This is a genomic window from Microbulbifer sp. SE14 (genome assembly GCF_059834885.1).
This window is the reverse complement of record NZ_JCBAJA010000017.1, coordinates 1-103,500: the sequence shown is the minus strand read 5'-3', so window position 1 is coordinate 103,500 and position 103,500 is coordinate 1. Positions and strand designations below refer to the sequence as shown.

Below are 103,500 nucleotides of genomic sequence, written 5' to 3'. Positions count from 1 at the left end.
TCTGGTTTAAGGCGCTTAGCGACCTTGTGATTCAATCTCAACCAGATTAGGGGACTGACCCCTTCCAAAGCTAGATCAATGCCTCGCCGCTTTATTACATCTCCTACAACGTAGGGGTTACACGTCTGTAGGAGCGGCCCATGGCCGCGATCGCTGTCGATTCAGAAATGCATACTCCACCCCAGCGACGCAGCCTGTACATCGACAGCCGTAAAAAAATCGTCGCTGCCCACATCGGAGAATGACTCCCACTCCGCGCGTATGGTCCAGCTGTTGTGGTGCCGGTAGCTGATGCCGGCGCCGTAGCTCCAGTGGAAGCCGGTGCGCGAGTCACTGACGGTGCCCGATACCGGGACTTCGATAATTTCCACATCGCTCTCACCCTCGGCCACTTCCTCCTCGGGGAGCGGTCGCAGGCGCAGCTCGATGGCGTCGATACGCTGCTTCATGGTGGAGTTCCAGCCGCCGCCGCCGATCTTGCCGAACAGGCTCAAGCCGCCGGCGATGGGCCAGTGGCCGACGAGAAACACATTGCCCAGGCTGGTGCTCACCCGATCCCGCTCGCGCCACTCGGGAAAATAGCCAAAGGGCAGCTGCAGGTTGTTCAGTGCCAGCTCGGCTTCGCCTTCCGCCAGTTGCTGGTAGCTGGCCTCCACCGCCCAATGCGGTGTCCAGCGCCAGCCGCCGTAGACTTTCCAGCCGTCGCCGCGCTCGGTGCAGTTGCCGATGCTGGCAGTCTGCTGGTCGATATTGAGGTCCTGCGCGACCTGTGCGGCCTCGTCGCAGAAGCCCTGTAGCGCCTCATCGCTGTAGCTGATACCGGCGTATTTGTGCGAGTAGAAATCGGCCCTGGTCTGGGCGCAGAGGCTGAGGAGGGGTACCGCTAGCAGAAAGTATGGCCTGGTCATGGCGTTACCTGCTGGGTTTTGATGAATTAGATTTTTACTGCTTTCCTATTTGTTCAACTGCTCTGTTCGATCCTGCCCTGTAGGAGCGGCGGGGCGGCCATCCGCCGTTGGCCGCGGTAGATACCGGCTATCGGCAAAGCCCGATCGCGGCCAACAGCCGCTCCTACAGGGTAAACGATTAAATATCGAGTTCGGCCCGCAGCGCCGCGAGCTTCTTCGCATTTTCGGCCTTCGACAGCGGCTGGCCCGGCTTGTCCTCCAGTTTCAGCTGCGCAGGCAGAGCCAGTTTTTCGCCCTCCAGCACCCGTGCACAGATCTTGCGGTAGTGTTCGGCGAATACCGGGTAGGCCACCGACTCCGGGTTGTTGGCGAGGAAGAACCAGTTGGACTCGCGTCCGGCGTGGTAGACCGCCGGGTGGCTCCAGTTGAAATTGGTCTTGGGGCTGGGCGCGTTGCAGGCCTCGCGGTAGGCGGCGCGGGCCTCCGGCAGGCCTTTTTCGCCGGCCGCGCACAGCTGCAGCATCTTGTGCACCGTCGGCAGGTATTCACTCTGCAGTATCGCGCGCTTGGCGCCGGCCATGATCTCCTGCGGCTCGAAGGCGGCCAGGGCCTCGAGCCACAGGCGCTTGGCGTGGTGCAGTGTCTCGGTATCCGGGAAGGCGGCGCTGAACTGGTTGTGGTAGTTCAGCTTGAACAGCGCGAAGACCTCGTTGATCGCGCGCTTCTTCTCGTTCAGCGGCTCCTGCCCGCTACCAGTTTGTGTCCGTGAGTATGTCGCCGATGGATCTGTCCCTTGTCCTCTGGTTTGTCGTGTTACCGGTGTCTTGCCTGCCATAAGAGTTTCCTATTGCCAGCTTGTTGCGCTCCGCCCACTGGTGGCGCGCGTGACGCACGAAGACGGCGTCCCAGCTCTTGCGCGCGGCGTTCTGGCCGCGCCAGTAGATGATGAATTCGGGTACTAACGAGAGGGCGAAGTCGCGGTCTATTTCACACTGGTTCACCAGGTGGCTCAAGCAGTCGCCACCCGGCTGCCAGTTGCGGGGAATGGGCTTGGCCACCGGGTTCTTCTCGATACCCTGGCAGTAGTAGGCCCACTCCTCGCGCGCGTATTCGATAAACAGTTCGCCCCAGCGGGCGCTGTGGCCGCCGCGCTCCAGCCACTTGTAGATGAATTCCGGCAGCAGTTCGGCGGCGAAATTGGGGTTGATGGCCAGGCGCCTGAGCTGCTCCCAGGTGTGCTCGCTGGGCTGCCAGTCGCGGCTCATGGCGGTGGGTTTGCGCTTCTCGATAAAGGGCGCGTCCTGCTTTTCCCAGTCCTCCATCACCCAGTCGTTGAACTCCAGGTCCCAGGATATGGACTGCTTGCCGCTGGAGCGATGGTAGTCGACGAAGCGCTGCAGGGCGCGCTGCACGAAGGTACTGGGCACCCCCTCATCGGACAGCTTGCGCAGCGTCTCCCCGTTCGGGCGCCAGCCTTCCGGCAGCGCCTGCTTGCGCTGCGCCGTCGCGCGGAAGGCCTCCCACTTGCTCTTCACCTGCTTCAGGAACAGGGAGCCGAAGGAGTGGCGCGGCTCGCCGCGCTCGCGCCAGTAGGTGACGAACTCCGGCAGCTGCTCGCGCACGAAGTGCTCCGGAACCCCCAACTGGGCGATGCGCGCCATGGTCTCGGCATCCGGCTGCCAGCCGGGGGCGATGGTGTTGGCGCTGCGCGCGGCCGGCGGCGGCACCTGTGTGTCCGGCCGGGAATTGCCCAGGGGTAGCGCGAACTTGAGTATCTCGCTGCTGCCATAGGGCGCCGCCCCCAGCAGCAGGGCGCCCTGGTTGCGCAGGCTGGTGGCCACCCGCTGGATATCCGCCGGCTGCCAGAAGGGCAGCAGTTGCTGCAGCTGCCCGCCGTCGGCGGTGTACCAGTCCCGCCCCGGGTGGGCCTCCACCGGCAGGAAGGGCAGCAGGTCCCCCAGTGCGGTCAGCAATACCGCCTCCTCCAGGCCGAGGGTGGCGGCCAGAGTGGGGGATATGCACAGGGGTCTTTCCGGGAGCAGGGGGTGTTTCATGGCGCGATTCTACCACCCCTGACCTGCGCTTGCGCGGACCCCGTCGGCCCATCGTGACCGGTGGGCCTTCGCTAAGCTGTAAGCTGGGAAAGCCGGGGCTTTGGCAGCAGGGGCGAAGCGTGCAGACATTTCTGGAGTTATGGCACAGGGCAGCGGTCACTACCCTGGGGCTCTTCTGGATGGCCTTCTGGGCCTTCGCCCTGGGCTACCTGATCAGCAGCCTGATCCAGGTATTCGTGACCCGCGAGCGGATGCGCAGTAGCATGGGCGAGGCCGGGCCCGGGAGTGTGGGCCTGGCGACATTTTTCGGCTTCATCTCCAGTTCCTGCTCCTTTGCGGCCCTGGCGACGACACGCGCGCTCTTCGCCAAGGGAGCGGGACTGGTGCCATCCCTGGCCTTCCTGCTGGCCTCCACCAACCTGGTGGTGGAACTGGGCATAGTGATCGCGGTATTCCTCGGCTGGCAGTTCGTCGTCGGCGAGTATCTGGGCGGCGTGCTCCTGATATTGCTGATGTGGCTGCTGGTGCGGGTGACCTACCCGAAAAAAATGGTCGAGCGTGCGCGGGAGCGGACCCGCGAGGCGGAGGGTGGTGAGGACTCCGGCGAGATCCCCGACTGGCGGCAGCTGATCCGCTCGGCCGGCGGCTGGCGTCGCGTGGCCGAGCGCTTTGTGATGGAGTGGAAGATGGTGTGGAAGGACGTCACCATCGGTTTCACCGTCGCCGGCGTTATCGCTGCCTTCGTGCCCAGGGCGTTTTTCCAGGCGCTGTTCGTCGGCTCCGGCGAGCCGGAGCCGGCATTCTGGCAGGTGCTGCTGCAGTGCCTGGTAGGCCCGCTTGCAGCCTTCTTCACCTTTATCGGCTCCATGGGCAATATCCCGCTGGCGGCGGTGCTGTTCGACAACGGCGTCGCCTTCGCCGGGATCATGGCGTTTATCTTCAGCGACCTGGTGGTGCTGCCGGTGCTGCGCATCCAGGCGCGCTACTACGGCTGGAGGATGGCCCTGTACGTGCTCGCCGTTTTCCTGTGCATCCTGGTGGCCAGCGCATTGCTGCTGCACTACGGTTTCGCGCTGCTGGACCTGCTGCCGGAATCCGGCAGCGGCAAGAGCGTGACCGAGCGGGAGTTTTTCAAGGTCGATTACACCCTGTTCCTGAACCTGGCGTTTCTCGCGCTGAGTATTTTCTTTTTCGCCTGGCGGATTAAAAGCAAGGGCCTGCCCTCCCTGAGTACGGACTCACTGAGCGAAAAGATACTGCTGGTACTGGCGCTACTGGCGCTGGCCTGGCTGGTGATCGGCGCGCTGCTGCCGGCCTGAAGTTCTCCCGCGCGCGGTTTTTGGCGCTTACTGCGGAATATCCGGCCCCACCAATTGCGCCGGGAAACTTGCGGGGATCTGTGAAGTCCTGGCTGCCCCGGGAGCGAGAGGCTACGGAGCGGCTCCCCGCGACACTAAGCTGCCTATGCGGGAGGACTGTTTATGCACCCGATAAGACAGTACAGACATTATGTCACCACACTAACGATGTGCTTTGTCGCCCTGCTGGCGCTTCCAGTCATTGCCGAGCCGGCCAGCTGGTTCGACGAGGAAGCTGCGGTGAATGCGGCGGGGGCACCTTCAATCCGGGTCTCCCTGGGGGAGCAGCGGGCCTATTTCTATAAAGGCAGCGAGCTGGTGGGGGTATCCCGTATCTCGTCCGGCCGATCCGGCTACCGGACCCCCAAGGGCAGCTACCGGGTCAGGGGCAAGAAACTCAAACACAGATCCACCCTTTACGGCAGCTATGTGGACAGGAACACCCACCGGGTGGTGCGCGCCGACGTGGACACCCGCAAGCACCGCCGTCCACCCGGTACCTACTACCGCGGCGCCAAGATGGATTACTTTATCCGCTTCAACGGCGGCATCGGTTTCCACGCCTCCGGCGACGTGCCCGGCTATCCCGCCTCCCACGGCTGTGTGCGCATGCCCCGGCATATGGCGCAAAAATTTTTCCGCCACGCGCCGGTGGGCACCCCGGTGACTGTTACCCATTGATGGCGTCGGCTTGGCACGCCGCGGATTTGGTTTTATGGTGGAACTCTGCTTCTTCCAAAGGTCCCGGATAGATGAATGACAAGGATGTGCTGACGATCGGCCGCCTGGCAGATCGGGCCGGTGTAAACGTGGAGACTGTGCGCTACTACGAGCGCCGCGGCCTGATTGCCCAGCCCCCCAGGCCGGTAGAGGGCCACCGGATTTACCCGCGGGAAGCCCTCGAGCGGCTGCTGTTTATCAAGCGCGCCCAGGAATTGGGATTCACCCTGGACGAAATCGCCAACCTGCTGGCGCTGGGAAATGCCCAATGCAACCAGGTGCGGGAGATGGCGGAGTACAAGCTCGATGGCGTGCGCGGCAAGATCGCCGACCTCAAACGCCTGGAATCGGTGCTGGCCGAACTGCTCGGCCGCTGTCGCGAAAATCCCGACCCCGGCCAGTGCCCGATCATCGAATCCCTGTTGCCGGAGACGGATGGGGCTTGATTCCGTACCCGGGTACGGAACCTAGACTGGCTCCGCCCATAGCAACGGAGCCAGCCATGGCCGAAAGCCCGATCCTCCAGTCGCGGTTGACTTGCCCCCACTGCGGCCATCAAAAAACCGAAACCATGCCCACCGACGCCTGCCAGTGGTTCTACGAGTGCGACTACTGCCGCTCGCTGCTGAAGCCACTGCCCGGCAAGTGTTGTGTCTTCTGCTCCTACGGCTCGGTGCCCTGCCCACCGGAGCAGACGGGGGCCGGCTGTTGCGGCGGCTGAGCTACGCGAGCCGCTTCCAAATCCAGCAGCCGACGGCGGCGAGCGCGGCTATCCAGATGGCCGCGACAATGGCGCCGGCGCGGCGGTTTTTCGGCAGTGACAGCGGCTGCGCCTGCGCGCGGGCCTGCAGCTCCCGCCAAAGCTCTGGCGGCACCAGCCTGACCGCCAGCCAGATGCCCAGCGGCAGCAGCAACAGGTCGTCCAGGTAGCCGAGCAGGGGAATAAAGTCCGGGATCAGGTCGATGGGGCTCGCCGCATAGGCGACGACAAGGATCAGCAGGAGCTTGGCGGCGAGGGGAGTCCGGGGATCACGGCTCGCCAGGTACAGCACCTGCAGCTGCCGTTTCATGCGCCGCGCGAAGCGCTTCAGCCATCGCATGGCTATCTCCATCCTGTGCTGGGGCCAGCATAGCAGCTCCGCCTCTGCCCGCCCAAAGCGGCCGTCGTTTTCACCGGCGGGCGGCGGCGGGTACACTCTGCGCCCTGTCTGTACGATTTCCGGGGGAAGGCCTTGGCTACAAAACGCAAAACCGCCTACGTGTGCAATGAGTGCGGCGCCGACTATTCCAAGTGGGCCGGCCAGTGCAGCGCCTGCGGCACCTGGAACAGCCTCAGCGAGGTGCGCCTGGGCCCGGAACACAGGGACAGCCGCGCGGCCAACTTCACCGATGCTCAAGCCGGCTACGCCGGCGCCGCCGGTGCGGGCCATGGAAAGGTGCAGAAGCTGTCGGAGATCGATCTCAGCGAACTCCCGCGCATTCCCACCAATGCCGGCGAACTGGACCGGGTGCTGGGCGGCGGCCTGGTGCCGGGCTCGGTGGTGCTGATCGGCGGCCACCCCGGTGCCGGCAAGTCCACGATTCTGCTGCAGACCCTGTGCCACCTGTCCAGGGCCATGCCCGCGCTCTATATCACCGGCGAGGAATCCCTGCAGCAGGTGGCCATGCGGGCGAAGCGCCTGGGCCTGCCGGCGGATCATTTGCAGATGCTCAGCGAAACCGATGTGGAGCGCATCTGCCATGTGGCCGGAGAGGTGAAGCCGCGGGTGATGGTGGTGGATTCCATCCAGGTGATGCACATGAGCGAGGTGCAGTCGGCCCCCGGCTCCGTGGCCCAGGTGCGCGAGAGCGCCGCCTACCTGACCCGCTACGCCAAGCAGACGGGCACCGCACTCATTTTAGTAGGCCATGTGACCAAGGACGGCAGCCTCGCCGGCCCCAAGGTGCTGGAGCACATCATCGACTGCTCTATTCTGCTCGAGGGCACCCACGACTCCCGCTTCCGCACATTGCGCGCGCACAAGAACCGCTTCGGTGCGGTCAACGAGTTGGGGGTCTTCGCGATGACCGAGCAGGGCCTGAAGGAGGTCTCCAACCCCTCGGCGATCTTCCTGCAGCGCGCCGAGGAGGTGGCCGCCGGCTCGGTGGTGACCTCCGTGTGGGAGGGCACCCGCCCGCTCCTGGTGGAACTGCAGGCACTGGTGGACGACAGCAGTCTCGGCAACCCGCGCCGGGTGGCCGTGGGCCTGGACCACAACCGCCTGAATATGCTGCTGGCGGTGCTGCACCGCCACGGCGGCGTGCTGGTCGGCGACCAGGATGTGTTTATCAACGTGGTCGGCGGGGTCAAGGTGATGGAGACCAGCGCCGACCTGACCCTGCTGTTGGCGGTGGTGTCCAGCTTCCGCAACCGCCCGCTGCCCCGGGACCTGATGGTGTTCGGCGAAGTGGGCCTGGCCGGCGAGATACGCCCGGTGCCCTCCGGCCAGGAACGATTGCGCGAGGCCGCCAAGCACGGTTTCCGCAAGGCCATAGTGCCCGCCGCCAACCGCCTGAAAAACGATATCGACGGCATGGAAATGCGCCCGGTGAAGACCCTGGCCGAGGCGCTGGCGGCGATCGATATGGGCTGAGTTGGGGACCGTGGAATTTTGGCCCGGCGATAGCGGCAAGGACGTAAGTTTTTTGAAGAAGATTCTCCTGTTAAGCCTTTTATGGATTTCACTGCCGGCGACTGCCTATGAGCGCATCGCCTCCCTGAACCTGTGCCTGGACCAGGTACTCCTCAACTGGGTGGCCCCGGAAAAAATCGCCTCGGTTACCTGGCTCTCCGCCGACGAACACTACCGCTCGGCGCCGCTGCCGGAGCATGTGTATTTGAACCGCGGCCGGGCGGAGGAACTGCTGCGCCTGCGGCCGGACCTGATCCTGGTCGGCCAGTTCGGCGCCCAGCGCGCGGCGCGGCGGTTGCGGGATCTCGGCCTGAATGTGGTTTCCATTCCCGATGCCTACAGCCTGGAGCAGCTGCTGGATCAGCTGGGCGCGCTGGAAAATACCCTGGGGAAACTGGAGCCCCTGGCAAAACAAAAACAGCAGCTGCAGGAATTGCTCGCCCGGCCGGCGCCGGGCGTCGGTGCCACGGCGCTGGTACTCTCCGCCAACAACATCACCTACGGCAGCGGGCTGCTGGAGCACCAGTTGCTGGAGCGGGCGGGCTTTGCCAACCTCGCCGCGCAGCATGGAGTCGAGCAACTGGGGCGGGTCAGCCTGGAAGAGGTGATCGCACTGGAACCGGACCTGCTGGTTTTCTACGGCGGCGAGAAGGATTTCGCCATAGCGCACCTGGCTGCGCGCCATCCCGCACTGAAAAATTATATCGACAGCGGCCGCACCTATACGCTGCCGGCGGCGCTGGGATTCTGCCCGGCGCTGGTGGCGGCGGATGTGCTGCAGCAACTTTCAGCAAAGAGAAAAACCCTTGTCGAACAGCAATAAACTGACCTTTTCCATTTTTTTGATCGCCCTGCCACTGGCGCTGGTCGCGGCCCTGGTCAGCGGCCCGGTGTCCGTCGACCTGGGCACGGCCCTGGCTGAAGGCTGGCGCAGCGAGAGCAGCGATGCGGTGATCCTGTGGCAGCTGCGCCTGCCGCGCGCGCTGCTGGCGATACTGGTCGGCGCGGCGCTGGGTATGGGCGGCGCGGCCATGCAGGGCATGCTGCGCAATCCGCTGGCGGAGCCGGCGCTGCTCGGCGTTTCCAGCGGCGCGGCGCTGGCCGCAATTCTGTTGCTTTACTATGGTTCTACCCTGCGGGGTGCCTGGGGCCTGGCCTGGCAGTCCGGCTGGCTGCTGCCGCTGCTCGCGACCGCCGGTGCCTTCTGCGCGGTGGCCTGCGTGTGGATGCTGGCCGGCCGCGGTGCCAGCGCCAGCCGGCTGGTGCTGGCGGGAGTGGCGATCAACGCCTTCCTGTCCGCGCTGATGGCACTGGCCCTGAACTATGCACCGAGCATGTTTGCGATGCAGGAAATCGTCTTCTGGCTGCTGGGCTCGCTGGCCAACCGCGGCTGGGACCAACTGCTGCTGGCGCTGCCGTTTATCCTGATTGGCGCCGTCTTGCTGTTCTGTGCGCGCAACTATTTGCGCGCGCTCTCCCTGGGTGAGGCCAGCGCCGCCTCGCTGGGATTTCGCGGCCGCCGCTATCCGCTGCTGGTGTTGTCGGGTATCGCCGCCACGGTCGGCTCTGCGGTGGCGGTGGCCGGCACCATCGGCTTTGTCGGCCTGGTGATCCCGCATCTGATGCGACCGCTGGTGGGGCAGGACCCCGGCCGGCTGTTGTGGGCCAGTGCGCTGGCCGGCAGCCTGCTGTTGTTGCTGGCGGATATCCTGGTGATCAATTTTGTCGGCGCCCAGGAGCTGCGCATCGGTGCGGTGACCGCCTTTATCGGAGCGCCTTTCTTTTTCTGGCTGATCGTCAGCGCGCGCAGGGGGCAGCAGCTGTGAAAAAAATAGACGCTTCCTGCCTGAAGCTCGGCCTCGAGCGCCATCGCCGCGCGGTATTGGGTGAAATCAGCTGCACCTTCAAGCCGTTCGAACTGATCGCGGTGGTGGGTCCCAACGGCGCCGGCAAGAGCAGCCTTCTGCAGTGCCTGGCCGGGGTGCTGGATCCGACTGCAGGCCGGATAGAGCTGGACGGTCGGCCCGTGGAAGAGTTTTCCGCGGCGGAGCGCGCGCGCCTGGGCGCCTATCTGCCCCAGGCGGAGACCCCGGCCTGGAGCCTTGCGGCCTCCGACCTGGTCGCGCTGGGCCTGCTGCCCTGGGGGCGGCCCGCGGACAGCGCACGGCGAGTATCCAATGCCCTGGAGCTGGTGGATGCCCGGCAGTTTGCCACTCGCCCGGTCACCCAGCTGTCAGGCGGCGAGCTGCGCCGGGTGCAGCTGGCGCGGCTGCTGGTGGGCGAGGCGCCGCTGCTGATCGCCGATGAACCCACCGCGGCGCTGGATATACGCCACCAGCTGCAGTTGATGCACACCTTTCGAAAACAGGCCGACGCGGGCAGGACGGTAGTACTGGCCCTGCACGACCTGCCCCTGGCCGCGCGCTTCTGCGATCGCGTCCTGCTGCTGCAGGACGGGCGGCTGGTTGCCCAGGGCTCGCCGGTGGATGTCTTCACACCGGCGCTGATCGGCGACGTCTACGGAGTCAGCTGCGAATTCCGCTGGCGCGACGGTGTCGCGGACTTTGTGCCGCTGGATATCCTCTAGGTTGCGCGAGGCGCAGCCACTAACCACTCGCCGCCAACCACTGATATACTGCCGTCCGCCCTGGGTGCCCAGCAGTGCCATTGCGCTTGGCTGGGTTAAACGGGAAGTCCGGTGATGTGCTTCGCACAGAATCCGGCGCTGCCCCCGCAACGGTGATTCAGCAACCTTCTCCTCGAGAACCGCTGATAAGCCCGATACCGGCCCGAGGCGAAGAGATTGATAAAGCGGAGGGCTTTGTCTGGTCTGTGTGCCCCTCATTCGCTGCGCACCGATTGCACTCACCCTCCCTCAATCCGTAAACGTCTTCGAGATTGGGGAATCACCATGAAAAGAACTCTTATCGCCGCGGCCGTCCTCGCCGCCGGCCAGCCGCTGCTGTCTTCCGCCGAAGAGCCTTCAGCCGCGGGGCCTTCAGCCAACAAGCTGGAGCAAATCACCGTTACCGCCAGCCGCGTCGAGACGCCACAGAGCCAGTTGGGGGTGTCCATCGCCGTGCTGACTGGCGAAAACCTGGCGCGCATGGGTTATACCGGTCTGCTGGATGCGCTCGCGACACTGCCCGGTGTGGCCACCGCAGCAAAAGGCGGTGTGGGCCAGCAGAACTCGCTGTTTTTGCGCGGCGAGAGCAATTTCCGCACCCTGGTACTGGTGGACGGCGTGGATATTTCCGATCCCACCAACACCCAGGTTGGAGCGCAGTTGCAGCACCTGCAAACCGACGATATAGAGCGGGTGGAGGTGATGCGCGGTCCCCAGGGGATGATGTACGGCGCCGGTGCCGGCGGCGTGATCAATATCATCACCAGGCGTGCCGAGGAGCCGCTGGAACTGGAACTCGGTGCCGAGGGCGGCCGCTACGGCACCCAGAAGGGCAGCGCCGTGCTGCGCGGCAGCTTGGGGGACTTCGACTACGGCCTGAGCGTCAGCGACTTTGCCACCGACGGCTTCAATGCCACCGAAGCGGATGTCAGTGGCGAGAAAGATGGCTACGACAACCGCCGCTACAACGCCAGCCTCGGCTACCATCTGACGCCGGAGCTTTCCCTGGAAGGGCGCTTCGGCCGCACCGATGCGGACGTGCATTACGACGGTTTCGTGGTGAATGAGCGGGAAGTCTACACCCAGGACACTGTGCGCCTGGCCGCCGATTACCGTGACGACCAGTGGCAACACGAATTGTCGCTGGCAAACCAGCAGCTCACCCGGGAGCTGCCCAATTACGGCTTCGTCTCCGAGGGTGAGGTGCAGGAACTGGGCTACCTGGGCAGCGCCCGCGTCGGCGCCGGCAAACTGGTGTGGGGCGGCGATTGGGAGCAGATGGAGTTCGATAACGGCTTCAGTGACGAGGAGGTGGACAGCCTCGGCCTCTTTGCCGAGTGGCAGTCATCCATCGCCGATACCGTCTACTACAACCTGGGCCTGCGCCGCGACAATCTGGAGGAGAACAACCATACCAGCTGGCGTGCCTCCGCGGCCTACCCGGTGCTGCTGGGGGAAACCCAGCGACTGAAGTATCGCGCCAGCTACGGTACCGGTTTCCGCGCCCCCAGCCCCTATGAACTGTCCACCAACAGCCTGCCCGGCCTGCCGCAACTGGAACCCGAGCTGAGTCGCGGCTACGAATTCGGCCTCGAGTATCAGCTGGCCCGGCAGCTGCGCGCGGAGCTCACCTACTTCGATCAGGAGATCACCGACCTGATCGACTACGACTTCTCCTCCTGGAGCTACTACCAGATCGATGGGGACAGCCAGTCCGAGGGTGTCGAGCTGTCGCTGGCCGGACAGCTGGGTGAGAGTCTCGAGTGGAATTTCAGCGGCACCTGGCTGGATACCGAGACGCCCGACGGCGAGCAGCGAGCGCAGGTGCCCGAGCGCGTCTACAACCTTGGCCTGAGCCACCGCCTGCTCGGCGACAGGCTGACGCTCTCCGGAAACTGGCGCCGCGTGGAGGACCGCCTGGATTTCAGCGGTGCAATGCTGGACGACTACGGCAAACTGGACCTGAACGCCGCCTACCGCCTGACCGAGAAAGTGCGCCTGACCCTGCGCGGTGAGAATGTGCTGGACGAGGACTACCGCGAGGTGGCCGGCTACTACAACGCCGGCGCGGCGGTCTATGCGGGGGTGCAGCTGACCCTGTAATCTGGGTCTCCCTGTAGGAGCGGCGGGGCGGCCATCCGCCCATGGCCGCGATCAGTGTCAGTGCAATCTGCGGACTGGATCGCGGCCATGGGCCGCTCCTACAATGGGTTTTCCTACTTCAACCCAAAGTCCTATCCATGAGCACCGCGGAAGAAAAAGCCGAACGCCACAGGAAGCGCATGCAGGCGCGCAAGGAAATTGTCGACGCCGGCGTGGCGAAAGCGCTAAAGGAGCGCGGAATCGTCATCCTCTATACCGGCGACGGCAAGGGCAAGACCACCGCTGCCATCGGCACCGTCACCCGCGCCCTGGGCTACGGCTACAGCGTGGTGGTGGCGCAGTTCATCAAGGGCGTCTGGGAGTGCGGGGAGAAAAACCTGCTCACTCAATTGCCGCAGGATAAGTATCCGCTGCAGTGGCACGAAATGGGCACCGACTTCACCTGGGAAACCCAGGACTTCGAGGCGGACAAGGCCGCCGCCCGCGCGCTGTGGGAAAAGGCCCTGGCTGCGCTGCGGGACGAGAGCGTCTATCTTGTCGTACTCGACGAGCTCACCTACGCGTTGAATTATCACTGGCTGGAAAAGCAGGAAGTGATAGAGGCGATACAGCAGCGCCCGCAGGAGCAGACGGTGATCATCACCGGCCGCGGCGCCAAGCAGTACCTGAAGGATATTGCCGATACCGTCAGCGAAATGCGTTCACTCAAGCACGCCTTCAATGAGGGCATTGCCGCGCGCAAGGGCATCGAGTGGTAATTGCGGTGGTTCTCAGTTGAGCTGTTTCTCCCTGTAGGATAGGAAAGGAGCGCAGTGACGCGCGCATCTTTACGGTGTTGATGGGCACGCTACGCTTTGCCCATCCTACAAAAATCGTAACGACTCATCCTCAGGAGTCGGGAAAAGAGCGTCGAAGCCGGATGCGAAGGCCCTGATGCCGGCGGCCGCCCGGGAAATGTTTGCCGATGAGGCTTTTTCCCGGGCGGCCGCCGGTAGCAGGGCCGCCCGGGCCCCGGCCTAGTGCCGCAGAGGCCCCCGCGGTACTTCTGCGGGAGGGGGCTTCCTGCCCCGATCACATGCTCCAGTTGAAGCGCACACCCGCGGTGCGTGGCTGCCCCCAGACGCCGTAACCCCAGTCGCTGCCCAGGGTATTCTGGTAGGTGAAATAGCGCTCGTCGGCCAGGTTGCGGACGAAAGCCTCCACACTGTAAGCGTCCGCGGGCGAGTGCCAGCTGATCCTGGCGTTGGCCAGGCCGTAGCTGTCGTGGCGGGAGTAGGGATCGTTCTCTATTTGCAGGAAGTGTTCCGCCTGCCAGGCGTAGTCCCCCTGGAATACCAGTTCGCCAGAGCCGCCCAGGTCCAGGTAGTAGCGGGCCACCAGGTTGTAGGTCAGTTCAGGCGCCGATGGTAGCTCGTTGCCGTCCAGGGTGTAGCGGTCGCCGGCCACCTGGAAAATCTTGTCCGAGTCGAACTCGGTATCCAGCCAGCCGGCGCCGGCAATCAGCTCGAAGTTGTCGCCGATGGGCGCGGTGATTTCGATTTCCGCCCCGGTGCCGGTGACGTCGCCGGCGTTGGTGATCACGCTGCCGTCGGCGACGGTCAGGAACACCTGTGCCTGGTAGCCCTCCACTGTGTAGTTGAAGGCCGCGGCGTTGACGCGGAAGCGCTCGGCCAGTGTGGTCTTCACACCCACTTCGAAGTTGGTGATGTCCTCCGATTTCACCGGGCGCGTGGCCTCCAGTGAGGCGTTGTAGCTGCCGGAGAAGCCGCCGCTTTTGAAGCCGGTGGACAGGCTGGCGTAGGCGAGAGTGATATCGCTCGGGCGCCAGTCCAGGCCGATGCGGCCGGTGGTGGCGCTCTCCGACAGGTCGTCCTCGACAGAAATCGGGTCGTAAAAGCTCGGGCCCGAATCCTGCACAAAATCCCGCTCCTCTTCCGTATAACGCAGGCCGGTCACCAGGGTCAGCGCCGGACTCAGGTCGTATTCCAGCTGGCCGAACAGAGCCCAGGATTCGCTGTCCAGCGCGACGATTTCCCGGTGCCAGAGACCGTCGGCGGTGGTGGGCGCCTCGGTGACCAGGCCGCGGTCGTCCTTGTAGTAGTAGAAGCCGGTCACCCAGGTGCTGTTTTCGCTGCTGCCGTTCAAGCGGATTTCCTGGGTGTACTGTTCCGCGTCCACTGCGTACTGCTCGTCGAACCAGATGATAGGCGTGCCGTCGCCGTCGTCCTGCAGGAACTTGTCCAGCTCCTCGTAGGCGCTGATCGATGTCAGGCTGAAATTGTCGAAATCCCAGTTCAGGGTGGCGGAGCTGCCGAAGGTATCGATTTCTGTGGCCAGTCCATCGCTGGCACTGGCGGCGACATGCTCCGGATCGAAATGGCCGTTTACCGCCTCGGCGCCGGTCATGCCGAAGGTGGCACTGGTGCACTCGCCATCCTGGATGCGGCTGACGGAGCAGGTGGCCGCGCCTTCGTCCGGCGCCTCCAGGTAGCCCATATGGGCAAAGCCGACCGACTGCTGATCGGCCTCACTGCCGTGCACATTGAGCAGCAGGTTGCCGCTGTCGCCGAGATCGAAGTCCAACTGCGCGCGATAGCCGAAGTTGTCGGTGTCGTTCAGCTTGTCGCCGCTGACGACATTGGTTTGCCAGCCGTCGTTCCGGGTGCTCTTTATCGCCACGCGCCCGCGCACCGAATCGCTGAGAGGCCCACTGACGGTGGCCTCGACAATGCGCTCCGAGTAGCTGCCGGCCCCGACGCTGGCAGTCGCTGCTAACTCCTCTGTGGGTTTGCGCGACACATAGTGCACCAGGCCGCCGGTGGTGTTGCGCCCGTAGAGGGTACCCTGGGGGCCGCGCAGCACCTCCACCCGCTCCAGGTCGAACAGCTGGATGGCGGAGCCCGCCGGGTTGCCGCGATAGACGTCGTCCACATAGATGGAAACCGGCGATTCCCAGGAATCGGAAAAATTCACCAGGCTAATGCCGCGCAGGCTGACCGAGGGGCTGGACGCCTCGCCGAAGATGGCGAAGAAATTCATGTTCGGTACCTGCTGGGTGATATCCAGTCCTTCCTCAAAGCCCATCCTGTCGATGGCGTCCCCGGAAAAGGCGCTGACGGCGACGGAGACGTCCTGTACCGACTGCTCGCGCTTCTGGGCGGTGACCGAGACTTCCTCGATCACCGACTGCTGGTCGGCAAACGCCGGGGGGGACAGTACAGCGGCGAGCGCGACCGACAGGGCGAGACGGCGTTGCGGTGTCGCAGGTATGGGGAAAAAAGCGGAATCTGGAATTTGCATGGCTGGCTCCTTTTCGTGCTTATACATCCGTGAGTGCACTATGCCGTCGCGGATAAAGGCGGGGCACAGGCGAAAGGGCGAGGCCTGTTGTGGGCGGCTCGCATTTGAAATAGTGAAACCTGTTGCGACAGGGTGGTTTCACTGGAGTGGCGGTGATCGGGGAAGGGATAAATGTCCTTATTATTTGTCCTTGCCTGATTTCCTATCAGTTGTGCCACGGTAATACCCGGCAGTGCCAGACAAGATAACGATTTAAGAATTTCGCTGCAAGGCGAGCTCCGCGCTGAGCCGCCTAGACGGAATGGGGGCCGGCGCCGCCTCCCCGGCAGTTCTGCACTGCGTTGTCCGCCGAGTGCCCGGCGGCCACTCTTTTCTGCAACTGCCGGCGCATCTTCAGTGGCGTGGTGCCGAACCAGCGGCGGCAGGCGCGATTGAAGGAACTCTGTTCCCGGTAACCGAGCAGGGCCGCAATCTGTGTCATCGGCATATCCGGCCCCGAAAGGTAGCCTTCAGTGTGCTCTCGGCGGATGCTGTCCAGTAGTTCCTCGAAGATGATCGAGCGCTCGGCGAGGCGGCGCTGCAGTGTGCGCTTGTGCAGCCCGAGCTGGTTCGCCACCTCCTGCAGACTGCAGCGCTGTATCGGCATCAGCCAGTAGATCAGCTGTTCCACCTGGTGTTCCAGGTCCATGGGCCTGTCCCGCAACGCATCATTGATGTAATCACTCAGGTACTGATGCAGCAGCGGGTCATTCTGCTCTATCTTTTTTTCCAGCTGCTCGGCGCTCAGTAACAGCGCGTCGCGGTCCCGGGAAAAAACTACCGGTGCGCCGAAAAACTCCCCGTAGCTGCCGTGCAAGGGGTCGTCGCACTTCAGCCAAACCGCCTGGGGGTGGAAGTCATCGCCGCCCAGTATCGTCAGGGTTTTGTGGGCAACGCCCAGGGTCAGCTCCGCCCTCTGGCGCGAGATTGGCAGTTCCTCGGCTGTGTCGAACGACAGTGTGCTGTGCCCTGTCTCCCCGTCGCTCTCGAGGGCCATATGCAGGCCGCCGGCGTAGTAGTGCAGGCAGTTGATGATCGCTTTCAGCGCGTCCCCGACGGTGGGCGCGTTCAGGGCCACCGCCGCCAGCGGGCCCAGGATCATCAGGTCCTGCTGCTGCGCCAGGCGCAGGCCGAAATCCGGGCAGTTCAGCTGCCGCGCCGTTTCTTCAATGAGGTTGATGGCGGTTTGAAACGGTAGTACTCCCGTGAGACTTTTTACCTTGTGCGGTTCGATATTGAAGCGGCGCAGGAGTGCGTCCGCATTGCCATTGAGCCGAGTAACCAGTTCATGGAACCCCGTCAATGAAGTGGTTCTGATCAGCAGTGTCATATTCCAGTGGACCCCAAATGTGCCTCGAAAATATCGAGGCAAGCCCCGTCGTGCCGGGCGGCTGATCGGGAACAGCTTCCGGCCGAGTAGTTGTTGTCATTAGTGTTTTCTATGGCGAAATACTGGAATGGGAGACCCGGCTCCGCTCCGGCGATGCGAACGCGCGCTGTGGGAGAGGAGCACGGGTACGGGAGTTGGGCCGACAGCGAATGAGCGGCCCGGCCGGTTTCGCCGGTGGGCGGGCGGCGCTAGGCGGCTGCAATCGGGAGTCATGACCGACCTCCTCATATTGTTCTTCTCGGAGTTCCTGTGATTTCGCTGTCCAAAACCCGAAGGCGCATGGCCGTCGGGTTTATTGGCTTGGGTTCTAAGTTAATAACCGGGCGAAGATGTTACCGGTTTTTCTGGGACACAAATTTGGCCTTTGGTGACATTGAGGTGAGTGGCGGTGAGGCTCGATTGGGGTTCAATTTCGTGAAAATTTCCACAAGTGGAATTTTTTCCTAATTGATTGGCGTTTATTTCTTTCTTTTTCCCGCTTGGTGAAAGTTTCCCGTAAAAACAATCCCCCCTGCCTGTGAAGTGTCTGCGGCTGCCTGGTCAGGCGAAGTGAGTGCTTTTTGCGACGAATGCACAAGGGACCAGGTCATCACTGAGGTAGAAATTTACGCCAATAGTTAACCATTTGGTTTGCAATTTGCTTGCAGCAGGATTAAAATTAACCACATGGTTAACGATACTGATGAACAGCTGGACGCCGTCTTCCACGCCCTCGCCGACCCGACCCGGCGCGCGATGCTGCGCAGCCTGGCGCGGGCGCCACTCAGTGTGAGCGAGCTGGCGGGGCCCTTCGATATGTCGCTGGTGGCGGCCTCCAAGCACGTCAAGGTGCTGGAGCGCGCCGGACTGGTGCGGCGCCAGGTGCGGGGACGCACCCATATCTGCCACCTGGACGCGCGCCCGATGCACGGCGGCATGGAGTGGATGCGCCACTATGAGAAGTTCTGGACCCGCAGCCTGGACGAGCTCGAGGCTCTGCTGCGGGCGGAGGATGCCGCCGCGGCCGGGAGCGGCGACAGCGGCAAAAAGTAAATATCGAGACAGGGAGCTGGACCATGAGTGACTACGGAGTACAAACAGCGCCGGATACGGTGCGTATCGAGAGAGTGCTACCGGGACCGCTGGAGCGGGTGTGGCGCTACCTGGTGGATTCCGGCAAGCGGCGCCAGTGGCTGGCCGCCGGCGAACTGGCGGAGCGGGGCGGCGCGCCGCTGGAGCTGGTATTCCACAACAGCGATCTGTCGCAGAGCGATGACAGGGCACCGGAGAAATACGCCGATTGCGGCGAGGAGGTGACATTGCACGGCCGCGTTATCGACTGTGATGCACCGCAGCTTCTCGTCCTGGGCTGGGGCAGTCCCACCGATGCCGAATCGCAGGTGCGCTTCGAGCTGACACCGCAAGGGGACCAGGTGTTGCTGGTGGTGACCCACAGCCGCCTGGCTTCCCGCGAGGAGATGCTCAGCGTATCCGCCGGCTGGCACACCCACCTGGACATCCTGGTGGCCAGGCTGCGCGGGGAGGCGCCGCCGAGTTTCTGGGCTGAACACACGCGCCTTGAGGCGGAGTACGAACAGCGACTGGAGCCCCAGCCATGACCCGTTTAGTGGCCCCCTTCCTGATGTTCGAAGGCAAGGCCGAAGAGGCGATGAATTTCTACGTTTCCCTCCTCGCCGACTCGGAGATCCTTTCAGTCGACCGCTACGGCCCCGACGAGCAGGGAGCGGAGGGCTCGGTGCGACTGGCGGAGTTCCGCGTGGGTGGCCAGCGTTTCAAATGTATCGATTCGCCGATTGAGCACGGATTTACTTTCACGCCGTCGTTTTCAATCTATGTGGACTGCGAAGACGCGGCGGAGCTGGAAAGGATCTTTGCCGGACTGGCAGAGGGAGGGAAGGTGCTGATGCCGCTGGACAACTACGGCTTCAGCGAGAGGTTCGGCTGGACCGATGACCGCTTCGGCGTCTCCTGGCAACTGAACCTTGCCTGACGGCCCCATCCTGATCAGTTGCTGTAGTAGGTTGCCGCCCCCGGTCCCACCGGCAGTCCCAAGGCGAATACCCAGACAAAGAACAGCGCCGTCCAGCCCACGAAGAAGAAGATCGAATAGGGAATCATGGTCGCGATCAGTGTGCCCATGCCCAAGTCTTTCTTGTAGCGGGTGGCGAAGGAGACGATCAGGCCGAAGTAGCTCATCATCGGCGTGATGATATTGGTCACCGAGTCGCCGATACGATAGGCGGCCTGGATCACCTCCGGTGCATAGCCGAGCAGCATCAGCATGGGCACGAAAATGGGGGCGGTCACCGCCCATTGCGCCGAGGCGCTGCCCAGCATCAGGTTCACGAAGCCGCACATCACGATAAAGAACAGGAACAGCAGCGGGCCGGTCAGGCCGATGCTCTGCAGCGCGTCCGCGCCCAGCACCGCAAAGATGGTGCCCAGGTTGGTGACCTTGAAGAAGGCCACGAACTGCGCGGCGAAGAACACCAGCACGATATACATGCCCATGGTGCCCATGCTCCGGGACATTGCATCGATCACATCGCGGTCGTTTCTCATCGAGCCGGTGACCCGGCCGTAGACAAAACCGGGCACTGCGAAGAACACCAGGATCAGCGCGACTATGCCCTTCAGGAAGGGGGAGCCGGCCACGGCACCAGTCTCCGGATCCCGCAGCACGCCCCACTCGGGCACCACCGACAGCGCGAAGAGTGCGGACACGGCCAACACTGCCAGGCCGGCGTATTTGAGGCCGCGCTTCTCGTCGTCGGTCAGGCTGCCCATCTTGTCCTTGGACAGGTCCACGGATGCCTCGCGCGGGTCGTATTTGCCCAGCTTCGGCTCCACGATCGCGATGGTCACCCAACTGCCCACCGCGGTGATCAGGAAGGTGCTGGCGATCATGAAGAACCAGTTCACTTCCGGGCCCACGGTGTAGGCCGGGTCGATCATGTGGGCGGCGGATTCGGTGATGCCGGCCAGCAGCGGGTCCACGGTGCCCAGCAACAGGTTGGCACTGTAGCCGCCGGAGACACCGGCGAAGGCGGCGGCCAGGCCCGCCAACGGGTGGCGGCCGAGGGAGTGGAAGATCATCGCCGCCAGCGGGATCAGTACCACATAGCCCAGTTCGGCGGCGGTGTTGGACATGATACCGGCGAATACCACGATCACGGTGACGGTGCGCCTGGAAGCCTGCAGCACCAGGCCGCGCACCGCGGCGCTGAGCAGCCCCGAGTGCTCGGCGATACCCACGCCCAGCAGGGCCACCAGCACGGTGCCCAGGGGGGCAAAGCCGGTGAAGTTCTTCACCAGGCTGGTGACGATCAGGCGCAGACCGTCAGCGGAGAAGAGGTTGAATACCTCGATCACGCCGTCTGCGTCGCGGCCGGCGGCACCCACCGGGCGCGGGTCGGCGACGGACAGGCCGAACCAGGAGGCCACACCGCTCAGCAGCACCACACCCACGGCGAAGAGGGCGAACAGGGTGATCGGATGGGGCAGCAGGTTGCCCAGCCACTCCACCGCATCGAGAAAGCGGGTGAAGGCGGTCCTGTTGGCGGCCGGGGCCTGCCGCTCGCTGGAGGATGTCGTTGTGTTCATCTGCTCTCCTCGGTTTTCTCGCCCGGTCGCCAGCCGAATCCATAGTTGGCTGAAAAATGCGCTAAAAGCGGACGATCATACACAAAAGTCAGGTACTTCAGAATGACTTTACGGGAACCCGCCGCCTTTTGCGGTCATTCATCCCAAGATGGCCGGTCGCCGCGGCGGCGCCCGAAGCTGGTGCTGGGCTTCGGCGCACGGGTGCCGGTCGGGGTGGTGGTGTTTGCCAGCCTCGCCGACGGCGGCAGCAAGATGCCGCTGGGGCGGCGCCTGGCGGAATTCCTGTATCGGAAGTTGCAGCTGGACGAACCGCGATAGGAAATCAGAAGCGGTAGCCGATACCCACCGAATAGACGAAGGGATCTATACTCTGCCCGGTCCTGCGACGGCCGGTGCCGCCGCTGACGGGAAAGCGGATAGTCGCGTCGCCGTCGATATCCAGATACCAGACGGCAGCGTTGAACAGCCACTGCCTGTCGCGGCCGAGGGCGATACCTATCCCCAGATCGATGGGCCCCTGCACCGGGCCGTCGATCGGGGCCGGTAGTCCGGGGGACATCCCCAGGTCCTGATCCAATGGAAACGGCGCCAGCAGGCCGACTGTCCAGCGGTCGGCAAACAACCACCTGCCGGTAAAGGTGGCGCTCCGGCCGTCGACCATATAGGCGCGCATGCCCACCAGTCGAATGCCGTCCAGCCGCAGCCAGTTGGTGTCGTCTTCCGGGGCTGCCCAGCCGACGCCGATGCGCATCAGGGCGCTGCCCTTTTCGTCGTCGGCGAGCGCCTGGCCGGTGCCCAGCACCAGGGCGATGGCGGCGAGAAGACTGGCGGCTTTCATGGGGGATCGCTCCGTGAAGACAGGGGACTTCCTATTTGTCAGTTTAGACGCGGGAGCCGTTTGGCGACCTGCGCCGGTGGGTTCCGGCGGCGAGGAGTGAGGGGCAAGACCGGCCCTGGATATGCCATAATCCGCACTCTCAACCGACAACCGATAGCAGAACTCAGCGGTGAAACAATGAAAATTGGCGTTTTGAAAACCGACGACGTGCGCAAGGAGCTGGTGGGCGAATTCGGCGAGTACCCGGAAATGTTCGCCGAGCTGCTGCGCAGCCAGGACCCGGAACTGGAGTTTGTGACCTACGAGGTACAGCGCGGCCACTACCCGGCGGATATCGACGAGGTGGACGCCTACCTGATCACCGGCAGCAAGACCGGCGTCTACGAGGACAAAGAGTGGATTCCACCGCTGATGGAGTTCGTGCGCAAGCTGCACGACGCCAGGAAACCCACCATCGGCATCTGCTTCGGCCACCAGCTGATCGCCCAGGCCCTCGGTGGCAGGACGCGGAAGTCCGACAAGGGCTGGGGCATAGGTGTACACAGCTACGAACTGCAGGAGACCCCCTCCTGGATGTCCAAACCGATGGAGAGCTTCAGCCTGCTGGTCAGCCACCAGGACCAGGTGGAGGAGCTGCCGCCCGGTGCCAAAGTACTGGCCGGGAGCGACTTCTGCCCCATGGCCATGGTGCAGGTGGACGACCATATGCTCACCTTCCAGGCCCACCCGGAGTTCACCAAGACCTACTCCAAGAGCCTGATGGAACTGCGCAAGGAGGCCTTCGGCGAGGAACTGGTGGAGAAGGGCCACGCCTCGCTGCAGAACGATATCCACGAGAGCACTGTCGCCAAGTGGATGGTGGAGTTTTTGCGCAAGTAACTCCGCCTCTACTCCCCTCTCCCGCTTGCGGGAGAGGGGCCGGGGGAGAGGGCATTGAGTACCTCCCTCACTTCCACTTGATATTGCACCCCATCGAAGGCACCTGCTCCCCGCTGGGCTTCTCCCCCGCCAACACCGCATCCACCGCCGCGCGCAGATCGTGCCCATTCACCGGCTCATTGTTCCCCGGCCGGCTGCTGTCGAACTGCCCCCGGTATACCAGCTTGCGATCCCTGTCATATAAAAAGAAATCCGGCGTACAGGCCGCACCGAATGCCCGCGCCACTTCCTGGCTCTCGTCCACCAGATAGGGAAACACATAGCCGCGGGCGGCGATTTCCTCCTGCATTTTTTCCGGGCTGTCTTCGGGGTAGGTCTCGAAGTCGTTGCTGTTGATGGCGATGATGGTCAGCCCTGCTTCTTTGCACTCTCGTGCAAATTCGGAAAGGGTTGCGGCAATATGTTTTACGTAGGGGCAGTGGTTGCAGATAAAGGCAATTAATACAGGTTGTTCTGGGAAGTCTTTATTGTCGTGAATGTTCCCCGTCGGATCGGGAAGGGAAAAGTCGGGCATGGATGTGCCGAGGGGGATCATGGTGGAGGGAGTTAGGGCCATGCGGATTTCCTGTGGGTTGGATGTCCTTGAAATGCTCGGATGCGTGCAACTTTAGTAACCTTTTGAATCTTTGGTCATTTTCATTGGAGGGGTATTGCCTACCACTCGTCAAACTGATGTTGGGATGAAGTGGCCGCTGGGGGGCGCCACTTGTTAATAATAACGAACATATAAATTCAAGGATAAAAGAGGATCAACATGAAGAAGAACCTTCTATCTGCCGCTGTTAAGGGGGCTCTTGGTCTCACCGCAGCTGCCATAATGGTTCCATCCATGCCTGCCTATTCGCAGGATACAAGTGCAAAAGATCTGGAAGGAGGTGACAAAGATCAAGTGGTCCAGCTGGAAGAGGTTTATGTAACCGGATCCCGGATTCCACGGGCTGGCTACGACACCATGCAGCCGGCCACCAGCCTTGACAAAGGCTTTTTCGATACCAACGGCTTCACTAATGTGGCCGACGCGCTAAACAGCCTGCCGATGATGGCACCGTCCGGCACCAGTCTCACGGAATCTGATCCCAATAATGTCGGCCAGAGCTATGCGGACTTCTATGGTCTGGGCTCCCAGCGGACCCTGACCCTGGTGAACGGCCGCCGCGTAGTGTCTTCCAATGCACCCTCTGCATTCGGTGCCACTGGCGGTCTGCAGGTGGACCTGAACTCATTGCCCACTGCGTTAATCGATCGGGTTGAAGTAATCTCTATCGGCGGCGCGCCCATCTACGGGTCAGATGCAATAGCCGGTACCATCAACGTCATTCTGAAAGACGATTTCGAGGGTGTCGAGACTGATTTCTCCACGGGCTTTGCTGAAGGTGAAAACGACGCTGGCGATCACAAGGCTTCCATTACATTTGGCCAAAATTTTGCCAGTGGTCGTGGCAATGTTGTAGCCAGTTACGAGTACAACAAGACTGACGCGGTGCTGATGAATGATCGCGCATTTACTCGCGACTATTACTACTTCTTTGAAAATCCAGACAGCGCTGGTCCGGATGACGGCATCGTAGACAGGTACTTCGGAAAAGGCCGCTCGATTCCAATCGTCACCAAGGAGGGCATCCCTACCGTTGACGGAGGACCGCCTCTGTTTGCTTTCGGCGTAAACATGGTGGATGGGGATGGCAACCCCATTGGTTTTGGTGCAGATGGACACCTGACCAACATCAATATCGGCAAACCGACCGGCAATATCATTAATTTCGAGGGTGGTGACGGCCTTCTGCTACAGGATTATGACTCCATTCGCGCCCCGATCGAGCGCCATCTGTTCAACAGTATGGGCCACTTCGATCTGACCGATCGCATTACGGCCTACGCGGAAGTCAATTTCTACACCGCGGAGTCCTCCGATCCCAATGCACAGCCTTTCTATCAGTCCGGCCTCTTTGGTGGCGATTCGGCAGCGCTGCCGCTCTCCATTGACAATCCGTACCTGAATGACGCCGACCGGCAGCTGCTGATGGCCAACGGTGTGCCGGCAGGGGGTACCTTCTACTTGCACAAGGGTATGGATGATCTGGCACAGAGCGGTGCAACTGGCGGTGAGAATGAGATGTTTCGCTATGTACTGGGCGTCAAGGGTGATTTCGACCTGATGGGCCGAGACTGGAACTGGGATTTTTCCTATAACAAAGGCAAGACAGAGTCCGAGTCCTTCCGTACACAGTTGGTGCAGGAAAACTACGAAAAAGCCATCGACGTCACCACCGATGGCAATGGCAACATTGTCTGTGTGTCCTCTGATCCCGACTGTGTGCCGCTTAATGTGATGGGTATAGTCACCGACCAGGCTGCGATCGACTATGTCACCACGCCGGGCTTTACCTATGGCGAACTAGAGCAGGAAGTGATCAGCTTCAATATGGGGGGAGAGGTCATCGATCTACCCGCAGGGCCTCTGTCCATCGCTTTCGGTTACGAAATGCGCGACGAATTCTCATCCTTCAAACCGGACGACTTTATGAGCCAGGGGCTTGGTCGCTCCGCTGCGCTATCGCCGCTGTCTGGTGGCTTCGATACCAAGGAGTTCTATGCTGAAACGCTGGTTCCGGTCATCGGCAGCGATTGGATTCCGGTGGTCGAAGGTATGGAGCTGGAGGGCTCCTGGCGCAACGTGGACCATTCCCAAGCCGGTCGGGACGACACCTGGAGTATCGGAACCCGCTTTATGCTGGATCTGCCGGTTGTGGGCGCCCTGACCCTGCGGGGTAATGTCACTGAGTCCATTCGCTCGCCAGCGGTCACCGAGGCCTTCCTGCCGCTATCGGAGACTTTCTCGTCCGCTAACGATCCCTGTGACGAACGGTATGTGGGACAGGGCGAAAATCCGGCCCTGCGCCTTGCTAATTGCCAAGCCGAGGCGGCGGCGGCAGGCTTCGATTACGATCCGGGTTCCTGGCAATCCACTATTGCCAACGCCACCCAATTGGGCAAAACTGGCGGCAACATCGATCTCGTGAATGAGCGTGCAGAATCCTCTACTTGGGGCTTCGTCTGGGCGCCCGGCTTTGCTGAAGGCCTCGAGTTGACTGTCGACTGGGTCAATATCGACATTGAAGATGCCATCGAACTCCTGTCTCTGACCATTTTGATGGAGGCCTGTTATGACGGGGATCAGGGCAATGAGGCCTGTGGCAGCTTCGTGCGGGATGAGAACTTCCAGATCGTGGACTTCACAACAGGCTACCGCAACGCCGGTTTCTACAACTACCGAGGTGTGCAGTCTGACCTGACCTATAACTTTGATCTGGCCAACTGGAGTATTCCGGGCTCTTTTGATCTGGGCCTCAAGGCTTACCATATCAAGGAGCAGCAGTTCTCCGTGACCGGTAAGGATCTGGAGGTAGACGCAGGTGAACTCGGTTTCTCAGAGTGGCAGGGTTCGATCAGCATGAGCTATACGCTGGACAACCTGACCGCCAGCTGGTCTACACAGTACATCGGAAAGGCTAACGTCGATAATGATGATACGCCGGAGTCGCGCGATATCCCCGTGGTGCCCGAGTACTGGCTGAACAATGCCTACGTTGGTTATCAGTTTAACGACAACCTGAGTGCCCGCCTGTCAGTACGCAACGTATTTGACGAGGAGCCGCCGGAAGCAGTGAATTCTTTCAGTGCTCTTGGCCTGTATGATGTCCTCGGTCGTTACGTTACTGCGGGTGTGAGCTACAAGTTCTAATCAATAATAAATCAACAATAACAACCCCTAGATAACCTTAAGCCTCCTTGTTTTCGGACAAGGGGGCTTTTTTAGATTCTGACACTGAGTCTATTCATCGATAAGCTTACTAGTTGTTCTCTGGTGGTCTGGCCAGTTGTAAAAACTGTACTCCTGCCAGCAGCTGTAGGCGAGTTTGATCACGTGATCGTCGTCGCTCTTGCAGGCATTTTTCTTGATTTCCTTCCAGGTCGCTGGCGGTCCGTTTTTATCGGCGGTGGCGATATTCTTGGGACCGGTGCTTAAATAGGCAATAGCCAATCCCGCCCAGAAATAGCGCAGCGCAGTTTCCGGCTCCGGACAGTGGGGAAGTATCAACCGCAACGCATGGCAGCCGGTAACCCCGTGCAACAGAGTAAAATCAGCAGTTCCTAGATAAGCATCAATAGCAACCCGCGCAATATCCTCCAACCCCAGCTGCTCCGGCTGAATCGGCGTCTCCATCCAACCGCGCTGCTGTGTCACCGAGAACATATGATCAGCGATATTGCCCGGCGCCAGCGAGATCAGCGGGTAGCGCTCTGCCAGCCGCGGCAGTATTTCACTGGCGTGCGCATCGGTCAGCTCCTCGCAGGCTGGGAGCGTGTGGTACTCCAGGTTCCAGTAGGCCAGGCCGGCGGCGACTTCCTCCTGGTGGCGGGCGTCCACGCCGTAGGCGGTGCGGATCAGGGGATGGAAGGCGGCGGTGGCTATGGCTGGCAGCAGTGGCGGCAGTTCGCGGCGCAGGCATTTGGCGATGCCGTGCTGCTTGACCTGCAGTTCGTAGTAGCGCAGGGCGCTGGGGAATAGTTCCTCGCGGTTGCGGCATTCGGCGATGGACACATTGGGATCCGGGGGCAGCATTGGCGGCCGCTCCAGGTGGGGGACTGAGCGGTCGAAGGCGCGGCGCATCTGTTCGTGGGTGGCGCCCATCTTGTCCAGCGCGATCAGCACCATCGGCAGGTGGTTGGCGAGGCGGTCGCCGTAGCGGACATGGTAGCGGCTGGCCGCTTCGAGCAGTTCGGCGCAGTAGCGGCTGATGCTCACGATGCTTTTCCTTCACTTGTCTGTTCAGAAATCCCACAACTTGAATATAGAATGCGCCCTCTCTCACGGGTTGGTATTGGCGGATGGAGCAAGGGATCGGGTCGTTTCAGTCGGGTTCCCTCCCGCAGTGGTTCGGGGAACTGGACGGCGTGTTGGCCGCCAACGGCCACTGGTGGCAGTTCAGGCCCTTTTACCATCGCGATCTATACTGGCGGCAGAGTCATCCGGATCTCTGCGCGGCCCTCGATGCACTGGCCGACAATGAAGTCGAGCGCCTGGAAGCGGACATCGCCGCCGCGTCCGAGTGGCTGGCTTCCTGGGTGGTGGATGCCCCGCGCCTGCTGGAGCTGGCGCACTTGCCGCGCTTCGATTCGCGGGATCTCAGATGCGACGCCCGCCTGGGCTACGGTATCCCCGGACGCAAGTGGGAACAGGTTCTCGCGTTTGCCGGCTGTTTGCCGCCGTCCCGGGAGCCCCTGCTGGAGTGGTGTGCCGGCAAGGGGCACCTGGGGCGACTGCTGGCGACCTGCGATCGGCGACCGGTCACCAGCCTGGAGTGGCAGGAGGAACTGTGCCGGAAGGGCGAACAACTGGCTGCGCGCAGTGGCGCCGATATGCGCTTCGTGCACTGCGATGCCTTTGCCCCCGGGGCGAGTGATTGGGTCAGGCCCGGGCAGGATACGGTGGCGCTGCATGCCTGTGGAGATCTGCACGTCCAGCTGATGCGCCACTGGGTGCGCAATCGCGGTGGCAGGCTGAGCCTGTCGCCCTGTTGCTATCACCTGGTGCGGGGTGGCGCCTTCACGCCCCTGTCCGGGGCTGGGGCATCGGCCCTTGTTTCCCTGTCGAAAGAGGATTTGCACCTGCCGCTGCAGGAGACGGTCACCGCCGGGGCCGGCGTGCGCCGGTTGCGCCAGACGGAGCTGCACTGGCGGCTGGCCTTCGATGAACTGCAGCGTGCGCTGCGCGGCGAGGACGGCTACCTGCCGGTGCCGAATGTGAAAAAGAGCCTACTCTCGGGCAGTTTCGGCGACTTCGCCCGCTGGGCGGCGGAGCGCAAGGGGCTGGACCTGCCCGGCAGCCTGGACGAGGAGGAGTGGTTGGCGCGGGGGCGCGGGCGATTGCGCAGGGTGCGGCGCATGGAACTGGTGACCCATCTGTTCCGCCGGCCGCTGGAGATCTGGCTGGTGCTGGACAGGGCGCTGTACCTGCAGGAGCAGGGGGCGCAGGTCCAGATCGGGGAGTTCTGTGAGCGGCATCTGACGCCGCGCAATATCCTGCTGCGGGCGCACCGATAAAAGGGCATCTCAATTGCCTTCGCAGAGTGCGCCGTGCGCACGGGAAGGGCTGTAGCCCGTACCGGCCTTGATGCGGTGCGCGCGGACAGAAAAATGCTCCTGCCTTTTTGCACTCCCGCCATCCATGGCGGTCGCGCACCCTACGGCACTGTTATTCCACTTCCACCCCGTCGCCTACCTTGATAACCATTCCCGCCGGATTGGCGCTGTTCGGCACGGGGCTTTTTACAACACAGTTCACCCCGAAATAGATCTGCCCGTCCTCTCCGCGTCGATATTTCGCCAGGGTACGCAGCGGCTCCTTGCCGGCCTTGCCGGTAAAGGGATCCAGCCCCGGTATTGCACAGCGGGCGCAGCTATGGGTGTTTTCCAGTTCCAGCGGGCCCGTGGCGGTGTGGATGCGGATCCGTTGCCAGTCGTCCTCGGCGAAGGGGGCGGCGCCGTCGATCACCAGGTTGGGGCGGAAGCGCAACATCGAGACCGGCGCCTCCAGGCGGGCGTTGAGGTCGTCCAGGGAGGCCTGGCCGGTCAGCAGCAGCGGCGCACCGTCGGCGAAGCCGACCTGGCGGTCCTCCCGCGGCGCTTTTAGCGCGCGGGAAAATTCCTCCCCCATGGCCACCAGGCGCACCGGGGTTTGCAACTGCTCACTCAGCCAGGCGGCGGCAGCGTCCCCGGCGTCGCGGGCGATCACGGTATCGCTCCAGACGGTGACCCGGCGCAGCTCGGCAGATTCGTCCGGCTGCGCAATTTCGATCTGTTCGCCACTGTCGTTTTCGATACACACACCGCCGCCGATATTGGTGGCCTTCAGCCGCGCCATGGCGCGCAGGCGGCGTTGGGTCACGAACTGGTCGCCGCCGTCCACCAGCATCCAGCGGCGGTCGCCGGCGGCGCCGAAGCGGTCCAGGGGCAGGGATTCGCAGCTGTGGCCCTGCAGGGATTTGACCGGGAAGTGGTAGAGGGCGGAGATATGCATGTCGGTTTGCTTGTATTTGTTGGGTGTCTGGAAACTGCTCGCCAATAGTCAGACGGCTTTGGGGGCCGTCGACATTGCGGGCGAACACAAGGTTCGCCCGGGCGCGAGGCATAAAAAAGCCCGCATGCGCGGGCTTTTTTATATCAGGTCTTGAGCTTCTTGTAGTGCATCCGGTGCGGGGTCGCGTCCTCGCCTTTGCGCTTGACGAAGTCCTCGTGGTACTCGGTGTAGTTGCCCTCGAAGAAGACCACCTCGCTCTCGCCCTCGTAGGCGAGGATATGGGTGGCGACCCGGTCCAGGAACCAGCGGTCGTGGGAGATCACCAGGGCGCAGCCGGGGAAGTTCAGCAGTGCCTCTTCCAGCGCGCGCAGCGTCTCGATATCCAGGTCGTTGGACGGTTCGTCGAGCAGCAGCACATTGGCGCCCTGCTTGAGGGTGTAGGCCAGGTGCAGGCGACCGCGCTCACCGCCGGACAGTTCGCCGACGCGCTTCTGCTGGTCGGAGCCCTTGAAGTTGAAGCGGCCGACGTAGTTGCGCGAGCCCACCTCGTAGTTGTTGATCTTCAGCATGTCGTGGCCGTCGGAGATGGCTTCCCACACGGTCTTGTTGTCGTCCAGGTTCTCGCGGCCCTGTTCGACATAGGCGACCTGCACCGTCTCGCCGATCTTGATCTCGCCGCTGTCCGGCTTCTCGGTGCCGGTGATCATGCGGAACAGGGTGGACTTGCCCGCGCCGTTGCCGCCGACGATGCCGACGATGGCGCCCTTGGGCACTCGGAACGACAGGTTGTCGATCAGCAGGCGGTCGGTGAAGCCCTTGCGTACATTGACGAACTCGATCACGTTGTCGCCCAGGCGCTCGCCCGGCGGAATGTAGATCTCGTTGGTCTCGTTGCGGGCCTGGAATTCCTGCGACTGCATCTCCTCCAGGCGCGCCAGGCGGGCCTTGCTCTTGGACTGGCGGCCCTTGGGGTTCTGGCGCGCCCACTCCAGTTCCTTCTGCATGGACTTCATGCGCGCCTGCTCGGATTTCTGCTCCTGCTCCAGGCGCTTCTCCTTCTGTTCCAGCCAGGTGGTGTAGTTGCCCTCCCAGGGGATGCCGTGGCCGCGGTCCAGTTCCAGTATCCAGCCGGCCACATTGTCGAGGAAGTAGCGGTCGTGGGTGATGGCCACGACGGTGCCGGTGAAGTCGTGCAGGAAGCGCTCCAGCCAGAATACCGACTCGGCGTCCAGGTGGTTGGTGGGCTCGTCCAGCAGCAGCATGTCCGGGCGCGACAGCAGCAGGCGGCACAGGGCCACGCGGCGCTTCTCACCGCCGGACAGGTTGTTCACGTCCGCGTCCCAGGGCGGCAGGCGCAGGGCGTCGGCGGCCACTTCCAGGCGGTGTTCCAGGTTGTGGGCGTCCCAGGCCTGGATGATGTCCTCGTACTGCTGCTGCTTCTTGGCCAGGGCATCGAAGTCGGCGTCGGGCTCGGCGTAGTCGGCGTAGACCTTCTCCAGGCCGGCCAGGGCATCGATGGCCTCGCGCACGCCGTCCTCGACGTTGCCGCGCACCGTCTTGGCCGGGTCCAGTTGCGGCTCCTGGGGCAGGTAGCCCACCTTGATGCCGGGCATGGCACGGGCCTCGCCATTGTAGTCCTGGTCCACGCCGGCCATGATGCGCAGCAGCGTGGACTTGCCGGCGCCGTTCAGGCCCAGTACGCCGATCTTGGCGCCGGGGAAGAAGGACAGGGAAATATCCTTGAGGATCTCGCGCTTGGGCGGCACTACCTTGCCCACCCGGTTCATGGTGTATACGTATTCGGCCATTTGGGGTTCCAGTAAGGGAGTCGGTCAGAAATTGCGCGCAACTTATCAGGTTGATGGAAAAGTGCAACCGTGCACTTTGGGCCAAAAGCCCGCCAACAATCAACCGTCGCAGCGCGGCTGACGGGAGCGCGCATCTGTGGTTAACTGCGGCGCAACGTTACCGGAATAAATAAGAAGAGATGAATCAGCAAAAAATGGGTGAGGGCCCCGTCATTTTTTCCCGCCGCGGCGCCCTGGCGACCGCCACCCTCAACCTGCCCAAGGCACTGAACGCGCTCAACCTGGAGATGATCGAGCTGCTGTCGCAGAAGCTCGACGACTGGGCGGAGGACGACAGCGTGGCTGCCGTGTGGATAGACGGTAGCGGCGACAAGGGCTTCTGCGCCGGCGGCGATGTGGTGGCCCTCTACCGTGAGTCCGCGGCCTACGGCGAACAACCGGACTATGAATATACGACCGGCTTCTTCTCCCGCGAGTACCGCCTCGACTACAAGATCCACACCTATAGGAAGCCGATCGTGGTCTGGGGCGGCGGCATCGTCATGGGCGGCGGTATCGGCATCCTGGCCGGCGCCAGCCACCGCATCGTCACCGAGACCACGCGCATGGCCATGCCGGAAGTGACCATCGGCCTCTTCCCGGATGTGGGCGGCAGCTGGTTCCTGAACCGTATGCCCGGCCGCCTGGGGCTCTTCCTCGGGCTGACCGGGGCTCAGTTCAACGGCAGCGATGCCCTGTTTGCCGGCATGGCGGACCGGATGCTGAAGGGTGACCAGCGGGAGGCCGCCCAGGAGGGGCTGGCGAGCCTGGATTTCACTGCCGACAGCGAGCGCAATCACCGCCTGGTCAGCGACTGCCTGAAGCGGCTGCAACTGCCGCCGGCGGAACAGCCGCAGTCGAACCTGCGCGCGCATTACGACCAGATTCAGCACCTGACCGACTTTGCGACCCTGCCGGAAGTCTGCAGAACCATCACCGGCTATAAGGGTGAAGACCAGTGGCTGCAGAAGGCCGCCGCGACCCTGGCCGCCGGTTCGCCGCTGACTCCCTGGATCGTCTGGGAGCAGTTGAGGCGCGGCCGGCAGCTGTCCCTGGCGCAGGTGTTCCGGATGGAGCTGGTGCTGGCAGTCAACCTCTGTGCCAGTGGGCATTTCCGGGAGGGAGTGCGTGCGCTGCTGATCGACAAGGACCGGCAGCCCAAGTGGCAGCCGGCGACCCTGGAGGAGATTTCCGCGGAGGAAGTCGAGCGCTGTTTCCAGGCGCCTTGGGCGGAAAATCCGCTATCCGACTTGTAGAGGCGAACCTTGTGTTCGCCCGGCGTAGGTGCCAGGGGGAAATAAACAATAAAAAACAAGGAGTGCATTAAATGGAAAAAATCGCTTTTATCGGCCTCGGCAATATGGGCGGCCCCATGGCCGCCAACCTGGTCGCGGCAGGCTTCCGGGTCACCGCCTTCGATCTGTCCGAGACGGCGTTGCAACAGGCGGTGGAAAACGGTTGCTCGCGCGGCGAGAACGCCCAGCAGGCAGTGCAGGGCGTCGAGGTGGTGATCTCGATGCTGCCGAGCGGCGATGCGGTCAAGGGGCTCTACCTGGGGGCGCGCGGGCTGCTGCAGGCGCTGGATGCGGGCACGCTGGTGATCGACTGCTCCACCATTTCCTCCGGCGACGCGCGCCAGTTGATCGCCGCCGCCGGTGAGCGGGGTATCCGCGCGATAGATGCGCCTGTCTCCGGCGGCACCACCGCGGCCGCGGCCGGCACCCTGTCGTTTATGTGCGGCGGCGACGCCGGCGCGGTGGACGCGGCGCGGCCCTTCCTGCAGGCGATGGGGGCCAACATCTTCCACGCCGGCCCCGCCGGTTCCGGCCAGGTGGCGAAGATCTGCAACAATATGCTGCTCGCCATCCACATGATCGGCACCGCCGAGGCGCTGCAGCTGGGGGTGGACAACGGCCTGGACCCGAAGGTGCTGTCGGACATCATGAAAGCCAGCTCCGGCGGCAACTGGTCGCTGGAAAAATACAATCCCTACCCGGGGGTGATGGAGAATGTGCCCGCATCCCGCGGTTACAGTGGCGGCTTCGCGGTGGCGCTGATGCTGAAGGACCTGGGCCTGGCGATGGACACTGCCGCCGGCAGCGCCTCGTCCACACCGCTGGGGGCGCTGGCGAAGAACCTCTACCAGCTGCACGGCGGCAGCGAGGAAAACCAGCGGCTGGATTTTTCCAGTATCCAGAACCTGTTTCGCCGGCCGGCGGGTACGAGTGATTAGCGATTGGTCTTTGAATTGTTTTGTAGCCCGCTTGGTGGTGTGTAATTGCCTGCGGCTACTCTTCGTGCATTGACGCAAGTATACTCGCCACCGCTATTGCAAACTTTTATTAAAAAGAAGAAATGAAAGGGAAACTTATGCGTACTTTTGGGAAATCTCTAGTGGTACTGGCCATGGTATGGGCTTCCGGCGCTTCGGCTGCCGAGGGCGCTTACTTCGGTGGAGTGGCCGGCTTGTTGACCCCCGATGAAGTTGATGGCGTCGATGTGGACAACCCGTTTAATGTCGGTATCCGCGGCGGCTACACTTGGGCTTCTGGCTTTGGGATGGAAGCTGAGTACACCACGTCTGTTGTCGATGGCGAACTCTCAGTGGACACTGGATTCAGCGAGTTCACCGTCGATTACTCGATTTCTACCCTTGGCCTGTACGGTACCTATCGCAGCCAGGGAGATGTCTATTTCAAGGCCAAGCTGGGTTACTTGAACGAGGATATCAGCGGTGGGGGTTTCGGTGGCAGTGAAACTGACGTTTCCTACGGTCTCGGCGCAGGCTTCAATGTCGCGGAAAACGTCACCCTGGAAGCCGAATATACGGTGATAGAGGAAGAGGTCGACTTCTGGTCCGGTACGCTCGCATTTCGCTTCTGACGGCGGTTGATCTGGATCAAGGGGCCGGCTGGGGCGGCCGGGTAAGCTCGCGCAAAATCCATCTGCAAGAGGTACCCGGTCATGGCGCTTGCCCCAGGCGGTGCGGAACCCTCCACCGAACTCTCCGCGGAGCTGCTGTCCCGCTACAGCGGCCCCTGTCCGCGCTACACTTCCTATCCCACCGCGGATCGCTTCGCGCCGCTGAACGGCGCCGAGCCCTGGGCGGCGCTGCGGGATATCCGCAGCCTGTCGCTGTATGTGCATATCCCCTTCTGCCGCTCCCTGTGCTACTTCTGTGCCTGCAACAAGGTGATCACCCAGCAGTACGGGCTAGCCTCCAGTTACCTCGACAGCCTGTTGCAGGAAGCGCACTGGTACCGCGACAGGGTCGCTGACGTGCCGGTGACGCAGCTGCACCTGGGCGGCGGCACGCCGACCTTTCTCGGTGATAGTGACCTGCGCCGCCTGGTCCGGGGGCTGGGGGAGGTGTTCGACCTGCGCGCCGGCGACGGTGTCGAGTACAGCATCGAGGCGGATCCGCGCACCCTCGAAATCGACACCCTGGATACGCTGCGCGAACTGGGTTTCAACCGCCTCAGCCTCGGCATCCAGGATTTCGATATCGAGGTACAGCGCACGATCAACCGTATCTGCAGCCCGGAACAGGTGGCGCAACTGACCGGCGCGGCGCGGCAGCGCGGCTTCGAGTCCGTCTCCTACGACCTGATCTACGGCCTGCCGCGGCAGGATCCCGCCAGCCTGCAGCGCACCCTGGATCGGGTACTGGAACTGGCCCCCGACCGTATCGCCCTCTACCACTACGCTCACCTGCCGCACCGCTTCAAGGCGCAGCGGCTGATCGATACCGACCTGATCCCGGGGCCGGCGGACAAGATCGCCATGCAGCTGGCGGCGGTGCAAAAGCTCGGGGAGGCAGGCTATGAGTTTCTGGGCATGGACCACTTCGCCGGGCCCGGCGACGAGCTGGCCAGGGCGGCCCGGGCGGGCCTGCTGGCGCGCAACTTCCAGGGCTACACGGTAATGCCCGCGGGCGCGCTGGTGGGACTGGGGGCCTCGGCGATCAGCTACAGCCGCGACGGCTACTGGCAGAACCTGCACAGCCTGAAGGAATACGCCCAGGCGATCGGCGAGCGGGGCTCGGCGATCGGCCGCGGCTGGTTGCTGGACGGGGACGACCGGTTGCGCCAGTGGTTGATCGGCGAACTGATGTGTCGCCTGCGCCTGGACAAAGGCGAGGCCTCCCACCGCGCCGGCGCGCCATTTGAGGAATATTTTCGCGCGGAACTGGATCGCCTGCGACCGATGTTCGACGACGGCCTGGTATGTTGGGGCGCGGATACCTTGAGGGTCACCGAGCGCGGACGTTGGTTCCTGCGCAATGCGGCCGCGGCCTTCGACCGCCATCTGCACGGCGGCGAAACCGCCGCCCGCTATTCCCGTGTGCTCTAGTTTCGTGAAAGGTGTAGTATCCCGAGCAGGGGGCGCTGCCCCCGGTACGATACCTTTGCGGCCACGGGCGGGTATTCCCATGACGGAATCACAGACAGCGGTAAACTGCGGCAACTGCTCGGTCAGGCGCCTGTGCCTGCCCGCGGGCCTGTCCGACGGCGAGATCGACCGGCTGGAACAGGTGACCCGCCGCAAGAAGCTCGTCAAGGCCGGCGAATCCCTGTACCGCGCCGGCGATCCCTTCTCCAATCTCTATGCCATTCGCTCCGGCAGCTTCAAGACCGCGGCCATCGCCGCCGACGGCGACACTCAGGTGACCCACTTCGCGCTGCCGGGAGAACTGCTGGGTCTGGATGCCTACAGCGGCCGCAGCCACCCCAGTTACGCCGAGGCGCTGGAGGACAGCAGTGTCTGCGTGCTGCCCTTTTCCCAACTGGAAGGGCTGGCACAGCAGGTGCCGGCGCTGCAGCAGCAGATCTACAGCATCTTCTCCGAGGAATTGAAACAGGAGAACGATATCCTGCTGCTGCTCGGCAAGCGCTCCGCCGATACGCGCCTGGCGGCGCTGCTGATCAACATCTCCAGCCGCTATGCCCGCCGCGGCTATTCCGCCAGCCGCATCGTACTCTCGATGCCGCGCACCGATATCGCCAATTACCTGGGCCTCACCGCGGAGACGGTCAGCCGCCTCTTCTCCCGTTTCCAGAAGGAACAACTGATCCGCGCCAGTGGGCGCGAAGTGGAAATTCTCGACCTGGTCGGCCTCAGTGAACTGGCCGGCACCCACTGCAGTTTTGACGGCGACAGCTAATTCGGGGAGCCGTTCGATAGCGTGCTTTCCACTTGATTGAGGTCAGCTGCTTCTGCCCCCCAGCAGCTCATTCTTTCCCTCTTATGCGAACGCGATTCCGCGCGCCATGGCTCGGTCAGGTACTGGTGCAGGGATTCGTAGATCTTCCGGGTGTCGGTGTTGAAGCGGGGATCCCGTAGTTCCCGGACCTGGGCGCGGATCAGGTCCCAGTCCTTCGCGGTCATGTACAGCTCCAACTGCGGGAATATGGCGCGGTCTTCGAGTTCCATATGGCTGCGCTGCAACTCCAGGTAGACGTTGCTGGCGCTCACCAGCATGCGCCGCTCCACTGCGGCGTCGTTGGCCACCGCGTAAAACAGCGCGCTCATCTGCTTGGTGGCAGCGGCGATACGCTCGTGTTGCCGCTGCGCCGCCAACACTGAGAAGCGGTCGTGAATGGGCCTGGCCAGCAGGCGCGCGAACACCAGCTCCTCTGTCGGGTGGTGCCATTTGTCCGGGTAGACCGAGAAGTAGTCCAGGGCTTCCAGTATCAGGCCCAGGGTGGCCGGATCCCTGTCGTATTTGCCCAACTCGTGCAGCAACTGCTCGAAGGCATCGAGCAATTGCTGCATGTGTCTGTGATCGCAGCACAGTTGCCGGTAGATAGCATCCATCCCAGGTCTTCCTATATTTTCCGATACAACCATTGTTGTCGGGACGGGGGGCAGCGGCTTGATCTGGATCAAGCCGCTGCGGGATAGCACAACAGCGGAAGGGTCCGGTTTGGAACAAACGTACAACAGTTGCTGTCACAGGATGCTCTGCGGCGATTACCACCCACTTCTGTGACCCGGTAACTGTTCGGCGGCTAATAAGGCGGTTAGAATCCGCGCAATTATTGACCAACAACAAATTGGGGAATTCCTATGCGTAAGATTGTAAAAGGTGTAGCTGCGCTGGCGCTGGCCTGCTCTTCCGCCGCCTCTGCCGAGGGTGGCTACTGGGGCGCCACCGTGGGGCTGATGGACATAGACCTGCCCAACGCCGACAGCCCGATCAACCTGGGCCTGCGCGGCGGCTTTACCCTGCCCTCCGGCTGGGGTTTCGAGGGTGAGTACACCAACTCGCTGATCAGCGGTGAGGCGGATGCATTTGTCCGCGATGTGGATGTGGATATCCAGACCCTGGCCGGCTACGGCACCTACCGCTCCTACGGCGACCTCTATTTCAAGGGGCGCCTGGGCCTGCTGTACGAGGATGTCTCCGTGGGCAGCTCCAGCAGCGATGATACCGGTATCTCCCTGGGTGCCGGCGTGGGCTTCAACTACAGTCCCAACACCAATATCGAGCTGGAATACACCATGATCGAGGAAGACGTCGGCTTCTGGTCCGGCACCATGACCCTGACCTTCTGATTCCTTCCTTCACGGCGCGGCGCGAGCTTCGGGCTCGCGACCGCGCCGTCATACCTGCGCACCCCCGATTCCCTTGGTGTACAATGCGCGCCTTTCTATAGTTTCACCCTGTCTGACTCAGCCCGCATTACCGAGGGAACACCATGTTTGATTCATCAGTCACACTTGCCTCCTACGACCCGGATATCTGGGAAGCCATCCAGGAGGAGGACCGCCGCCAGGAAGAGCATATCGAGCTGATCGCCTCCGAGAACTACACCAGCCCGCTGGTGATGGCGGCCCAGGGCAGCAGCCTGACCAACAAGTACGCCGAGGGCTATCCGGGCAAGCGCTACTACGGTGGCTGTGAGTACGTCGACAAGGTGGAGACCCTGGCCATAGAGCGGGCCAAGAAGCTGTTCGGCGCCGACTACGCCAATGTGCAGCCCCATTCCGGTTCCCAGGCCAACGCCGCCGTCTACCAGGCGCTGTGCGCCCCGGGCGACACGGTACTGGGCATGAGCCTGGCCCACGGCGGTCACCTGACCCACGGCGCGCGGGTGAACTTCTCCGGCAAGATCTACAACGCGGTGCAGTACGGCCTGAACCCGGAGACCGGCGAGGTGGACTACGAGGAGGTGGAGCGCCTGGCCCTGGAGCACAAGCCGAAGATGATCGTGGCCGGCTTCTCCGCCTACAGCCGCGTGATGGACTGGGGCAGGTTCCGCGAGATCGCCGACAAGGTGGGCGCCTACCTGTTCGTGGACATGGCCCATGTGGCGGGCCTGGTGGCCGCCGGTGAATACCCGTCGCCCATCCCCCACGCCGACGTGGTGACCTCCACCACCCACAAGACCCTGCGCGGCCCCCGCGGCGGCATCATCCTGGCGAAGGCCAACGAGGAGATCGAGAAGAAGCTCAACAGTGCCGTCTTCCCCGGTGGCCAGGGCGGCCCGCTGATGCACGTGATCGCGGCCAAGGCGGTGTCCTTCAAGGAAGCCATGAGTCCCGAGTACAAGGCCTACCAGAAGAAGGTGGTGGAGAACGCCCGCGCCATGGCCGAGACCTTCCTCGACCGCGGTATCAATATCGTTTCCGGCGGCACCGATGACCACCTGATGCTGGTGGACCTGATCGGCAAGGAGTACACGGGCAAGGATGCGGACGAGGCCCTGGGCAACGCCAACATCACTGTGAACAAGAACGCGGTGCCCAACGACCCGCGCTCGCCGTTCATCACCAGCGGCCTGCGCGTCGGCACCCCGGCGATCACCACCCGCGGCTTCGGCGTCAAGGAAACCCAGCAGCTGACCCACTGGATCTGCGATGTGCTGGACGCGCTGGAGAAGGGTGACGCCGAGGCGACCATCAATGAGGTGAAGCAGAAGGTGTTGGATATCTGCGCCCAGTTCCCGGTCTACAAAGGCTGATCTGTTTGCCGAAAGCACCGCAAAGCGGCTCTCCGGAGCCGCTTTTTTTATGCCTGTCCCATCGGAAAAATTTTTCCTCCCAACCCGTGAGCCCCCCTCCCAAATCTGTTTTAATGGGCGTCCTTCAGGAAATTGAATAAAAATTCGGCTTTGGTTGGTGCAGCGGGATGGACTGTGGCCGCCTGGGCTGAGACAAGGAGGGAGCATGCGTACCATCATCTATTTTTGGGGCGTCCTGCTGGTAGCCGGCCTCGTGCAGGGTGCCGTGGCACAGGAGCTGCATTTCGCCAACTGGTCCCACTATATCGGCGAGGACACCATCGCCGATTTCGAGCGGGAGACCGGCATCGAGGTGCACTACTTCGAGTTCGACGATATCGAGGAGCTGGAGCGGGTGTGGATCGAGGAGGGGCGCAAGTTCGACCTGATTGTGCCCAGCTCCGACAATCTCTCCGGCTACCTGAAAGCGGGGCTGCTGAGTCCGCTGGATCGGAGCCGGCTGCCGCGCTGGTCCGCCAATGATCCCCGGTTTATGGCGCGGTTGCAGGGCTCCGATCCCCAAAACCAGTACGCCTTCCCGTACCTGTGGGGTACGGTGGGCATCGGCTACAACGTGCAGGCGGTGCGCGAGGCCTTTGGCGGCGAGCTTCCTGCGGACAGCTGGGATCTGCTGTTCGACCCGCAGAATCTCGGCAAGCTGGCCCACTGCGGCGTGACCCTGCTGCGCTCGCCGGAAGAGATCTTCGACGTGGGCCTCAAGTACCTGGGCAAGGATCCCAACAGCATGAGCAGCGCGCACCAGTACCTGGTGGGCAACCTGCTGGCCAAGGTGCGCCTGGATATTGCCGACTTCGACTCCGGTGAATACTGGGAAAACCTGGCCAGTGGCAGGCACTGCATGGCGCACGGCTGGAACGGCGATATCCTGCAGGCCCAGCAGGCGGCGCGCGACGCGGGCAGGCCGTTCGAGATCCGCTACATCATGCCGGAAGAGGGCTTTCCGCTGTGGATCGACGTGGTGGCCATGCCGGCCGATGCCCCCAATAAAGATGCCGCTTACCAGTTCATGGACTACCTGATGCGCCCCGAGGTGATCGCCGGGATCACCAATGAAACGCAGTTCGCCAATGCCAATCTCGAGGCGCGGGAGCTGGTCGACGAGACCCTGCTGTCCAACCCGATCGTCTATCCGGACCCGGCTGAGCTGGGCAATACCTGGATACCCGAACCCACCGCGGGCAATGTGCTGGCCCTGCGCCAGAAGCTCTGGCAGCGCCTGATCGAGCGCGAGGCGTTGTAGGGACACTTGCGCTCGCCCTATCGCCGCGCCCTTAGGCGGTGCGGCTGTGGTAAACTGCGGCCCGTTTTCCCAAAGGGCCTATCCCCGATGCACTGTCCTTTCTGCAGCGCAGAAGAAACCAAAGTTGTCGATTCCCGCCTGGTGGCCGAGGGCGACCAGGTGCGCCGCCGGCGCGAGTGCCTGGACTGCCACGAGCGCTTCACCACCTTCGAGACCGCCGAACTGCTGTTGCCGCGGGTGATCAAGCAGAACGGCCAGCGCGAGCCCTTCAACGAGGACAAGCTGCGCGCGGGTATCCAGCGCGCGGTGGAGAAGCGCCCGGTCAGCACCGAGCGGGTGGAATCCGCGGTATCCCAGATCAAGCACGCCCTGCAGGCCACCGGTGAGCGCGAGCTGCCGGCCCGCACTATCGGCGAGCTGGTGATGGAGCAGCTGCGCGAGCTGGACCAGGTGGCCTATGTGCGCTTCGCCTCGGTGTACCGACGCTTCGAGGATGTCAGCGAGTTCAGTGAGGAAATCGAGCGGCTGACCAGCAAGAGCCCTCAGCCATGAACATGAAAGGAGCGGTGAAGGAATGAGCCCGCGCGAACTGATGGCCCGTGCGATACAGCTGGCGGAGCGCGGCCTCTACACCACCATGCCCAACCCCCGCGTCGGCTGCGTGATCGCCGACGACAGTGGCGGGATAGTCGGCGAGGGCTGGCACAGGCGCACCGGTCTGCCCCACGCGGAAATCGAGGCGCTGAAGGATGCCGGCCCGCGCGCCCGCGGCACCACCGTCTATGTGACCCTGGAACCCTGCAGTCACACCGGCCGCACCGGCCCCTGTGCCGATGCGCTGATCGAGGCCGGCGTGGCAAAGGTCGTCTACGGCATGCAGGATCCCAATCCGTCGGTCAGCGGCGAGGGGCTGCGGAAGCTCAGGGACGCCGGCATCGAAGTGGAGGGCCCGCTGCTGGAGGAGCAGTGCCGCGCGCTGAACCCCGGCTTTATCAAGCGCATGACCCTGGGGCTGCCGCTGGTGCGTTGCAAGTCCGCCATGAGCCTGGACGGCCGCACCGCCATGGCCAGCGGCGAGTCCAAGTGGGTCACCGGCCCCGCCGCGCGCGCCGACGTGCAGCGGCTGCGCGCGCGCAGCTGCGCCGTAGTCACCGGCGTGGAGACGGTGCGCTTCGACAATCCCAACCTCAATGTGCGCGCCGACGAGATGGCGCTGGAGCTGCTGGCCGCCGAGGAGGCGGCACTAGTGGTAGCGATACAAGAGATACAGCCGCTGCGGGTCATCCTCGACAGCCGGCTGCGCACCTCACCCAAGGCCTTTATATTGCAGGGCGACGCCCCCACATTGGTGGTCACCACCGAGGCGGCGGAACTGTCCCGCCGCCAGCGCCTGGAACAGGCCGGCGCCGAGGTGCTGGTGCTGCCGGCGGACAAGAATGGCCGGGTGGACCTGCTGGCACTGCTCAAAGAGCTGGCGCGCCGCCAGTGCAATGAGGTGCTGCTGGAGAGCGGCGCCACTTTGTCCGGCGAATTCCTCTACCGCGGCCATGTGGACGAACTGATCGTCTATATGGCGCCGAAGCTGCTCGGCAGCACCGCCAGGCCGCTGTTCGAACTGCCGATAGAGCAGATGGGCTCGGTGCTGCCGATTACCATTACCGATATGCGCGCGGTCGGGCACGACTGGCGCATCACTGCGACCACTGATATAGAGCGCTGAAGGCTCCTGACATAGAACGCTGATGTTTACCGGAATCATCGAAGCCATAGGTGAGATCGCCGACCTGCAGCCCAAGGGCGGCGATCTGCGCGTGCGGGTCAGGACCGGCAGGCTGGACCTGTCCGATGTACAGCTCGGCGACAGCATCGCCACCAACGGCGTCTGCCTGACGGTGGTGGACCTGCCCGGGGATGGCTACTGGGCCGACGTCTCCGCGGAGACCCTGACTGTGGCCACCGTCGACGAGTGGAAACTCGGCGACAGGGTCAACCTGGAAAAGGCATTGACCCCGCAGACCCGCCTGGGCGGCCACATCGTCAGCGGGCATGTGGACGGTATCGGCGAGGTGGTGTGGCGCAAGTCCGAGGCCCGCGCCGAGCGCTTCCGCCTGCGCGCGCCGGACAGCCTGGCCAAATATATCGCCCACAAGGGCTCCATCACCGTCGATGGCACCAGCCTCACGGTCAATGCGGTGGACGGCGCCGAGTTCGAGCTGACCATTGTGCCCCACACGCTGCAGGAAACGGTGATGGACGCTTATAGGGCGGGTACGCGAGTCAACCTGGAAGTGGACCTGATTGCGCGCTACCTGGAGCGGCTGCTGCTCGGCGACAGGGCTGCCGAGTCGGACGGCGGCGGGCTGACGATGGAATTTCTGGCGAAGCACGGTTTTTACAAGTCGTGATCCGGCTTTGGGGCGGCCCTGTTACCGGGTGGCCCCTTGCGGGACACGCCGTGAATACATCCCTGTAGGCTTGTCTGCGAGGTCCCTCTCGCAGACTGTCCCGCAAGGGGCCACCCGGCAGCAGGGCCTTCGCATCTACCTGCTGTAGGAGCCTGCTTGCAGGCGAACACAAAGTGAGATTTATGGAATTAAATACGGTTGAAGAACTGATCGACGATATCCGCCAGGGCAAGATGGTGATCCTGATGGATGACGAGGACCGCGAGAACGAGGGCGACCTGGTGATGGCCGCGGAGCAGGTGCGCGCCGAGGACATCAACTTTATGGCCACCCACGCCCGTGGCCTGATCTGCATGCCCATGTCCCGGGAGCGCTGCGAGCAGTTGGACCTGCCGCTGATGTCGCGGGACAACGGCGCCCAGTTCAGTACCAACTTCACCGTGTCCATCGAGGCCGCCGAGGGGGTCACCACCGGTATCTCCGCCGCTGACCGCGCACGCACCGTGCGCGCGGCCGTCGCGCGCAACGCCAAGCCCTCCGACATAGTCCAGCCCGGGCATATTTTCCCGATCATGGCCCAGCCCGGCGGCGTCCTCAGTCGCGCTGGCCACACCGAGGCGGGCTGTGACCTGGCGCGCCTGGCCGGATTCGAACCGGCGGCGGTGATCGTCGAGATCATGAACGAGGACGGCACCATGGCGCGCCGCCCGGATCTCGAAACCTTTGCCAAAAAGCACAACCTGAAGATCGGCACCATCGCCGACCTGATCAACTACCGCGCCCTGAACGAGAAGACCGTCGAGTGCACCAACGAGCGCAAGGTGCACACCGAGTTCGGCGAATTCAGGTTGCGCACCTACCTGGACAAGGCCCGCCGCGAGCGCCACTTCGCCTTTATCAAGGGCGATCCCAAGCCGGAAGAGCCGACCCTGGTGCGTGTGCATGTGGGCAATACACTGCGCGACGTGCTCACCATCCGCCGCGGCGACGAGAAATTCATCCCCTGGACCTTCCGCCGCGCCATGCAGCGCATCGCCGAAGAGGGCAAGGGCGTGGTGGTGCTGATCTGCCACAATGAGACCACCGAGGAAATCGAGGAAAGCATCGACTGGCTGATCAGCGGCAAGCAGCAGCGCCCCAGCCAGGACCTCGTCTACAAGCAGGTGGGCACCGGCTCCCAGATACTGCGCGACCTGAAAGTGCGCAAGATGCGCCTGATGAGCGCACCGTTCAAGTTCAGCGCCATCTCCGGTTTCGACCTGGAAGTGGAAGAGTATCTGAACGCCGAGCAGGAATAAGTTAAGGAAAAATCATGAGCAATATCCAAGTCATCGAAGGCGATTTCGTCAACAGCCAGGGCAAATACGCACTGCTGGTCAGCCGCTGGAACAGCTTCGTGGTGGAGAGCCTGAAAGAGGGCGCCCTCGATACCCTGCGCCGCAAGGGCATCAAGGACGAGGACATCACCATCTACTACGCGCCCGGCGCCTTCGAGTTCCCGCTGGCCGCGCAGAAACTCGCGGAGAGCAAGAAGTTCGACGCGATCATCGCCCTGGGCGCGGTGATCCGCGGCGGCACACCGCACTTCGAATACGTCGCCGGCGAATGCACCAAGGGCCTGGCCCAGGTGTCCCTGAACAGCGGCATCCCGGTGACCTTCGGCGTGCTGACCGTGGACTCCATCGAGCAGGCCATAGAGCGCTCCGGCACCAAGGCCGGCAACAAGGGTTGTGAGGCAGCGGAGACCGCGCTGGAAATGGTTTCCCTGCTGGGCAAGATTTAATACTCGGGACTCGGGACTCGGGACTCGGGACTCGGGACTCGGGAACAATACCGACGTTGGGGAGAAGGCCCTGGTGCCGGTGGCCGTTTGCGAAACGTTTGCCGATTAGGCTGTTGAACAAACGGCCACCGGTAGCAGGGCCGCCCCGATGTTTCTTATTGAGCAGGGGCCGCGAACCCCCGACAAGATTGATTGAGCTATGACCGTAACCGCATCCGCGCGCCGCAAGGCGCGCCACTTCGCCATGCAGGCCCTCTACCAGTGGCAGATGGCCGGCGCCAGCCTGAACGCCATCGAGGCCGAGTTCCACGCCGACAACGATATGAGCAAGACGGACGTGGAATATTTCCGCGATCTCTTCCACGGCGTGGCGAAAAACCTCGACGAGGTGGAGGGCGCCTTCGCCCCGCACCTGGACCGCAAGCTCGAAGACCTGGACCCGGTCTCGCGGGCTCTGCTGCGCATGTCCAGCTACGAGCTGAAAAACCGCATCGACGTCCCCTACAAGGTGGTGATCAACGAAGCGGTGGCGCTGGCGAAAAAGTTCGGTCCCACTGACGCCTATAAATTCATCAACGGCATACTGGACAAGACCGCGGCGGACCTGCGCGCTGCGGAAGTGGCTGCGGACAAGAAAGGCTGAGATGCGGGCCGCTCCGGGCGAGTTTGAAATCATCCGCGATTTTTTTGCCGGGGCAAAAAAATTAAGCGAGGGCGTGGTGCTGGGCATCGGTGACGACTGCGCGCTGCTGCAGCCGCCGGCGGACGGCCTGCTGGCCACTTCGGTGGATACCCTGGTCGCCGACAGGCACTTTCCCGCGGACGCCGATCCGGCGGCCATCGCCGCCCGCGCGCTGCGGGTCAACCTGAGCGACCTGGCGGCGATGAATGCGCGCCCCCTGTGGTTCACCCTGGCGCTGACGCTGCCGGAGAGCGATGCGGACTGGCTGAGGGAATTTTCCCGCGGCCTGTTCGAGACGGCAGCGCTGTTCGGTATCTCGCTGGTGGGTGGCGACACGACCCGCGGGCCTCTATCGATAACCGTTCAGGTCACTGGTAGCACCAAATTACCGCTGCGCCGCCAAGGCGCAGCGGCCGGCGATGCCATCTATGTCAGCGGCCCACTGGGTGCAGCGGCCGCTGCGCTACCGCTGGTATTGGGACAAAAACTTGCCAGCGACAGCGAAAGGAAAGCCGCGGAGAGGGCCTACTACTTTCCCGAACCGCAGCTGGCCACTGCCGCTGCCATTGCGCCACTGGCCAGCAGCGCCCTGGATATCTCCGATGGATTGCTGGCGGACCTGGGGCATATCTGCGAGTCGAGCCGCGTGAGCGCGGATATCGATCTGCATGCGCTGCCGGTGGCGCCGATAGCGCGGCTGTTGGCCGGCGAGGGCGCACTGGAACTGGCCGCGAGCGGCGGCGACGACTACCAGCTGTGTTTTACCGTCCCGCAGGGACGAACTCCCGAGTTGGAACGGCTCGGCCTGGATGCGGTGCGCATCGGCACCATTATCGAGGGGGCGGGCCAAAGTGAAAACGGTGAACGGGTGCGCGCCTGGCTGGACGGCGAACGCTGGTTCCCGGAAGCGGCCGGTTACCAACACTTTTAAATTGAATATGCACAATCCCACCTTCGGCCAACTGCTGCGCGACCCGGCGATGCTGCTGGCCTTCGGCTTCGGCTCCGGCCTGTCGCCCAAGGCGCCGGGCACCTTCGGCACCCTGGCGGCGATACCCTTTTGGTGGCTGCTCGCCGGCCTGTCGCCGGGCTGGTACCTGGGTCTGGTGATCGCCGCCGCGCTGGTGGGTTTCTACCTCTGCGGCGCCGCGGCAGAGAAGCTCGGCGTGCACGACCACGGCGGCATCGTCTGGGACGAGATGGTGGGCTACTGGCTGACCATGTTTATGGCCCCGGCCGGCTGGGGCTGGGCACTGTACGGCTTAGTGCTCTTCCGGATCTTCGATATCGCCAAGCCGCCGCCGATCCGCTGGGCCGACCGGAAGGTGCACGGTGGTGTCGGAATTATGCTGGACGATATACTGGCAGGCATATTCGCGGCGCTGGTACTGCAGCTGACCGCCCTGTTCATTGCCTAGGGAAGACCGATGCGCAATATCCTCCTTGCCCTGTGCCTGATCCTGCCGGTGGCCGCTGGCGCGCAGCAGGTGCAGCTGAAGGGGCTCTTCGGCAGCAGTGCCATGCTGGAGATCGACGGCCGCCAGCGGCTGCTGAAGGCCGGACAGCAATCCCCGGAGGGGGTGCAGCTGATCGAGGCCACCACCCGCTACGCGCGGGTGAAGATCGACGGGCGCGAGCAGAAGCTGACCCTGGATGCGCCGGTGGCCGCCAGCTACGCAGAGACCAGCCGCGCCGAGGTGCGACTGACCCCGGACAGCCGCGGCCACTACAGCACCAGTGCCTGGGTCAACGGCCGCAGCGTGTCGATGATGGTGGACACCGGCGCTACCAGTATCGCGTTCAATTACCCCACCGCCCGCCGCCTGGGCCTGAACCTGGAGCGGGCCCAGCCGATCCAGGTGGCGACGGCCAGCGGCATGGCCCGCGCCTACAAACTGAGCCTCGGCAGCGTCACCATCGGCGGCATCAAGCTGCACAATGTGGATGCCACGGTACACGCGGACGATTTTCCCCATGTCACCCTGCTGGGCAACAGTTTCCTGAGCCGGGTGGATATGGAGCAGCAGGGCGGCGTATTGATATTGCGCGCGCGGAACTGAGAGGCGGTCCTGATGCCGGGGGCTGTCTGCGGGACACGCCGTGAATACATCCCTGTAGGCTTGTCGGCGAGGTCCCTCTCGCCAACAGTCCCGCAGACAGCCCCCGGCATCAGGACCTTCGCATTGACTCCGGTGCCATTAGAGATTGAGAGGTAGAGACTTGACCATTCGCTATGTGGAATCCTCCAAACTGCCCACTTCCTGGGGCATGTTTGAAATGCACGGCTTCGAGGATATGGAAGCCGGCAAGGAGCATGTGGTGCTCACCATGGGGGACATGGATACCGACGAGCCGCTGCTGGCCCGCATCCACTCCGAGTGCCTGACCGGCGATGCCCTCTTCTCCCTGCGCTGCGACTGCGGCGCGCAGCTGCAGCACGCCATGCACCGCATCGCCATGGAGGGTCGCGGCGCCATCTTCTATCTGCGCCAGGAAGGCCGCGGCATCGGCCTGCTGAACAAGATCCGCGCCTACCATTTGCAGGACTGCGGTGCCGATACGGTGGAGGCCAACGAGCAGCTGGGCTTCGGTGCCGACATGCGCGACTACTCGATCCTGAAGGCGATGGTGGACCACCTGGGGATCAAGTCCATCCGCCTGATGACCAACAACCCGCGCAAGGTGAAGGCGCTGGAGGAGCTGGGCATCAATGTCGTCGAGCGGCTGCCGCACCAGACCGGGCGCAACCCGCACAATGTGAAATACCTGTCCACCAAGAAGGGCAAGCTGGGGCACCTGTTCGACGAGAACGACGAAGGGCAGCAATAATCAGCGTGGCTGCAGGCCATCCCGCAGTTGGGACGGCAATTCACCGAATAAGCGCCGGAACTGTTTGCTGAAATAACTGGGCTCGGAAAAACCGCACTGGTAGGCGATTTCGGCGATGGGCTGGCGGGTTTCGATCAGCAGTTTGCGGGCGCTTTCCAGGCGCACCTCGTTGATAAACTGCCCGGGGGTCTTCTTCAGGTATTTCTTGAAGCGCCGCTCAAGGGCGCTGACTGACAGGTGGGCGATCTCCGCCAGTTGCTCCACGCTGATAGGGTGCGGATAGTTTTCCCGCACAAAACGCACCGGTTCGGCGATGGCGTCCAGGCGGGACAGGGTCTTCGAGGTTTTTTCCAGGTGCCGGGTAATGCCGTAACTGCCAATAGTGTGGCCCCGCTCGTCCAGCAGCGGCCGTTTCGAGGTGGAAAACCAGCCGAATTCGCCGTTTTTATCCCGGTTCAGCTCCAGCCGCTCGGTGACCAGCTCACCGGCCATGACCTTCCTGTCGTCGGTAATAAACTGCTTGGCCAGGTGCGGCGGGGCAAAGTCGCTATCGGTTTTGTTCAACACCTGCTCCAGCTGCCTGAAGCCCAGATGCTCCAGAAAGCCCCGGTTGGCGTGCGCGATGCGGCCCTGACTGTCTTTCACCCAGAAGAGGATATCCGGCAGCAGATCGAAGGCGCCGATCAGCTGCTTTACGGTCAATTGCTGCAATAGCGGGTGGGGCCTGCTTTTACCCATAACGGACAGTCGCCTGCGGAGGTTGCTCATATTATGGGCGCCGAATTTGTTGCATTGCAAACCGATTTGCTGTTATCGCCCGCGAGTGGATCTCCTTAGGATTGGTAAGGTTGATAGAGAGGGCTGAAAAATGAAAAAAATAACCCGAACCTTCACTTTGCTGGCCCTGTGCGCCAGCGGCCTCGCCAACGCCGGCGACAACCAGCTCAGCGCTAGCGACAATCAACTCAGCGCCGCGGAAAAGGCCGAGGGCTGGCAGCTGTTGTTCAACGGCGAGGACATGTCCCTGTGGCGCAATTTCAAGCGGGATGACCTGAACCCGGCCTGGGTAATCCGGGACGGCGCCATGCACCTGGGCGCCGGGGGCGGCGGTGACATTCTCACCAGGGCCAGCTACGGCGACTTTGAACTGCAACTGGACTGGAAAATCTCCGCCGGCGGCAACAGCGGCATCTTCGTGCTGGCGGACGAGCGAGGCGAACATATCTACTCCAATGCCCCCGAAATACAGATTCTCGACAACGAGGATCACCCGGACAACAAGATCGACTCCCACCGCTCCGGCTCCCTGTACGACCTGGTGGCCTCCCATCCCTCGTCGCACAAAAAGGCCGGCCAGTGGAACCGGGTGCGCATTCGCCTGCAGGATGATCTGCTGCAGGTGTGGCAGAACGGCGTCATGACCACCAACCTGGTACTGGGCAGCAGCACCTGGGACAAGCTGGTGGCGGCGAGCAAATTCGCCGACTGGAGCGGCTTCGGCGTGGCCCGGGAGGGCCGTATCGGCCTGCAGGATCACGGCGACAAGGTGTGGTTCAAAAACATAAAAATAAGAGAACTGGACTGATGGCGGACCTCAACTCATACCCCGACTACGACGTAGTGGTGGTGGGCTCCGGCGCCGGCGGCGCCATGGCCGCCTACACCCTCACCAGGGCCGGGCACAGGGTATTGATGCTGGAAGCGGGGCGCGATTACGACCCCAAATCCGAAACACCCATGTTCAAAACCAAGGGCGAGGCGCCCCTGATGGGCGCCGGCACCCGCGACAAGGAATTCGGCTTTTACGATGCCACCGTGGACGGCGGCTGGACGGTGCCCGGCGAGCCCTACACCACGGGTGAGGGTTCGGAATTCCTGTGGTGGCGGGCGCGCATGCTGGGCGGTCGCACCAACCACTGGGGGCGCTACTCCCTGCGTTTCAGCGAACACGATTTCAAGGGCAGGAGCCGCGACGGCCTGGGCGCCGACTGGCCTTTCGAATACCGGGATCTCGCCCCCTGGTACGACAAGACCGAGGAACTGGTGGGCGTGTGCGGCACCAATACCGGGCTGGACGACATGCCCGATTCGTCGCCGGGCATTCTGCAGCCGCCGCCCAAACCGCGGGTGCCGGAATTGCTGGTGGCGGCCGCGGCGAAGAAATTGGGTATGCGGGCGGTACCCATGCACAGGGCGGTGCTGACCCGACCGAAAGACGAGCGAGCCGCCTGTTTCTACGCCACCCCCTGCGGCCGCGGCTGCTCCATCGGCGCGGCCTTCCAGACCACCACCTCCCTGATTCCCATGGCCAGGGCCACCGGCCGCCTGCAGGTGATCACCGATGCCATGGTAAAATCCGTCGAGGTCGACGATAACGGCCGCGTCAACGCCGTCACCTTTATCGACAAAAAGCACAAAACCGAGCACCGCCTGCCGGCGCGGGTGCTGGTGCTGGCGGCCAGCGCCTGCGAATCGGCGCGCATCATGCTCAACTCCAAAAGCGCCCGCTATCCCAGGGGCCTGGCCAATTCCAGCGGCCAGTTGGGGCGCAACCTGATGGATTCCACCGGCGCCGGGCTGGGGGCCCTGATCCCGGCACTGATGAACCGCCCCCGCTACAACGAGGACGGCCACACCGCCAACCACCTGTTTATTCCCTGGTGGGGACACAGGACCCAGGCGCGGGGCGAACTGGATTTCCCGCGGGGTTACCATTTCGAGATAGGCAGCGGCTTCCGCGAACCCGGCTCCTGGGTGGCGGGGGATTTTCAGGGCTACGGCAACCAGCTGAAGGAAACCGCCAGGGCCCACTACGGCGCCTCCGTGTGGCTTTCGCTGCGCGGCGAAATGCTGCCCAACGAACACTGCTATATGGAAATTGACGACAAGGTGAAGGACAAGTGGGGCATTCCGGTGGCGAAGTTCCACTGGAAATGGTCGCAGCACGAAATCAACCAGGTGGCCCACGGCCTGAAAACCGCCAAGGCCCTGCTGACCACCATGGGCGCGGACGTGGGCGAACTGCCCGCGGCCGAGGAGGCCATCCTCAAGGGCGGGGAGATTATTCACGAAGTGGGGACGGCGCGCATGGGCGACAACCCCAGGGATTCGGTCACCAATCAATGGGGCCAAACCTGGGACTGCGACAACCTGTTTGTGATGGACGGCGGCGTCTTTGCCTCGAATCCCCATAAAAACTGCACCCTGACGATCATGACCCTGGCGATGCGCAACGCCTCTTACCTGGCGGGGCAACTGGATAGGGGAGTGCTGTGATATGAGCGACAAACACCCTCCGCAAGATGAATACCAGTACCGGCCCGGCATGACCCGCCGGGAATCCCTGAAGTGGATGGGCCTGCTGGCGGCCAGCGTGGCGCTGCCGGGCCTGGGCGGATGCGAAGGCTCGCCCAAAAAAGCCCTGGGCACTGCCGGCCACTGGCCGGAACTGAAGCTGCCTCCCATCACCGCTGAGGGCTATGGCAAGGACCCCAAGCTGATAGCCTCGTCGGAATTCCCCTGGCCCCGCACCCTGACGCCGGAGCAGCTGACACAGGTGGCGCTGCTGTCGGACATCCTGCTGCCGCGGGAGGGAGAGCTACCCGCGGCCAGCGAGGTCAAGGTGCCGGAGGTGATCGACGAGTGGGTGAGCGCGCCCTACGGGGATCAGCAGCAGGACAGGCTGACCATCCTGTCCGCACTGGCCTGGATCGACAATGAAGCCGGGCTGCGCTTTGACAAAAAATTCCTGGACCTGCAGCGCGAACAGCAGCTGGCGATCGTGGACGATATCGCCTACGACAACGAGCAGACACCGGCGCCGTTCAAGCGTATCGCCGGCGCCTTCGGCCGCTTCCGGCAACTGGTGATGGCGGCGTTTTTCTGCTCGCCGGAGGGCAGGAAGGATATCGGCTATATGGGCAATGTGCCGATTGCCGGGGATTATCCCGGCCCGACGCCGGAGGCCATGGAGCACCTCGACGGTGTACTGCGGGAACTGGGACTGAGTGAATTTGCCTATTCCGACGGCCTCAACCCGGCGTAAGATACAGGCGGCCCTGCCAGCGGTGGCAGGGCCTTCCCATCACACCTCTACTGTCCTGAAGGGCCACCGCGGTCGCGGTGTACTTCCACAAACACCGCCGTACTCCTGCCGGGTAAATGGAGAGTGCCGCTGCGGCGTTCAAAGCGCGCTTCGCGCAGGCGGGGATCGGCGGAGTGGCGCTGCAGCGGGTGCGGTTTCAGGCGCAGGCCGCGCAGGCTGTCGCTGGTGAACTGCACCGCTTCGTCGTCGCCGTTGAACAGCACCAGTATCCGCCCGTAGCGGCGGTCCACTTCTCCTTCAGGATCCTGCAGCTGCATTGCGATCAGGCCGGGCAGCTGCTCGGGCCCAGTGTTGAGGAAGCGCAGGTGCTTCTCCACCGCCGCGGCCGTGGGCAGGCGGAACAGCGGCGAGCTGTTGCGGATCGCCAACTGCTCGCGGAAGAGGGCGCTGCTCCACAGGCGGTGCTTTTTCTGCGGTGCCAGATCCGGGTTGGCCAGCAGCGGCTGCATGATCCACCACTTGTCCTGGTTCTTGTCGGCGATCGGCAGGCCTTTGCCCCAGTTGTCGGTGTCGAAGCTGAAGTCCAGCGCGTTGAACCAGTCGCCGGAGTTGTAGCTGTCCCTGTCCATGGATTTGGAGCGCAGGAATTCCTGCCCGGCGTGGATAAACGGAATGCCCTGGGCGAAGAGCACCAACGAGTTGCTGAAGGCCTGCATGCGCACGCGCTCCGCCAGCGATGTGGTGGCGCTGGCCTTGATCTGCACGCCGTCGAACAGGGTTTCATTGTCGTGGGCGGCGATATAGTTGATCGATTCCTGCGGGTCGGCGGTGTAGCCGGTGGGCTGGCCGTTGTAGACCAGCTGTGCACCGGTAATCGCGTTGCCGTGGGCGTCGGTCAGGGGGTAGCCCGCCAGGTTGCCGGCCAGGGAGATGCGCACCTTGTCCGCCAGTGTCAGCAGGGTCGCGCGCTCGTCGGTTCCTCCCCCGTCTCCACCTTGAAAGCGGCCGTTGCTGTCGGTGAACAGGCCGGTGCCGAAGCCCTGCTCCTCGTAGCCGCCGAACGGATTGCCGCCGCGCACGCTGTCCCGCAAGCGGTCGTTGAAGGTGCCCACGCCGGTGCCGGCCATATTGCCCTGGCGCGCCTGCACGAAGCGGGCGTCGTCGGCCACCTCGCCGAAATTCCAGCCCTCGCCGTAGAGGTAAATGGCACTGCCGTCGACGCCGTCATCTTCCGGTGTCAGGGACTGCAGTGCCGCCTGGGCCCTGAGGATATTGTCGCGGCTGTGGTGCCCCATCAGGTCGAAGCGGAAACCATCCACCTTGTAGGCCCTGGCCCAGGTCAGCATCGAGTCCAGCATCAGCTTTTCCATCATGGCGTGCTCGCTGGCGGTGTTGGCGCAGCAGCTGCTCATCTCAACAAAGCCGTCGCCGTTGCGGCGGTGGTAATAGCCGGGCACGATTTTGTCGAGAACGGAGTTGTCGTACTGGCCGTAGGAACTGGTGTGGTTGTAGACCACGTCCATCACCACCCGCAGGCCGGCGCGGGACAGGCCCTGCACCATCTCGCGGAATTCGCGGATGCGCGCGGTGCCGTCGGGATCGGTGCTGTAGCTGCCTTCGGGCACGGTGAAATGCAGCGGGTCGTAGCCCCAGTTGAAGCCGTCCGAGTCGCGCACCTCGTCGACCGCCGCCTGCTGTTCGCTGCTGTCCGGCGCGTAGGCGGACAGGTCCGGCGTCTGCGCCTGCTGAGCGCGGTCCTCGTTGACAGTGGCGAAGTCAAAGGCCGGCAGTAGGTGCACATGGGTCAGGCCGGCGCGGGCCAGGCCGGACAGGTGGCGCATGCCATCGCTGCGGCGTTCGGCGAACGCCTTGAAGGTGCCGCGCTCGCCTTCCGGTACTGTTTCGTCCTCGATACTGAAGTCGCGCACGTGCAGTTCGTACACGGAGATATCCTCCGCTTTTTCCAGGTGCGGTTTGCGCAGCCGCTCCCAGCCGTGGGGCTTCAGGTCGCGGTCGTCCAGGTTGACCACCTGGCTCTTGCCGCTGTTGATGGACAGGCTCAGGGAGTAGGGATCGGTGACCAGGTTGGTTTCCACCCGGCGGCTGAAGTAGGAGTAGACCTCCACTTCGTAGAGGTAGAAGCCGCGGTCCCACTGTTTGTCCACATTCGCGGACCATACGCCGGTATTTTCGTCGCGGTGCATCGGCACCACCATATCGGCGGTGTCGCCGGCGGCATCGCCGAACAGGTGCAGTTTCACCGAGCGCGCGGTTGGGGCCCAGAGTTTGAAGGCGATGGATGCGTCGCCGACGACCGCGCCCAGTTCGCCGTCGTAGTAGAAGCGGTCGTCGAGGGCACCGGCCAGCTGTATACCGGTGGCGTCGCGCACCTTGCCTTCGTTGTCGTAGACCGCCAGCGCCAGTTGCCGGGTCACCAGGTCGCCGATCGATGGGCCTCCGGCGGGCAGCCGCAGCGCGGCGAAGCCGGACAGGTGCGGGAACTTCTGCTGCACTGCCTCAGAGAGGGCGGCCGCCTGCAGCACTATCTCGCCGTCGCCGCTGACGCCGTCGGCTTCCAGCTTCAGGCCTGCGTCGGCGCTGTAATGCAGTTTGACGGTGTCGCCGTCCTGCAGGGAGATATTCCAGGCAAAGGTGTCGCCGTCGACCCAGTGCGCCTTGTCCAGGCTCAGGTCGCCGCGGGGAATGCCGCTGCTGCTGACGGTCACCTGTTTGGTCGCGGCGTCGAAGGCGAAGTAGATTTCGTCATTGTCCTCGGCCACGGTGAAGGGCACATTGGCCCCGTAGCTGCCGTAGCTCTCGTCCCAGCCTTCGTTCAGGGCCACCTTGAACTCGTAGTCGCCGGCGGCGATTTCCGTGGTGACGAAGGTGTAGATGCCATCGCTGTCGGCATCCTGCATCCAGCTCTGCAGGCAGTCCGGCTGCCAGTCGCCGGGGCAGCCCAGCTGGGACTGGAAGTTGCCCGCCACTGTGGCGATGGTGCTGTTGACGTTGTCGGCGATCCAGTGGGTCTCGTGGTCGTAGATAAACTTGACCTCGCGCCCCGCGGATAAATTGAGCGGGATATTGGCGCCGTTGCGTTGGCCACCGAGGCCGTAGTTCTCGTCCCAACTGCCGTTCAGCGCCGCCTTGTACTCCCAGTTACCGGCGGGAACGAAGAAATTGCCGGCCCACTTGTCGCCGCCGGCGTCGTAGTCGAGCATGCTGGCGGTGCACTCCGGCTGCCAGTCCCCCGGGCAGCCGAGCTGGCTCTGGATGGTGCCGGGGATATTGACCGCGGAGGGGGCCGCTGTGTCGGAGGCCTGCGCCGGCAGGTAAATGGCGCTGAGCAGGCCGGTGAGGAGGAGTCGCGCGCGCGCGTGACGCCGGTGAAAGGTTTTCATCGATCGCATAGGTTTGATCCCGGTTATTTTTATTCGGTGGCGGGTAGTGCAAACATCTCCCTGCAATCATTGAATCGCAGGGAAAAAGGTGTCGCATCCCACCCCGGGGAGGCGGAGCCGGTCGGTTCCGGGGGCGGTGCGCCATGTGGCGAATGGTGCCGCTGGAACTGCGCGCCGTGTCACAAAACCTTTATAAAAGTGTCATGGTGCGGCAATCCCGCCGGGGCATCCTTGATCGCGAGTAGAAAGCGCGGTGGAACTTTGCACAGCGTCTATACTCAAACCATCAGGTTGTTGCGGGTCGAGAAAGGTGATGTACCCGTTTCAATCGGATGCGAAGGCCGGCTATAAGCCGGCTTTTCTTTTATGGGCTACCGCTTGCGCGGTGCCGGATCCCGGTGCTAAATTGCGCCCAATTATTCACCAGCGGAGGACAGCAGATGATTGTAATCAGCCTTCGCCGGGCAGCTTCGCGCTAGAGTGCTCACAGCCCGGCAACCTGGAGCTATCCTGACCGTCGGGCTTCCTCACAATCGGAGGCCCTGTAGACCGCGCCCGCGGTCGTTTTTGAGGGTTTTAACCTTGAGCAAATCACTGATTTCCCGCCGCCCCCTGTTCGGGCGCGGCAGCGCCGCCGTGCAACCCGCCGGCGGGCGGCAAGTCTCCGAACTGCAGCGGCCGGGCTGGAAAACCCTATTTCCAGCAGCAGCCTGTTCCGGCGCATGGCGCCGGGGGCCAGGCAGCTGCAGCTGATCGCGGCCAATGTGGACAGCGTGATGATCGTCTCCCCCCTGCAACCGGGATTTCAACCTGTCGGTTGATTGCCATTCGGTATAAATGATACATTGTATCTAAGTGTCGGATTGAGCAAGTTTGAAAGCCCGCTCGCCGGCATTGCGCCGATGGCCAGGGAAAATGACCAATCAGGTGAAATGGGCAGGTGATCATAAAAGTGACTATGAAGTCGAGATTGTTCCTCCTTCCTTTGATTCCTCTTTCAATGGCGGCGGTCGGTGACCAGGCGGCGCATGTGCACGGCCAGGCGCACCTGAATCTCGCCGCCACCGGCGATGTGCTGCATATCGAGTTCGAGTCCCCGGCGGCCAATCTGGTCGGCTTTGAGCGCGCGCCGCATGTGCCCGAAGAGAAGCAGGCGCTGGAGCTGGCTGCCCAGCAGCTGGCCGCAGGGGATCGCCTGGTGCGGTTCAATGGCGCCAATTGTGGGCTGGAGAAGGCCGGAGTAGAGGCGCCCTACAGCGGCGATGAGCACGCCGGGCATGCCAGCTTCCATGCCAGCTACCGCTTCCGGTGTGATAGTCTGGCGCAGCTCAACAGTGTCTCCGTGGCACTGTTTGCGCATTTCCCCGATATTCACGAGATCAAAGTGCAGTGGCTGACGCCCGGTCAACAGGGCGCCGCGACGCTGACTGCGCAAAGTAACGAGCTGCAACTGAAATAGTCCATGAATGCATCCCAACTCAAGCGAACCCTGGGGGCAGCCGAGCAGAGCTGTCGCGCCTCCGGCGCCCGCTTCACCGAGAAGCGCAAAAGCGTGCTGACCATATTACTGCGCGCCAAGACACCGCTGTCTGCCTACGAGATCGCCGAACAGTACAACCGCGATTACGGCGAGCCCATCCCGGCCATGTCCGTCTACCGCATGCTGGATTTCCTGGCCGAGGAAAACCTGGCGCACAAGCTCAATTCGGAAAACAAATACCTCGCCTGCGCCCATATCGCCTGTGATCACCGCCATGAAACACCGCAGTTCCTGATCTGCGGCCGCTGCAGCAAGGTGCGCGAGATCGGTATCAAGCCCGAGGTGATTGCCGCCCTGCGCGAAACCGTGGAAGAGGCCGGTTACCGCCTGCAGACCTCACAACTGGAGCTCGACTGTCTGTGCGACGACTGCGCAGAGCGGAGCGTGGCCTAGTGCAGAAGAGCGAGGTGATTCGCAACGTACCGGCCAACGTCATTACCGGCTTCCTCGGTGTCGGCAAGACCACGGCCATTCGCCACCTGCTGGCGAGCAAGCCGGCGCATGAGCGCTGGGCGGTACTGGTGAACGAATTCGGCGAGGTGGGGGTTGACGGCGCCCTGTTCGGACCGGAGCAGGACGGCGAGATCTTTATCCGCGAAGTGCCCGGCGGCTGTATGTGTTGCGCGGCCGGCCTGCCGATGCAGGTGGCCCTGAACCAGTTGCTCGCCAGGGCCAGGCCCCACCGACTGCTGATCGAGCCCACAGGGCTAGGCCACCCGCGGGAAGTACTGGAGGCGCTGTCCGATGCGGTTCGCAACGGCGTACTGGATCTCCGCGCCACCCTCACCCTGGTCGATGCGCGCTGTATGGAAGATGAACGCTACCTGCGCAGCGACACCTTCCGGCAGCAGCTGGAGGTCGCCGACCTGGTAGTGGCGAACAAGTCCGATCTCTACGGTCCCGGCGACCTGGAAAACCTGCGCCGCTACCTTGCCTTTTTGCCGGTCGAAGCGGAAAAACCACTGCAAACCGTGGAGCAGGGGCAGGTAGAGCTGGATTGGTTGCGCGCCCCCAGCGGTTTCCGGCCCCCGCCGGCTCACGGGCACGGCCACACACCGCCGCCTGTGGAAGAAGAGCCGCTGCCGGAGTGCGGCTACCGGCGTGCGGAAAACAGTGGCGAGGGCTACCACAGCTGCGGCTGGCGTTTCGACCCGGTCCTGATGTTCGACTATGACCAGCTGTTCTCGCTGATCAGCGGCTCCGAGGGGGAGCGCCTCAAGGGGGTATTCATTACCGATCAGGGGGTATTTGGGTTCAACAAGGCGGGCTCTGTGCTCACCGTGCTGGAGCTCGATGACGCGCTGGAAAGCCGTGTGGAAGTGATAGATCCGGCGCGTCTCGACTGGAGCAAAATGGAATCAGCCTGGATAGGCGCGCTGGGCAGCGAGTAATTCTCGCGGTTTCACTGGTTTGCGCTCATCAGATAAATGCTGGGATAGCTTTGCCGGAATGACTCCTGGGTTGGGATGAGTGGCCGGAACACTGGGACAAAAGTGTACAGGGAGAGTTGTCTCTCGCCTCCGTATTGATATGATATAACGTCATTTTCATGCAGTCGGAAGCGAAATAATGAAGTTGAACCTACCCGCCCGCCTGGCAGCGGCCGCCCTTGTAACTGGCGCAGCCTGGGCTCAGGCTGCGGATCCGCTGAATGTCACCGGTGACAAGTTCCGCCAGCTCGAAGAGCTCCTGCCCACTCCGAACATATACCGCAATGCCGCCGGCGAGCCCGGTCACGCCTATTGGCAGCAGCAGGTGGATTACCGCATCAATGCCCGGCTGGACGAAGACCGGCGCGCCCTCAATGCCAGCCAGATCATCAGCTACACCAACAATTCACCCGATACCCTGAAGTACCTGTGGCTTCAGCTGGACCAGAACCGTTTCCGGCTGGATTCCATGGCGGAAACCACACTGACCTTCGGTGGCCTCGGTAACCGCGGCCCGGGCACGCGCTCGGTGTCGGACGAGGCCCCGGCAGGCATCACCTTTGGCGAGTTGCGCCGGCAGCAGTGGCTGGCCGACAACGAAGTGGGCTACACCATCAGCAATCTGAAAGATGCCGATGGCAATACGCTGCGTGCAACCGTCGTGGGTACCAATATGCGGGTGGACCTGGTAAAGCCGCTCAAGCCCGGCGAGCAGGTCACCTTCAGTATGGATTTCGCCTTCAATATCGTGGAGGAAGATGCGGTTACGGCGCGCTCCGGCTACGAGCATTTTCCCGACGATCCCCGTAAAGGCGGCAACGATATTTTCCTGCTTGCGCAGTGGTTCCCGCGCCTGCACGCCTATACCGACTACGAGGCCTGGACCAACAAGGAGTTCCTGGGCCGCGGCGAATTCACACTGGAATTCGGCAACTACCAGGTCAACCTGACCGTGCCCGCCGACCACATCGTATCCGCCACCGGCAGCCTGCAGAACCCGCAGGAGGTCCTCACCAAAACCCAGCGCGAGCGCCTGGAGCGGGCCCGCACGGCCGAGCGCCCGGTGTTCATCGTCACCGAGGCCGAAGCGCTGGAAAACGAAAAAGAAGGCTCCCGCAAAACCAAGACCTGGCAATTCAGGGCCGACAAGGTACGTGACTTCGCCTGGGCCTCATCGCGCAAGTTCATGTGGGATGCCCGCGGCTATCAGCAGGGCGGGGATATCATGCCCGAAGTCATGGCGATGTCCTTCTACCCGAAAGAGGGCGGCGAGCTGTGGAAGAAGTATTCCACCGAGTCCGTCATTCACACAATGGAAGTCTATTCGCGTTTTTCCTTCGACTATCCGTATCCCGTCGCCCAGAGTGTCAATGGCCCGGTAGGCGGCATGGAATACCCGATGATCACTTTCAATGGCCCGCGCACCACCCTGCATGAGGACGGTAGCCGCACCTGGACCCAGGCGGAAAAGCGCTTCCTGATCGGTGTGGTGATCCACGAGATCGGCCACATCTATTTCCCGATGATCGTCAACTCCGACGAGCGCCAATGGACCTGGATGGACGAAGGCCTGAACAGCTTCCTGGATGGAGTGGCCGGTCGCGAGTGGGATCCGGAGATGCCCTGGGGCGTTGAGCCGCGCGATATCGTCGACTACATGAAGTCCGACATCCAGGTGCCCATCATGACCCAGTCCGACTCGGTGCTGCGCCTGGGACCCAACGCCTACACCAAGCCGGCGGCGGCACTGAATATCCTGCGGGAAGTGGTCCTGGGGCGCGAGCTGTTTGATTTCGCCTTCAGGGAGTACGCCATCCGCTGGCAGTACAAGCGCCCGACCCCGGCTGACTTCTTCCGCACCATGGAAGAGGCCAGCGGCGTCGACCTGGACTGGTTCTGGCGCGGCTGGTTCTATACCACCGATCACGTGGATATCAGCCTCGACAAGGTGTGGCAGCTGCGTCTCGACACCCTGGACCCCGACATTGACTTCGAGCGCCGCCGCAAAGAAGAGGCCGAGAAACCCCAACCGCTGTTCGAAAAACGCGAGCGCGAAGCGGGCAACAAGACCTGGCTGGAGAGAAACAAGGACATTCGGGATTTCTACGATACCCACGATCGCTTTACCGTCACCAACAAGGAGCGCAATGAGTACGCGCAACTGCTGGAAGACCTGGAGCCCTGGGAGCGCGACGTACTGAAGCGCGCGCTGGATGAAGACAAGAACTACTACGTGATGGAATTTTCCAACCTGGGCGGCCTGGTGATGCCCATCCTGCTGCAGCTCACGTTTGAGGACGGCAGCGTGGAAGACCGCTATATCCCGGCCGAGATCTGGCGCCGCTCGCCCGATGCCGTATCCAAGCTGATCGTGACCGACAAGCAGCTGGTGCAAGTGGTGGTGGATCCGCGCTGGGAAACCGCCGACGTGGATAACGAAAACAATCACTATCCGCGCCGCATCATCAAATCGCGCATGGAAGTGTACAAGGAGGAGAAGAGCACTGATCCGGTGTACCGCGACATCATGCACGATATGACCACAGAGAAAGAAAAGCCCAAGCCCGGCTTTCACAGGAAGTAATCGACCATGCGCAAACTGATCGTACTGATGACGCTGCTGATGGCCTGCTCCGCGCAGGCCCACCAGATGAAAACCGCCATTACCCGGGTTCTGTTCAGCGAGCGCACCGGCAGCGTCGAAATCATGCACCGCTTCTATGTGCACGATGCCGAGCACGCGCTTGGCGAGCTTTTGGGCAAGCAGGTGCACTTGTCAGAGGACCCGGCTGCCCAGGCGCAGTTTGGCCGCTATATAATGGCGCATTTCAGCATGGGCCTTGCCGCACGCAAGCCACTGCCCCTTACATCGGTGGGGCAGGAGGTAGACGGCAAGTTCATCTGGGTCTATCAGGAGGCGTCCCACCCTGAGAGTGTCAATGAACTCTGGTTTGCCTTTGACGCCCTGCAGGAGCGCTGGCTGGACCAGGTCAACCAGATCAATGTCGAGGGATTGGGCAAGGTGCGCTCACTGGTGTTTGATCGCAACAGTAAATGGCAGCCCCTCAGATTTTGATTGGTCCATGAGATCTTTAAACAATACAGTGCCAGTTCGCGGATACTTCCTCGTGCCCATGTGTGTTCTGGCTTAGACACCCAAAATAACACATAGCGGAGAATGGCATGCGCAAATCCCTACTCGCCGTAGCAATAGTGGCGATCACGGCCTGTTCTGAATCACCTGTTCGAGCTGTTCGATCACGATGGCAAGAGCCTGGCAATGTTCTACGCGGACTACTTCGCCCGCGACGGAAAGCGCGGCGGTGCCTGGATGAGCTCGTTTGTGGGCCAGTCTGGTCTGCTGGAACAGAAGCCAGTGGTCGTGAATGTCATGAATATTCCCAAAGGCCCGGAGGGTGATCCTACCCTGGTCAGCTTCGACCATGTCACCACTATATTCCAAGAGGTGGGCCACGGTCTGCACGAAATTTTTTCCAACGTCCGCTGGTATAGCAAGAACATCCTCGAAGTGGGTAACTCCCGCCCGCCGATGGAGTCCTACGTCAAGTTTCGCGGCCAGGAGCCGACCACCGAGGCTCTGCTGAACCGCCGTGGACTAAACTCGGACGGCTAAATTCCCACCCGGTCAGCGCAGGGAAGCGCGACCTGATCTACTTCGCCAAGCGCGTATCAATCAGCGGGATGCCAGCAGTGTGTGCGGATGCCGCAACCCAAACGGTTACCGGCCTGGCTGTTGGCGAACATACCTTCACTGTCAGAGTAAGTGACGGCGCGCCTCTTTGCTCATCCAGGCGAGCATAAGCAGGGTTTTTCTGTGCGAATCCTGGGTGATAACCGAAATCAGCCCCTGTTCGTTAAACGCCAACTTCTCTATGACGTCGGAGAGCGCCAGGGGAAGGACGCCGGAACGCTGTTCGAGCGCAGTAAAGTAGTCGCGTTTCATCGAGTGGAGGCCTCAGGTTACCGTGACTTGGATTCTGGGCAGGGGCAGCTGGAAGGCTGCCGACACAGGCGAAAATTCCACAGATGCCCAACGGCAACCAGGCTGGCGCCAAGCGCTGTAAGAGTTTTCTCCCCCGGCTCCCCGAAATTCTCACCCAGTAACACGGCCGCGCTGAGCAGCGCCAGGCCGGCGATCCCCAGTAGAAGCACACGGTAGCGCTTGTGTTGTTTGCAGCCCATGCTTAAGGCATAGATGCTGGTGGGCAGTACCGCCATTATCATCCAGGTATGAAATGCCTCATTGTCCAAACCAAGGGCCGCTAAACTTGGGAACAAGATCAGTAAGAGTGGCAGTGCCAAACAATGAATGGTGCACATTGAAGACAGCCCGATGGCAATCTTGTCGGTTGCCGCTGTTATCGACTTCATTAACTGCTGGTTCCTATTTCGTAAACTGCTCGCATTGATCAAAACATGCCGCGCATGCCAAGGCTGAAGCCGCGGCCGGGAAGTGGTGCGCGCTCTTTCAGGAAGGAGGCATGCACGCGTGCTTCTTCATCGGTGAGGTTGTTGCCTTTCAGGAAGACGGTCAGGTCGCCGAAGTCACTGGGGAATTTGTAGCCCAGTTCGGTGTCCAGCAGGGTGTAGCCACCGGTGGATGTCTCCAGGTCCGCCACCTTGTCCTGCTCAAAATAGTGGGACACCCCGAAGCCGGCTTCCCAGCCATTTTGCGCGTAAGTCAGTTGGCCGCCGAGGCGCACTGGAGGAATGCGGGGCAGGTTGCCACCATCTTTCAACTTGCCACGAATGCTGTCGCCCCACAGGGTCAGGGTAAAGGGTTCGGAGAACTGCCAGGCGAGCTGGGCCTCCATACCGTACAGGATACTATCGGCCTGTTCGAACACATAGACGGGCAGGACACCGTGATCGTGCGCGTGTTCATGCCCTTCGGTCTCACCCCCTGCGTGCTCTCCATGCTCGTGCCCGGCGATATCCTCACTGGTAAAGCCACTATCGCGCTCGTAGTGGAAGTCATCAATCCGGTTGTAGAACAGGTTTACCACCCAGCCGATATCGCCGGAGTGCTTGCGCAAACTCAGGTCAAAATTGTTGGAAATCTCTTCATCTACCTCATTGTGATAATGGAAGTGCGGGTCGTCTGACGCATGCAGGTCGAACAGTGCCCCTACCTCGAAGCTCCCGGTACCGATGTGCGGGCCATAGGAAAACAGCTCCGATGCGCTGGGTGCCCGCTGGGCATGGGTCAGTGAGAAACCGGCGTTGTAGTCCGCGGCGAAATCCCACACTACGTCGGCGGATACACTGTAGGGCGTGAAATCAAGCGCATCGAACTGGAGCAGGGTGTGATCCAGGGCTCCACTTTCTTCCGTTTCGTTGTGGTGCTCCTCTTCCCATTCAATGGGTTCGGCTTCGATGGTGACCTTTTCCACGCGGGCGCCCAGTTGCCACAGGAAGTCTCCGAGGCGTTTTTCCTGCATCAGGCCGATGGCGAAGCTGTCGGTGCGGCTCGGCGAGGTGAAAGCCTCTTCGCCGACGGCGGCAAGATCGCTGGTCTTGCCTTCAAGAGAGACGGCGCCGCGCCAGCCGGACATTTCCCGTAGCAACAGGTCGACACGGGCCTGTAGGGTTTCGTTCTGGAACAGGGTGCCGTTCTGGTTGTTTTCGATTTCGACGTGTTCGTAGTTGGTGTAGCCAATCCGCGTATTGACACCTCTCAGTAATGCATTATCCAGGCTCAATTCGCTGATCAGTTGCCAGCGGTCCTGTTTCAGGTCGGAAAGTACTTCTACTTCCTCTTCATTCTCGTGGGCTTCGGACTCCGCATGTTCTTCTCCGTGCTCCTCTTCATGCTCGTCTCCATGGGCATGACTGTGGCCGGGGATGCCGTTGACCCGCTCCAGGCGCCCGTAGCTGAGACCGATATAGCCATTGTCGAGCAGCCAGCTTCCGCCGATATTGAAGCCCTTGCTCTTGGAGGCACTGTTTTCCAGTATGCCTTCGGCGTGTTCTTCGTGCTCCTCTCCCTCACGGTCGTGATCCGCTTCCAGTTCCGCTGCACCGGGAATCTCGTAGTTGTCGCCCTTGCGGGTGAAGCCGTCCACATGGAGCGCGAACTGCTCACCGCCACCGGTATAGGCCAGCGAGGTATCTTCCTCACTGTTTACAGTGTTGTGCCCCATCTGGAACGCGCCCTTGGCGTCGCTGGAGGAGGGCACTCGGTCATCCACCACATTGACCACACCGCCGATGGCGCCGGAGCCGTAGAACAGCGTGGCGGGACCGCGCAGGATTTCGATCTGCTCTGCGGTCAACGCCTCAGTGACCACCACGTGGTCCGGGCCCACCCGGGAGGCGTCGCTGACGTCCAGGCTGTTCTGGGTAATCAGCACCCGGGGGCCGCTCAAGCCGCGGATGACCGGGCTGCTGGCCACAGGCCCAAAGTAGGTGGAGTGCACGCCGACTTCATTTTCCAGGGTCTCGCCCAGAGTGGCCGCCTGCTTGCGCCGCAGGTCTTCACCGGCCAGCACGGCGACCGGTTGGGCCGACTCCATGGTGGAGGTGTGCAGGGGCGTGGCGGTGACATCGATCTGTTCAATAGCCGAGCGGCGCAGGGTGATACGCAGCGGCTCCTTCTCACCGCTGTCCAGGCGCAGGGTCTGATGGTTGTAGCCCGGGGCATTGACATGGAGTTCACTCGGTGTCCCGATTACGGTTTCCAGGTGAAAGCGGCCTTGCCCATCCGTGCGGGCCTGCAACCGGCTTCCGACAATCTCTACCACAGCGCCGCTGATGGGTTTTCCGGATGCGTCGGTAACCTGGCCCGACAGGCCATGGACCAGGCCGGAGAGGGTCATCAATGCGAGTGCGATCGCCGTTGTCTTCATCTTCTTTCCTTGCTGAGGCGTAAATCAGTCGTCGGTGGATGCAAAGTCAAAGGTGAGAATCAGCCGCCGTTGACCGGGCTCGACAGCCGGGGAGCGGTGCACAAGACCTGCACCTTCATTGCCTTCCCACAATTCACCCTTGAGCAGCGCCACATCGCCGCCTGCCAGCGCTTGAACGGGCTGTGTCGGAGGAAACAGGCCGCTTTCCGCATCGCTCAGTCCGCCGCTGCCGGCACCCAGCTTGCTGCGATCCACGCTGTGGTGTGGAAGCCATTCGGTGCCTGCGCCCACATAGGTCGTGACCAGCCGGCAGGGTACCCGGTCGACGTGAAATCTCGGGCACATGCTGTCGGTCAGCGCGGTCAGGCGCAGGCCGATACCACTGAGGTCGAACAGGCAACTGAACATGTCAGCCAGCAGCTCGATATCCGCTTGCAGGTGCGGATAGTCGGCGAGGCCGGGCAACAGCCCGGAGAGCTTGTCGGCTTTGGCGGTTGGCACTACCAGGCGGTGGCTGGTTATGCCTTTCTGGTCGAGAAATGCCCGGCATTCAGCGATGAGCGCCGGGCTCGCGCCCCGCTGCCATACCGCCATATTGATGTCGTCCCGGTATATGTCGGCGAGGATTTCCGGCGTGCGGCCAGATACTGGCCGGCGGATGCCGGGCGCGACAACCGGAAGTCGCGTACGGTGTGGTACATCTTCGCGCGGGGCCGGCTCGGCTGTGCTGATCGGCTCAGTGGGCTCACCGGGAATTTTTCGGGCGGCATTGAAGTGGCTCAAGGTTTCCTCCGCAGGCGGGTGACCTGCTGATCAATTTTATAGCAACGATATAACATATCATAATGGCGGTGTCGGATGAGGGCAACCACTGGGTGTGAAGCTAAGCTGCACCTGCCTGCGGGAGGCTGTCGGCAAGTACCGAGCCTGCTCAGACAGCGGTGTTCGACGGGGAGCCGCTGATTTCGCTGATCGGCGATACCGCGGCGGCGTGTGGGTGGTACAAACAGGAGATCGCTTGACTTTGGGGGCTGGCAGCAGGAATGCCGCGCGTGAGTCCAGGGGCCCCCCCCAGCACTGGCCGCCTGAATTGCCATTAGTTCACCCAGGCGCACTCGGCCTCCATGCCGGTATCGTTTTGACGCGCAAAACCACATATTACTTTTTAGCTTAATAAATTTATGATATATCGCATCATGAAACTCAGGTTGCTCAAACCGCTATCGGATAACGGCGGACTCAATGCGCTTTGAAAGTTCAAACAGCTCTGACACAGCAACCAATTAAGGCAGAAGAAGATGTCCAAAGTAAGATTCAATGCGCTGCTAACCGCCAGCATGACAGTCGTATCCTATGTAAGCATCCCTGCATTTGCTCAGGAGCAAAGTGTTTCCAGTCAGGGAAAAGGCTCTGATTCTATCGCCAAAGTCGAGCCGATGGAGGAGGTTGTCGTCATTGGCAGCAACATCCGTGGTATTGCATCCGGCGGCTCCTCTCCGGTGGTTGTCTTCGACAAAGCAGCAATCGAAAACACCGGCGCGGCGACGATACAGCAGTTCTTTGAAAAGCTACCGCAAAACTTTGGCGGTGGTGCCAACGGTGCCAACGTCGGGAACTTGGGCGTGGATCGCGATACCGGGAACAATTTCGGTCAGGGAACATCCATCAACCTGCGCGGGCTCGGCACCGGAACCACCTTGACGCTGATCAACGGGCATCGAGTGTCGTCATCGAACCGCTATCAGTATGTCGACGTGTCGCTGATACCGATGAGCGCCGTGGAGCGCGTGGAGATACTGACCGATGGCGCCTCCGCCATTTACGGAGCTGATGCCATCGGTGGTGTTGTCAATATCGTCATGCGACGGGATTTCACCGGGTATGAGACCAGGCTGCGCTATGGAACCGTCACCACGGGTGGAATGAACGAATATCAGGTATCGCAGGCTGCGGGCTGGTCGTGGAATGATGGCCACGCCCTGGTCAACTATGAATACCTTGAGCAAGACAACCTGTCCGCGCTGGACAAGGATTTCTCCAGCGACGTTGCATACAGCCCTTACGATTTGTATCCGGGTTCGAAACGGCACAGTCTCTATGTCGACGGCCTTCAGCAGGTCAACGACATATTGGCTGTTAACCTGACCGGCTCCTACGCCAAGCGCGAAATGGATACGAATATTGCAAGTCAATGGGATATCACCAACCTGTTCCCGGAAACTCAGCAGTATGATTTATTCGCCGGGCTTACACTGGACTTGCCTCAGCAGTGGCAGGCCCGCTTAAACGCCGGCTACGGAAAAAACGAAGTCAGGTACAAACGCACCGCCATCGAGGACGGTGTGGCAGAGACAGCGCCGCCAACGGATACAAACTCGACGATTGCCTATGTAGACCTGATCGCGGATGGCGACTTGTTCACACTCCCCGCCGGCGCAGTGCGTGCCGCCGTCGGCACCAGCTTTCGGCGTGACGAATACGACCTCATCGACTATCGCGGTTTAGAGGATCCATACAGTCCGAGCAGAGACATTACTGCCGCCTTTAGTGAGTTGAACATCCCACTGCTGAACGATCGCCCAGGCGCGCATAACTTGTCCCTAACCATAGCAGCGCGCTACGACGACTACAGTGATTTCGGCTCCACCGCCAATCCGAAGTACGGCCTGTTATGGGAAGTAACGGAAGGGCTGGCGTTCCGGGCGAGCTACGGACGATCATTCCGGGCACCCGTGTTTACAGATATGAAGACGAATAACGGTGCATATGTCTTCAGCTTGCCTAACCCGAATGCTCCGGGCGGTAGAACTACCACAATGATGCTCTCCAATGGCAATCCCGATCTTGGCCCCGAGCGCGCAGAGACCTGGACGGGTGGCTTTACCTTTGCGCCGCAATCGATTTCAGGTCTCACGATTCAAGCCAACTACTATCGGATCGATTACTCCGATCGGATTGATGTCGGCTACGTGGGCAGCCTTGGAAATCTCTTTGCCGAGTCCACCGATCCATATGCTTCTATTCTGACATCCAACCCGACGCCGCAGGAAATAGAGAACGCGAGACAGCTGGGGCTCTCCGGTACCGCATTTCGGATTATCCGGGGCGGGCCGTATGCGGTTCCTGAGGGCCAGGACGAGTACGACACTGAGGTTATTCTCGACAATCGCGTCCGCAACAATGCGGCAACCTCGCAACGGGGTATCGACCTTGACGCCTTGTACAACATCAACGTGGGTGAGAGCCGCATCGACCTGAGCCTTGCAGCCAGGTACGTCATCGATTCCACCCGCCAACTGACCAGTGCTTCCCCCGAGGCCGACGCGCTGAACATCGTGTATTTGCCGGTCGATCTTGAGATGCGCGCTGGTGCGACCCTCAATCGGAACAAGCTGGCGGGCGGCGTGTTCTTGAACTTTGTGGATAGCTATCGCGACCCGTCAAACTCAGACGACCCCAAAGTGGATTCCTGGACGACCGTGGACTTGAACCTTCAATACAACTTTGTGGGAGAGACAAGCCTCGCCTTGAATGTACAAAATGTTTTCGATGAAGATCCACCCTTCGTCGAAAATGCCCGGGGCACGGGCTACGATCCCACCAATGCCACCGCCCTGGGGCGCTTTGTTTCCCTGTCCATGACCTACAAATGGTAAGCCGACGATCATGGCTCGAACAAAAGCTCAGTTCCCGCATGTATCCGGAGGTCGAACTTGACCCAAACGCTCGGTGTAGCCGCATCGCAGCTAAAGCTCATGTGGCGCGAGCGGCGCTTGCTCTGGCTCGCCCTCGCAGTCTTGCTGCTTGCCGGAGCGTCGGTCGCTACAAGCGCAGCTCGCTTGGCTGCCCAGGCGCAAGAGCGACGCGCCGTCGCTGAGGAAGAAGCGCGGCTCTGGGGTAGCCAGGGCGTTATCGATCCGCACGACGCCGCTCATGTGGGTCGCGCCGTGCCCGCACCGGTGCGACCGTTGGCGGCCTTCGACCCGGGGCTGACTGACTTTGTCGGCTCGTCGGTGTTCATCGAGGGCCATGCACAGAACCCGGCTCGTCACAGGCCGATCGAGGGGGGGGCCGCCCTCAGCCGCTTTGCTGGCTTCTCGGCGGCCTGGACTCTGCAGGTCATCGCGCCTCTACTAATCATTCTCGCCGGCTTCGCCACCATGTCCGGCGAAGTCGCGCGGGCACGGCTTCGCCAGGAACTTGGCGCCGGGGCCTCGGCCATAGCGCTGGTTGTGGGACGGTTGCTTGCTTTGGCGGCGGCGGCGGGATTGCTGGCGCTCGCCATGATCGGCGTAAGCCTGCCGGCGATACTTCTGCAAGGCGCGGGTGGGATGGAAATTGCTGGACTCGCCGCCATCGGCGGCGCCTATGCGCTTTACCTGCTCGTGTTCTGCGCTCTCACCCTGGCCGTCTCGGGCCTGTTCGCTTCGGCGCGGACAGCCCTGGTCATCCTGCTCGGTTTCTGGGCGGTATCCACCTTGCTTGTGCCGCGCGTCGCGCCTGCAGTGGCTGAGACGCTGGAGCCTACGCCCTCAGCCGCCGCATTCAGATCGGCGGTCACAGAGGAGGCGGCGCAGGGCGTCGATGTTCACGATTCGACGGACGAGGGGGTGAAGGCGTTCAAGGCCGAGCTTTTGGCGCGCTATAAGGTAAGCAATGTCGAAGACCTTCCGATCAGCTTCCGGGGTGCCTCGTATGAATATGGCGAGAAGCTCTCCACGGACCTATACAACCGACATTTCAATCAGCTCTACGATATTTACCGCCGGCAGGAGGTCGTGCAACGCGTATTCGCCATCTTCTCACCGACCATCTCCCTGCAAGCCTGGTCGCGCGCCTTTGCCTGCACTGACTTCGGCGCCCACCTCAACTATCTACGCGGGGTCGAGGACTATCGCTACCGGCTGATCCAGACACTGAACGCAGAGATTAAGGAGCATAAACCGCCGCCCGGCGAGCGCTACCACCTCGCCGATATTGCAACCATTACGCGTGATGTCGCCTATACACCAAGCCGGCAGCGGCTGGGAGATGTAGCGGCGGCGCAGGTACCCAACCTCGCGATCCTGCTGGTCTGGGTCTCAATCGCCACCGGCTTGGCTGGTGTTTCGGCGCTACGTCTGGGACAGCGCTCATGAGCAACTTCGTCGCCATCGCGGGCTATGAGGTCCGCCGTCTTGTTCGCGACCGCGGCCTGTTAGTGCTGCTGATCCTGCTGTTGGGGTTTAGCGGCTATGCGGCATGGAATGGCGCCGATTGGGTCCAAAAGCGCGAGGCGGCCATTGAATTGATCAAGGCGGAAGAGCAGGAGCGGTTAACGTTCGGGCGCGGGTTTGTCGAGACGCAGCTGGTCATTCCGGGATCGCTGGCCGTGCTGCCTCCCAGAGTCATGGCCCCGGTATCGCTCGGTCAGGCTGATGCATATCCTTTTAACGCCGAAGTCTTTGCGCTGGGTGACTACACGATGCTTTTCAAACGCGCGTGGGCGGATATCGACAGTCCCGCCGTGCGCGCTGCCGGCCGCTTCGACTTGGCCTTTGTTGTCGTCTTTCTGTTGCCACTGGTCATCCTCGCCGCCACCTATGATCTGTGGTCACGCGAGCGCGAACGCGGCGTTGCCGCCATGGTCTTGTCGCAGCCAGTCGCCATCGGGCCGCTGATTGCCGTAAAGGCGCTGCCCCGGGGGTTGATGGTACTGCTCCCTTCCACAGCTATCATCCTGGCTGTAGCCATCTGGGCAGGCGCACGAGATCCACTCGGCCTCGCCGCACTCGCACTGGCGGTATTGGTCTACGGGGCCTTTTGGCTTGCCGTGGCAGTGTTGATCAACCTCGTTACCCGTCGCTCAACGGAAGCGGCGATTGCTGCCGGCGCCACCTGGCTGTTAGTCGTGGTTATGGCGCCGTCATTGACATTGGCGGCCGTCGACTTGGTCGCGCCGGCACCTTCGGAAATGCGCTTCGCCACCGACCTGAAGGCCCGAAAGGCCGCGATTACCGAGCGTCAGCGCCTCTATCGCGAAGCCAATCCGACGCTGGTTCGAACATCGACACCCAGGATTCCCGATCGCTTGCGCGATCTCTATGCCGATCGAGTCGCTCTCGACAACGAAATTGCACCGATGATCACGGCGCATCAGCAAGCGAAGGACGCGCGGCGTCATGTGCTCGACACGGTGCGGCTCTTCCTGCCCCCGGTTGCGGTGCAGGATGCGCTCGACCGCATCGCCGGATCGGACGCCGATCGCGCGCTTGCCTTCGAGAGTCAGGCGCGTGCGACTCAGCTCGAACTCCGGCGATTGTATAAGAACCACCTGGATCGCGATGCTCTGCTCACTCTGGCCGAATACGACAATGCACCAGGATTTCAATTCCGCGAAACGGGCGGTTCCTTCCAGGCGGATGTGCTGGCGGATCTCGCGGCCTTGCTCATTGCCAATTTCCTGATCCTGATCGCTGCCCGGGCCCTGCGTGGCCAGGTGGCGACGCCATAGGAGACTTCCGCATGTTATCTGCAAAGGCCCTGACCAAAGATCACGGCTTGCATCGCGCGCTCGACAACGTCAACTTCACCGTGGGGCAGGGGGAGATTTACTGCCTGCTCGGGGCCAATGGCGCTGGCAAGTCAACAACCATCAAATTGTTCCTTGGCTTTATGAAGCCGACTTCGGGCTGTGCCGAGGTGGACGGTTTTGATCCCCAGCAAGAACCGCAAGCCGTGCGGAATCGATTGCTTTATATCCCCGAGACCATCGCCCTCTATGACGAGTTGACCGGCTTGGAGAATCTCGACTATTTCGCCCGGCTTGCCGGAGTGCGGGATCGCACTTCCGCGCGTTTACGCGAGTCCCTGGCACAAGCCGGTCTTGCGCCCGCCGCTTTTGATCGACGGGTCGGGCACTATTCCAAGGGGATGCGCCAGAAGGTTGGCATAGCGCTCGCGATCATCAAGGAGGCCAAGGCCCTGCTGCTCGACGAGCCCACGTCCGGTCTTGATCCCAAGGCGTCGGCCGAATTCCACGAACTGCTCATGCGCCAACGGGACCGGGGTGCAGCGATTCTGATGGCGACCCACGACCTCTTCCGCGCGCGGGAGGTGGCCACCACCATTGGCCTCATGCAGGCCGGCCGGCTGCGCCGAACCCTGGACGCCTCGAAGATCACGGCGAGCGATCTGGAGAGTATTTACCTGGAGGAGATGGGCAGGTGGACTTAGCCGGTCAGGATTTCGAAGTTCTCCTTAGAGCCCGACCATCTTCTTAACCACGCCTCGACATTGAGTTGGGGACCGAAAAGTCCAAGCACTTGTGACGAATTGTCCAGGTTCACGCTTCGTATGCCGGCATCGGCGGCGGCACTGTCTATGAATCCCTGTTTTGCCAGGATGCCATCGACCAGCATATTTCTTATAAAGTCACGGTGGTGTCGAGTGACTGCGGCCGCGTGATCATCAAGGTAACATTTGACCTTTCGAGACAGGATTCGCTCTGGAAGTAATCCCGCAAAGGCGCGCCGGGCAATCGTTCTATCCTCGGCATCGGCCACGAGCATGTGAAGGGGCATGCGAGCGAACAACTCGACAACAGGCTGGGCGTTGATAGGCGAGACACCATGCCAGTTACCAGCGCCTTCGAAGGGATCCAGAATATTGGTGGGAAAAACCATTCGGCTTATGTGAGTCAGTTTGTTCGGGGAGAGGACATGACCGTGTGCCAGCCCGTGTCGCATCCACGCGGGTTGGAATTCGGTTTGGTCGGCGCCAACGCGAAGCCATTCGCAAGGGCTTCCCCACCTTTTATTTACGGAGAGTGGCTTCTTGAGTACGCCATGACGAATTGCATCCTTCATGACACCATAAAATGAATCACCCGACTGAGCGGTCTCGAGCGCGACGCGCAACAACTCCAGTTTAATTCCATGGCGCCATGCGTAGTCGATCGCGCTGCCATTACCCTTGAAGCGAAGAAATACCGCATCGCCGCCGACTCCCGTGAACCGGGTCGACACCCCACTCAATGCACTACCTGAGCCCACATCGCGATGAAGAAGGTGGCCGGAACAGTACAAGAGCCGGGCCGTCCGTGGAAAATCCAGTATTTCTTCCAGAGCGCAGTGAGGTCTTCGCTCATACTCAATAAGTTCACAGGTTCTGCCTGAGGACTGGCAAGCTCCTGCAACTGCCATTCTTGCATATTCCCTTTCATCCGCTCCGATGCCGGAATCGTAGTGATGGATGCATTCCACCTCAGGCTTCGTGGGGGCGTGCAGCAAGCCTGCCAGAACGATCGACGAATCAAGTCCACCAGACAGCTTCAACTGAATGTGTGTATGCTGGCTTGCCAATGCACCGATGCAGCCAAGCAGGGTTGTCCGTGCCAACCGGACAGCTTCGTTCAAGTCAGTTATGGGTTCCTCGGCGGCGGATTGCACCAGATCCCAATGACACTGTCGAGCCGTGGGCATTCCGTTCTCAATAGTCACCGCCTCCGCAACTTCCAGGGCTGTGATTTCTTTGAAGCCGGTTTGGCTGTTATCCCGAAAAGGATGGATAAGTGAACTGGCGAGGTAGGTCCAGTTGATGGAAAACCGCCTCAATTGCAGCTTCAAACAGTCTTCCATGCTGGAGAAGAATACTGTCACCCGTTCCGCAACCGTCATGTGGCAGGGTATTTCCCCGCTTGGGTCTCTCATAACGAACCAGTTTTTCGTTCTCGGGTTGCGGCCAAATGCGACGTATCTGCCCCAGTAGTCTTGCACGAGGGTGCGGCCCTGGCTGTTACAAACGGCATCGGTAGAAGCGGTGCTGAACACAGCTCGTTCAGGAATTTCGTCGGCGCCGAATTTTTTGGTGAATACCTTGCCAAAAATGACGAGCGAATCCGATTGGCAACATTCAAAAACGCCTTGATCGTCGCTTTGATAGTAGATGGCAGCTCCCGCTGTTCTTACAGTGCATATCATCCCCGGGATTTTTGCTTCTATTTTTTCCGTAACATGCCTGGCCTGTTCCAATGATGGGCCCGAGGAGCTGTTCCAGAAGATGGCTAAATAGCGATACATGAGATCTATGCCTTCAGATAACCAGGATCGGGACCATCCGGCGCAAGTTGAATGGAATATCGGTCAAAGCCTGATCCCCATGCTGCAACCAGCAGTGAGCTGCGAACGGCTGCGCTCGCACGGCGAATATCCAAGTCGGGTGGATACCGTATTTCGATAAGAATTCGTTGAGCGCCCAGCAGTATAAAAAACACTCATTCGTTTTCTTGAAGGCAAGTGGTCGAAGCCAGTCGAAAACACGGACCAACGACCCAAGAGCTTCGGTGTCGACCCGTCGCTCCTGTGCAGCCTGTTTCCTTTTCTGCACCATCGAGACTATATGCCTGAAAGGTAAAAGTTTTTTACTGAAGAGTGCGTAACCTACTGAGATTGAGAATCTGTAAAAGTCATTCGCTGTGATCTTGGGGCGCCCTCGGGGCTGACCATCTCGCAGCCAGGCTACGGGCATTTGAATTGTCGAAGGTGTGGCGGATTTCCCCCGCTTCGGGTCCTTGGTAATCAGGTTGCGGTCAAGCAGGGACTGAAGTAGTGTGGGCGAATTGTGATTTTTTGATCTTAGCGGCCAATCCACTACAAAGGGTGAGAGGCTCGCCGCTTGCTCTTTAGCTATCGAGAGGTATTTTCCATTCGCCTCATCCAGTAAAAACATTGTGTCGCTGGCGACACATATATGTGCTTGCCTCGAAAGAAAGTAGGGAGGTGTCACCGTAGACCCCATCTGGACCTCGTTATTTTTTTGAAAGGCGAGCGGTGCCTTTTTTGAGGGCATCGCTCGCCAGTACGTCTTTAACGTGAAAGGGAGTCTGGAGATGTGGATGGAAAGGTATCGTCCATTTTACTGCCGTGATCATGTGCTTTGGTTTCCGAAACCACCAAGCCTAACTCCCTGAGTTCGTGATCCTGCAAAGCGTCGGAGTCTTGCGCTTTGAATTCTGTGTTTAATACGCCTAACTCAATCATTTCGTTCATAATATTTCCTTTATACTCGGTTTATTTGCGAGGTGCATTCGGCACTCATACACCGAGTGCCGATATAAACTTACGGATAACCGGTCAGGATGTCGAATAATGATTTGAAATAATGGTTCGATATGATATATCATTTTGTTTTGGTCGAAAGGAAATGGATTAATATCAGGCAGCCTGCAGGAAGGTGTAGATAGATGAATGCTGAAAAAGACGGCGGTACCAATCCGACCTTGGTGTTAAAAGGAATATTTCCGCTACCAAGATTCATTCGATTTATAAGGGAGCGATGTCCGCCCAGAAGTTTTGACGACCCTGATCTAGTGGCTGAATGGCGGGAGGCGCGCGCCGCGGCACTACAAGTCATAAGCGATGAAGTGGGTGTTGCCGATAATATCAGTGTGCGCGAGCTTTCGGAGGAAATGAAACCACTGGCCGAACAAGTGCTGAGGCAACCCTCGATGCACAGGATGATCTCCTTGGTGCCGCGGCGTTGGTGCATGGTGGAGATCGATCGTCTGGTCGTTTTTCAGGAGTCCATCAACCTTCGTCACGTCGATCAGATCAAGGCCTCCCTCTCGCCTAATCCAAGTGCGCGGGATATTATAGATCTCGTTTCTCGTGGCGGTGCTCACGCAAATCCAGCGGTTCGTTGTACGCAATCCGATGGCGGTTACATGTTTACATCGGCGTCCAATGATCTGCGTTTCCTGGATGTTGTAACAGTCGAACCGGACACGATTCAAAACTTCAATCCGATCGGCTCGGCAACCCATGCGATTGTGATGTATGTTGGATTTAGCGACAACGTGATCAGCGCCACTCGGTCGGGTAATCGAATCATCTTGACCAATGGCTCACACCGCGTTTATGCGTTGCGTGAGTTAGGCTTCCGATATGTGCCCTGTCTATTGGTTGACGCTTCGGACGGGGATGTCTCAGACTTCTTGCTACCTGCGGCTGTTAAACAGGATCGACAGTTTTATCTCGACTCGCCGCGACCGCCGTTATTCAAGGATTATGTCGATGATCGTCTGACGCGGATCGTGCCAGTTATTCGCAAGACTTCTATTCTTAAAGCCAAGTTGGATTTGCAAAAGTCGTCAGTGCCCTCGTTGTAGCGACGGCAGTGCTCAGGTCAACAGAAGCCTCCCGTGCTCCAATTTCAGTAGTCGGTCTCCCAAGTTGAAATACCTGTCATCATGGGAGATCACCAAGACGGTTTTTCCTTCAGATTTCAGTTCAGGTAACAGCTCCCGATAAAATACCTCTTTGAAGGTGGGGTCCTGGTCTGCGGCCCACTCATCAAATACCAGGAAAGGCCGGTCTTCCAGGCGAGCAACCGCAAGAGCCAGTCGCTTGCGTTGCCCCTGAGAAAGAGACTGAGTGGAAAACGCGCCACCGCTGACCTTGACCCTGTTTTGTAGTTGCAACCGGTGGAGCAATCTGTTGCCAGCTTCGTCGAGATCTGAGCGGTGCAGCTCCATCAGGCGCTCAAATAAATGGAAGTCAGAGAAAACGGCGGAGAACAACTGTCGGTAATTGTCGCGGTTAGAGTCATCTATTGGCACGCCATTAAGGGACACATTTCCCGACTCCGGTGCATAGAGCCCCGTCACCAGCTTTGCCAACGTCGTTTTGCCGCTGCCATTACCGCCTACCAGAAAGGTAATCGTTCCCGGATGAAACTCCAGATTGATAGGGCCGAGCTCGAACATTTCATCACTTTGCTCATGATAGTAGCGGTGGACCACTGCCGTCAGTTTTACAGAATTGAATGAACGGTCTGGGAGAATCAAGGTTTGCACTGGCAAGTCTTTAGGCATATCTCTGACAATCTCTTCAATTCGACCAGCGGCCACTCCGGAAACCTTGGCGCGGGGAATGGCACTTAGTAGACCCTCCAGTGGCCCCATCATGAAAAAAAATACCAGCGCGAACCCTGTCATCACCTGAGTGCGATTGGGGATATCTTCCGCGAGTACAAAGAGTACCAATCCAATGAAGGCATAGATCAGAAAATTCCCCCACCTGGAGGAAACCATAAAAATCGAAGCACCCGCTGTACGATTTTTGCGAACTTCCTCAATTGATTGACCTAATAGCTCTTCGCGAAACATCTGGCGCTTGCGTTCATTGAGGCGCAATTCCTTTGCTCCGTCAGTTAGGGCGCGGAAGTAACCAAATAGCCGATCTTGTTCGCGAGAGGCTTTTTTTAAAAATTCCATCGCCTTTAACTGCGCCAGATAATGTCCAAGAGATCCCAACCCAATCATGACAATTGCAGCGAGAAATATTTGCCATGACAGGAGGAGCATGTAGATCATGCACCCAATCACGACCACCGAGTTGTTTAATAGAGAGGGAAGGGTGACGAAAAACTGAACGACGCTTGCGCAGTGCTCGCTTAATGCGGAATGTACTTTCGCACTTCCTATTACCTCCAGTTGCCGCAGTTCAGCTGCCAAAACCCTGCCGGAGATGTACCGCCTTAGCTCCGCCATGGCATGTTGAGCCAGACGTTCGAATAGTGCGGACGATAAAGTCCGGCCGAGCATCAGCACTACGATTAGCCCAAAAAAACTCCAGATCAGAGCAGCAGAATGGTTTTCTGCTGTTAGTGCAATATTGATTCTGGAGATCATCAGTACGCCGCAGATGCCAGAAACTACGCTGGCGACAGAGGCGGCTATCAGTAACAGGCGAGACTGTCGAATAAGATAAGCTAGCACGATGTCCTCGCGGCAGGTGAGAGTACAAAGTTTGAACGCATGAGTCGCCCGAGCAGTTTTGCGGTTTTTTCAATTTGTAGCGGTGCAATTTTTAGACTGTATGGAATAGCTAACACCGTTGATCCGCGTTGCCGATCGGGAGCGCCGATAGGGGTGCAGGCCGCCTTCGGGATTATCGCGGGGTGCTGCAAGCGCCGCACGATCTCTGCTTAATCCCCCGCCAGCGCCACTACCGGGTCCAGCCGTGCTGCCTGTCGGGCGGGCATCAAGCCGAATACGACGCCGATGATCGCCGCGCAGATGACTGCACCCAGTAAGGCGCCCAGGGATGGCGCCACTGGAACATCCGCCAGGGCCAGAACAGCGATAATTACCAGGCTCAAAGTCGCACCAATTGTGCCGCCGAGCAGTGATACCAGCGCCGCCTCTGTGATGAACTGGCGAAGGATATCCCGCTGGCGGGCGCCGGTGGCCATACGGATCCCGATTTCCCGAACTCGCTCGCGTACTGTTATCAGCATCACGTTCATCACGCCAATCCCGCCAACCAGGAGCGAAATAGCGGCGATCAGGGCGAGCATCAAAGTCATGCTGTTACGGGTGGCCAATACCGCCTGTTGTCGGGCGGCAGCGTTGTTCAGCCAGAAATCATCTCTGCCATGGCGCTCAATTAACAGAGCTTCCACTTTCTCTTCGGCTTGCTGTACCTGATCGCTGCTGATAGCTTCCACTACGAGATAGCTTTCGTTCCGCTGAGCAGGGAATACCCGCACCATTCCGGTTCGGCGTGGCACGTACAGGCGTTCATCGTGATTGCTGTATCCGGATTCAGCGCCTTTCTCACTCATCACACCGATGATTTCGTAAGGTGCCTCTTCTATCAGGATTTTCTGCCCCAAAGGGTCGGTACGGTTGGGGAAAAAGTGCTGGTAAGCCAGATGTCCCAGCACAACCACGGGAGCTACGTTGCGGTTTTCCTCGTAGCTGTAGAAGCGGCCTTGTGCCACCGGCCAGCGGTTTATCTCCGGCATCACTTCACTGGTGGCGAGAATCTCATAGTTGCGGCTGAATGCACCATAGCGCACCAGGGCGAACTCGCGCAGAATGGGCATGACCCGATGCACCTCCGGTATTTGCGCTATGGTGGCTATATCCTCTTCGGTGATTACCCCGCGAGGCCCCCCGGTTTTAGGGGTGGTGGAACCCACCTGGAGCAGGTTGGGTCCCATGGCATTTAACTGCGTCATCACTTCGCGCTTGGTGCCTTCGCCCACCGCCAGCATGACTACCACCGAAGCCACACCGATAATAATGCCTAACAGGGTTAGTAGAGTGCGGGCACGGTTGATCCGCAAAACCCGCCAGGCAGCGCGGCAGGCATCGCGAAGTTCTTCCCTGAGTTGCGCACCGCGTTGGTCGTGAGTTGGCCGCGGCGAGTTGTCGTCACCTCGTATCCCCCTGGTAGTTTCTGTATTACCACTCATACATTCGCGCAAGTCACGCCTGTCGCCAACAATTCGCCCATCCTGAATTTCAATGACTCGCTGCGACCTGGCAGCGAGTTTATGGTCGTGGGTAATCAGGATGACGGTGTGGCCCTTGGCTGCGAGATTGGTCAGCAGATCCATCACTTCGTCGCCGGTCTCACTGTCCAATGCACCGGTGGGCTCATCGGCGAGAATTACCTTGCCGCCGTTAATCAGTGCGCGGGCGATCGATACGCGCTGCTGCTGGCCACCGGAAAGCTGGCATGGGCGATTGTCCAGGCGATCCCCCAATCCCAAGCGTTGCAACAGTTCAGTAGCCCGTGCCTGGCGGGAGGCTTCGTTCATACCGGCGTAGATAGCGGGCACTTCAACGTTCTCGCGGGCGCTCTCGGTGGGAATCAAGTGATAGGCCTGGAAAACGAAGCCAAACTCCTCACGCCGCAACGCTGCGAGCTGATCTCTGCCCAGAGTGGCGACATCTTCGCAATTAAAAAGGTACTGGCCAGAGGAGGGGGCATCCAGGCAACCAAGGATATGCATCAGGGTGGATTTACCTGATCCCGAAGTACCGACGATGGCGACAAACTCGCCGGTGTCAATCTCCAGATCGATCCCATGCAACACTTCTACTCGTGGGGCACCGTCCTGACCGCCGTAATGTTTACTGATGTCCCGCAGGCAGATCAGCGGCATCACCAGCTATCCCTGCGGCGGGCATATTCCCGCGTGCTGACCACCAGAGGTTCGCCCGGTTGCAGGCCGTTCAGCACTTCCGCGCGAAGGCGGTCGCGGCGGCCTACGATAACCTGGCGCTGTTCGGTGAGGCCATTGGGCAATAGCACTTGTGCAAAGTAGAGGTCGCTGTCAGGTGACTCCGGTAACAGAGCCGCTAGCGGCGCCACCAACACTTTAGTGGCTGCGGTGACAACAAAATCCGCTTCAGTGGTCATACCCGGCATCAGTGCGCCGTCGCTGTTGTCTACATCAAACAGCACAGCGTAGGTAACGGCATGGAGTTGGGCATTGTCTACAGCGGCCTTGGGGGGCGTCGGCAGTATCTGGTCAACCTGGCTGTGCCAAATTCGTCCAGTATTACCCAGCGTATTGAAGTGCACCGGCATGCCGAGGCGAATACGATGGATATCCGCTTCGGAAACACGGGCCCGAATGCGCATCGTGGAGAGGTCTGCAATTTGCATTAAGGTGGGCGTTTGGTAATTGGCATTGAGTGTCTGCCCCTCTTTCACTTCAATGGTCATTACTGTACCAGCCATGGGCGCATAGATACGGCTATAGCTGAGCCTCGCTTCATCGGCTTTGAGTTGCGACTGAGTTTGCTGGATGCTGGCTTGTAGTTGTTTCACCCGGGCCCGGGCCACGGCGAGATTGGCCTGGGCAGTCTGCACTTCTTCCTCCGGCGTGGCGTCATTGCCGAATAACTTTAGCTGGCGGCTCTGTTTTTGTTCAGCCAGCGTCACCTCGGCCTGGCGCTCCTGGAATTGCGCCTTGAGCATAGCCAGCTCGGCTCGTCCGGCATCGACTACCGCCGCCAGTACACGGGCATCAATTTCTGCCAGAAGCTGTCCTTTGTCCACATGGTCACCGGGCTCCACGTGAATACGAGTAATCTGCCCGGAAACCTGTACGCCCACATCCACCGAGTTCCGGGGTTCCGCCGTGCCAATGGCAGCAACCACCGCCTTGATATTGCCAGTGTCCAGGGGCTCGGTTTTATAGACGGTAATTGGGCGGCTGCTCCACCACCAGAAGGTACCAGCACCCGTCGCGAGTACGAGAAAGAAAAATAGCCCAAACCGCTGTTTGTTGCTGTTGATCATAGGCCAATCAGAAGTTGCTATTGGGAGCAAAGCGGGTGTTTATCGACGCGCCGGGGATTCGGAGCGCGGGCATTTTGCTTCTGCATGGCGGTGCCTTCCCTGTGAGTTATTGGGCTTTTCCTCTGAGACCGGAATCCTCCCGGAGGGGGGGCGCGGATGGCTGTCCTTTGTAAAGATACGATATAACATCCCCGTTCAGTTAATTGCAACACCGTTACGCAGATGGGGGGAATCGATGGCGCAAAATCATGGATATTGAGAACGCCGCCACAGTTGCCCCTGGTGAAGCTGCCAGTGTTCCGGAAGCTGTTACCGTCTCGGCGAGCTACGAAGCCGGCACAATTGTGCAATCTCTTGATCTGAGCGTGGGCCCCGGCGAGGTCTATGTGTTACCGGGCCAACGGTGCTGGCAGGACCGCCACTGTCAGCCTGTTTCTGGGCTTTGTGGCGCCGCGTTCCGGGCGGCTGCGGGGCGTTTCGATTTCGCCTTCGTGCTGATCTACCTGGCCCCGCTGTTTGCCATCGCGCTGCTGCACGACCTGGTTTCGGCAGGGCGCCAGTCGGGGCGGTTACGTCTGTTGTTGTCGATGCCCCGGCGGCGGCGTGTCGTATTGCGCTACGGCCTGCTTGCCGGTGGATTTCCTCAGCACCCTGGATATCACCGGCGGCAATTCCGGCTCTCCGACGATGAACGGCCGTGGCGAACTGGTGGGACTGGTGTTCGACGGTACCCACGACAGCATCAACACCGACTGGGACTTCACCGACAGCACCTGCGCCATCCATGTGGATGTGGGTTATATGCTGTGGGTGATGGAGCATGTGGACGGCGCCGGATACCTGGTACGGGAGATGGAGTTGTAGTTCCCGGGCCCGGGACCACGGAGCTGTTTTAGAGGGCGCTGAAGGCTCCAGCTCCGCCCCTGGGAACGCCGAGCTCCGGCTGCTCACTCCTCGTAGGGATAAACCCCCTCCACCCGCATGCTGTAAGCCGCCGTGCCCAGCTCGCTGTCCCTGCGCAGGGTGCGCAGCTCCCCCTCCGCGTAAAAGGGGTCGTACAGGGCCTCCACCTGCATCCCCTTGGGGAAACTGGCGTGGATCACCTGGTTCGGCGGCGGTGGCGGAAGGTGGATGCAGGCACCGAAGTAGGGCACCAGCAGGAAGCTGGTGATGGTCTGCTCTTCATCGAATTCAAGTGGTACCACGAATCCGGGAATGCGTATCCGCTGGCGGTCGAACTCCGGCTTGACACGGGTGGAGGTCAGCGCCCGCTGGTAGCGGCTCTCCGTTTCAACTTGTTCGCCATCGCCTTGTTTGGCCGCGGCGACGGCCTGGTCCAGTGCCGCGGAAAGCCGGTCTTCCATCGATCCCTCGGCGATGCCCTCCAGGTAGTCCGGCGGGTTGAGCAGCGCATCGAGATCGTCCTGGGGAATCAGCTCCGCCCACTCCACCTCCCGGTAGACGGCGTCCGCCGGCACAGGCGGGCTTTCGGCGGCTGTCGGCTGCGGAAGATCGGCCGCTTCCTCCCGTTCGCCGCAGGCGCTTGCGAGGGTGGCCGCGATCAATAGCGGGATTAATCTCAACGGAAACTGAGGCATGGCAGCGGAGGTTTGTCACAATTTAGATGTGATATATCATTTTGTCTTTCCACAGGCAAACCCGAATGAGGTGCCCGATGAACGCCCCAGCCGCGCAACCGGCGGATGCCGTCACGGTGGAACAGTTGCGTTTCTCCTACCGCGGCGGTCCGCCGGTGCTGGATATTCCCCGCTGGTCCGTGCCCGCCGGCGGACAGGTGTTTCTGCGCGGCCCCTCCGGTTGCGGCAAGTCCACGCTGTTGAACCTGCTCGCCGGCATCCTGGTGGCCCCGGCCGGGCGCCTGGAACTCCTGGGCCAGCCGCTGGCCGCCCTCGGCGGCCGCGGGCGGGATCGCTTTCGCGCGCGGCATATCGGCGTGGTGTTCCAGCAGTTCAACCTGATTCCCTACCTGAGCGTGCTGGACAATGTCCGCCTCGCCGCGCATTTCGGCAATTCCGTCGGCGACCTGCGCGGTCGCGCGCGGAACCTGATGGCGCAGTTGCGGCTGGGCGAAGGTATTCTGTCCCGGCGGGCGGCGGAGCTCAGTGTGGGCCAGCAACAGCGGGTGGCTATAGCCCGCGCACTGATCAACAAGCCGCAGTTGCTGCTGGTGGACGAGCCCACCTCCGCGCTGGACACGGAGGCTCGCGATGCCTTCGTGCAGCTGCTGATGCGGAGCTGCGAGCGGGAAAAACGCACCCTGGTTTTCGTCAGCCACGACAGCGCCCTGGCGGGGTACTTCCCGCTGGTTGCGGATATGCGCGAGCTGAACCGCGCCTGGGAAAGGCTGCGCCCGGTGGACGTGTCGCGGGGGGCGGCGGCTGATGTTTATTAGGCTCGCCTGGCACAGCCTGATGCACCGCAGGGGGAGCGTGCTGCTGGCGATTTTCTCGGTGGCCGTGAGCCTGTTCGTGCTGCTCGGGGTGGAGCAGGTGCGCAGCCACGCCAAGGGCAGCTTCAGCCGCACCGTGTCCGGGGTGGACCTGGTCGTGGGCGCACGCACCGGGCAGTTGAACCTGCTGCTCTACAGCGTGTTTCGCATCGGCAGTCCCAGCAACAATATTTCCTGGGTGAGCTACCGGGAGATAGCGCGGCAGCCGCGGGTGGCCTGGACCATTCCCATCTCCCTCGGTGATTCCCATCGGGGCTACCGGGTGGTGGGCACCTCGCAGGATTTTTTCCGCCACTATCGATACGGGCGGGACAGGCCGCTGGAGTTCTCCCGTGGCCGGGCGTTTGCGGATATCCACGATGTGGTGCTGGGTGCGGAGGTGGCGCAGCAGCTCGGCTACCGGACCGGCGATTCCCTGGTACTGGCCCACGGCCTGGGAAGCACCAGCTTCAGCCTGCACGACGAGTATCCGTTTACCGTCACCGGAATACTCGGGCCCACCGGCACGCCGGCGGATCGCGCGCTCTACGTCAGCCTGGAGGGCGTGGAGGCGATACACCGGGCCGGGGCGGAAGGCGGTGATCTCACTCCCGAGAGTATCACCGCCTTTATGCTGGGGCTGGATTCCCGTGTGGCCACTTTCCAGGTCCAGCGCCGGATCAACGAATACCGCGGGGAGCCGCTGCTGGCGATACTGCCCGGCGTGGCCCTGTCGGAACTGTGGCAGATGCTGGGCGCGGTGGAAAAACTGCTGTTGCTGATCTCGGCGCTGGTGGTGCTGGCATCGCTGCTGGGGCTGTGTATCCTGCTGCTAGCGGCCATGCGCGAGCGCCGCCGGGAAATCGCCCTGTTGCGCGCCATAGGCGCGGGCCCGCTGTTCCTGTTTCTGCTGGTCCAGGCGGAGGCGCTGCTGGTACTGCTGCTGGGTGCCGCCGTCGCCGTTGTGGGCCTGGCTGCGGGCCTGTGGTTTGCGGAGCCGCTGCTGGCGGAGCGCTACGGGATTTATTTGAGTGGTTTGGCGGCGGGCGGAGAGACGATGGCGCTGGTAGGGACGATACTCGTCGGCACCTTCGCTCTCGCGACAATTCCGGCGCTGGGGGCCTGCCGCCAGTCGCTGGGTGGCAGTTTGCAGGTTTGAATGGACCGCTTCAGGGCCTGGTCTCCAGCTCGATGCCGAACTCTCGGCGTATCGAGCGGCGCATAGAAGGGGCGTCGCTGCCAAAGGCGAGGTTTTCGAGCGCCAGCCGTGCTGCGCCTACAATTTATCGGTGGAGGGAGGGCCATGGCTGAAACCTATACCGAGGCGCCGGAAATCGTCGCATCCAGCTGGCTGAATACGGAGCATCCGTTGTCGTTGCGCGAGCTGCGCGGCGTGGTGGTCATGTTGCACGCCTTCCAGATGCTCTGCCCCGGTTGCCTGATCCAGGGCACGCCCCAGGCGGCAGCGGCGGCGGAATGTTTTGCCGGCGAGCCCTTTCAGGTGATAGGCCTGCACACGATGTTCGAGCACCACGCGGTGATGAACCTGGAGGCACTGAAGGTGTTCGTGCAGGAGTTCCGCCTGAAATTTCCGATCGCGGTGGACCAGCCGGTGGAAAACAGCACTGTGCCGGTGACCATGCAGAAACTCGGTCTGCAGGGCACGCCGTCACTGGTGCTGGTCGACAAGCAGGGGCTGCTGCGCTTTTCCCATTTCGGGCGGCTGAGCGATATGCAGCTCGGGGGAATGATCGGGCAGCTGCTGGCCGAGTAGGGGCGAAGGCGCCGGTCCACGCATTCGCGGCGCCTTCGGCCCCAGGGGGTCAGCTTGAGGAGATTTGTCCGGCCTGGGTCGCCGCGGCCGGGGTGCCGGCGGAGCCGGCGTTCTGGGCTTGTATCCAATCGTTCATGCGCGCCTCCAACACGTTCAGCGGCAGGGCGCCGGCGCCCAGCAGCTGGTCGTGGAAGCTGCGGATATCGAAGTTGGTGCCCAGTTGCTGTTCGGCCCTGGCGCGCAGCTCCTTGATCTTCAGCTGGCCCAGCTTGTAGGCCAGGGCTTGGCCCGGCCACACCAGGTAGCGGTCGATTTCCACGGTCACATCGTGCAGCGGCTTGGCGCTGTTGTTCATAAAGTACTCGATCGCCTGCTCGCGGCTCCAGCCCAACTGGTGCATGCCGGTGTCCACCACCAGGCGCACCGCGCGCCACATATCGTAGGTCAGGGCGCCGAACTCGCTGTAGGGGTCCTTGTACAGGCCCAGGTCGTAGCCGAGGCTCTCGGAGTAGAGGCCCCAGCCCTCGACGAAGGCGGTGTAGTGCTTGGTGCGACGCAGCGGGTGTATGTCCTGCTGCTCCTGGGCCAGGGCTATCTGCAGGTGGTGGCCGGGCATGGCCTCGTGCACCGTCAGCGCCTCCATCTCCCATTTCGGGCGGCTGGGCAGGTTGTAGGTGTTGGCGAAGAAGACACCGGCGCGGCCGGCTTCCGCCGAGCCTGGCTGGTAGTAGGCGGTGGTCTGGGACTTCTCAGAATAGCCGGGGATCGGTTTGACCCCGTAGGGCAGCCGCGGCAGGGTGCCGAACAGGGCCGGCAGTTCGCCGTCGATGCGCTTGGCGATATCCCGGTAGCCGCGCATCAGTTCTTCCCTGTCGGTGTAATAGAACTGCGGATCGGTGCGCAGGAACTCGGTAAACGCCTTGAAGTCGCCGTTGAAGCCGGTCTTCTGGATGATCTTGTCCATCTCGCCGCGGATTCGGCGTACCTCGGCCAGGCCGATGCGATGAATCTCCTCCGGGCTCAGTGACGTGGTGGTGTTGTCGCGCACCTTGTGCGCGTACCAGCGCAGGCCGTCCGGCATATTGGTGAATGCGGTGTCCACCACCGCGCCGGGGATATAGTCGCGCTCGGCGAACTCCGCCATGTCCCGCCAGGCCGGCACCAGTTCCTTGTGGTAGAGCGCGTAGGCGCGGTTCTGCAGGCGGCGCTGCTGGCTGTCGGAAATACCGCGCGGCATCTCGTTGAAGGCCTTCAGCAGCGGGCTCTGCTTGGGATCTTCCGGGATCAGCGCGCGTATCTGCCCCGGCAGGTCGCGCAGGGTGATCTGCGGCGGGGTGATCTTCCTCTCCAGGCCCTCGCGCATCAGCGCCTGGGTCTGCCGTACCAGCGCCGGCAGCTTCTCCAGGCGGGCCAGGATCATCTCGTAGTCGGCGGCGGTGCGCTTGGGCATGGCGTTCAGTACGCCGGGTACATTGCGCTGTATGCCGTCCATATGGCTGACCGGCAGCAGGTGATCCGGGAACTGGAAGCCCTTCACTTCGTTCAGCAGGTCCTGGTACAGCAGTTGGTGGTCGAGCTGCTGGTTCCCGGGCAGGTCGTCGCTGTCGATATGGCGGCTGGCGGCGAGCATGCGGCGGGTCTGTTCCCGGCGCCGCTCGATGCCGTCCTTCGAGGCATCGGTCCAGCGGTCGTTGACGCCGGGATAGCCCTCGTAGGTGGCCCAGCCGGGGAAGCTCTCCATGGTCCAGCGGTAGCGCAGGTCCTGCAGCGCCTTCAGTTGTTCGCTGGCGCCTTTTTTCGGCAGGGCGTCGAAGGCTTTGTCGAAGGCCTTCTGTTCCATGGCCTGGCTGCCGGCAGCAATCAGCAGGCCGGCGGAGAATAGTAGGGATTTGGCGAGGTTGGTCATGGTTTTCCCCGTGCATCGGTATGGCTGGGGCGCGGGCTGCGCCCGCGATGCCGAGCTGGAGCTCGGCGTTCCCAGGGGCGCGGCCGGCGGCCGCGGTTAAAGCAGTTTGTGGATTTTGTTTTCCGAGTCCCGAGTCCCGAGTCCCGAGTCCCGCAACCGGCGGCGGATCTGCTCCTCGATGCCGGCGGCATCCAGGCCTATGGCGGCGAGCAGTGCCTTGTGTTTGCCGTGCTCGATGATCTTGTCCGGCAGGCCCAGCTGCAGCAGCGGAACCAGGGTGCCGTTGCTGTTCAGGTATTCCATCACGGCGCTGCCGGCGCCGCCGGCGACGGTGTTTTCCTCCAGGGTCACCAGCAACTGGTGGTTCGCGGCCAGTTCGTCGATCAGCTTTTCATCCAATGGCTTGACCCAGCGCATATCAGCGACGGTGGCACCGAGCTTTTCCGCCGCGGCCACAGCCGGGGCCAGCAGGGTGCCGAAATTCAATATCGCCACCTGTGAGCCCTCGCGGACCAGTCGGCCCACACCCAGGGGCAGCTCGGTCATCTCCTCCTGGATTTCCACGCCGGGGCCTGTGCCGCGGGGGTAGCGCACTGCGGCCGGCCCCTGGTGCCGGTAGGCGGTGTAGAGCAGCTGGCGGCACTCGTTCTCGTCGCTGGGGGCGGCGATGGCCATGTTCGGCAGGCAGCGCATATAGGTCAGGTCGAAACTGCCGGCGTGGGTGGGGCCGTCCTCGCCGACCAGGCCGGCCCTGTCTATGGCGAAGGTCACGTCCAGGTCCTGGATGGCCACGTCGTGCACCAACTGGTCGTAGCCGCGCTGCAGGAAGGTGGAGTAGATGGCGACGACGGGTTTCTTTCCCTCACAGGCGAGGCCGGCGCCCAGGGTCACCGCGTGCTGTTCGGCGATGGCGACGTCGTGGAAGCGCTCCGGGAAGCGCTCGGCGAATTCCACCATGCCGGAGCCCTCGCACATGGCGGGGGTGATGCCGATCAGCCTGTCGTCCTGCGCGGCCATATCGCAGAGCCAGCGGCCGAAGATGTCCTGGTATTTGGCCAGTTTCCTTTCTCCGGGCACTGCAACCTGCACCTTGGGCTCCGGCTCCAGCTTGTTCAGGGCGTGGTAGCCCACCGGGTCTTCCTCGGCGGGGCCGAAGCCCTTGCCCTTGGTGGTGACGATATGCAGCAGCTGCGGGCCGCGCTGGCTGCGCAGGTTGCGCAATGTGTGCACCAGGTCGTGCATGTTGTGGCCGTCCAGCGGGCCCACGTAGTTGAAGCCCAGCTCCTCGAACAGGGTGCCGGGGGTGATCATGCCCTTGACGTGCTCCTCGGTACGCCGCGCCAACTGCCAGGCCTTGGGAATGGCCGACAGTATCCGGCGGCTGCCCTCGCGCATGCTCAGGTAGGTCTTGCTGGCGAGTATCCTGGCGAAGTAGGTGGCCAGGCCGCCGACATTCTTGGAAATCGACATGCGGTTGTCATTCAGCACCACCAGCATGTCCCTGCCGGTGTGGGAGGCGTGGTTCAGAGCCTCGAAGGCCATACCGGCGGTCATGGCGCCGTCGCCGATCACCGCCACCACCTTGCGCTCGTCCGGTGAGCCCAGGGCCATGCCCAGGGCGGCGCTGATGGAGGTGCTGGAGTGGCCCACGCCGAAGGTGTCGTAGGGGCTCTCGCTGCGCTTTGGGAAGCCGGACAGGCCGCCCTGCTGGCGCATGGTCAGCATCTGCTCGCGGCGGCCGGTGAGTATCTTGTGGGGATAGGTCTGGTGGCCCACATCCCACACCAGCCGGTCCTCCGGGGTGTTGTAGATGTAGTGCAGGGCGATGGTCAGCTCCACCACGCCCAGGCCGGCGCCGAAGTGGCCGCCGGTCTGGCCGACGCAGTACAGCAGGTACTCGCGCAGCTGGCTGGCCAACTCCGGCAACTGCCGCTCGTCCAGGGCGCGCAGCTGCGCCGGTTCATCGATGGTATCGAGCAGCGGCGTCTGCGGCCTTGTGCGTGGGATTTCGTCGAACATCAAACGTATCAATTGTAACTGATGTGTATTAGAGAGGGGATTGTATGCCTGTGAGGGGGAGAAGCAAACCAATGCGGAATGATGAATGCGGAATGCGGAATGCGCGATCTGGCCAATCGCCGTGGGAGAGGCCTGAGGCCGCGACTGGACTTTTGACTGTTACCAAGCAGTTTCGCGGCCTGCGAGTGTCCGGGTCAGCGCGATATCAGGGCGCGCATTCCGCATTCCGTATTCCGCATTCGCTTCAGTGCCTGCGCTGGACTATGTAATCGGCCAGTTGCCGCAGCAGGTCGGTATCACCATCCAGCTGCCCCAGGGACTCCAGTGCCTGACTGTGCAGGTCTTCGAGCTTATTCTTCGCGCCGCCCAGGCCCAGCAGGGAGACATAGGTGGGCTTGTTGCGGGCGGCGTCAGCGCCCTGGGTCTTGCCCAGGGTGGCGGTGTCGGCGGTGACGTCGAGTATGTCGTCCTGTACCTGGAAGGCGAGCCCTATGGCCTCGGCGTAGCGGGTGACTGCCCCCAACTGGGCGTCACTGGCGCCACCGAGCAGGGCGCCCATGCGGGCGCTGGCGCGGATCAGGGCTCCGGTCTTGAGGCGGTGCATGTTTTCCAACTCCTGCAGGCTCAGGGAGCTGCCCACCGAGTCCAGGTCTATCGCCTGGCCGGCCACCATGCCGCGGCTGCCCGATGCCCCGGCCAGCTCCTCGAGCAGCCGCAGCTTCAGTCCGGGTTCGGCGGGGCTGGCCAGCAGCAGCTCGAAGGCCCGGGGCTGCAGGGCGTCGCCGGCGAGAATCGCGCTGGCCTCGTCGAACTGGATATGGCAGGTGGGGCGGCCGCGGCGCAGGTCGTCGTCGTCCATGGCCGGCAGGTCGTCGTGGACCAGGGAGTAGGCGTGGATGCACTCGAGGGCGGCGGCGGCTCCGTCACAGGCGGCCGGATCGAATTCCCGCCCGCGCAGTGCCTGCGCACAGGCGTAGACCAGGGCCGGGCGCAGGCGTTTGCCGGGACCCAGGGCGGCGTAGCGCATGGCGGAGAACAGCTTTTCCGCGCCGCCGCGGGGCTCTTCCAGCGCATCGTCCAGCGCCGATTCCACGCGCGCGGCGGCTTCGCGGAGGAAGTCCTGCAGTTGTGTGGACATCGGAGTGGGCACTAGGCGTCTTCCGCGCCGTTGCTGTTTTCGTCGGCGTCGAAGGGCAGTTCGCGGATGCTGCCGCTCTCTTCCATCAGCACCTTGACCTTCTGCTCGGCGCTGGCGAGTTTCTGCTGGCACTCGCGGGTAAGCTTTACGCCGCGCTCGAAGTCCGCCAGCGCCTCCTCCAGCGGCAGGTCGCCCGCCTCCAGGCGTTCCACCAGTTGCTCCAGTTCTTCCAGGGCCTCTTCAAAGGTTGCCGATTTTTTCTTCGCTGCCATTCGCCTCGTGCCTCCATCAGTGCGCGGCAACCTTAGCCGCTGGCGGGTAGGTGGTCAATTGCGCCGATCCGCGGCCGGGGGAAATGGCTCAACGTTCATCGGTTGACGCAGTGCCAGGCACCGTCGCCGGTGGCCACTCGGCAAATATTTGCCGATGAGGCTTTTTGCCGGGTGGCCACCGGCGACGGTGCCGATAGGAGCCCTTAACGCGGAATGGATTCTGCCGCCACTTCCCGGGACATCAGATAGTGGGCCAGGGCCCGCTTCTGGGTGCTGCTGAAGCCGTAGTCGGGCATCGGCGGTGTGGGGGCGTCGAAGTAGTCCGCCAGTGTCTGCAGGGTGTATTTCCTGGCCAGCTTCTGCAGCGGCAGCTGCGAACCGTGGCACTGGACGCAGCCGTGGCGACGGTAGAGTTCCTCGCCGCGCTGGGCGGCGCCCGAGTCTATGGCGACTGGCTTGTGTGGTGCCTGCATGCGCGATTTCTTTTCCGCGGCAGCCGGTGCGGTGCGGGGTGCGCCGGCGGTTACGCGGTAGACGGCGCCGGCGTAGTCGTCGGAGATATAGATATTGCCGGTGGAGTCCTCGGCGATGGCCACCGGCCTGCCGTGGACTTCTTCCCTGTCATCGCCGAGAAAGCCCCAGAGGAAATCCTTCTGGCGGATATTGCCCTGCTCGTCCCAGTGCAGGGAGACCACCTTATAGCCGTCCTTGACACTGCGGTTCCAGGAGCCGTGCAGCGCCACCAGGGCCGCGTCGCGGTAGTCCGCCGGCTGCGCCGGGCTGCGCAGGAAGGTGATGCCGAGCGGCGCATTGTGCGCGGGGAATTCGTGTACCGGCGGGCGTGAGGTGGCGATTTTCTCCTTTATCTCCGGTCCGGCATCGACGCCAAAGTCGGGGTCGGGAATGCGGTCGCCGTTGGCGTAGGGCCAGCCGTAGAAAACCCCTTTTTCCACCAGGTTCAGCTCGCAGGGGGGGAAATCGTCGCCGAGCCAGTCGCGGCCGTTGTCGGTGGCATAGAGAGCGCCATTCCTGGGAGACCAGTCGAAGCCGACGCTGTTGCGCAGGCCGGTGGCGTAAATTTCCAGGTCGCTGCCGTCGGGCTTGAGACGCATGATGGTGGCGCGCTGCGGGTCCTCCTCCACGCACACATTGCAGCTGGAACCACTGCTCAGGTAGACCCAGCCGTCCGGGCCCATGCCGATGGTCTTGGTCCAGTGATTGCCCCCGTCGGCGAGGCCGCTGAGGATCTTCTGGTAGCGGCCGGCCAGGCGGCCGTCGGAGTGATCAAAGGGCACGCGGCCGACGCCGTCGCTCTCGGCGATATACAGCCAGTCTTCGTGCAGGAAAAGCCCGTGGGGCCGGTGCAGGCCATCGATCAGTACCCGTTGATCGTCGGCGCGGCCGTCGCGGTCGCTGTCCGCCGCCAGCAGGGTGACCTGGCCGTGTTTGGGCTGCGAGACGACCACATCGCCGCGGCGAGTTACCGCCAGCCAGCGGGCCTTGGGCACGTCGTCGGCAAAGAGTTCAACCCGGTAGCCGTCCGCGGCGTGCAGCTGCCTGTCCACGGTTTCGACATCTGTCCCGGCGCCACCGGTCAGATGCTTCCAGGGCACACTGACGCCGGGTGTGAAAACGACCACGGCTGCCAGGGCGACACCGAGCACGAGCAGAAAAATTAGCGTATATTTCAACAGGCTTTTCACGGAATGATTGATCTCGTAATAATTGCGGCTATAGTGAGCACGTCTTATTGGGCCGGATATTGCATCGCGGCCTGCGATGCAATATCCGGACTGGGGCGCCAGTTTTACCACATGGCCCCGCCTCCAGTCTTCGCCGCCCTCTCCGTGTAGGATATTTCTCCGCCCTGTGAGATATCTCGCACAAGAAATTCAGCCGATTGCCTCTACTTTTTTCTCCGCCACTGTCCATAATGAAAGTGCAGGGATGCATAAGGGACTGCACTTCAGCGGCAAGGGATTAAGGGATTGCGCCGCTCGCCCTAGGGATATGGGCACCATCCTGTGAGACGCACCGCCCGGGCCGGATTGCCTGGGCGGTGTTTTATTCGGGCCATCCCTGGCCCTCACCCTTCGGGCAGCCTTCGGCTGCGCAAAACGGCGATTCCGGCCGCTCCAAGTATTCACGGCGCCTTCGGCCCCTACAGGTCGCTTCGCTCCCGTCTGGAAATTGTAATAATTTTCCGCTTTAATCAATGCAAACCGGCCACAATTTTAACCGGCCGGCGGAGGGTGATGCATTCAGTAAGCCAGTGCCAGACACGCCCCTTTCCCTACAGCCTGCAATGCTCTGGCGGGAGATACCCCTCTCACTCCTGAATTTCTCGAAAAGCCCCGCCGGCTTGCCGGCGGGGCTTTTTTGTTGCCGTCAATTGGGGCCCTGCCGCCCGAAGTGGCTGCCTGATCGAATAACCGGCTGTGATCCATCCAACTGCGGGGAGGCGAAGTGATGCAAGCGAGAATTCTGCGCCTGAATCTGGCGGGGCAGCCACTGGAATGGCTGAGCTGGCAGGAGGCGGCCTGCCTCTATGTGCGCGAACTGGTGACCTGGTCCCTGGGCGGTGTGGTGCAGCGGGTGCACGGCGGCATCAATCGCTACGGCGAGCGCTCCAGCCTGGACCTGGCGGCGATCATCGCCTGCGGCGGCGAGCGCATGGCGCGCCCGCGCAGGCGGCCGCCGCTGACCAATCGCGCGCTCTTCTATCGCGATGCCCACACCTGCCTCTACTGCGGCAACGAATTCCGCACCTGCGAGCTGACCCGCGACCATGTGCATCCCGTCTCCAAGGGCGGCCGCGACGTGTGGGAAAACGTGGTGACCGCCTGTCGCCGCTGCAACCAGCACAAGGGCAACCGACTGCTGGAGGACATCGATCTGGAGCTGCTGGCGCTGCCATTCTGCCCCAACGCCGCCGAGTACCTGGCGCTGATCAACAGCGAGCGGATCCGCGGCGACCAGATGGAGTTTCTGCGCAGCCAGTTCTCCCGCCGCAGGCAGGAGGGCTGGCTGGTTTCTCAGTAAAAGAGGAGGGCTGCCTTGATAATCCGAAGTGGATCCCGATTCAAAATACTGCCCGAGCGGGCAATTTTCAGGATGACTTATTCACTGCCGCACGAATCAGGCTGGTCATATAGTGGCGGAAGTCGTGGCCGGCGTTTTCCATCATCTTCGGGAACATCGAGATGGAGGTCATGCCGGGGAAGGTATTGACCTCGTTCAGGTAGATTTCGCCGTCGTCGGTCAGGAAGAAGTCGATACGCGACAGGTCTTTCAGCTGCAGGCCGACAAAAGCGCGCCGCGCAGCCTCGTGGATCCAGCCCAACTGGGCGTCGCTCAGGCCCCGGGCTTCCACATGGGTCACGGCGCGGCTGCCCTCGGAGTATTTTTCCTCGTAGCTGTAGAAGGTATCGGTCGGCGCGCACACCTCCCCCGGCGGGGTGATCACCAGTTCGCCGTCGTAGGGATAGGCGGCCACCTCCAGCTCGCGCACCTTCAGGCACTTCTCGATCAGCACATAGGGGGAGAGTGCGAAGGCCTGTTCCAGCGCCTCCTCCATCTCCTCCGCCGAGGTGACCCTGTAACAGCCCACCGAGGAACCCTGGCTCGAGGCCTTGACGAACACCTGGCCCCACTCCTGCAGGGCCATACCGGCCTTGCCGATTTCCTCCGCCTCGTTGCTGCACAGGAACTGGTAGGGGGTGTTGTCTATGCCCAGCGCGCTCAGCCACAGCTTGGTGGTGATCTTGTTGAAGCAGATCCTGCTGGCCTCCGGACCGCAGCCGTAGTAGGGGATGCCGAATAGCTCCAATTGGGACTGCAGGTCGCCGGTTTCCCCCGGGTAGCCGTGGATGGACGGGATCACATAGTGGACCTCCCAGGCCTGCCCGTTTTCGTCGCGCAGCATCCTGTCCTGTCCCAACTGGTGCACCCGCCCCAGGCTGTCGCTCAGGCGGCCGTTGCCGTCCATCTCCACGCGCACCAGGGCCAGGTCCTCGACGTGGCGCAGCTGGCGCTCGATAAAGTCCGCCGTGCGCAGGGAGACCTCGTGTTCGCTGCCGCCGCCGCCGCAGATAAGCAGGGTATTGATGGGGGCTGGTTGGCTCATAACTTTCTCTTCTCGTAGGGTGCGCCGTGGCAGATAACTGCTCCATGCGTGATCTGCATGACCACCATCCATGGCGGCCTCGCACCGCCTTGGCGGGCCTCGTCTTCGGTGCGCACGGCGCACCCTGCCAATGATAAATCAGGGTGCGGCAAGCACCTGTTGGCACTGTTGGGGCATGGGCTCCGGTTCCCGCTTCGGCGCCTCTTTCTTCGGCGCCGTGCCGTGCAGCAGCGCATAGAACTCCTCGCTGAACCACCAGTCCAGGTCCGCCCCGCAGGGCTCGCCGCGCACCGGCCTCTGCGGCTCGCAGTATTCATCCCCTTCGGGGCAGGCCAGGCGCACGTGGAAATGGTAGTTGTGCCCCCACCAGGGGCGTACCTTGCGCAGCCATTCGTTGTCCGGGCCAGAGGTATCGCACAGCTTGCGCTTGATGGTGGGGTGCACAAAGATGCGCTCCACGCGCCCGTCCTCCGCAGCCAAGCGTAGTATCCGCGGCACCCGGTCGTCCCAGTTTTTTTCGATCAGGCGGTGGTCGCGCTCATCGGCGAGGGGAATGGCGGAGATGTGGTCCCGCTCCCAGGCGGAAAGGGGGCGCTCGGCGGCGCGCCAGTCCTGGGAGTACCAGATATCCACGTCCAGCCCCATCTGGTGGCTGCGGTGGCCGGAGCTGAAGGGGCCGCCACGGGCCATGGACATGTCGCCTATCTGTAGTCGCCCCAGGTCGTTGCGCGCCACGCTGCGGGAGAAATCCTTCAGGAACCCGATGGTGGCCGGGTGGGCGTAGTGGCGGTCGCGGCCGGTGCGCACCAACTGGAAGCCCTCGCCGCGCAGCGGCATCTGCTCGGCGCCGCTGAGGCAGCCGTTGGTGTAGCTGCCGATGCTGGCGGAGACCTGGGAGGAGGGGCGCTGCACCTTTTCCCAGGGATTGGCGGTGGCGCCGCTGGAGAAGAGCAGGGCGCTGGTTAACAGGAGTGTTACAAAGACGGTTAATTGCATAACTACGCTTCAGCAATTTGGTGCGTAGGTTGGGCGGACAAGCGTCAAGCGCATCCGCCGCTTCGGTTGGTGGATGCGCTTAGCGCTTATCCACCCTACGCTGTTTCCCGAGTCCCGAGTCCCGAGTCCCGAGTCCCGAGTCCCGAGTCCCGAGTCCCGATAATTATAGAGGCCCGGCTCACCCAGTCTGTGAGCCGATTATCTCCTCGCAGTTCCGCAACAGTGCATCCATTTCCGAATCGGTGCCGATGGAGATGCGTAAGTACTCACTAATGCGCGGTTTGTTGAAATAGCGCACCAGGATATCCCGCTGGCGCAGCTCCCGGTACAGCGTCTCGGCGTCTACGCCGCGCGGCCGTGCCAGCACGAAGTTCGCTTTCGACGGCACCACCTCGAAATCCAGGGCTGCCAGCGCCTTCGCCACCCGCTCGCGGGTGGCGATCACCTTGTTGCAGCAGTCCGCGAGGTGGGCGGCGTCGCCGATGGCGGCGGCGGCGACGCGCTGGGCGATGGCGTCTACGGGATAGGAGTTGAAGGAATTCTTGGTGCGGTTCAGCCCCTCGATCAGGTGTTCCTGCCCCATCGCAAAGCCCAGGCGCAGGCCGGCCAGGGAATAGGACTTGGATAGGGTGTGGATCACCAGCAGGTTGGGGTAGTGGTCGATCAGCTGCACGGCGCTGTCGCCACCGAAGTCGACATAGGCCTCGTCGATGACCACTACCCGCTCGGACTGCAGCTGCAGCAGCTTCTCGATTTCCGCGAGCGGCAGGTAGCGCCCGCTGGGGGCGTTGGGATTCGGCAGTATGGCGCCGGCCGCCGGGCCCGCGTAGTCCTCCACCGCAATGCTGAAGTCGTCGCGCAGTGCCGGGGTACGGAAGCCGATGCCGTACAGCTGGCAATAGACGGGGTAGAAGCTGTAGGTGATATCCGGGAACAGCAACGGCTCGTCGCGGCGGAAGAAGCTGTAGAAGCTGTGGGCCAGCACCTCGTCGGAGCCGTTGCCGACAAACACCTGTTCCGGGGCCAGGCCGAAGCGACCGGCGATGGCGGCGCGCAGGTCGCCAGATTCCGGGTCCGGGTAGCGGCGCAGCGCATCCGCCAACTGGTCGTCCGCGAGTGCCTCCAGCGCCCGCGGCGACGGCGGGTAGGGGTTCTCGTTGGTGTTCAGCTTGATCAGCTTGCGGCCGCGGGGCTGCTCGCCGGGGACATAGGGTTCCAGTTGCGCCAGCGCCGGGCTCCAGAATGGATTGCTCAAGAGTCTGCCTCCGTTGTGCTGCCGATCGCCCTGTTCAGGGAACTGTCGCCGCCATTTTCCGGAGCGGCGGCTTCCGCTGCGGGCGCTTCCTGTTCGTCTTCATTCTTCTCAGTACTCTTCTCGATCGGAATGTCGAAGAGCGCCGGGGAACTGGCGATAAACTCCTCCAGGGGCACCGGGGCGCGCAGCAGCAGGTCCCGGTGTTTGAGCTCGGTGGAGATCTCCGGCACCTCGGTGAAGTCGTCCATTGTGGCGATCTCCTCCGCCAGGCCCAGGCCGAGGAAGCCCCAGGGCAGCACCAGTGCCACGCCCCAGCGCCAGCCGCGGGACAGGTTGGTGGCCAGGTAGCAGGCACACCAGAGCATGGCCGGCAGCAGCAGCGCCAGCACGCTGAAATCGAGCACCGGCATCAGGTCGCCGACGGAGAAGTTGTAGTCCAGTAGCGTGCTGAACCACTCCCACCCCGTGTAGACCAGGACGCCCAGAGCGGCGATGGACAGGTGGGTGAAAAAGTTCGTCTCGTGGCGTACCACCCGGCCGATAAAGGCCCAGGCGCCGGCGTAGACCAGCAGGCCGATGACGCTGCCGGTGAGCAGGTTGGCCGCGATGGTCCACTCGTAAGTTCGCGCGTAGCCGAGGTAGCTGACCAGCAGGGTGGACAGGGCCACCAACAGCAGCAGGCCTATGGCCTTCGCCGGGTGGGACAGCCGCCCGAACAGGTTCTCCAGGGAGTGCAGCGGCACCGCCGCCGGCATCGCCGCCTCGCTGTGGCTGAGGCGGAAATGGGTCTTGCCGCACTGCACCAGGTCGCCGGATTCGATCATGCGCTCCGAGACGTCGCCGGTACCGACGGACTTGTCGCGAATGTTGCCGAGCAACTGGGTGCCGTTGACACTGTCCAGGTCGCGCAGGTAATAGCAGCCGTCCTCGCCCAGGCGGATCTCCGCATGGCGTGCATCCGCGTGGACGTCCTCCAGGATGACGTCGTTGTCGTAGCCGCGGCCGAGGGTAAAGCGCTCCCCCTCCATGCGATACCGGGCCTGCACCCGGTTGGCGCGGTTCAGTTCCTCGATAATCAGTGCCATTGGATCTCGCTTGTGAACTTCTCGGTAAAGGCCGCGGCGGACTCCCGGGTGAACCCGGACAGAGTGAAGTGGCTGACCAGGGCGTGGTTCCTGTGATCCACGCTGAGGCTCAGGAAGAAGACGTCGTAGAGGTCGGGGAAATCCTTGTAGCGGCGCACGCAGTAGCTGGTGCGGGCGACTACCGGCTCCCGCTTGCGCTCGGGCTTGGAGGCCGGTTCTTCACCGCGGCGCTCCTGGCTGGTGAAGGCCTGCTGGCAATGGAATCTGGTGACGTCCTCCTCGCTGGCGCTGTTGCCGGGGTAGAAGCTGCTCATCTGGTCTTCATACTCGGCGTAGAAACGCGACGCCAGCAGGTCGTCCGCCTCCAGCCAGAAAAACTCGTACTCCACGCGGCCGGTATTGAAGTCGTCGGCGAGGAAGACCACATCCTGGCCGGTGCAGCCCTTGTCGATGCGCTTGACCGGGTTGTCGTCGTCCTCCAGCGTGTTGCCCCAGCACTGGATGGCCGGCACTATTTCCCCGACCACCTTCGCCTCCCCCAGGGAACGCTTCTGCCAGTCCGCCTTCAGCACCGAATCGATGATGCGCTGCTGGTTGGCCAGCAACTGCTGGTGGGTCACTTCCTGCAGGTCCAGCGAATTGCCCTCCTCGCGGAAGTGCTTCAACAGCGCTGCCAGCTTTTCCACCGGCACCAGGAAACTGACCTGGTTGCCGGCGGTGGCCACATTGATGCCCACCACCTGGCCGCGGGTGTTGATCGCCGGGCCGCCGCTCATACCGGGATTGATGGAGCCGGCGAAGTGAATGCGGTCGTAGAAACTGCCGCTGGCGATGCCGTTGTAGGTGCCGGGAATCAGCGTCATGCCCAGGTCGAGCGGGTTGCCGAGGGAGACGATGGTCTCGCCCTTCCTGGGGGTGTCTTTGGCCAACTGGATATACTCGGGGCCGGGCTTGTCCTGGCGCAGCAGCGCCAGGTCGTTGACCACGTCGATATCCAGCAGCTCCAGCTGGCCCCTGGCGCCGTCCACCGACAGGTACTCCAGCTGGTACTTGTCCGGATTGCTCACCGCCTCGGCCACCACGTGGTAATTGGTGGCGATCAGCCCGTCGGGGGAGATCTGGAAGCCGGAGCCGAGGCCGGCCTTGGAGTTGGAGGCTTTTTCGATCAGTCGGATCTGGTAGAGGCTGCCGCGATATTCGCTGTAGAGCTTTTCGTAGCCCTGGGCCGCAACCAGATTGGGAAAGGCGAAACCGCAAAAACAGCACAACAACAGGCCCAGCAGGCGCACAGAAGGGTTTGGCATCTTGTTTGATTAAATTATGGGCAGAAGAGGATTGATATTACGGGATATAGGGTAGTGCAACAAGCGGGGCTCGAAGCATTCGTCATAATACCAGCGCAGGCCGGTATCCAGTTTTCGGAGCTGGTTCCACGCTCGGGAACTGGACCCCGGCCTGCGCCGGGGTGACGAACGGAGATGTAGTGCGTAGGGTGCGCCGCGCGCACCAAAATCGCCTAGAGATAGTCCGCCACCTTCGGAAACGCCTCCGCCACCTTCTGGTGTGACTCCAGATAAAAGCGCGCAAACAGCGCATCCGCCTCCTCCGCACCCATAAATCCGTCGCTGAACCCGGGGCTCACCGGATCCAGGTGCAGGCGCGCGCAACTCACCACATGGGCCGCCAGCTGCGCCATATTCTCGTCGCCTACGGAAATGCGGATGGTGGTGGGGAAGATATCCGCCGCCTCCATCGCCTCCGGCGACAGCTCCGAGTGGGAAGTGAGCGCCGGGCAGAGCACCATGGTGTTGGTCTGCCCCAGGCTGACCATCTGCCCGAAGGCCGGCTCCAGCGCATCGAAGAAGCGCTTGAAGGCATCGGTGGGCAGCTGCGCCGCCTCCATATCGATACTGAACAGCGGCGTCGGAAACCGGTAGCGCAGCAGCTCCTCGCGCAGGCCGCTGTTGGGGTGCTGCGCCAGCGCGTGGCTGTTGACGCGGATCTGCGGGTGGCTGGCAAAGAAGTGGCTCAGGCCCAGGGTGTTGATGCACTTGGTCAGCATGCGCATCTCCAGCGTGCGCATACCGCAGTGCACCTCCCAGGCCTTGTCCGCATCCAGGAAGGCGCCCTTGATGTAGTACACATCCCAGAACATACACTGGTTCCAGTTCAATCCCCTGGCGCTGTCGCCCTTGGGGATAAACATGCGGTGATTCTCGCCGATCACCACCCCGGCGGTGGCCGCACCGGTGCCGCCGATATCCTTGGTGTAGGAGTGCACCACGAAGTCCGGCCGCTCGGCGCGGTCCTCGCGGCGCAGCGGCTGGTAAAGAAAGGGGGTGGCCAGGGTGGAGTCCAGGCTCACGAGGAGATTCTCCCGGTGCGCGGCGCGGCAGATGGCCGGCACGTCCAGCATGGTGCCGTGCGGATTGCAGGGGGATTCGATATATACATGAATCCGCGCGCCGCCTTCTATCGCTTCGGCATAATCCGCCTGCGTCCGCCACAGCAGCTCCTCGAATTCGTCGCCGCGGGTGCCGTCGAACCACACCAGCCCGATCGCCAGCTTGTCCTCCCGCGCATAGAAATCCTGCAGCAGCTGGTGCACGCCGCCGTAGATATGCCGCGACACGATCAGGATATCGCCGTGGCTCAACTGGTTGGACAGCAGCGCATCTATCGCCGCCATGCCCGAGTTGAAGTTCCACGCCATATACTCGCTGGCCGCCGGCCCGCACTCCAGGTCCACTATCGCGTTGGCCAGGGAAATGGAGGTGGGGTTCAGCAGGCGCGAGTAGATATCGTGGCTCGGCTCGCGGCCGCGAAAGGCGTCGTCCACCCACTCGGTGCAGGCGTAGATATAGGTGGCGGTGCGCGCGATCACCGGCGTGGCGGAAAAGATCGCCGGGATATTGTCGAACAGCGGATAGCCGCCGCGGGTGGTGATATTGAAATCGTCCCCCTGCAGACTCTGGAAACTGGCCCGCAGCGGGTTCTGCAGCGTGTCCAGCAGCTTGGCCAGCTGGAAGCTCATAAAGCGCTTGGCGTTGAAGTAGGCGACCTTGTCCGACCGGTCCAGCTGGCGCAGTGTCTCGGTGCTCTGCGCCCACAGCTGGCTCAGGTTGCCCTGGGCCCGGTACAGCAACTCCGCGGTCTCCAGCAGCAGGCGCCCGTGCTCAGTCTCCGCGTCTATGGAGAAATGCTGCAACTGCTCCCGCGCCAGCGCTTCGACACTGTCCGCCGAGGTGCTGTTGCGGCGGGGGGAGAGGATTTTTGCGTCGGAAAGGTTGGTGTCCATCTTGCCCTCATCGTTTGCTGTTTATTGTTATAGCCTGATTGCAGCAGGCTGTGGGCGATGAGGATATAGGTGCCCCTCTGTACGTAGTGTGGGGGCGCGAAGAGGACTTGGTTGATTAAGGTAGTGGTTGCATTTGGCCGAGAGTTCACATCTTGGCCAATTGTTCTGTCACTCTGTCTATTTTTTCTTTCACTTTTAGCTCATCAGGGCTTGAGAACTCCCTGGAAGATAGAATGCCAAATGTAAAATGTTGCCTATCGGGAAGTTTTTTCTTTGGGTTGTCCCCATCTTTTGCGGCTGCAGAAATGAACTTCATCTGCTCTTCTATCGAGCGCAAGGCGTTGTTGCATCCGTGTTTTTTTATGTATTTTGAAATTTCGAGTAGAGCTTCGTCGGAAGCATCTTTTAGTTTGTTAAGGTTCATTTTTAGCTGGGCCGCTCAGCTTGTTCGACTGTAACTGAGAGGTTAGCTAATGGTTAAGCAGTCAACGAAATATGGAGAGTAAACTTTCTCTTCACCTTTTGGCGTTGAAATAACAACCTTTCCATTTGAGATTGAGCTAACTTTTCCTTCAACAAAAATTGAAATGTCTTTTTGGTGAACCTTTTGATGTAATTTTAATTCTGTGGTGTCGTCTCTAAAGCTGTAAAAGTTGGAGTAATTACCAAGTTCTTTAATGATAATGTCAATCGGCAATGCTTTCTTTAGATTTAAATTTATTTGATCTTTATGGTTTGTTTTAAATACGATTATGGTTGAAAATTCATTGTTGTCTACATGGTATTTTAGTGATTTTTTCCCAATTCTTTCGGTTTTTATCTCCGAAAGTCTTAGGCTCTCAAAGCTAGAAATCAAGTCTTCTACTTTAGGCATGATTATTCCACCAAGGTTGGCGAGCTAAGTTTCAGGTTTGGGTTAAATAACTGGGTTTCCCCTCCAGGGAATATCTTACCTGATCCATTCCAGTCTTCTATATTTGCTGCCTTTGACCTAAGTACTTTGGCATCTTCCAGAACTTCCAGTTCGATCATTTCTCGTCCATCAATGTCAAAACCAAGTTTACCAGGATCGACAGACTGGTCGCTATAGAAATAGCTTCCTACCCGTGGTTCACCGGTTTTTCTGTCCAAGTACGAATATTGATAAAGTTTATCCCCTTTCTTTATTTCTATAACTTCGACCTCCTCATTGAAATCTATCCCTCTTAAATGACTGTCATAATCTCTATAGCCGGCAGATTCATAAAAATCATCGGCAATCTTACTAACGGGGCGGAAATAATCAATACAACATGGTATCATGGCGCGCATGAAATACGACGCCAGAAAACTTAGCACAGAAGAGCAGCACCTCATACGAAAAATCGCCGT

General features: G+C 61.8%; 93 protein-coding genes, 1 pseudogene and 1 riboswitch. Of the genes and pseudogenes, 54 read left to right on the top strand and 40 right to left on the bottom strand.

All coding sequences use genetic code 11. From position 1 onward, the window contains the following. Nucleotides 1–161 precede the first annotated feature (161 nt). The 3 genes from AC6R19_RS13460 to AC6R19_RS13450 all read right to left on the bottom strand — a co-directional run bounded on the left by AC6R19_RS13460 (nucleotide 162) and on the right by AC6R19_RS13450 (nucleotide 2,962). Nucleotides 162–908, bottom strand: a complete 747-nt coding sequence (locus AC6R19_RS13460; RefSeq protein WP_500580354.1) for an outer membrane beta-barrel protein — start codon at nucleotides 906–908, stop codon at nucleotides 162–164. Between the two features lie 178 nt (nucleotides 909–1,086). Beyond that, on the bottom strand, nucleotides 1,087–1,743 hold the full coding sequence (locus tag AC6R19_RS13455) for a replication protein P (protein WP_500580353.1): 657 nt from the start codon (nucleotides 1,741–1,743) through the stop codon (nucleotides 1,087–1,089). Beyond that, nucleotides 1,658–2,962: a DnaT-like ssDNA-binding domain-containing protein gene (locus tag AC6R19_RS13450; protein WP_500580352.1), complete on the bottom strand. Its 1,305-nt coding sequence runs from the start codon at nucleotides 2,960–2,962 to the stop codon at nucleotides 1,658–1,660. The genes AC6R19_RS13455 and AC6R19_RS13450 overlap by 86 nt, the downstream gene beginning before the upstream one ends. Nucleotides 2,963–3,081: 119 nt before the next feature. Between AC6R19_RS13450 and AC6R19_RS13445 the strand changes: the two genes are divergently transcribed. From AC6R19_RS13445 to AC6R19_RS13430, 4 genes are all read left to right on the top strand, one after another. Next, nucleotides 3,082–4,281: a permease gene (locus AC6R19_RS13445; RefSeq protein ID WP_500580351.1), complete on the top strand. Its 1,200-nt coding sequence runs from the start codon at nucleotides 3,082–3,084 to the stop codon at nucleotides 4,279–4,281. Nucleotides 4,282–4,443: 162 nt separating this feature from the next. After that, nucleotides 4,444–5,001 carry a L,D-transpeptidase gene (locus AC6R19_RS13440; protein WP_500580350.1) on the top strand — a complete coding sequence of 186 codons (558 nt, stop codon included), beginning with the start codon at nucleotides 4,444–4,446 and terminating at the stop codon, nucleotides 4,999–5,001. 71 nt (nucleotides 5,002–5,072) lie between these two features. Further along, nucleotides 5,073–5,486: a mercury resistance transcriptional regulator MerR gene (gene merR, locus AC6R19_RS13435; protein WP_500580349.1), complete on the top strand. Its 414-nt coding sequence runs from the start codon at nucleotides 5,073–5,075 to the stop codon at nucleotides 5,484–5,486. A 56-nt stretch (nucleotides 5,487–5,542) separates the two neighbouring features. Continuing rightward, nucleotides 5,543–5,761 carry a GDCCVxC domain-containing (seleno)protein gene (locus tag AC6R19_RS13430; protein ID WP_500580348.1) on the top strand — a complete coding sequence of 73 codons (219 nt, stop codon included), beginning with the start codon at nucleotides 5,543–5,545 and terminating at the stop codon, nucleotides 5,759–5,761. Between the two features lies 1 nt (nucleotide 5,762). Here AC6R19_RS13430 and AC6R19_RS13425 read toward each other — a convergent pair whose 3' ends face one another. Continuing rightward, the gene (locus tag AC6R19_RS13425; protein ID WP_500580347.1) at nucleotides 5,763–6,140 is read right to left on the bottom strand and encodes a YkvA family protein; all 378 of its coding nucleotides are present in this window, start codon (nucleotides 6,138–6,140) and stop codon (nucleotides 5,763–5,765) included. Between the two features lie 132 nt (nucleotides 6,141–6,272). On the opposite strand from AC6R19_RS13425, the gene radA reads away from it, so the two are divergent. From radA to cobO, 6 genes are all read left to right on the top strand, one after another. Beyond that, nucleotides 6,273–7,673 (top strand): DNA repair protein RadA, encoded by a 1,401-nt coding sequence (gene radA / locus AC6R19_RS13420; RefSeq protein WP_500580346.1) that lies wholly within the window; start codon nucleotides 6,273–6,275, stop codon nucleotides 7,671–7,673. A gap of 52 nt (nucleotides 7,674–7,725) precedes the next feature. Continuing rightward, nucleotides 7,726–8,535 carry an ABC transporter substrate-binding protein gene (locus AC6R19_RS13415; RefSeq protein ID WP_500580345.1) on the top strand — a complete coding sequence of 270 codons (810 nt, stop codon included), beginning with the start codon at nucleotides 7,726–7,728 and terminating at the stop codon, nucleotides 8,533–8,535. Next, nucleotides 8,519–9,538, top strand: a complete 1,020-nt coding sequence (locus AC6R19_RS13410; RefSeq protein ID WP_500580344.1) for a FecCD family ABC transporter permease — start codon at nucleotides 8,519–8,521, stop codon at nucleotides 9,536–9,538. The genes AC6R19_RS13415 and AC6R19_RS13410 overlap by 17 nt, the downstream gene beginning before the upstream one ends. Next, nucleotides 9,535–10,299, top strand: a complete 765-nt coding sequence (locus AC6R19_RS13405; protein ID WP_500580343.1) for an ABC transporter ATP-binding protein — start codon at nucleotides 9,535–9,537, stop codon at nucleotides 10,297–10,299. The genes AC6R19_RS13410 and AC6R19_RS13405 overlap by 4 nt, the downstream gene beginning before the upstream one ends. Before the next feature lie 45 nt (nucleotides 10,300–10,344). Then, nucleotides 10,345–10,519: riboswitch (cobalamin riboswitch) on the top strand. A 104-nt stretch (nucleotides 10,520–10,623) separates the two neighbouring features. Then, on the top strand, nucleotides 10,624–12,441 hold the full coding sequence (locus tag AC6R19_RS13400; protein WP_500580342.1) for a TonB-dependent receptor plug domain-containing protein: 1,818 nt from the start codon (nucleotides 10,624–10,626) through the stop codon (nucleotides 12,439–12,441). A 137-nt stretch (nucleotides 12,442–12,578) separates the two neighbouring features. Then, nucleotides 12,579–13,199, top strand: coding sequence for a cob(I)yrinic acid a,c-diamide adenosyltransferase (gene cobO / locus AC6R19_RS13395; RefSeq protein ID WP_500580341.1), 621 nt, complete (start codon nucleotides 12,579–12,581; stop codon nucleotides 13,197–13,199). A 313-nt stretch (nucleotides 13,200–13,512) separates the two neighbouring features. Here the strand turns inward: cobO and AC6R19_RS13390 are convergent, their stop codons facing one another. Next, nucleotides 13,513–15,741: a TonB-dependent receptor gene (locus AC6R19_RS13390; protein ID WP_500580340.1), complete on the bottom strand. Its 2,229-nt coding sequence runs from the start codon at nucleotides 15,739–15,741 to the stop codon at nucleotides 13,513–13,515. 292 nt (nucleotides 15,742–16,033) lie between these two features. Next, nucleotides 16,034–17,110 carry an AraC family transcriptional regulator gene (locus AC6R19_RS13385; protein WP_500580339.1) on the bottom strand — a complete coding sequence of 359 codons (1,077 nt, stop codon included), beginning with the start codon at nucleotides 17,108–17,110 and terminating at the stop codon, nucleotides 16,034–16,036. Between the two features lie 726 nt (nucleotides 17,111–17,836). Between AC6R19_RS13385 and AC6R19_RS13380 the strand changes: the two genes are divergently transcribed. Genes AC6R19_RS13380 through AC6R19_RS13370 form a run of 3 tightly spaced genes read left to right on the top strand, consistent with a single transcriptional unit; the run spans nucleotide 17,837 to nucleotide 19,160 of the window. Further along, nucleotides 17,837–18,202 carry an ArsR/SmtB family transcription factor gene (locus AC6R19_RS13380; protein WP_500580338.1) on the top strand — a complete coding sequence of 122 codons (366 nt, stop codon included), beginning with the start codon at nucleotides 17,837–17,839 and terminating at the stop codon, nucleotides 18,200–18,202. A 23-nt stretch (nucleotides 18,203–18,225) separates the two neighbouring features. Continuing rightward, nucleotides 18,226–18,768 (top strand): SRPBCC family protein, encoded by a 543-nt coding sequence (locus tag AC6R19_RS13375; RefSeq protein WP_500580337.1) that lies wholly within the window; start codon nucleotides 18,226–18,228, stop codon nucleotides 18,766–18,768. Next, the gene (locus AC6R19_RS13370) at nucleotides 18,765–19,160 is read left to right on the top strand and encodes a VOC family protein (protein ID WP_500580336.1); all 396 of its coding nucleotides are present in this window, start codon (nucleotides 18,765–18,767) and stop codon (nucleotides 19,158–19,160) included. The genes AC6R19_RS13375 and AC6R19_RS13370 overlap by 4 nt, the downstream gene beginning before the upstream one ends. Nucleotides 19,161–19,174: 14 nt before the next feature. Here the strand turns inward: AC6R19_RS13370 and AC6R19_RS13365 are convergent, their stop codons facing one another. Beyond that, the gene (locus AC6R19_RS13365) at nucleotides 19,175–20,773 is read right to left on the bottom strand and encodes an AbgT family transporter (RefSeq protein WP_500580335.1); all 1,599 of its coding nucleotides are present in this window, start codon (nucleotides 20,771–20,773) and stop codon (nucleotides 19,175–19,177) included. Nucleotides 20,774–20,875: 102 nt separating this feature from the next. Here AC6R19_RS13365 and AC6R19_RS13360 point away from each other — a divergent pair, with 102 nt between their 5' ends. Then, entirely contained in the window at nucleotides 20,876–21,091 is a 216-nt protein-coding gene (locus tag AC6R19_RS13360) for a hypothetical protein (protein WP_500580334.1), read from the top strand. A gap of 4 nt (nucleotides 21,092–21,095) precedes the next feature. On the opposite strand, the gene AC6R19_RS13355 is transcribed toward AC6R19_RS13360, so the two are convergent. Continuing rightward, nucleotides 21,096–21,611, bottom strand: coding sequence for an OmpW family outer membrane protein (locus AC6R19_RS13355; protein WP_500580333.1), 516 nt, complete (start codon nucleotides 21,609–21,611; stop codon nucleotides 21,096–21,098). A gap of 177 nt (nucleotides 21,612–21,788) precedes the next feature. On the opposite strand from AC6R19_RS13355, the gene AC6R19_RS13350 reads away from it, so the two are divergent. Beyond that, complete coding sequence (locus AC6R19_RS13350; protein ID WP_500580332.1) at nucleotides 21,789–22,490, top strand: glutamine amidotransferase-related protein; 702 nt, start codon at nucleotides 21,789–21,791, stop codon at nucleotides 22,488–22,490. 67 nt (nucleotides 22,491–22,557) lie between these two features. Here AC6R19_RS13350 and AC6R19_RS13345 read toward each other — a convergent pair whose 3' ends face one another. Beyond that, nucleotides 22,558–23,106 (bottom strand): thioredoxin family protein, encoded by a 549-nt coding sequence (locus AC6R19_RS13345; RefSeq protein ID WP_500580331.1) that lies wholly within the window; start codon nucleotides 23,104–23,106, stop codon nucleotides 22,558–22,560. 198 nt (nucleotides 23,107–23,304) lie between these two features. Between AC6R19_RS13345 and AC6R19_RS13340 the strand changes: the two genes are divergently transcribed. Further along, nucleotides 23,305–26,292 (top strand): TonB-dependent receptor domain-containing protein, encoded by a 2,988-nt coding sequence (locus AC6R19_RS13340; protein ID WP_500580330.1) that lies wholly within the window; start codon nucleotides 23,305–23,307, stop codon nucleotides 26,290–26,292. A 90-nt stretch (nucleotides 26,293–26,382) separates the two neighbouring features. On the opposite strand, the gene AC6R19_RS13335 is transcribed toward AC6R19_RS13340, so the two are convergent. Further along, entirely contained in the window at nucleotides 26,383–27,357 is a 975-nt protein-coding gene (locus tag AC6R19_RS13335; protein ID WP_500580329.1) for a questin oxidase family protein, read from the bottom strand. An 83-nt stretch (nucleotides 27,358–27,440) separates the two neighbouring features. Here AC6R19_RS13335 and AC6R19_RS13330 point away from each other — a divergent pair, with 83 nt between their 5' ends. Then, entirely contained in the window at nucleotides 27,441–28,655 is a 1,215-nt protein-coding gene (locus AC6R19_RS13330) for a methyltransferase (protein WP_500580328.1), read from the top strand. A 151-nt stretch (nucleotides 28,656–28,806) separates the two neighbouring features. Here the strand turns inward: AC6R19_RS13330 and AC6R19_RS13325 are convergent, their stop codons facing one another. Together AC6R19_RS13325 and ettA are read right to left on the bottom strand one after the other, a co-directional pair. Beyond that, a complete protein-coding gene (locus AC6R19_RS13325; RefSeq protein ID WP_500580327.1) occupies nucleotides 28,807–29,631 on the bottom strand; it encodes an MOSC domain-containing protein in 825 nt (274 codons plus the stop codon). Nucleotides 29,632–29,774: 143 nt separating this feature from the next. Then, entirely contained in the window at nucleotides 29,775–31,439 is a 1,665-nt protein-coding gene (gene ettA / locus AC6R19_RS13320) for an energy-dependent translational throttle protein EttA (RefSeq protein ID WP_500580326.1), read from the bottom strand. Between the two features lie 179 nt (nucleotides 31,440–31,618). Between ettA and AC6R19_RS13315 the strand changes: the two genes are divergently transcribed. The 5 genes from AC6R19_RS13315 to fnr all read left to right on the top strand — a co-directional run bounded on the left by AC6R19_RS13315 (nucleotide 31,619) and on the right by fnr (nucleotide 36,642). Beyond that, nucleotides 31,619–32,734: an enoyl-CoA hydratase/isomerase family protein gene (locus AC6R19_RS13315; protein ID WP_500580325.1), complete on the top strand. Its 1,116-nt coding sequence runs from the start codon at nucleotides 31,619–31,621 to the stop codon at nucleotides 32,732–32,734. Nucleotides 32,735–32,805: 71 nt separating this feature from the next. Then, on the top strand, nucleotides 32,806–33,711 hold the full coding sequence (gene mmsB, locus AC6R19_RS13310) for a 3-hydroxyisobutyrate dehydrogenase (RefSeq protein WP_500580324.1): 906 nt from the start codon (nucleotides 32,806–32,808) through the stop codon (nucleotides 33,709–33,711). A gap of 122 nt (nucleotides 33,712–33,833) precedes the next feature. Further along, nucleotides 33,834–34,361, top strand: a complete 528-nt coding sequence (locus tag AC6R19_RS13305; RefSeq protein ID WP_500580323.1) for an outer membrane beta-barrel protein — start codon at nucleotides 33,834–33,836, stop codon at nucleotides 34,359–34,361. 81 nt (nucleotides 34,362–34,442) lie between these two features. Then, nucleotides 34,443–35,831 (top strand): oxygen-independent coproporphyrinogen III oxidase, encoded by a 1,389-nt coding sequence (gene hemN / locus AC6R19_RS13300; protein ID WP_500580322.1) that lies wholly within the window; start codon nucleotides 34,443–34,445, stop codon nucleotides 35,829–35,831. A 79-nt stretch (nucleotides 35,832–35,910) separates the two neighbouring features. Further along, on the top strand, nucleotides 35,911–36,642 hold the full coding sequence (gene fnr, locus AC6R19_RS13295; RefSeq protein WP_500580321.1) for a fumarate/nitrate reduction transcriptional regulator Fnr: 732 nt from the start codon (nucleotides 35,911–35,913) through the stop codon (nucleotides 36,640–36,642). Here fnr and AC6R19_RS13290 read toward each other — a convergent pair. Then, nucleotides 36,639–37,295 (bottom strand): hemerythrin domain-containing protein, encoded by a 657-nt coding sequence (locus AC6R19_RS13290; protein WP_500580319.1) that lies wholly within the window; start codon nucleotides 37,293–37,295, stop codon nucleotides 36,639–36,641. The two genes, fnr and AC6R19_RS13290, sit on opposite strands and share 4 nt — an antisense overlap. A gap of 252 nt (nucleotides 37,296–37,547) precedes the next feature. Here AC6R19_RS13290 and AC6R19_RS13285 point away from each other — a divergent pair, with 252 nt between their 5' ends. From AC6R19_RS13285 to ribA, 13 genes are all read left to right on the top strand, one after another. Continuing rightward, nucleotides 37,548–38,036 (top strand): outer membrane beta-barrel protein, encoded by a 489-nt coding sequence (locus tag AC6R19_RS13285; protein ID WP_500580317.1) that lies wholly within the window; start codon nucleotides 37,548–37,550, stop codon nucleotides 38,034–38,036. A gap of 143 nt (nucleotides 38,037–38,179) precedes the next feature. After that, nucleotides 38,180–39,445, top strand: a complete 1,266-nt coding sequence (gene glyA / locus AC6R19_RS13280; RefSeq protein ID WP_500580316.1) for a serine hydroxymethyltransferase — start codon at nucleotides 38,180–38,182, stop codon at nucleotides 39,443–39,445. Between the two features lie 205 nt (nucleotides 39,446–39,650). Then, nucleotides 39,651–40,745 (top strand): extracellular solute-binding protein, encoded by a 1,095-nt coding sequence (locus tag AC6R19_RS13275; RefSeq protein WP_500580314.1) that lies wholly within the window; start codon nucleotides 39,651–39,653, stop codon nucleotides 40,743–40,745. An 87-nt stretch (nucleotides 40,746–40,832) separates the two neighbouring features. Beyond that, entirely contained in the window at nucleotides 40,833–41,297 is a 465-nt protein-coding gene (nrdR, locus tag AC6R19_RS13270) for a transcriptional regulator NrdR (protein ID WP_500580313.1), read from the top strand. A 22-nt stretch (nucleotides 41,298–41,319) separates the two neighbouring features. Further along, nucleotides 41,320–42,465 (top strand): bifunctional diaminohydroxyphosphoribosylaminopyrimidine deaminase/5-amino-6-(5-phosphoribosylamino)uracil reductase RibD, encoded by a 1,146-nt coding sequence (gene ribD / locus AC6R19_RS13265; RefSeq protein WP_500580311.1) that lies wholly within the window; start codon nucleotides 41,320–41,322, stop codon nucleotides 42,463–42,465. 22 nt (nucleotides 42,466–42,487) lie between these two features. Beyond that, the gene (locus tag AC6R19_RS13260; RefSeq protein WP_500580309.1) at nucleotides 42,488–43,150 is read left to right on the top strand and encodes a riboflavin synthase; all 663 of its coding nucleotides are present in this window, start codon (nucleotides 42,488–42,490) and stop codon (nucleotides 43,148–43,150) included. Nucleotides 43,151–43,332: 182 nt separating this feature from the next. Then, complete coding sequence (gene ribBA, locus AC6R19_RS13255) at nucleotides 43,333–44,448, top strand: bifunctional 3,4-dihydroxy-2-butanone-4-phosphate synthase/GTP cyclohydrolase II (RefSeq protein WP_500580308.1); 1,116 nt, start codon at nucleotides 43,333–43,335, stop codon at nucleotides 44,446–44,448. Nucleotides 44,449–44,462: 14 nt separating this feature from the next. Next, nucleotides 44,463–44,933, top strand: a complete 471-nt coding sequence (gene ribH / locus AC6R19_RS13250; RefSeq protein ID WP_500580306.1) for a 6,7-dimethyl-8-ribityllumazine synthase — start codon at nucleotides 44,463–44,465, stop codon at nucleotides 44,931–44,933. 199 nt (nucleotides 44,934–45,132) lie between these two features. Continuing rightward, on the top strand, nucleotides 45,133–45,576 hold the full coding sequence (gene nusB / locus AC6R19_RS13245) for a transcription antitermination factor NusB (protein ID WP_500580304.1): 444 nt from the start codon (nucleotides 45,133–45,135) through the stop codon (nucleotides 45,574–45,576). Nucleotide 45,577: 1 nt separating this feature from the next. Continuing rightward, the gene (gene thiL / locus AC6R19_RS13240) at nucleotides 45,578–46,546 is read left to right on the top strand and encodes a thiamine-phosphate kinase (protein WP_500580303.1); all 969 of its coding nucleotides are present in this window, start codon (nucleotides 45,578–45,580) and stop codon (nucleotides 46,544–46,546) included. Between the two features lie 7 nt (nucleotides 46,547–46,553). Next, a complete protein-coding gene (locus AC6R19_RS13235) occupies nucleotides 46,554–47,033 on the top strand; it encodes a phosphatidylglycerophosphatase A family protein (RefSeq protein WP_500580302.1) in 480 nt (159 codons plus the stop codon). Between the two features lie 9 nt (nucleotides 47,034–47,042). Continuing rightward, entirely contained in the window at nucleotides 47,043–47,675 is a 633-nt protein-coding gene (locus AC6R19_RS13230) for a retropepsin-like aspartic protease family protein (RefSeq protein WP_500580300.1), read from the top strand. Between the two features lie 160 nt (nucleotides 47,676–47,835). Continuing rightward, nucleotides 47,836–48,444, top strand: a complete 609-nt coding sequence (ribA, locus tag AC6R19_RS13225) for a GTP cyclohydrolase II (RefSeq protein ID WP_500580299.1) — start codon at nucleotides 47,836–47,838, stop codon at nucleotides 48,442–48,444. Here ribA and AC6R19_RS13220 read toward each other — a convergent pair whose 3' ends face one another. Next, nucleotides 48,445–49,182 (bottom strand): helix-turn-helix domain-containing protein, encoded by a 738-nt coding sequence (locus tag AC6R19_RS13220; protein ID WP_500580298.1) that lies wholly within the window; start codon nucleotides 49,180–49,182, stop codon nucleotides 48,445–48,447. A gap of 130 nt (nucleotides 49,183–49,312) precedes the next feature. On the opposite strand from AC6R19_RS13220, the gene AC6R19_RS13215 reads away from it, so the two are divergent. Genes AC6R19_RS13215 through AC6R19_RS13205 form a run of 3 tightly spaced genes read left to right on the top strand, consistent with a single transcriptional unit; the run spans nucleotide 49,313 to nucleotide 52,489 of the window. Next, nucleotides 49,313–50,029 carry a 3-keto-disaccharide hydrolase gene (locus AC6R19_RS13215; protein WP_500580296.1) on the top strand — a complete coding sequence of 239 codons (717 nt, stop codon included), beginning with the start codon at nucleotides 49,313–49,315 and terminating at the stop codon, nucleotides 50,027–50,029. After that, the gene (locus tag AC6R19_RS13210; RefSeq protein ID WP_500580295.1) at nucleotides 50,029–51,720 is read left to right on the top strand and encodes a GMC family oxidoreductase; all 1,692 of its coding nucleotides are present in this window, start codon (nucleotides 50,029–50,031) and stop codon (nucleotides 51,718–51,720) included. The genes AC6R19_RS13215 and AC6R19_RS13210 overlap by 1 nt, the downstream gene beginning before the upstream one ends. A gap of 1 nt (nucleotide 51,721) precedes the next feature. Next, nucleotides 51,722–52,489: a gluconate 2-dehydrogenase subunit 3 family protein gene (locus AC6R19_RS13205; RefSeq protein WP_500580294.1), complete on the top strand. Its 768-nt coding sequence runs from the start codon at nucleotides 51,722–51,724 to the stop codon at nucleotides 52,487–52,489. A gap of 47 nt (nucleotides 52,490–52,536) precedes the next feature. Here AC6R19_RS13205 and pulA read toward each other — a convergent pair whose 3' ends face one another. Continuing rightward, on the bottom strand, nucleotides 52,537–55,899 hold the full coding sequence (gene pulA / locus AC6R19_RS13200; protein ID WP_500580293.1) for a pullulanase-type alpha-1,6-glucosidase: 3,363 nt from the start codon (nucleotides 55,897–55,899) through the stop codon (nucleotides 52,537–52,539). Between the two features lie 991 nt (nucleotides 55,900–56,890). Between pulA and AC6R19_RS13195 the strand changes: the two genes are divergently transcribed. The 6 genes from AC6R19_RS13195 (at nucleotide 56,891) to AC6R19_RS13170 (ending at nucleotide 62,494) form a co-directional block, all read left to right on the top strand. Further along, complete coding sequence (locus AC6R19_RS13195; RefSeq protein ID WP_500580291.1) at nucleotides 56,891–57,349, top strand: ZrgA family zinc uptake protein; 459 nt, start codon at nucleotides 56,891–56,893, stop codon at nucleotides 57,347–57,349. Between the two features lie 3 nt (nucleotides 57,350–57,352). After that, nucleotides 57,353–57,823, top strand: coding sequence for a Fur family transcriptional regulator (locus AC6R19_RS13190; protein WP_500580289.1), 471 nt, complete (start codon nucleotides 57,353–57,355; stop codon nucleotides 57,821–57,823). Then, complete coding sequence (locus tag AC6R19_RS13185; RefSeq protein ID WP_500580288.1) at nucleotides 57,823–58,821, top strand: CobW family GTP-binding protein; 999 nt, start codon at nucleotides 57,823–57,825, stop codon at nucleotides 58,819–58,821. Before AC6R19_RS13190 ends, AC6R19_RS13185 begins: the two co-directional genes overlap by 1 nt. 178 nt (nucleotides 58,822–58,999) lie before the next feature. Beyond that, complete coding sequence (locus tag AC6R19_RS13180) at nucleotides 59,000–61,444, top strand: M1 family metallopeptidase (RefSeq protein WP_500580287.1); 2,445 nt, start codon at nucleotides 59,000–59,002, stop codon at nucleotides 61,442–61,444. A 6-nt stretch (nucleotides 61,445–61,450) separates the two neighbouring features. Then, nucleotides 61,451–61,936, top strand: coding sequence for a DUF6702 family protein (locus tag AC6R19_RS13175; protein WP_500580286.1), 486 nt, complete (start codon nucleotides 61,451–61,453; stop codon nucleotides 61,934–61,936). Nucleotides 61,937–62,092: 156 nt separating this feature from the next. Further along, complete coding sequence (locus AC6R19_RS13170; RefSeq protein ID WP_500580356.1) at nucleotides 62,093–62,494, top strand: M3 family metallopeptidase; 402 nt, start codon at nucleotides 62,093–62,095, stop codon at nucleotides 62,492–62,494. Between the two features lie 141 nt (nucleotides 62,495–62,635). On the opposite strand, the gene AC6R19_RS13165 is transcribed toward AC6R19_RS13170, so the two are convergent. From AC6R19_RS13165 to AC6R19_RS13150, 4 genes are read right to left on the bottom strand one after another with little or no spacing between them, the layout of a single operon-like run. Continuing rightward, nucleotides 62,636–62,824: a hypothetical protein gene (locus tag AC6R19_RS13165; RefSeq protein WP_500580285.1), complete on the bottom strand. Its 189-nt coding sequence runs from the start codon at nucleotides 62,822–62,824 to the stop codon at nucleotides 62,636–62,638. Nucleotides 62,825–62,841: 17 nt separating this feature from the next. Next, on the bottom strand, nucleotides 62,842–63,252 hold the full coding sequence (locus AC6R19_RS13160; protein ID WP_500580284.1) for a MerC domain-containing protein: 411 nt from the start codon (nucleotides 63,250–63,252) through the stop codon (nucleotides 62,842–62,844). Nucleotides 63,253–63,290: 38 nt separating this feature from the next. Beyond that, complete coding sequence (locus AC6R19_RS13155; RefSeq protein WP_500580283.1) at nucleotides 63,291–65,729, bottom strand: TonB-dependent receptor; 2,439 nt, start codon at nucleotides 65,727–65,729, stop codon at nucleotides 63,291–63,293. Nucleotides 65,730–65,753: 24 nt separating this feature from the next. Next, the gene (locus AC6R19_RS13150; protein ID WP_500580282.1) at nucleotides 65,754–66,512 is read right to left on the bottom strand and encodes a DUF1826 domain-containing protein; all 759 of its coding nucleotides are present in this window, start codon (nucleotides 66,510–66,512) and stop codon (nucleotides 65,754–65,756) included. Nucleotides 66,513–67,027: 515 nt separating this feature from the next. Here AC6R19_RS13150 and AC6R19_RS13145 point away from each other — a divergent pair. From AC6R19_RS13145 to AC6R19_RS13130, 4 genes are read left to right on the top strand one after another with little or no spacing between them, the layout of a single operon-like run. Then, on the top strand, nucleotides 67,028–69,385 hold the full coding sequence (locus tag AC6R19_RS13145; RefSeq protein WP_500580280.1) for a TonB-dependent receptor plug domain-containing protein: 2,358 nt from the start codon (nucleotides 67,028–67,030) through the stop codon (nucleotides 69,383–69,385). A 57-nt stretch (nucleotides 69,386–69,442) separates the two neighbouring features. Beyond that, nucleotides 69,443–70,867, top strand: a complete 1,425-nt coding sequence (locus tag AC6R19_RS13140; protein ID WP_500580279.1) for a DUF3526 domain-containing protein — start codon at nucleotides 69,443–69,445, stop codon at nucleotides 70,865–70,867. Then, nucleotides 70,864–72,222, top strand: a complete 1,359-nt coding sequence (locus tag AC6R19_RS13135; protein WP_500580278.1) for an ABC transporter permease subunit — start codon at nucleotides 70,864–70,866, stop codon at nucleotides 72,220–72,222. The genes AC6R19_RS13140 and AC6R19_RS13135 overlap by 4 nt, the downstream gene beginning before the upstream one ends. An 11-nt stretch (nucleotides 72,223–72,233) precedes the next feature. Continuing rightward, the gene (locus tag AC6R19_RS13130; RefSeq protein ID WP_500580277.1) at nucleotides 72,234–72,944 is read left to right on the top strand and encodes an ABC transporter ATP-binding protein; all 711 of its coding nucleotides are present in this window, start codon (nucleotides 72,234–72,236) and stop codon (nucleotides 72,942–72,944) included. On the opposite strand, the gene AC6R19_RS13125 is transcribed toward AC6R19_RS13130, so the two are convergent. The 3 genes from AC6R19_RS13125 to AC6R19_RS13115 form a co-directional block, all read right to left on the bottom strand. Beyond that, on the bottom strand, nucleotides 72,941–74,788 hold the full coding sequence (locus tag AC6R19_RS13125; RefSeq protein ID WP_500580275.1) for an asparagine synthase-related protein: 1,848 nt from the start codon (nucleotides 74,786–74,788) through the stop codon (nucleotides 72,941–72,943). The two genes, AC6R19_RS13130 and AC6R19_RS13125, sit on opposite strands and share 4 nt — an antisense overlap. A 13-nt stretch (nucleotides 74,789–74,801) precedes the next feature. Further along, nucleotides 74,802–75,437: a lasso peptide biosynthesis B2 protein gene (locus AC6R19_RS13120; RefSeq protein WP_500580274.1), complete on the bottom strand. Its 636-nt coding sequence runs from the start codon at nucleotides 75,435–75,437 to the stop codon at nucleotides 74,802–74,804. 137 nt (nucleotides 75,438–75,574) lie between these two features. After that, a complete protein-coding gene (locus AC6R19_RS13115; protein WP_500580273.1) occupies nucleotides 75,575–75,757 on the bottom strand; it encodes a hypothetical protein in 183 nt (60 codons plus the stop codon). 194 nt (nucleotides 75,758–75,951) lie between these two features. On the opposite strand from AC6R19_RS13115, the gene AC6R19_RS13110 reads away from it, so the two are divergent. After that, complete coding sequence (locus AC6R19_RS13110) at nucleotides 75,952–76,875, top strand: ParB N-terminal domain-containing protein (RefSeq protein WP_500580272.1); 924 nt, start codon at nucleotides 75,952–75,954, stop codon at nucleotides 76,873–76,875. Nucleotides 76,876–76,887: 12 nt separating this feature from the next. Here AC6R19_RS13110 and AC6R19_RS13105 read toward each other — a convergent pair whose 3' ends face one another. The 3 genes from AC6R19_RS13105 to AC6R19_RS13095 form a co-directional block, all read right to left on the bottom strand. Next, a complete protein-coding gene (locus AC6R19_RS13105) occupies nucleotides 76,888–78,486 on the bottom strand; it encodes a cyclic peptide export ABC transporter (protein WP_500580271.1) in 1,599 nt (532 codons plus the stop codon). 209 nt (nucleotides 78,487–78,695) lie between these two features. Then, nucleotides 78,696–80,666: an ABC transporter permease gene (locus AC6R19_RS13100; protein ID WP_500580355.1), complete on the bottom strand. Its 1,971-nt coding sequence runs from the start codon at nucleotides 80,664–80,666 to the stop codon at nucleotides 78,696–78,698. Next, nucleotides 80,666–81,811, bottom strand: coding sequence for an efflux RND transporter periplasmic adaptor subunit (locus tag AC6R19_RS13095; protein ID WP_500580270.1), 1,146 nt, complete (start codon nucleotides 81,809–81,811; stop codon nucleotides 80,666–80,668). The genes AC6R19_RS13100 and AC6R19_RS13095 overlap by 1 nt, the downstream gene beginning before the upstream one ends. Before the next feature lie 627 nt (nucleotides 81,812–82,438). On the opposite strand from AC6R19_RS13095, the pseudogene AC6R19_RS13090 reads away from it, so the two are divergent. Next, nucleotides 82,439–82,675: pseudogene (locus AC6R19_RS13090) on the top strand (S46 family peptidase); the annotation flags it as partial. A gap of 83 nt (nucleotides 82,676–82,758) precedes the next feature. On the opposite strand, the gene AC6R19_RS13085 reads toward AC6R19_RS13090, so the two are convergent. Beyond that, nucleotides 82,759–83,394: a DUF3299 domain-containing protein gene (locus AC6R19_RS13085; protein ID WP_500580269.1), complete on the bottom strand. Its 636-nt coding sequence runs from the start codon at nucleotides 83,392–83,394 to the stop codon at nucleotides 82,759–82,761. Between the two features lie 92 nt (nucleotides 83,395–83,486). Between AC6R19_RS13085 and AC6R19_RS13080 the strand changes: the two genes are divergently transcribed. The 3 genes from AC6R19_RS13080 to AC6R19_RS13070 all read left to right on the top strand — a co-directional run bounded on the left by AC6R19_RS13080 (nucleotide 83,487) and on the right by AC6R19_RS13070 (nucleotide 86,034). Beyond that, on the top strand, nucleotides 83,487–84,224 hold the full coding sequence (locus AC6R19_RS13080) for an ABC transporter ATP-binding protein (RefSeq protein WP_500580268.1): 738 nt from the start codon (nucleotides 83,487–83,489) through the stop codon (nucleotides 84,222–84,224). Then, a complete protein-coding gene (locus tag AC6R19_RS13075) occupies nucleotides 84,214–85,419 on the top strand; it encodes an ABC transporter permease (protein ID WP_500580266.1) in 1,206 nt (401 codons plus the stop codon). The genes AC6R19_RS13080 and AC6R19_RS13075 overlap by 11 nt, the downstream gene beginning before the upstream one ends. A 144-nt stretch (nucleotides 85,420–85,563) precedes the next feature. Beyond that, complete coding sequence (locus AC6R19_RS13070; protein WP_500580265.1) at nucleotides 85,564–86,034, top strand: thioredoxin domain-containing protein; 471 nt, start codon at nucleotides 85,564–85,566, stop codon at nucleotides 86,032–86,034. Nucleotides 86,035–86,083: 49 nt separating this feature from the next. Here AC6R19_RS13070 and AC6R19_RS13065 read toward each other — a convergent pair whose 3' ends face one another. The 5 genes from AC6R19_RS13065 to AC6R19_RS13045 form a co-directional block, all read right to left on the bottom strand. Beyond that, nucleotides 86,084–87,940 carry a DUF885 domain-containing protein gene (locus AC6R19_RS13065; RefSeq protein WP_500580264.1) on the bottom strand — a complete coding sequence of 619 codons (1,857 nt, stop codon included), beginning with the start codon at nucleotides 87,938–87,940 and terminating at the stop codon, nucleotides 86,084–86,086. Between the two features lie 96 nt (nucleotides 87,941–88,036). Continuing rightward, a complete protein-coding gene (gene dxs, locus AC6R19_RS13060) occupies nucleotides 88,037–89,959 on the bottom strand; it encodes a 1-deoxy-D-xylulose-5-phosphate synthase (protein WP_500580263.1) in 1,923 nt (640 codons plus the stop codon). Between the two features lie 244 nt (nucleotides 89,960–90,203). Further along, entirely contained in the window at nucleotides 90,204–91,097 is an 894-nt protein-coding gene (locus AC6R19_RS13055) for a polyprenyl synthetase family protein (RefSeq protein ID WP_500580262.1), read from the bottom strand. 11 nt (nucleotides 91,098–91,108) lie between these two features. Continuing rightward, nucleotides 91,109–91,369, bottom strand: a complete 261-nt coding sequence (xseB, locus tag AC6R19_RS13050) for an exodeoxyribonuclease VII small subunit (RefSeq protein WP_500580261.1) — start codon at nucleotides 91,367–91,369, stop codon at nucleotides 91,109–91,111. A gap of 203 nt (nucleotides 91,370–91,572) precedes the next feature. Next, the gene (locus AC6R19_RS13045) at nucleotides 91,573–93,060 is read right to left on the bottom strand and encodes a PQQ-dependent sugar dehydrogenase (protein ID WP_500580260.1); all 1,488 of its coding nucleotides are present in this window, start codon (nucleotides 93,058–93,060) and stop codon (nucleotides 91,573–91,575) included. 778 nt (nucleotides 93,061–93,838) lie between these two features. On the opposite strand from AC6R19_RS13045, the gene AC6R19_RS13040 reads away from it, so the two are divergent. Further along, on the top strand, nucleotides 93,839–94,411 hold the full coding sequence (locus AC6R19_RS13040; RefSeq protein ID WP_500580259.1) for an HNH endonuclease: 573 nt from the start codon (nucleotides 93,839–93,841) through the stop codon (nucleotides 94,409–94,411). A 67-nt stretch (nucleotides 94,412–94,478) separates the two neighbouring features. Here the strand turns inward: AC6R19_RS13040 and AC6R19_RS13035 are convergent, their stop codons facing one another. The 9 genes from AC6R19_RS13035 to AC6R19_RS12995 all read right to left on the bottom strand — a co-directional run. Continuing rightward, nucleotides 94,479–95,495: a D-alanine--D-alanine ligase gene (locus tag AC6R19_RS13035; RefSeq protein ID WP_500580258.1), complete on the bottom strand. Its 1,017-nt coding sequence runs from the start codon at nucleotides 95,493–95,495 to the stop codon at nucleotides 94,479–94,481. Between the two features lie 138 nt (nucleotides 95,496–95,633). Continuing rightward, on the bottom strand, nucleotides 95,634–96,491 hold the full coding sequence (gene mepA, locus AC6R19_RS13030; protein ID WP_500580257.1) for a penicillin-insensitive murein endopeptidase: 858 nt from the start codon (nucleotides 96,489–96,491) through the stop codon (nucleotides 95,634–95,636). Between the two features lie 178 nt (nucleotides 96,492–96,669). Beyond that, nucleotides 96,670–97,746, bottom strand: a complete 1,077-nt coding sequence (gene hisC, locus AC6R19_RS13025) for a histidinol-phosphate transaminase (RefSeq protein ID WP_500580256.1) — start codon at nucleotides 97,744–97,746, stop codon at nucleotides 96,670–96,672. Next, nucleotides 97,743–98,831 (bottom strand): FHA domain-containing protein, encoded by a 1,089-nt coding sequence (locus tag AC6R19_RS13020; protein ID WP_500580255.1) that lies wholly within the window; start codon nucleotides 98,829–98,831, stop codon nucleotides 97,743–97,745. The genes hisC and AC6R19_RS13020 overlap by 4 nt, the downstream gene beginning before the upstream one ends. Continuing rightward, nucleotides 98,822–100,135, bottom strand: coding sequence for a S1C family serine protease (locus AC6R19_RS13015; protein ID WP_500580254.1), 1,314 nt, complete (start codon nucleotides 100,133–100,135; stop codon nucleotides 98,822–98,824). The genes AC6R19_RS13020 and AC6R19_RS13015 overlap by 10 nt, the downstream gene beginning before the upstream one ends. Before the next feature lie 212 nt (nucleotides 100,136–100,347). Next, nucleotides 100,348–102,129 (bottom strand): trans-sulfuration enzyme family protein, encoded by a 1,782-nt coding sequence (locus AC6R19_RS13010; RefSeq protein WP_500580253.1) that lies wholly within the window; start codon nucleotides 102,127–102,129, stop codon nucleotides 100,348–100,350. Between the two features lie 145 nt (nucleotides 102,130–102,274). Next, the gene (locus AC6R19_RS13005; protein WP_500580252.1) at nucleotides 102,275–102,553 is read right to left on the bottom strand and encodes an immunity protein Tsi6 family protein; all 279 of its coding nucleotides are present in this window, start codon (nucleotides 102,551–102,553) and stop codon (nucleotides 102,275–102,277) included. Between the two features lie 42 nt (nucleotides 102,554–102,595). Next, nucleotides 102,596–103,003, bottom strand: a complete 408-nt coding sequence (locus AC6R19_RS13000; RefSeq protein WP_500580251.1) for a hypothetical protein — start codon at nucleotides 103,001–103,003, stop codon at nucleotides 102,596–102,598. A gap of 2 nt (nucleotides 103,004–103,005) precedes the next feature. Beyond that, the coding region (locus tag AC6R19_RS12995; protein ID WP_500580250.1) for a polymorphic toxin type 46 domain-containing protein at nucleotides 103,006–103,500 on the bottom strand (495 nt) is incomplete at its 5' end.

Coding starts and splice junctions, on each gene's coding strand:
- AC6R19_RS13360 (WP_500580334.1), top strand. CDS start 20,876: ATGACTTTACGGGAACCCGCCGCCTTTTGCGGTCATTCATCCCAAGAT.
- ettA (WP_500580326.1), bottom strand. CDS start 31,439: ATGGCCGAATACGTATACACCATGAACCGGGTGGGCAAGGTAGTGCCG.
- merR (WP_500580349.1), top strand. CDS start 5,073: ATGAATGACAAGGATGTGCTGACGATCGGCCGCCTGGCAGATCGGGCC.
- AC6R19_RS13400 (WP_500580342.1), top strand. CDS start 10,624: ATGAAAAGAACTCTTATCGCCGCGGCCGTCCTCGCCGCCGGCCAGCCG.
- AC6R19_RS13330 (WP_500580328.1), top strand. CDS start 27,441: ATGGAGCAAGGGATCGGGTCGTTTCAGTCGGGTTCCCTCCCGCAGTGG.
- hemN (WP_500580322.1), top strand. CDS start 34,443: ATGGCGCTTGCCCCAGGCGGTGCGGAACCCTCCACCGAACTCTCCGCG.
- AC6R19_RS13350 (WP_500580332.1), top strand. CDS start 21,789: ATGAAAATTGGCGTTTTGAAAACCGACGACGTGCGCAAGGAGCTGGTG.
- AC6R19_RS13165 (WP_500580285.1), bottom strand. CDS start 62,824: ATGAAACGCGACTACTTTACTGCGCTCGAACAGCGTTCCGGCGTCCTT.
- AC6R19_RS13005 (WP_500580252.1), bottom strand. CDS start 102,553: ATGAACCTTAACAAACTAAAAGATGCTTCCGACGAAGCTCTACTCGAA.
- AC6R19_RS13205 (WP_500580294.1), top strand. CDS start 51,722: ATGAGCGACAAACACCCTCCGCAAGATGAATACCAGTACCGGCCCGGC.
- nrdR (WP_500580313.1), top strand. CDS start 40,833: ATGCACTGTCCTTTCTGCAGCGCAGAAGAAACCAAAGTTGTCGATTCC.
- glyA (WP_500580316.1), top strand. CDS start 38,180: ATGTTTGATTCATCAGTCACACTTGCCTCCTACGACCCGGATATCTGG.
- AC6R19_RS13115 (WP_500580273.1), bottom strand. CDS start 75,757: ATGAACGAAATGATTGAGTTAGGCGTATTAAACACAGAATTCAAAGCG.
- AC6R19_RS13180 (WP_500580287.1), top strand. CDS start 59,000: ATGAAGTTGAACCTACCCGCCCGCCTGGCAGCGGCCGCCCTTGTAACT.
- AC6R19_RS13455 (WP_500580353.1), bottom strand. CDS start 1,743: ATGGCAGGCAAGACACCGGTAACACGACAAACCAGAGGACAAGGGACA.
- AC6R19_RS13230 (WP_500580300.1), top strand. CDS start 47,043: ATGCGCAATATCCTCCTTGCCCTGTGCCTGATCCTGCCGGTGGCCGCT.
- AC6R19_RS13190 (WP_500580289.1), top strand. CDS start 57,353: ATGAATGCATCCCAACTCAAGCGAACCCTGGGGGCAGCCGAGCAGAGC.
- xseB (WP_500580261.1), bottom strand. CDS start 91,369: ATGGCAGCGAAGAAAAAATCGGCAACCTTTGAAGAGGCCCTGGAAGAA.
- AC6R19_RS13390 (WP_500580340.1), bottom strand. CDS start 15,741: ATGCAAATTCCAGATTCCGCTTTTTTCCCCATACCTGCGACACCGCAA.
- dxs (WP_500580263.1), bottom strand. CDS start 89,959: ATGTTCGACGAAATCCCACGCACAAGGCCGCAGACGCCGCTGCTCGAT.
- AC6R19_RS13145 (WP_500580280.1), top strand. CDS start 67,028: ATGTCCAAAGTAAGATTCAATGCGCTGCTAACCGCCAGCATGACAGTC.
- AC6R19_RS13385 (WP_500580339.1), bottom strand. CDS start 17,110: ATGACACTGCTGATCAGAACCACTTCATTGACGGGGTTCCATGAACTG.
- AC6R19_RS13460 (WP_500580354.1), bottom strand. CDS start 908: ATGACCAGGCCATACTTTCTGCTAGCGGTACCCCTCCTCAGCCTCTGC.
- AC6R19_RS13430 (WP_500580348.1), top strand. CDS start 5,543: ATGGCCGAAAGCCCGATCCTCCAGTCGCGGTTGACTTGCCCCCACTGC.
- AC6R19_RS13370 (WP_500580336.1), top strand. CDS start 18,765: ATGACCCGTTTAGTGGCCCCCTTCCTGATGTTCGAAGGCAAGGCCGAA.
- AC6R19_RS13305 (WP_500580323.1), top strand. CDS start 33,834: ATGAAAGGGAAACTTATGCGTACTTTTGGGAAATCTCTAGTGGTACTG.
- AC6R19_RS13110 (WP_500580272.1), top strand. CDS start 75,952: ATGAATGCTGAAAAAGACGGCGGTACCAATCCGACCTTGGTGTTAAAA.
- AC6R19_RS13120 (WP_500580274.1), bottom strand. CDS start 75,437: ATGTTTTTACTGGATGAGGCGAATGGAAAATACCTCTCGATAGCTAAA.
- ribH (WP_500580306.1), top strand. CDS start 44,463: ATGAGCAATATCCAAGTCATCGAAGGCGATTTCGTCAACAGCCAGGGC.
- AC6R19_RS13070 (WP_500580265.1), top strand. CDS start 85,564: ATGGCTGAAACCTATACCGAGGCGCCGGAAATCGTCGCATCCAGCTGG.
- ribD (WP_500580311.1), top strand. CDS start 41,320: ATGAGCCCGCGCGAACTGATGGCCCGTGCGATACAGCTGGCGGAGCGC.
- nusB (WP_500580304.1), top strand. CDS start 45,133: ATGACCGTAACCGCATCCGCGCGCCGCAAGGCGCGCCACTTCGCCATG.
- AC6R19_RS13345 (WP_500580331.1), bottom strand. CDS start 23,106: ATGGCCCTAACTCCCTCCACCATGATCCCCCTCGGCACATCCATGCCC.
- mepA (WP_500580257.1), bottom strand. CDS start 96,491: ATGCAATTAACCGTCTTTGTAACACTCCTGTTAACCAGCGCCCTGCTC.
- AC6R19_RS13235 (WP_500580302.1), top strand. CDS start 46,554: ATGCACAATCCCACCTTCGGCCAACTGCTGCGCGACCCGGCGATGCTG.
- fnr (WP_500580321.1), top strand. CDS start 35,911: ATGACGGAATCACAGACAGCGGTAAACTGCGGCAACTGCTCGGTCAGG.
- AC6R19_RS13290 (WP_500580319.1), bottom strand. CDS start 37,295: ATGGATGCTATCTACCGGCAACTGTGCTGCGATCACAGACACATGCAG.
- AC6R19_RS13035 (WP_500580258.1), bottom strand. CDS start 95,495: ATGAGCCAACCAGCCCCCATCAATACCCTGCTTATCTGCGGCGGCGGC.
- mmsB (WP_500580324.1), top strand. CDS start 32,806: ATGGAAAAAATCGCTTTTATCGGCCTCGGCAATATGGGCGGCCCCATG.
- AC6R19_RS13080 (WP_500580268.1), top strand. CDS start 83,487: ATGAACGCCCCAGCCGCGCAACCGGCGGATGCCGTCACGGTGGAACAG.
- AC6R19_RS13275 (WP_500580314.1), top strand. CDS start 39,651: ATGCGTACCATCATCTATTTTTGGGGCGTCCTGCTGGTAGCCGGCCTC.
- AC6R19_RS13065 (WP_500580264.1), bottom strand. CDS start 87,940: ATGACCAACCTCGCCAAATCCCTACTATTCTCCGCCGGCCTGCTGATT.
- AC6R19_RS13135 (WP_500580278.1), top strand. CDS start 70,864: ATGAGCAACTTCGTCGCCATCGCGGGCTATGAGGTCCGCCGTCTTGTT.
- thiL (WP_500580303.1), top strand. CDS start 45,578: ATGCGGGCCGCTCCGGGCGAGTTTGAAATCATCCGCGATTTTTTTGCC.
- AC6R19_RS13220 (WP_500580298.1), bottom strand. CDS start 49,182: ATGGGTAAAAGCAGGCCCCACCCGCTATTGCAGCAATTGACCGTAAAG.
- AC6R19_RS13055 (WP_500580262.1), bottom strand. CDS start 91,097: ATGTCCACACAACTGCAGGACTTCCTCCGCGAAGCCGCCGCGCGCGTG.
- AC6R19_RS13010 (WP_500580253.1), bottom strand. CDS start 102,129: ATGGACACCAACCTTTCCGACGCAAAAATCCTCTCCCCCCGCCGCAAC.
- AC6R19_RS13075 (WP_500580266.1), top strand. CDS start 84,214: ATGTTTATTAGGCTCGCCTGGCACAGCCTGATGCACCGCAGGGGGAGC.
- AC6R19_RS13155 (WP_500580283.1), bottom strand. CDS start 65,729: ATGAAGACAACGGCGATCGCACTCGCATTGATGACCCTCTCCGGCCTG.
- AC6R19_RS13440 (WP_500580350.1), top strand. CDS start 4,444: ATGCACCCGATAAGACAGTACAGACATTATGTCACCACACTAACGATG.
- AC6R19_RS13380 (WP_500580338.1), top strand. CDS start 17,837: ATGGTTAACGATACTGATGAACAGCTGGACGCCGTCTTCCACGCCCTC.
- AC6R19_RS13195 (WP_500580291.1), top strand. CDS start 56,891: ATGGCGGCGGTCGGTGACCAGGCGGCGCATGTGCACGGCCAGGCGCAC.
- AC6R19_RS13450 (WP_500580352.1), bottom strand. CDS start 2,962: ATGAAACACCCCCTGCTCCCGGAAAGACCCCTGTGCATATCCCCCACT.
- AC6R19_RS13260 (WP_500580309.1), top strand. CDS start 42,488: ATGTTTACCGGAATCATCGAAGCCATAGGTGAGATCGCCGACCTGCAG.
- AC6R19_RS13425 (WP_500580347.1), bottom strand. CDS start 6,140: ATGCGATGGCTGAAGCGCTTCGCGCGGCGCATGAAACGGCAGCTGCAG.
- AC6R19_RS13020 (WP_500580255.1), bottom strand. CDS start 98,831: ATGGCACTGATTATCGAGGAACTGAACCGCGCCAACCGGGTGCAGGCC.
- AC6R19_RS13355 (WP_500580333.1), bottom strand. CDS start 21,611: ATGAAAGCCGCCAGTCTTCTCGCCGCCATCGCCCTGGTGCTGGGCACC.
- AC6R19_RS13095 (WP_500580270.1), bottom strand. CDS start 81,811: ATGATCAACAGCAACAAACAGCGGTTTGGGCTATTTTTCTTTCTCGTA.
- AC6R19_RS13215 (WP_500580296.1), top strand. CDS start 49,313: ATGAAAAAAATAACCCGAACCTTCACTTTGCTGGCCCTGTGCGCCAGC.
- AC6R19_RS13015 (WP_500580254.1), bottom strand. CDS start 100,135: ATGCCAAACCCTTCTGTGCGCCTGCTGGGCCTGTTGTTGTGCTGTTTT.
- AC6R19_RS13365 (WP_500580335.1), bottom strand. CDS start 20,773: ATGAACACAACGACATCCTCCAGCGAGCGGCAGGCCCCGGCCGCCAAC.
- AC6R19_RS13325 (WP_500580327.1), bottom strand. CDS start 29,631: ATGCATATCTCCGCCCTCTACCACTTCCCGGTCAAATCCCTGCAGGGC.
- ribBA (WP_500580308.1), top strand. CDS start 43,333: ATGGAATTAAATACGGTTGAAGAACTGATCGACGATATCCGCCAGGGC.
- AC6R19_RS13375 (WP_500580337.1), top strand. CDS start 18,226: ATGAGTGACTACGGAGTACAAACAGCGCCGGATACGGTGCGTATCGAG.
- AC6R19_RS13125 (WP_500580275.1), bottom strand. CDS start 74,788: ATGTATCGCTATTTAGCCATCTTCTGGAACAGCTCCTCGGGCCCATCA.
- AC6R19_RS13315 (WP_500580325.1), top strand. CDS start 31,619: ATGAATCAGCAAAAAATGGGTGAGGGCCCCGTCATTTTTTCCCGCCGC.
- cobO (WP_500580341.1), top strand. CDS start 12,579: ATGAGCACCGCGGAAGAAAAAGCCGAACGCCACAGGAAGCGCATGCAG.
- AC6R19_RS13000 (WP_500580251.1), bottom strand. CDS start 103,003: ATGCCTAAAGTAGAAGACTTGATTTCTAGCTTTGAGAGCCTAAGACTT.
- AC6R19_RS13340 (WP_500580330.1), top strand. CDS start 23,305: ATGAAGAAGAACCTTCTATCTGCCGCTGTTAAGGGGGCTCTTGGTCTC.
- AC6R19_RS13100 (WP_500580355.1), bottom strand. CDS start 80,666: ATGCCGCTGATCTGCCTGCGGGACATCAGTAAACATTACGGCGGTCAG.
- AC6R19_RS13130 (WP_500580277.1), top strand. CDS start 72,234: ATGTTATCTGCAAAGGCCCTGACCAAAGATCACGGCTTGCATCGCGCG.
- AC6R19_RS13040 (WP_500580259.1), top strand. CDS start 93,839: ATGCAAGCGAGAATTCTGCGCCTGAATCTGGCGGGGCAGCCACTGGAA.
- AC6R19_RS13175 (WP_500580286.1), top strand. CDS start 61,451: ATGCGCAAACTGATCGTACTGATGACGCTGCTGATGGCCTGCTCCGCG.
- AC6R19_RS13160 (WP_500580284.1), bottom strand. CDS start 63,252: ATGAAGTCGATAACAGCGGCAACCGACAAGATTGCCATCGGGCTGTCT.
- pulA (WP_500580293.1), bottom strand. CDS start 55,899: ATGCGATCGATGAAAACCTTTCACCGGCGTCACGCGCGCGCGCGACTC.
- AC6R19_RS13210 (WP_500580295.1), top strand. CDS start 50,029: ATGGCGGACCTCAACTCATACCCCGACTACGACGTAGTGGTGGTGGGC.
- AC6R19_RS13285 (WP_500580317.1), top strand. CDS start 37,548: ATGCGTAAGATTGTAAAAGGTGTAGCTGCGCTGGCGCTGGCCTGCTCT.